Source organism: Oerskovia sp. 140933, assembly GCF_059651515.1.
In genome coordinates this window covers 115344-230686 of sequence record NZ_JAMXIO010000001.1, presented here as the reverse complement: position 1 = coordinate 230686, position 115343 = coordinate 115344, and the positions used below count along the sequence as shown (strand labels likewise).

General features: G+C 73.0%; 98 protein-coding genes, 7 tRNA genes and 1 pseudogene (2 of these 106 cut by a window edge). 55 read left to right on the top strand and 51 right to left on the bottom strand.

Annotated features, from left to right (window positions below):
• Both cydB and NHG27_RS01040 read right to left on the bottom strand, forming a co-directional pair.
• Positions 1-485 carry the 5' portion of a cytochrome d ubiquinol oxidase subunit II gene (cydB, locus tag NHG27_RS01045; RefSeq protein WP_497014455.1) on the bottom strand. It extends 691 nt beyond the left edge of the window, so 485 of the gene's 1176 nt are visible here — the first part of the coding sequence; it begins with the start codon at positions 483-485; the stop codon falls past the left edge of the window.
• Positions 486-518: 33 nt separating this feature from the next.
• On the bottom strand, positions 519-2039 hold the full coding sequence (locus NHG27_RS01040) for a cytochrome ubiquinol oxidase subunit I (protein ID WP_193721185.1): 1521 nt from the start codon (positions 2037-2039) through the stop codon (positions 519-521).
• 510 nt (positions 2040-2549) lie between these two features.
• Here NHG27_RS01040 and NHG27_RS01035 point away from each other — a divergent pair.
• Genes NHG27_RS01035 through NHG27_RS01025 form a run of 3 tightly spaced genes read left to right on the top strand, consistent with a single transcriptional unit; the run spans position 2550 to position 7663 of the window.
• Positions 2550-6386, top strand: a complete 3837-nt coding sequence (locus tag NHG27_RS01035) for an Rne/Rng family ribonuclease (RefSeq protein WP_497014454.1) — start codon at positions 2550-2552, stop codon at positions 6384-6386.
• Between the two features lie 38 nt (positions 6387-6424).
• Positions 6425-6988 carry a GNAT family N-acetyltransferase gene (locus NHG27_RS01030; protein WP_497014453.1) on the top strand — a complete coding sequence of 188 codons (564 nt, stop codon included), beginning with the start codon at positions 6425-6427 and terminating at the stop codon, positions 6986-6988.
• 57 nt (positions 6989-7045) lie between these two features.
• Complete coding sequence (locus NHG27_RS01025; protein ID WP_193721183.1) at positions 7046-7663, top strand: thymidine kinase; 618 nt, start codon at positions 7046-7048, stop codon at positions 7661-7663.
• Here the strand turns inward: NHG27_RS01025 and NHG27_RS01020 are convergent.
• Positions 7650-8246 (bottom strand): protein-L-isoaspartate O-methyltransferase family protein, encoded by a 597-nt coding sequence (locus NHG27_RS01020; RefSeq protein WP_497014452.1) that lies wholly within the window; start codon positions 8244-8246, stop codon positions 7650-7652. The genes NHG27_RS01025 and NHG27_RS01020 overlap by 14 nt on opposite strands.
• A gap of 88 nt (positions 8247-8334) precedes the next feature.
• Between NHG27_RS01020 and NHG27_RS01015 the strand changes: the two genes are divergently transcribed.
• Positions 8335-8817, top strand: coding sequence for a hypothetical protein (locus NHG27_RS01015; RefSeq protein ID WP_497014451.1), 483 nt, complete (start codon positions 8335-8337; stop codon positions 8815-8817).
• 12 nt (positions 8818-8829) lie between these two features.
• Here the strand turns inward: NHG27_RS01015 and NHG27_RS01010 are convergent.
• Both NHG27_RS01010 and bcp read right to left on the bottom strand, forming a co-directional pair.
• Positions 8830-8911, bottom strand: a tRNA-Leu gene (locus NHG27_RS01010).
• A gap of 61 nt (positions 8912-8972) precedes the next feature.
• Positions 8973-9452, bottom strand: a complete 480-nt coding sequence (gene bcp / locus NHG27_RS01005; RefSeq protein WP_497014450.1) for a thioredoxin-dependent thiol peroxidase — start codon at positions 9450-9452, stop codon at positions 8973-8975.
• Positions 9453-9516: 64 nt separating this feature from the next.
• On the opposite strand from bcp, the gene NHG27_RS01000 reads away from it, so the two are divergent.
• The 8 genes from NHG27_RS01000 (at position 9517) to NHG27_RS00965 (ending at position 15904) form a co-directional block, all read left to right on the top strand.
• A complete protein-coding gene (locus tag NHG27_RS01000) occupies positions 9517-9951 on the top strand; it encodes a GroES family chaperonin (RefSeq protein WP_497014449.1) in 435 nt (144 codons plus the stop codon).
• Positions 9952-10089: 138 nt separating this feature from the next.
• Positions 10090-10165: transfer RNA gene (locus tag NHG27_RS00995), tRNA-Lys, on the top strand.
• Positions 10166-10244: 79 nt separating this feature from the next.
• Positions 10245-10320: transfer RNA gene (locus NHG27_RS00990), tRNA-Lys, on the top strand.
• A gap of 309 nt (positions 10321-10629) precedes the next feature.
• Positions 10630-11976 (top strand): TrpB-like pyridoxal phosphate-dependent enzyme, encoded by a 1347-nt coding sequence (locus NHG27_RS00985; protein WP_497014448.1) that lies wholly within the window; start codon positions 10630-10632, stop codon positions 11974-11976.
• A 131-nt stretch (positions 11977-12107) separates the two neighbouring features.
• Positions 12108-12845: a tRNA (guanosine(46)-N7)-methyltransferase TrmB gene (trmB, locus tag NHG27_RS00980; protein ID WP_497014447.1), complete on the top strand. Its 738-nt coding sequence runs from the start codon at positions 12108-12110 to the stop codon at positions 12843-12845.
• A 316-nt stretch (positions 12846-13161) separates the two neighbouring features.
• Complete coding sequence (locus NHG27_RS00975; protein WP_193721177.1) at positions 13162-13506, top strand: DUF485 domain-containing protein; 345 nt, start codon at positions 13162-13164, stop codon at positions 13504-13506.
• Entirely contained in the window at positions 13506-15173 is a 1668-nt protein-coding gene (locus NHG27_RS00970) for a monocarboxylic acid transporter (protein ID WP_193721176.1), read from the top strand. The genes NHG27_RS00975 and NHG27_RS00970 overlap by 1 nt, the downstream gene beginning before the upstream one ends.
• 137 nt (positions 15174-15310) lie before the next feature.
• On the top strand, positions 15311-15904 hold the full coding sequence (locus tag NHG27_RS00965; RefSeq protein WP_497014446.1) for an AAA family ATPase: 594 nt from the start codon (positions 15311-15313) through the stop codon (positions 15902-15904).
• Between the two features lie 35 nt (positions 15905-15939).
• Here the strand turns inward: NHG27_RS00965 and NHG27_RS00960 are convergent, their stop codons facing one another.
• Positions 15940-16419 (bottom strand): nuclear transport factor 2 family protein, encoded by a 480-nt coding sequence (locus NHG27_RS00960; protein ID WP_193721174.1) that lies wholly within the window; start codon positions 16417-16419, stop codon positions 15940-15942.
• Positions 16420-16526: 107 nt separating this feature from the next.
• On the opposite strand from NHG27_RS00960, the gene NHG27_RS00955 reads away from it, so the two are divergent.
• Positions 16527-16976: a MarR family winged helix-turn-helix transcriptional regulator gene (locus tag NHG27_RS00955; protein ID WP_193721173.1), complete on the top strand. Its 450-nt coding sequence runs from the start codon at positions 16527-16529 to the stop codon at positions 16974-16976.
• A gap of 78 nt (positions 16977-17054) precedes the next feature.
• On the top strand, positions 17055-18566 hold the full coding sequence (locus NHG27_RS00950) for a dihydrolipoyl dehydrogenase family protein (RefSeq protein ID WP_497014445.1): 1512 nt from the start codon (positions 17055-17057) through the stop codon (positions 18564-18566).
• 31 nt (positions 18567-18597) lie between these two features.
• Here the strand turns inward: NHG27_RS00950 and NHG27_RS00945 are convergent, their stop codons facing one another.
• The 3 genes from NHG27_RS00945 to NHG27_RS00935 form a co-directional block, all read right to left on the bottom strand.
• Positions 18598-19572, bottom strand: coding sequence for a glycine betaine ABC transporter substrate-binding protein (locus NHG27_RS00945; RefSeq protein WP_497014444.1), 975 nt, complete (start codon positions 19570-19572; stop codon positions 18598-18600).
• A gap of 121 nt (positions 19573-19693) precedes the next feature.
• Positions 19694-20374 (bottom strand): ABC transporter permease, encoded by a 681-nt coding sequence (locus NHG27_RS00940; protein ID WP_193721170.1) that lies wholly within the window; start codon positions 20372-20374, stop codon positions 19694-19696.
• Positions 20371-21111 carry an ABC transporter permease gene (locus NHG27_RS00935; RefSeq protein WP_193721169.1) on the bottom strand — a complete coding sequence of 247 codons (741 nt, stop codon included), beginning with the start codon at positions 21109-21111 and terminating at the stop codon, positions 20371-20373. The genes NHG27_RS00940 and NHG27_RS00935 overlap by 4 nt, the downstream gene beginning before the upstream one ends.
• A 68-nt stretch (positions 21112-21179) precedes the next feature.
• Between NHG27_RS00935 and NHG27_RS00930 the strand changes: the two genes are divergently transcribed.
• A complete protein-coding gene (locus tag NHG27_RS00930; protein ID WP_193721168.1) occupies positions 21180-22226 on the top strand; it encodes an ABC transporter ATP-binding protein in 1047 nt (348 codons plus the stop codon).
• Between the two features lie 65 nt (positions 22227-22291).
• Positions 22292-23212, top strand: a complete 921-nt coding sequence (locus tag NHG27_RS00925; RefSeq protein ID WP_193720641.1) for an ATP-grasp domain-containing protein — start codon at positions 22292-22294, stop codon at positions 23210-23212.
• 123 nt (positions 23213-23335) lie between these two features.
• Here NHG27_RS00925 and NHG27_RS00920 read toward each other — a convergent pair whose 3' ends face one another.
• Positions 23336-23815, bottom strand: a complete 480-nt coding sequence (locus NHG27_RS00920) for an aromatic ring-opening dioxygenase LigA (protein ID WP_497014443.1) — start codon at positions 23813-23815, stop codon at positions 23336-23338.
• 297 nt (positions 23816-24112) lie between these two features.
• Here NHG27_RS00920 and NHG27_RS00915 point away from each other — a divergent pair, with 297 nt between their 5' ends.
• Entirely contained in the window at positions 24113-24505 is a 393-nt protein-coding gene (locus NHG27_RS00915; protein ID WP_497014442.1) for a nuclear transport factor 2 family protein, read from the top strand.
• Between the two features lie 79 nt (positions 24506-24584).
• Here NHG27_RS00915 and NHG27_RS00910 read toward each other — a convergent pair whose 3' ends face one another.
• From NHG27_RS00910 to orn, 4 genes are all read right to left on the bottom strand, one after another.
• Positions 24585-25859 carry a class I SAM-dependent methyltransferase gene (locus tag NHG27_RS00910; protein WP_193720644.1) on the bottom strand — a complete coding sequence of 425 codons (1275 nt, stop codon included), beginning with the start codon at positions 25857-25859 and terminating at the stop codon, positions 24585-24587.
• Positions 25856-27208 carry an FAD-binding oxidoreductase gene (locus NHG27_RS00905; RefSeq protein ID WP_497014441.1) on the bottom strand — a complete coding sequence of 451 codons (1353 nt, stop codon included), beginning with the start codon at positions 27206-27208 and terminating at the stop codon, positions 25856-25858. The genes NHG27_RS00910 and NHG27_RS00905 overlap by 4 nt, the downstream gene beginning before the upstream one ends.
• A 182-nt stretch (positions 27209-27390) precedes the next feature.
• Positions 27391-27466 (bottom strand) — tRNA-His (locus NHG27_RS00900).
• Positions 27467-27536: 70 nt separating this feature from the next.
• Positions 27537-28262 carry an oligoribonuclease gene (gene orn / locus NHG27_RS00895; RefSeq protein WP_497014440.1) on the bottom strand — a complete coding sequence of 242 codons (726 nt, stop codon included), beginning with the start codon at positions 28260-28262 and terminating at the stop codon, positions 27537-27539.
• Between the two features lie 130 nt (positions 28263-28392).
• On the opposite strand from orn, the gene NHG27_RS00890 reads away from it, so the two are divergent.
• Positions 28393-28968 carry a type 1 glutamine amidotransferase domain-containing protein gene (locus NHG27_RS00890; RefSeq protein ID WP_497014439.1) on the top strand — a complete coding sequence of 192 codons (576 nt, stop codon included), beginning with the start codon at positions 28393-28395 and terminating at the stop codon, positions 28966-28968.
• A gap of 121 nt (positions 28969-29089) precedes the next feature.
• Here the strand turns inward: NHG27_RS00890 and NHG27_RS00885 are convergent, their stop codons facing one another.
• Positions 29090-29239 carry a hypothetical protein gene (locus NHG27_RS00885; RefSeq protein WP_193720647.1) on the bottom strand — a complete coding sequence of 50 codons (150 nt, stop codon included), beginning with the start codon at positions 29237-29239 and terminating at the stop codon, positions 29090-29092.
• 149 nt (positions 29240-29388) lie between these two features.
• Between NHG27_RS00885 and NHG27_RS00880 the strand changes: the two genes are divergently transcribed.
• The 7 genes from NHG27_RS00880 to NHG27_RS00850 all read left to right on the top strand — a co-directional run bounded on the left by NHG27_RS00880 (position 29389) and on the right by NHG27_RS00850 (position 36997).
• Positions 29389-30159, top strand: a complete 771-nt coding sequence (locus NHG27_RS00880) for a phosphatase PAP2 family protein (RefSeq protein ID WP_497014438.1) — start codon at positions 29389-29391, stop codon at positions 30157-30159.
• Positions 30160-30365: 206 nt separating this feature from the next.
• Entirely contained in the window at positions 30366-32249 is a 1884-nt protein-coding gene (locus NHG27_RS00875; RefSeq protein WP_497014437.1) for a GmrSD restriction endonuclease domain-containing protein, read from the top strand.
• A 53-nt stretch (positions 32250-32302) separates the two neighbouring features.
• Positions 32303-32953: an ArsR/SmtB family transcription factor gene (locus NHG27_RS00870; protein WP_497014436.1), complete on the top strand. Its 651-nt coding sequence runs from the start codon at positions 32303-32305 to the stop codon at positions 32951-32953.
• The gene (locus NHG27_RS00865) at positions 32950-34233 is read left to right on the top strand and encodes an MFS transporter (RefSeq protein ID WP_497014435.1); all 1284 of its coding nucleotides are present in this window, start codon (positions 32950-32952) and stop codon (positions 34231-34233) included. The genes NHG27_RS00870 and NHG27_RS00865 overlap by 4 nt, the downstream gene beginning before the upstream one ends.
• Before the next feature lie 147 nt (positions 34234-34380).
• The gene (locus NHG27_RS00860; protein ID WP_193720652.1) at positions 34381-34971 is read left to right on the top strand and encodes a carboxymuconolactone decarboxylase family protein; all 591 of its coding nucleotides are present in this window, start codon (positions 34381-34383) and stop codon (positions 34969-34971) included.
• Between the two features lie 10 nt (positions 34972-34981).
• Positions 34982-35878: an RNA polymerase sigma-70 factor gene (locus NHG27_RS00855; RefSeq protein ID WP_321575447.1), complete on the top strand. Its 897-nt coding sequence runs from the start codon at positions 34982-34984 to the stop codon at positions 35876-35878.
• A 168-nt stretch (positions 35879-36046) separates the two neighbouring features.
• Complete coding sequence (locus NHG27_RS00850; protein WP_497014434.1) at positions 36047-36997, top strand: protein kinase family protein; 951 nt, start codon at positions 36047-36049, stop codon at positions 36995-36997.
• Positions 36998-37022: 25 nt separating this feature from the next.
• Here the strand turns inward: NHG27_RS00850 and NHG27_RS00845 are convergent, their stop codons facing one another.
• On the bottom strand, positions 37023-37445 hold the full coding sequence (locus tag NHG27_RS00845; protein WP_193720654.1) for a VOC family protein: 423 nt from the start codon (positions 37443-37445) through the stop codon (positions 37023-37025).
• Positions 37446-37549: 104 nt separating this feature from the next.
• Here NHG27_RS00845 and NHG27_RS00840 point away from each other — a divergent pair, with 104 nt between their 5' ends.
• Positions 37550-38584, top strand: a complete 1035-nt coding sequence (locus NHG27_RS00840; RefSeq protein ID WP_497014433.1) for a helix-turn-helix transcriptional regulator — start codon at positions 37550-37552, stop codon at positions 38582-38584.
• Positions 38585-38603: 19 nt separating this feature from the next.
• Here NHG27_RS00840 and NHG27_RS00835 read toward each other — a convergent pair whose 3' ends face one another.
• The 17 genes from NHG27_RS00835 to NHG27_RS00755 form a co-directional block, all read right to left on the bottom strand.
• The gene (locus tag NHG27_RS00835) at positions 38604-39245 is read right to left on the bottom strand and encodes an energy-coupling factor transporter transmembrane component T family protein (RefSeq protein WP_193720656.1); all 642 of its coding nucleotides are present in this window, start codon (positions 39243-39245) and stop codon (positions 38604-38606) included.
• Positions 39242-39988, bottom strand: coding sequence for an energy-coupling factor ABC transporter ATP-binding protein (locus NHG27_RS00830; RefSeq protein ID WP_497014432.1), 747 nt, complete (start codon positions 39986-39988; stop codon positions 39242-39244). The genes NHG27_RS00835 and NHG27_RS00830 overlap by 4 nt, the downstream gene beginning before the upstream one ends.
• A gap of 11 nt (positions 39989-39999) precedes the next feature.
• A complete protein-coding gene (locus NHG27_RS00825; RefSeq protein ID WP_497014431.1) occupies positions 40000-41184 on the bottom strand; it encodes a thiolase family protein in 1185 nt (394 codons plus the stop codon).
• A complete protein-coding gene (locus tag NHG27_RS00820; protein ID WP_497014430.1) occupies positions 41181-42605 on the bottom strand; it encodes a class I adenylate-forming enzyme family protein in 1425 nt (474 codons plus the stop codon). The genes NHG27_RS00825 and NHG27_RS00820 overlap by 4 nt, the downstream gene beginning before the upstream one ends.
• Before the next feature lie 18 nt (positions 42606-42623).
• Positions 42624-43367 (bottom strand): biotin transporter BioY, encoded by a 744-nt coding sequence (locus NHG27_RS00815; protein ID WP_377615860.1) that lies wholly within the window; start codon positions 43365-43367, stop codon positions 42624-42626.
• Positions 43368-44072: 705 nt separating this feature from the next.
• Positions 44073-45842: an oleate hydratase gene (locus tag NHG27_RS00810; protein WP_497014429.1), complete on the bottom strand. Its 1770-nt coding sequence runs from the start codon at positions 45840-45842 to the stop codon at positions 44073-44075.
• Positions 45843-45922: 80 nt separating this feature from the next.
• Positions 45923-46636, bottom strand: a complete 714-nt coding sequence (locus NHG27_RS00805) for a TetR/AcrR family transcriptional regulator (RefSeq protein ID WP_497014428.1) — start codon at positions 46634-46636, stop codon at positions 45923-45925.
• A 265-nt stretch (positions 46637-46901) separates the two neighbouring features.
• Positions 46902-47903: an FHA domain-containing protein gene (locus NHG27_RS00800; protein ID WP_497014427.1), complete on the bottom strand. Its 1002-nt coding sequence runs from the start codon at positions 47901-47903 to the stop codon at positions 46902-46904.
• Entirely contained in the window at positions 47900-49183 is a 1284-nt protein-coding gene (locus NHG27_RS00795) for a vWA domain-containing protein (protein ID WP_191803032.1), read from the bottom strand. Before NHG27_RS00795 ends, NHG27_RS00800 begins: the two co-directional genes overlap by 4 nt.
• A 22-nt stretch (positions 49184-49205) precedes the next feature.
• On the bottom strand, positions 49206-50459 hold the full coding sequence (locus NHG27_RS00790) for a PP2C family protein-serine/threonine phosphatase (protein WP_497014426.1): 1254 nt from the start codon (positions 50457-50459) through the stop codon (positions 49206-49208).
• Positions 50456-52810 (bottom strand): serine/threonine-protein kinase, encoded by a 2355-nt coding sequence (locus NHG27_RS00785; protein ID WP_497014425.1) that lies wholly within the window; start codon positions 52808-52810, stop codon positions 50456-50458. Before NHG27_RS00785 ends, NHG27_RS00790 begins: the two co-directional genes overlap by 4 nt.
• Entirely contained in the window at positions 52807-54012 is a 1206-nt protein-coding gene (locus NHG27_RS00780) for a hypothetical protein (protein ID WP_497014424.1), read from the bottom strand. The genes NHG27_RS00785 and NHG27_RS00780 overlap by 4 nt, the downstream gene beginning before the upstream one ends.
• A complete protein-coding gene (locus tag NHG27_RS00775; protein ID WP_497014423.1) occupies positions 54009-55022 on the bottom strand; it encodes a glutamate ABC transporter substrate-binding protein in 1014 nt (337 codons plus the stop codon). Before NHG27_RS00775 ends, NHG27_RS00780 begins: the two co-directional genes overlap by 4 nt.
• A complete protein-coding gene (locus tag NHG27_RS00770; protein WP_193720666.1) occupies positions 55019-56386 on the bottom strand; it encodes a GlnX family signal transduction membrane protein in 1368 nt (455 codons plus the stop codon). The genes NHG27_RS00775 and NHG27_RS00770 overlap by 4 nt, the downstream gene beginning before the upstream one ends.
• On the bottom strand, positions 56383-58029 hold the full coding sequence (locus tag NHG27_RS00765) for an AAA family ATPase (protein ID WP_497014422.1): 1647 nt from the start codon (positions 58027-58029) through the stop codon (positions 56383-56385). Before NHG27_RS00765 ends, NHG27_RS00770 begins: the two co-directional genes overlap by 4 nt.
• Positions 58026-58583, bottom strand: a complete 558-nt coding sequence (locus NHG27_RS00760; RefSeq protein WP_227748681.1) for a hypothetical protein — start codon at positions 58581-58583, stop codon at positions 58026-58028. Before NHG27_RS00760 ends, NHG27_RS00765 begins: the two co-directional genes overlap by 4 nt.
• 10 nt (positions 58584-58593) lie before the next feature.
• Positions 58594-59811 (bottom strand): toxic anion resistance protein, encoded by a 1218-nt coding sequence (locus NHG27_RS00755; RefSeq protein ID WP_497014421.1) that lies wholly within the window; start codon positions 59809-59811, stop codon positions 58594-58596.
• Positions 59812-60198: 387 nt separating this feature from the next.
• Here NHG27_RS00755 and NHG27_RS00750 point away from each other — a divergent pair, with 387 nt between their 5' ends.
• Entirely contained in the window at positions 60199-60465 is a 267-nt protein-coding gene (locus NHG27_RS00750; protein WP_497014420.1) for a DUF4190 domain-containing protein, read from the top strand.
• 22 nt (positions 60466-60487) lie between these two features.
• Here the strand turns inward: NHG27_RS00750 and NHG27_RS00745 are convergent, their stop codons facing one another.
• The 3 genes from NHG27_RS00745 to NHG27_RS00735 all read right to left on the bottom strand — a co-directional run bounded on the left by NHG27_RS00745 (position 60488) and on the right by NHG27_RS00735 (position 62205).
• A complete protein-coding gene (locus NHG27_RS00745) occupies positions 60488-61243 on the bottom strand; it encodes an ABC transporter permease (RefSeq protein ID WP_497014419.1) in 756 nt (251 codons plus the stop codon).
• A 44-nt stretch (positions 61244-61287) separates the two neighbouring features.
• A complete protein-coding gene (locus tag NHG27_RS00740) occupies positions 61288-61944 on the bottom strand; it encodes a flavin reductase family protein (protein ID WP_497014418.1) in 657 nt (218 codons plus the stop codon).
• 188 nt (positions 61945-62132) lie between these two features.
• A tRNA-Arg gene (locus NHG27_RS00735) sits at positions 62133-62205 on the bottom strand.
• Between the two features lie 242 nt (positions 62206-62447).
• On the opposite strand from NHG27_RS00735, the gene NHG27_RS00730 reads away from it, so the two are divergent.
• The 8 genes from NHG27_RS00730 to NHG27_RS00695 all read left to right on the top strand — a co-directional run bounded on the left by NHG27_RS00730 (position 62448) and on the right by NHG27_RS00695 (position 73582).
• Positions 62448-64166 carry a GTPase gene (locus NHG27_RS00730; RefSeq protein WP_193720671.1) on the top strand — a complete coding sequence of 573 codons (1719 nt, stop codon included), beginning with the start codon at positions 62448-62450 and terminating at the stop codon, positions 64164-64166.
• Positions 64163-65749: a GTPase gene (locus NHG27_RS00725; protein ID WP_193720672.1), complete on the top strand. Its 1587-nt coding sequence runs from the start codon at positions 64163-64165 to the stop codon at positions 65747-65749. The genes NHG27_RS00730 and NHG27_RS00725 overlap by 4 nt, the downstream gene beginning before the upstream one ends.
• A gap of 43 nt (positions 65750-65792) precedes the next feature.
• Positions 65793-66524 (top strand): single-stranded DNA-binding protein, encoded by a 732-nt coding sequence (locus NHG27_RS00720; protein WP_497014417.1) that lies wholly within the window; start codon positions 65793-65795, stop codon positions 66522-66524.
• 112 nt (positions 66525-66636) lie between these two features.
• Entirely contained in the window at positions 66637-68319 is a 1683-nt protein-coding gene (ettA, locus tag NHG27_RS00715) for an energy-dependent translational throttle protein EttA (RefSeq protein ID WP_193720674.1), read from the top strand.
• Positions 68320-68455: 136 nt separating this feature from the next.
• A complete protein-coding gene (locus NHG27_RS00710) occupies positions 68456-70492 on the top strand; it encodes a dynamin family protein (protein WP_497014416.1) in 2037 nt (678 codons plus the stop codon).
• On the top strand, positions 70492-72078 hold the full coding sequence (locus tag NHG27_RS00705) for a GTPase family protein (RefSeq protein WP_497014415.1): 1587 nt from the start codon (positions 70492-70494) through the stop codon (positions 72076-72078). The genes NHG27_RS00710 and NHG27_RS00705 overlap by 1 nt, the downstream gene beginning before the upstream one ends.
• An 81-nt stretch (positions 72079-72159) precedes the next feature.
• Positions 72160-72666, top strand: a complete 507-nt coding sequence (locus NHG27_RS00700; protein ID WP_193720677.1) for an acyl-CoA thioesterase — start codon at positions 72160-72162, stop codon at positions 72664-72666.
• 115 nt (positions 72667-72781) lie between these two features.
• Entirely contained in the window at positions 72782-73582 is an 801-nt protein-coding gene (locus tag NHG27_RS00695; protein ID WP_497014414.1) for a hypothetical protein, read from the top strand.
• Here NHG27_RS00695 and NHG27_RS00690 read toward each other — a convergent pair.
• The 5 genes from NHG27_RS00690 to ptsP all read right to left on the bottom strand — a co-directional run bounded on the left by NHG27_RS00690 (position 73563) and on the right by ptsP (position 79589).
• Positions 73563-75260, bottom strand: a complete 1698-nt coding sequence (locus NHG27_RS00690; RefSeq protein ID WP_497014413.1) for an SDR family oxidoreductase — start codon at positions 75258-75260, stop codon at positions 73563-73565. The two genes, NHG27_RS00695 and NHG27_RS00690, sit on opposite strands and share 20 nt — an antisense overlap.
• 52 nt (positions 75261-75312) lie before the next feature.
• Positions 75313-76311 (bottom strand): DNA topoisomerase IB, encoded by a 999-nt coding sequence (locus NHG27_RS00685; RefSeq protein WP_497014412.1) that lies wholly within the window; start codon positions 76309-76311, stop codon positions 75313-75315.
• A gap of 49 nt (positions 76312-76360) precedes the next feature.
• Entirely contained in the window at positions 76361-77269 is a 909-nt protein-coding gene (locus NHG27_RS00680) for an acyl-CoA thioesterase (RefSeq protein ID WP_193720704.1), read from the bottom strand.
• A 61-nt stretch (positions 77270-77330) separates the two neighbouring features.
• Entirely contained in the window at positions 77331-77729 is a 399-nt protein-coding gene (locus NHG27_RS00675) for a globin (protein WP_497014477.1), read from the bottom strand.
• Between the two features lie 168 nt (positions 77730-77897).
• Positions 77898-79589, bottom strand: a complete 1692-nt coding sequence (ptsP, locus tag NHG27_RS00670) for a phosphoenolpyruvate--protein phosphotransferase (RefSeq protein ID WP_497014411.1) — start codon at positions 79587-79589, stop codon at positions 77898-77900.
• Between the two features lie 373 nt (positions 79590-79962).
• On the opposite strand from ptsP, the gene NHG27_RS00665 reads away from it, so the two are divergent.
• Positions 79963-80193, top strand: coding sequence for a PTS sugar transporter subunit IIB (locus NHG27_RS00665; RefSeq protein ID WP_193720682.1), 231 nt, complete (start codon positions 79963-79965; stop codon positions 80191-80193).
• Positions 80194-80202: 9 nt separating this feature from the next.
• On the top strand, positions 80203-80721 hold the full coding sequence (locus NHG27_RS00660; protein WP_193720683.1) for a PTS sugar transporter subunit IIA: 519 nt from the start codon (positions 80203-80205) through the stop codon (positions 80719-80721).
• A 29-nt stretch (positions 80722-80750) separates the two neighbouring features.
• Here the strand turns inward: NHG27_RS00660 and NHG27_RS00655 are convergent, their stop codons facing one another.
• Complete coding sequence (locus tag NHG27_RS00655) at positions 80751-81926, bottom strand: mechanosensitive ion channel family protein (RefSeq protein WP_497014410.1); 1176 nt, start codon at positions 81924-81926, stop codon at positions 80751-80753.
• 225 nt (positions 81927-82151) lie between these two features.
• Here NHG27_RS00655 and malQ point away from each other — a divergent pair, with 225 nt between their 5' ends.
• On the top strand, positions 82152-84329 hold the full coding sequence (gene malQ, locus NHG27_RS00650; protein WP_193720685.1) for a 4-alpha-glucanotransferase: 2178 nt from the start codon (positions 82152-82154) through the stop codon (positions 84327-84329).
• A 159-nt stretch (positions 84330-84488) separates the two neighbouring features.
• Here the strand turns inward: malQ and pepN are convergent, their stop codons facing one another.
• On the bottom strand, positions 84489-87050 hold the full coding sequence (gene pepN / locus NHG27_RS00645; protein WP_497014409.1) for an aminopeptidase N: 2562 nt from the start codon (positions 87048-87050) through the stop codon (positions 84489-84491).
• 203 nt (positions 87051-87253) lie between these two features.
• Between pepN and NHG27_RS00640 the strand changes: the two genes are divergently transcribed.
• From NHG27_RS00640 to NHG27_RS00630, 3 genes are all read left to right on the top strand, one after another.
• Positions 87254-87901, top strand: coding sequence for a mycothiol-dependent nitroreductase Rv2466c family protein (locus NHG27_RS00640; protein WP_407671933.1), 648 nt, complete (start codon positions 87254-87256; stop codon positions 87899-87901).
• Between the two features lie 216 nt (positions 87902-88117).
• Positions 88118-88588 (top strand): pyridoxamine 5'-phosphate oxidase family protein, encoded by a 471-nt coding sequence (locus NHG27_RS00635; protein WP_497014408.1) that lies wholly within the window; start codon positions 88118-88120, stop codon positions 88586-88588.
• A gap of 162 nt (positions 88589-88750) precedes the next feature.
• Positions 88751-89827 carry a hypothetical protein gene (locus tag NHG27_RS00630; RefSeq protein WP_497014407.1) on the top strand — a complete coding sequence of 359 codons (1077 nt, stop codon included), beginning with the start codon at positions 88751-88753 and terminating at the stop codon, positions 89825-89827.
• A gap of 106 nt (positions 89828-89933) precedes the next feature.
• On the opposite strand, the gene NHG27_RS00625 is transcribed toward NHG27_RS00630, so the two are convergent.
• Positions 89934-91988: a M13 family metallopeptidase gene (locus tag NHG27_RS00625; protein WP_497014406.1), complete on the bottom strand. Its 2055-nt coding sequence runs from the start codon at positions 91986-91988 to the stop codon at positions 89934-89936.
• Positions 91989-92047: 59 nt separating this feature from the next.
• On the opposite strand from NHG27_RS00625, the gene NHG27_RS00620 reads away from it, so the two are divergent.
• Together NHG27_RS00620 and NHG27_RS00615 are read left to right on the top strand one after the other, a co-directional pair.
• Complete coding sequence (locus tag NHG27_RS00620) at positions 92048-92506, top strand: ribose-5-phosphate isomerase (RefSeq protein ID WP_193720690.1); 459 nt, start codon at positions 92048-92050, stop codon at positions 92504-92506.
• 66 nt (positions 92507-92572) lie between these two features.
• Positions 92573-93613, top strand: coding sequence for an Fpg/Nei family DNA glycosylase (locus NHG27_RS00615; RefSeq protein ID WP_497014405.1), 1041 nt, complete (start codon positions 92573-92575; stop codon positions 93611-93613).
• Positions 93614-93723: 110 nt separating this feature from the next.
• Here NHG27_RS00615 and NHG27_RS00610 read toward each other — a convergent pair whose 3' ends face one another.
• Positions 93724-95064, bottom strand: coding sequence for a GNAT family N-acetyltransferase (locus tag NHG27_RS00610; protein ID WP_497014404.1), 1341 nt, complete (start codon positions 95062-95064; stop codon positions 93724-93726).
• 80 nt (positions 95065-95144) lie between these two features.
• On the opposite strand from NHG27_RS00610, the gene NHG27_RS00605 reads away from it, so the two are divergent.
• Positions 95145-95507, top strand: a complete 363-nt coding sequence (locus tag NHG27_RS00605; protein WP_193720693.1) for an MGMT family protein — start codon at positions 95145-95147, stop codon at positions 95505-95507.
• Positions 95508-95561: 54 nt separating this feature from the next.
• On the opposite strand, the gene NHG27_RS00600 is transcribed toward NHG27_RS00605, so the two are convergent.
• The 4 genes from NHG27_RS00600 to NHG27_RS00585 all read right to left on the bottom strand — a co-directional run bounded on the left by NHG27_RS00600 (position 95562) and on the right by NHG27_RS00585 (position 99118).
• Complete coding sequence (locus NHG27_RS00600; protein ID WP_497014403.1) at positions 95562-96596, bottom strand: LLM class F420-dependent oxidoreductase; 1035 nt, start codon at positions 96594-96596, stop codon at positions 95562-95564.
• A 266-nt stretch (positions 96597-96862) separates the two neighbouring features.
• Positions 96863-97468 (bottom strand): serine O-acetyltransferase EpsC, encoded by a 606-nt coding sequence (gene epsC, locus NHG27_RS00595; protein WP_193720695.1) that lies wholly within the window; start codon positions 97466-97468, stop codon positions 96863-96865.
• A complete protein-coding gene (gene cysK, locus NHG27_RS00590) occupies positions 97468-98403 on the bottom strand; it encodes a cysteine synthase A (RefSeq protein WP_497014402.1) in 936 nt (311 codons plus the stop codon). Before cysK ends, epsC begins: the two co-directional genes overlap by 1 nt.
• Positions 98404-99047: 644 nt before the next feature.
• Positions 99048-99118, bottom strand: a tRNA-Gly gene (locus tag NHG27_RS00585).
• A 244-nt stretch (positions 99119-99362) separates the two neighbouring features.
• On the opposite strand from NHG27_RS00585, the gene NHG27_RS00580 reads away from it, so the two are divergent.
• The 5 genes from NHG27_RS00580 (at position 99363) to clpX (ending at position 104273) form a co-directional block, all read left to right on the top strand.
• A tRNA-Pro gene (locus tag NHG27_RS00580) sits at positions 99363-99436 on the top strand.
• Positions 99437-99751: 315 nt separating this feature from the next.
• Complete coding sequence (gene tig, locus NHG27_RS00575) at positions 99752-101140, top strand: trigger factor (protein ID WP_193720697.1); 1389 nt, start codon at positions 99752-99754, stop codon at positions 101138-101140.
• Between the two features lie 325 nt (positions 101141-101465).
• Positions 101466-102086, top strand: coding sequence for an ATP-dependent Clp protease proteolytic subunit (locus NHG27_RS00570; RefSeq protein ID WP_377535597.1), 621 nt, complete (start codon positions 101466-101468; stop codon positions 102084-102086).
• A 50-nt stretch (positions 102087-102136) separates the two neighbouring features.
• Positions 102137-102853 carry an ATP-dependent Clp protease proteolytic subunit gene (locus tag NHG27_RS00565; RefSeq protein ID WP_227748684.1) on the top strand — a complete coding sequence of 239 codons (717 nt, stop codon included), beginning with the start codon at positions 102137-102139 and terminating at the stop codon, positions 102851-102853.
• A gap of 148 nt (positions 102854-103001) precedes the next feature.
• Positions 103002-104273 carry an ATP-dependent Clp protease ATP-binding subunit ClpX gene (gene clpX / locus NHG27_RS00560; RefSeq protein ID WP_193720698.1) on the top strand — a complete coding sequence of 424 codons (1272 nt, stop codon included), beginning with the start codon at positions 103002-103004 and terminating at the stop codon, positions 104271-104273.
• A 149-nt stretch (positions 104274-104422) separates the two neighbouring features.
• On the opposite strand, the gene NHG27_RS00555 is transcribed toward clpX, so the two are convergent.
• The gene (locus NHG27_RS00555; RefSeq protein WP_193720986.1) at positions 104423-106243 is read right to left on the bottom strand and encodes an AMP-dependent synthetase/ligase; all 1821 of its coding nucleotides are present in this window, start codon (positions 106241-106243) and stop codon (positions 104423-104425) included.
• A 110-nt stretch (positions 106244-106353) separates the two neighbouring features.
• Between NHG27_RS00555 and NHG27_RS00550 the strand changes: the two genes are divergently transcribed.
• A complete protein-coding gene (locus NHG27_RS00550) occupies positions 106354-106707 on the top strand; it encodes a chorismate mutase (protein WP_193720985.1) in 354 nt (117 codons plus the stop codon).
• A 108-nt stretch (positions 106708-106815) separates the two neighbouring features.
• Positions 106816-108015 carry a baeRF2 domain-containing protein gene (locus tag NHG27_RS00545; RefSeq protein ID WP_497014401.1) on the top strand — a complete coding sequence of 400 codons (1200 nt, stop codon included), beginning with the start codon at positions 106816-106818 and terminating at the stop codon, positions 108013-108015.
• 84 nt (positions 108016-108099) lie between these two features.
• On the opposite strand, the gene valS is transcribed toward NHG27_RS00545, so the two are convergent.
• Entirely contained in the window at positions 108100-110835 is a 2736-nt protein-coding gene (gene valS / locus NHG27_RS00540; protein ID WP_497014400.1) for a valine--tRNA ligase, read from the bottom strand.
• 308 nt (positions 110836-111143) lie between these two features.
• Here valS and NHG27_RS00535 point away from each other — a divergent pair, with 308 nt between their 5' ends.
• The 4 genes and pseudogenes from NHG27_RS00535 to NHG27_RS00520 all read left to right on the top strand — a co-directional run.
• On the top strand, positions 111144-113072 hold the full coding sequence (locus NHG27_RS00535; protein ID WP_193720982.1) for a DUF4914 family protein: 1929 nt from the start codon (positions 111144-111146) through the stop codon (positions 113070-113072).
• A 113-nt stretch (positions 113073-113185) separates the two neighbouring features.
• The gene (locus tag NHG27_RS00530) at positions 113186-114184 is read left to right on the top strand and encodes a TIGR03557 family F420-dependent LLM class oxidoreductase (protein WP_497014399.1); all 999 of its coding nucleotides are present in this window, start codon (positions 113186-113188) and stop codon (positions 114182-114184) included.
• 47 nt (positions 114185-114231) lie between these two features.
• Positions 114232-115005 (top strand): annotated as a pseudogene (cofE, locus tag NHG27_RS00525) (coenzyme F420-0:L-glutamate ligase); the annotation flags it as partial.
• Positions 115006-115325: 320 nt separating this feature from the next.
• On the top strand, positions 115326-115343 hold the 5' end (the start) of the coding sequence (locus tag NHG27_RS00520; RefSeq protein ID WP_497014398.1) for a hypothetical protein. The gene runs 495 nt beyond the window's last position; only the first 18 of its 513 coding nucleotides appear in the window; its start codon is at positions 115326-115328; its stop codon lies beyond the right edge, outside the window.

The window sequence follows — 115343 nt, the reverse complement described above, 5'->3', positions numbered from 1 at the left end:
AGGGCCCAGAAGCCGCCGACGTACTGGTGGGCCGCGTCGAGCTCGACGCCGCGCACGAGGTTGGCGAACGCGACGCCCCACAGGAGCGCAGGGATCCACGAGCCGAAGATGATGGCCTGGTCGCAGCGTGCCCGCCACCGGTCGTCGTTGATCTTGCCGCGGTACTCGAACGCGACGCCGCGCACGATGAGCGCCAGGAGGATCAGGAACAGCGGGATGTAGAAGCCGGAGAAGAGCGTGGCGTACCACTCGGGGAAGGCCGCGAAGGTCGCACCGCCCGCGGTGATGAGCCAGACCTCGTTGCCGTCCCAGACCGGGCCGATGGTGTTGATGATGAGGCGACGCTCGGTGTCCTGCTTCGCCTTGTCCTTGTTGCGGGACAGGATCGGCAGGAGCATGCCCACGCCGAAGTCGAAGCCTTCGAGGACCAGGTAGCCGATCCACAGGATCGCGATGAGCACGAACCAGAGAATGGTGAGTTCCATGAGTACTGGGTCTCCTTGAGCCGTCAGAGCGCGTCAGTACGCGAAGGACAGGGGGCGTTCGGACTCGTCGGTCGAGTCCGGGTCGTCGGGGTCGCCCTTGGCGCGCGCCTCGGGGGAGTCGTCGTGCACGGTCTCGGGGACGCCCTCGACCGAGTAGCGGTGGATGAGCTTGAACCAGACGACCGCGAGCGCGCCGTAGACGAGCGTGAAGACGATCATCGAGGTCAGCACGACCCCGGGGCTCACGACGGTGGAGACGCCCCGCTCGGTGAGCAGGCGGATCGAGTCGATCCCGGTGGGGTTGGGGGCGACGACCCAGGGCTGACGCCCGGTCTCGGTGAAGATCCAGCCGAACGAGGACGCGATGAACGGCATGGGGATGGCCCAGATCCCGACGCGCGCGAACCACTTGTTGTCGGTCACGCGGCCCTTGCGGGTGAGCCACAGCGCCATGACGGACAGGGCGATCGAGCCGATCGCGAACCCGATCATGAGGCGGAAGCTCCAGTAGGTCAGCGCCAGGTTGGGGGAGTAGTTGACGGGCTCGCCGTCCGCGGTGACGTCGCCGTAGCGCTCGGTCATGTCCTGCTGGACCTGGTCGACGCCCGGGAGGGGAGCGGTGAAGCTGCCCTTGGCGAGGAACGAGGTCATGCCGGGGATCTCGAGGATGTGGTTGACGCCCTCGCACGAGTCGGAGAGGTCGCCGATCGCGAGGATGGAGAACGGTGCGCCCTCGGGCGAGCTCTCGCACAGGGCCTCGGCGGCGGCCATCTTCATGGGCTGCTGCTGGAACATGAGCTTGGCCTGGAAGTCGCCGCTGACCGCCACGCCGAGACCGCCGACGATCATCGCGATGACGCCGAGGGTGATGGCCGGGCGGTAGACGTTGCGGGCGAGCTCGACGTTCTCGGCCTTCTTGGTGCGCACGAGGCGGACCATCCACCAGGCGGCGATGCCGGCGACGAACGTGCCTGCGGTGAGGAAGGCCGCGGTGATGGTGTGCGGGAACGCCGCCCACAGCGTGTTGTTGGTGAGCACGGCCCCGATGTCGTTCATCTCGGCGCGACCGGTCTCGGGGTTGTAGATGGTCCCGACCGGGTGCTGCATCCAGGAGTTGGCCGCGAGGATGAAGAACGCGGACAGGTTCACGGCGATCGCCACGGCCCAGATGCACGCGAGGTGCACGCGCTTGGACAGGCGGTCCCAGCCGAAGATCCACAGGCCGAGGAAGGTGGACTCGATGAAGAACGCGGCGAGCGCCTCCATGGCGAGCGGGGCACCGAAGACGTCTCCGACGAAGCGCGAGTACTCGCTCCAGTTCATGCCGAACTGGAACTCCTGCACGATCCCCGTCACGACGCCGATCGCGAAGTTGATGAGGAGGAGCTTGCCGAAGAACTTGGTGAGCTTGAGCCACCGCTCGTTCCCCGTGCGCACCCATGCGGTCTGCATGATCGCGACGAGGGGGGCGAGCCCGATCGTCAGGGGCACGAAGATGAAGTGGTAGACGGTCGTGATGGCGAACTGCCACCTTGCGAGATCGAGGACGTCCACAAACGCTCCTGGTTTTTCCTGGGTGCTACGGGGGTTCTGAGGGGGGCCTCAGGGCACAGTCAGCGTTCTCTTGTCGACGCTAGAACCAATCTGCACCATCGGCGAGGCGGCGGGACGCCAAAACCGCGGGAAACGACAGTTTGTGAGAACCTTCACAAGGTCCGGATCGGGACCTTGGTCCTCTGGACGACACGGCCCGCAGGGCTGTAGATGCCCATCTGATCGACGTCGGCTGTGCGATACTTGACCGAGCAAGGGGGACCACATCTCCTCCGTGCCCAGTACGTGCTCGACGCAACCGCAGACCGCGGCTCGCGGAGCGCCGCCGACCGGGATGAATGGCCCGGACGGCGAAGCGCCCCCCGCCGCACGCCCTTGCCCGAGCCGCCACCGCCGACTTCCGTCGCGGGGACGACAGCGCTGCGATGCGCACGTCCCGAGCGACGACAACCGCCCGAACGGGCCGCACGATGTGGGGACGGACCTTTCGGGGTATCAGGAGCGCTTCGCGTGACCCTCGACAACACCCCTGACCCGACCAGCTCGACCTCCGGTCAGGACGCAGCACCCGCCAAGAAGCCGGCCCGACGACGGGTCACCCGCACCGCCGCGGCGCCAGGCACCGCCGACACGACCGCCGAGGCCGCGGCCCCGGTCCAGATCACCCTGCCCGCGGTGAAGACTCCCGCGCAGCCCGCCGTCGCCGCCCCCGACGCCCCCACGGGCTCGCTCGGGATCGAGCTGCCGTCCGCCGACGCCGCGCCGCGCCGCTCGCGCCGCGTCGTGCGTCCGACCACGACCCCCGCCGCCCAGGCTTCCGACGCCCCCGCGGCGAGCCAGGGCACGGGCACCGCAAAGGCAGCCCCGGCCGAGAAGGCAGCCCCCGCCGAGAAGGCCCCGGCGACCGGGGCCGCCACGGCCCAGGAGACCGCCCAGGACGCTCCCGCCGCCCCGCGCCGCGGCGGCAAGCGAGGAGCAGCCGCCCGTGCGGCGGCCGACGCCCCGGTCCTCGACGTGCTGTCCGAGCTCGGGCTCAAGCCCGCAGCAGAGGCCGAGGCCCCCGCCGAGAAGCCCGCACGCGCCCGTCGCACCCGCAAGCCCGCAGCCGAGACCGCCGTCGTCGAGGTGCCTGCGGCCGTCGAGACGCCCGCCCCCGCGACCACGGCGCCCGAGGCGACCACGACGCCCGAGGAGCCGGCCGCGGCACCCACGACCCGCCGTCGGGCCACCCGCTCCACCGCCGCCGCCCAGGCGGCGCCCGCGCAGGACGTCGCACCCGAGGTCCCCGCCGAGAAGGCCCCGGCCAAGCGCCGCCGCGCGACGTCGAAGGACGCGCCGGTCGTGGACGCCGCCCCGGTCGCCGAGGCCCCCGCCGAACCGGCCGAGCCCGCCGCACCCAAGGCGCGTTCGCGCCGCGTCAACAAGGTCTCCGCCGCCGCGAAGGCCGAGGCCGAGGCGCCCGCAGCCGAGGCCGCCCCGGTCTCGCCGGCCGCGACCGTCTCGACCGGCGGCGGCTCCGGTACGCCGCGCCTCGCGACGACCGCCCTGCTGTTCCAGGCGCCGGACCCTGCCGCCGCGCCGCGCCGTTCGCGCCGTGTCGTGCGCCCCACGACGTCGCCCGCCGACGCCATGCCCAGCTTCGCCACGCCCAGCGCGCGCACGGCCGAGGAGGCGCCCGCCCCGGCAGCACCCGTCGCCGAGCCCGCCGCTCCGGCAGCACCCGAGCCCACCGAGGCTCCCGTCGAGCAGCGCGAGGCTCCGGCCCGCACGCGCGGCGGCCGCGGCCGCTCGGCCCGTCGGGGCGCGGGCGCGCCGTCGGCAGCAGGCCAGGCGACGCCCCCCGCCCAGGAGCAGCAGGCACCGGCCGCCGAGCGCACGCCCGAGCAGGCACCCACGGTCGAGGTCGACGCCGTGCTCGCCGGGGCGGACCTCGCCGCGGTCGAGGAGATCGAGCTGATCGAGGCCGAGCTCGTCGCCGAGGGCGTCGAGATCCCTGCCGATGCGTTCGAGGCCGACGACCTGGAGATCGTCACCGAGACCGAGCAGCCCCTCGCCGAGGACGACGACCAGGGCGCGCCGCGCCGTCGTCGTCGCCGGGGTGGTCGTGGCCGTCGCTCGCGCGGCGGTGACGCGCACGGCGACGAGTACGGCGACGACGAGTCCTCCGACGACCAGCCCTCGGGCGAGTCCTCCGCCGTCGCGGGGGAGGCCGGGGAGCAGGCCGACGAGTCCGCCGACGACCAGCGGGACCAGCACGAGGACCACGCGGACGAGCACGACGGCGAGGAGGGCTCGGGTTCGAGCCGTCGCCGCCGTCGTCGTCGCCGCGGCGGACGGGCCGAGGGCGGCGAGAGCAGCAGCTCCGTCCCGGCCTCGACCAGCCGCACCCGCACGCGGGAGCGCAGCGGCGGCACGTCGTCCGACGAGGTGACCGCGCTCAAGGGTTCGACGCGTCTCGAGGCCAAGCGCCAGCGCCGCCGCGAGGGGCGCGACGCGGGTCGCCGCCGCCAGATCATCACCGAGGCCGAGTTCCTCGCGCGCCGCGAGTCCGTCGAGCGCTCGATGGTCGTCCGGGAGAAGAACGGCCGCACCCAGATCGCGGTCCTCGAGGACGGCGTCCTGGTCGAGCACTACGTCTCGCAGCAGTCGCAGGTCTCGATGGCCGGCAACGTGTACCTGGGCCGCGTCCAGAACGTCCTGCCGTCCATGGAGGCCGCGTTCATCGACGTCGGCAAGGGCCGCAACGCGGTCCTGTACGCCGGTGAGGTCAACTGGGACGCTGCCGGTCTCGAGGGTCAGCCTCGTCGCATCGAGCAGGCGCTCAAGTCCGGCGACTCGGTGCTGGTCCAGGTCACCAAGGACCCGATCGGCCACAAGGGCGCACGTCTCACGTCGCAGATCACCCTCGCGGGGCGCTACCTCGTGTTCGTGCCCGGTGGTGGCATGACCGGCATCTCGCGCAAGCTTCCCGACACCGAGCGGGCCCGCCTCAAGAAGATCCTCCGTGAGGTCGTCCCCGAGGGGTCGGGCGTGATCGTGCGCACGGCCGCCGAGGGCGCGAGCGAGGACGAGCTGCGCGCCGACGTCGAGCGCCTGCAGAGCCAGTGGGAAGCGATCGAGAAGAAGGCGAAGTCGGTCTCCGCCCCGGCCCTGCTCCAGGGCGAGCCGGACCTCGCGATCCGCGTGGTCCGCGACATCTTCAACGACGACTTCAGCTCGCTCGTCGTCTCGGGCGACAACGCCTGGAACGAGATCTCGAGCTACGTCGCCGAGCTCGCGCCGGACCTCAAGGAGCGCGTCTCGCGCTGGACGTCGGAGAAGGACGCCTTCGCGGCGCACCGTGTCGACGAGCAGCTCGCCAAGGGCATGGACCGCAAGGTCTGGCTGCCCTCGGGCGGTTCGCTCGTGATCGACCGCACCGAGGCCATGACGGTCGTCGACGTCAACACGGGCAAGTTCACCGGCTCCGGTGGCACGCTCGAGGAGACGGTCACGCGCAACAACCTCGAGGCGGCCGAGGAGATCGTCCGTCAGCTCCGTCTGCGCGACATCGGCGGCATCATCGTCATCGACTTCATCGACATGGTGCTGGAGTCCAACCGTGACCTCGTGCTGCGTCGCCTGGTCGAGTGCCTGGGCCGTGACCGGACCAAGCACCAGGTCGCCGAGGTCACCTCGCTCGGCCTGGTCCAGATGACCCGCAAGCGCGTGGGCCAGGGCCTGGTCGAGGCGTTCAGCGAGACGTGCGACCACTGCAACGGGCGCGGGTTCATCGTGCACACCGACCCGATCGAGAAGTCGGGCGGCTCGCACAACGGTGGCGGGCACCAGCACGCGGCCGCTCCCGCGGCGACGCAGGACGAGCCCACCGAGTCGGAGGGGGCCCGCTCCCGCTCGCGCCGCAAGCGTGCGACCAAGGAGTCGGCCCCGGCCGCGGCCCCCGCGGTCCCGATCCTGCCCGAGGTCACGTCCGAGGCACGTGAGGCCGTCAAGGCCACGCTCGCCACGATCGCGGCCGCGGCGGCCCACGCCCACGAGCACGACGGCGTCGCGCCGGTCGAGGAGACCGTCGTCGCCGAGGCGGCGGTCACCGAGGTCGCCGGGAACGTGGAACCGGCCGAGGCTGGTACCGGTGCGCAGACCGAGGTCGAGGCCGTCGGCATCGAGACCGCGCTGACGGACGTCGAGTCCACGGAGGGTGCCCCGGAGGTCGCCGACGACTCCGACCGGTTTCCGGTCGAGCAGGGCGCCGCTGACGAGGCGGCTGCTGGGGAGGCTGCGCCGGCGGCTGACGTGAGCGACGAGGCCTCCGACGGGGGCGCCGCGCCGGAGGGCGACGTCGACTGACGCACGCTGAACCACCGATGACGGCGAGGGATCCGCAGGTGCCGGTCTACGGCGTCGGGCATGATGCCCGGCTCCGGGGCTGGCGACCCGCGGACCTCGCCGTCTTCCGTGAGTGGCTGCGTCCCCACCACGAGTGGCACGAGTGGGATGGGCCGTACTACCCGGTGCCCGACGACGCTCAGGCCGACGAGCGGGTCGCCGCCCTCGCGCAGGCGCCGTCCGGGGTGGTGGACGGCCTGCCGCCCCGCTCGGCCGTGATCGCGGACGCCGACGACCACCTCGTCGGGACCGTCTCCTGGTACTGGGAGTCGCAGGAGACCGCGTGGGCGCGCATGGGCATCGGTGTCTACGATCCGGCCGTGCGCGGGCGCGGTATCGGTCGCGAGGCGCTCGCGCTGTGGACCACCTACCTGTTCTCGGAGACCGACTGGGTGCGGCTGGACTTCGCGACGTGGTCCGGCAACGTGCCGATGCTGGGCGTGGGCCGACGTCTCGGTTTCGTCGAGGAGGGCCGCTTCCGCGACGCGCGCGTCGTGCGCGGGCAGCGGTACGACGCGGTTGTCATGGGCGTGCTGCGCTCGGAGTGGGACGCGCGAGGCTGAGCCCGGGGCATGGCCTTGGGGCCCGCCGCCGTCATCACCGCATGGTCTACTGGCTGCGTGGACGACGTGAGGCGGGGACGGGTCGAGGTCATCAGCGGGCCCATGTTCGCGGGCAAGACCGAGGAGCTGCTGCGGCGCGTGCGCCGGGCACGGATCGCAGGGCGCCGTGTGGAGGTGGTGCACCACGCGCTCGACGACCGGCGCGGTGAGGGCCTCGTCAGCTCGCACTCGGGCCTCGACATCCCCTCGCGCGCTGCGACCTCCGCCGCGGAGATCCTCGAGCTGGTCGACCCCGCGGTCGAGCTCGTCGCGGTCGACGAGGCCCAGTTCTTCGGGCCCGCGCTGCTCGACGTCGTGCAGCACGCGGCCGACGCGGGCCTCGTGATGATCGTCGCGGGGCTCGACGTGACGTTCGACGGGCGCCCCTTCGAGCCCATCCCGGCGCTCGGCGCGCTCGCCGAGCGCGCCGACCGGCTCACGGCCGTCTGCACGGTCTGCGGCGAGGACGCCCCCTTCCACGAGCGCGTCGTCGCCTCCGCGGACGGCGACTCCCTCACCCCCGGGGTCGAGCACGTCGGCGGTGTCGAGTCCTACCAGGCGCGCTGCCGGGTCCACTTCGAGGCCGCGCGCTGGCGCGCTGCCGGTGCGGGCGGGCCGACCGTCACGACCCGATGAGCGGCACGAAGCTGTACGTCCCGTGCCGGCTCGTCACCGTCCCCGTCAGGTGCTGCTCCACGAGGACCAGGACGTGCTGCACGGGGATCACGAGGCGCCCTCCGATCGCGAGCTGGTCCACCAGCGCCTGCGGGAGCACCTGAGCCGCGGCCGAGACGAGGATGCGGTCGTAGCCGCCCATGGTCGGACGTCCCAGCACGCCCGGCTCCGCGACCTCGATCCGGGCCCACGACATGGGGTACGTCGCGAGGTTCGCCGCACCCCACTCCGCGAGGTCCGGGTCGATCTCGACCCCCACGACGCTCCCGCTCGACCCGACCAGGTGGGCGAGCAGCGCCGTCGTCCAGCCCGACCCCGACCCCACGTCCAGGACGCGTGCCCCGCGCGGCACCTGGAGCAGCCGGAGCGTGTCGGCCACCGTCCGTGGCTGCGAGTTCGTCTGGCCGTGCCCGATCGGCAGGGGCCGGTCGTCGCGCGCGTACGGGCGCTGGTTGCGCGGGAGGAAGCGCCGCCGGTCGATCGTCGACATCGCCGCCGCGACCTCGCGCGCGGTGACCGACTGCGCCCTGCGACCGTTCGGCACTGCGGACCGCCTCCTCGGGATCTCCTTCCAGGGTAGCCGGGGGTCCGAGCGCCGGGCGGGTGTCGGCGGGTGCGCTAGGGTCCCGGGCATGACGGGACGGACGAGGCGGTCCACGCGCGGCTCCGGTGCCCGCGTCCGCGCGGCGGTGCGCCCGGTCGTGCTCGCGGCGGCCTGCGCGGTCGGCGTGACGGTGGTCGCCGGGTGCGGGGTCGGTGAGCCGCAGCGGCAGCGGGTCGAGTGGGTGCTCGCCGCCCAGGACGGCGCGACGCTCGAGATCGGGGTCTCCGCGGGCGGCAGCACGTGCACCGACGACGGCGGCATCGAGGTCGCCGAGACGGATGGGACCGTCGAGGTCCGGGCCTACGTCCTGCGCACGGCCGGCGCGTGCAGCGAGGACCTCGGGGTCCGCGAGGTGACGGTCGAGCTCGACGAGCCGCTCGGCGGGCGTGACCTCGTCGGGTGCGCCGGGCGCGACGTCACGGTCGGGGCGTGGGACCTCGCGGCCGACGCCGACTGCGCCGAGCCCAGGCCCGGCCTGCTGCCCGGGCGGATCGACGTGCCGGTCGGGTGACACGACAGGGGGTGCGCGAGGCGGGACTCGAACCCGCACGTCCGAAGACACCAGGACCTAAACCTGGCGCGGCTGCCAATTACGCCACTCGCGCGCCCGCACAGTCTACGGGCGCGCGAGGAGCAGATCGGTCGGCGGCTCGCTGACCGGACAACCTACTTCTTGGGGTCGATCCCCAGGTCACGGCGCAGCTTGGCGACGTGGCCGGTCGCCTTGACGTTGTACTGCGCGAGCGCGACCTTGCCCTCGGGGTCGACCACGACGGTCGAGCGGATCACGCCCGTCACGGTCTTGCCGTAGAGCTTCTTCTCGCCCCACGCCCCGTACGCCTCGAGCGTCGCCCGGGACTCGTCGGACGCGAGCGGGAACGTCAGCGACTCCTCCTCGGCGAACTTCACGAGCTTGGGCAGCGGGTCGGGCGAGATGCCGACGACCTTGTACCCCGCGCCCTGGAGCGACGCGAGCGAGTCGCGGAAGTCGCACGCCTCCTTGGTGCAGCCGGGCGTCGAGGCAGCGGGGTAGAAGTAGACGATGACCGAGCTGCCGCGCAGCTCGGACAGCGTGACGGAACCGCCGTCGGCGGTCGGGAGGGTGAAGTCGGGGGCGTCGTCCCCGACGGCAAGGCGCGTGCTCATGGAACTCCTCGTGGTGGGTTCGTGGATCACTCCGAGCCTAGAGGACACGGGTAGCGTGGGGACCGTGAGCAAGACGACCCCCACCTCGCACGACGGCCCCGCGCCCGAGCCGGCCGCGGCCCCGGCCGCCGCCTCCGTGCAGAAGACCTCCGCGACCCGCGCGACGTCGTCGGGCAGCGCGCCCGAGCGGCTGCCTCTGCGCATGCTGCACGACCGCCTCCTCGTCCTGCCCGAGGTCGACTCGTCCGAGCGGCAGTCCTCCGCGGGGCTCGTGATCCCGGCGACGGCGGTCGGACCCAAGCGCCTGGGGTGGGCACAGGTCGTCGCCACGGGAGAGACGGTGCGTCACGTGCGCGTGGGGGACCGCGTGCTGTTCGACCCCGAGGAGCGGGCCGAGGTCGAGCTGAACGGCAAGAGCTACGTGCTGCTGCGCGAGAAGGACGTCAGTGCGGTCTCCCAGCCCGAGGAGACGAGCGGCAGCACGGGGCTGTACCTGTAGGACGGGTGGTCGCGTCGTCGGCGCGGCCCCGGTGGCCCCGGTGACAGGACCCGTGGAGCCGGTTGTCGCGCAGGTCACAGGCCTGCGCGGCTCCCTGATTTGTCTCCCGGGGGCCGGTTCAGTAGTGTTTCTTCTCGCGCGCCATTAGCTCAATTGGCAGAGCAGCTGACTCTTAATCAGCGGGTTCATGGTTCGAGTCCATGATGGCGCACCACGATCACGGCCCCGGAGACGGGGCCGTCGTGACGTCCGGCTGGCCATGCCGGGACACCTGTACCACCCTGCAGCACCACGCGCCATTAGCTCAATTGGCAGAGCAGCTGACTCTTAATCAGCGGGTTCATGGTTCGAGTCCATGATGGCGCACCACCACGAAGGCCCCTCACCTGCGGAGACGCGGGCGAGGGGCCTTCGTCGTCCCTGAGGTGCCGGGGGCGCCCTGCGACCCCGGCCCGCCCGCCCGACCCGTCGGCCGTGAGACGCGCTTCACAACCTCCCGTCGGGAGGGCTATGGTCGCCCCGTGAACCTGCTCACCGCACACACCTGGTGGCCCGACCGCTGACGGTCGGACGCTGTGGCGTGCTGACCGAGCCCGACGACGGGCGGTCCAGCAGGTCTCCCGGAGTGGATCGCCCGGACCGTGCCTTGGCACGTGCCCATCCATGAAGGAGAGTCCCTTGACGACGTCCCCCGTCTCCACGTCCGACCCGGCTGCGCCCCCGGCGCCGACCCGTCCGACCGCTCGCTCGCTCGAGCCGCTCGGCGTCGAGATCCCCTCCACCGTCCCGACGCACTGGTACAACCTCAACGCGGACCTGCCCGAGCCCGTGCCGCCGCACCTGCACCCCGGCACGCTCGAGCCGCTCGTGCCCGCGGACCTGGCCCCGCTGTTCCCCATGGCGCTCATCGAGCAGGAGGTCAGCACCGAGCGCTACATCGAGATCCCGCAGACGATCCGCGAGATCTACGCGATGTGGAGGCCCGCGCCGCTCGTCCGGGCGCACCGCCTCGAGCGCGAGCTGGGCACGCCCGCCCGGATCTACTACAAGTACGAGGGCGTGAGCCCGGTCGGCTCGCACAAGCCCAACACGGCCGTCGCCCAGGCGTACTACAACGCGATCGAGGGCACGACGCGCCTCACGACCGAGACGGGCGCCGGGCAGTGGGGTGCCTCGCTCTCGATGGCCGCGGCCCTGCTCGGTCTGACGTGCGAGGTGTGGCAGGTCCGGGCGTCGTACGACTCCAAGCCGTACCGCCGCTTCCAGATGGAGGCCTACGGTGGCGTGTGCCACTCGTCGCCCTCGGAGCTCACGGCGTCGGGTCGTGCGATCCTCGCGAGCGACCCGGACACCACGGGCTCGCTCGGCATGGCGATCAGCGAGGCCGTCGAGGTCGCGGCGGGCGACCCGCAGGCGCACTACTCGCTGGGCAGCGTGCTCAACCACGTGATGCTGCACCAGACGGTCATCGGCCAGGAGGCGTTGGTCCAGCTCGAGGAGGCGGGGGAGACGGGCGCGGACGTCGTGTTCGGCTGCGCGGGCGGCGGGTCCAACCTCGCGGGGCTCACGTTCCCGTTCCTGGGGCGCAACCTGCGCGAGGGCACGACGACGCGGCTCGTCGCGTGCGAGCCCGCGGCCTGCCCATCGCTCACGCAGGGCGAGTACCGCTACGACCACGGTGACGTCGCGGGGCTCACGCCGCTGCTCAAGATGCACACGCTCGGCAAGGACTTCGTGCCGCCGGCCATCCATGCGGGCGGTCTGCGCTACCACGGCATGTCGCCCATGGTGTCGCACGCGGTGAACCTGGGTCTCATGGACGCGGTCGCGATCGACCAGGACGAGGCGTTCCGGGCGGGGCTCGAGTTCGCCCGCTCGGAGGGCATCATCCCCGCACCCGAGTCGACGCACGCGGTCGCCGCCGCGATCGCGTACGCGCGCACCGTCACGGAGCCCGAGGTCGTCGTGATCGGGCTGTCGGGGAACGGGCAGCTCGACCTGCCGGCGTACGCGCAGTACGTCTGACGCTCCGCCCGGCTCGCCGAGCGGGCCCCGTGCGCGTGACGCGGACCTTCGGGCCCGCTCGCGCGCACGGGGGCCTCGGAGGCAGGACGTGCCGCGGGAGGGGGACTCGGGCGCCCGCCTAGACTGGGCGGGTGCCCGAGACCCTCTCCGAGGCCCGCGAGCAGGGCTTCCGTACCGACATCGTGTCCTTCGTCCGCCGCAGCGGCCGCCTCAACCCCCGCCAGCAGCGGGCCTGGGACGACCACGCCGAGCAGTTCGTCCTCGACGTCCCGCGGGCGGTGGCACGCACCTCGGTGGACCCGGGGTTCGTGCTCGACGTCGCAGCGACCTTCGGGCGGTCGGCTCCGCTCGTGGTGGAGATCGGCTCGGGCCTGGGGGAGGCCGTGGTCCATGCCGCCGAGGCCGCGCCGGAGCGCGACTTCCTGGCCGTCGAGGTCTACACGCCGGGTCTCGCGCAGACCGTGCTGCGCGCGACGCAGCGCGGTCTGACGAACCTGCGCCTGCTGCAGGCCAACGCGGCCGAGGTGCTCGCGACCGCGCTGCCGGAGGGGTCGGTCGACGAGCTCTGGGTCTTCTTCCCCGACCCGTGGCACAAGGCCCGGCACCACAAGCGCCGCCTGGTGACGCCGGAGCTCGCCGAGCTCGCGGCGCGGGTGATCCGCCCGGGGGGCACGTGGCGGCTCGCGACGGACTGGTCCGAGTACGCGGACCGGATGCTGGAGGTCGTCGGCGCGAACCCGTCGTTCGAGAACGCCCACGGGGCCGGCGCGGTCGCGCCCCGCTTCGAGGGGCGCGTGCTCACGAGCTTCGAGAACAAGGGCCACGCGGCGGGCCGGGCCATCACGGACCTGGAGTTCCGCAGGGTCTGAGCCGGCCCTTGCCCGCCCGGGCCGGAGGGCGCCGGTCCTGGGCGCGCCCGGCCCGACGGCGTAGCCCACCTCCGGGGGCCTCGTCGAGCGTGCGCCTCGGGTCGTCGCGGTCGCCGGTGGGCAGCGGGAAGTGCACGCCCGGTGGTCTGCACCCGGTGCCGAGATCCCCGCGGCGGTCGGCCTGCCGCCGTCCGACACGCCTGGAAAGTGGTCATTGCGCCACAGGGGTGATCTACGGCACATTGTCCCGAGCGGGTGAAAAAAGTCGCCCGGGTCACGCAACGTCGCGTGCCACGCATGAGCCAACGGAGGCGTCATGACCAACATCTCGACGACGGACGATCCCGTCGCGGAGACCGACTACCAGCGGGTCCAGCGTTCCCCCGAGTTCCAGGACCTGCGCCGCAGGTTCCGCAACTTCGTCTTCCCCGTCACGGCCCTGTTCCTGGTCTGGTACCTCGTGTACGTCCTGCTCGCGGACTACGCGCACGACTTCATGAGCATCCGGGTCTCGGGCAACATCACGGTCGGCCTGCTGTTCGGGCTGGGCCAGTTCGTGTCGACGTTCGCGATCACCATGATCTACGCGCGCTGGGCGAACAAGAAGTTCGACCCGGTCGCCGAGGACATGCGCCGTCAGATCGAGGGGGAGGACCACTGATGGGGTCGTGGGGAACGCTGTCACCGACCACGGTCCTGGCCGCGGAGGCCTCCGACGTCGGCAACCCGTGGATCAACATCGGCATCTTCGCGGCCTTCGTCGCGGTGACGATGGTGATCGTCGTACGGGCCTCGAAGCAGAACAAGTCCGCGGCCGACTTCTACGCGGGCGGACGCAACTTCACGGGGCCGCAGAACGGGACGGCGATCGCGGGCGACTACCTGTCGGCCGCGAGCTTCCTGGGGATCTGCGGCGCCATCGCGATCAACGGCTACGACGGGTTCCTGTACTCGATCGGCTTCCTCGTGGCGTGGCTCGTCGCGCTGCTGCTCGTGGCCGAGCTCCTGCGCAACACGGGGAAGTTCACCATGGCGGACGTCCTGAGCTTCCGCCTGCGTCAGCGCCCGGTGCGCATGGCGGCGGCGCTCGCGACGCTCATGGTCGTGTTCTTCTACCTGCTGGCGCAGATGGCCGGCGCGGGTGGTCTGGTCGCGCTGCTGCTCGGCATCGAGTCCACCGCGGGGCAGAGCGTCGTGATCGCGATCGTGGGCATCCTCATGATCGCGTACGTGATGATCGGCGGCATGAAGGGCACCACGTGGGTGCAGATCATCAAGGCGGTGCTGCTCATCGCGGGTGCCGGGATCATGACGTTCTGGGTGCTCGCCAGGTTCGGCTTCAACCTGTCCGACCTGTTCCAGGGCGCGATCGACAAGGCGGGCCCGGGCGGTGAGGCGCTCATCGAGCCGGGCAAGCAGTACGGCTCGACCCCCATGTCGCAGCTCAACTTCCTGTCGCTCGCGCTCGCGCTGGTGCTCGGGACGGCGGGGCTGCCGCACGTCCTGACGCGCTTCTACACCGTCCCGACGGGCAAGGAGGCCCGTCGCAGCGTGGTCTGGGCGATCTGGCTGATCGGGATCTTCTACCTGTTCACGCTCGTGCTCGGCTACGGCGCGGGCGCGCTCGTGGGCCCGGAGGCCATCTCGTCCGCCCCGGGCGGTGTGAACTCGGCCGCCCTCCTGCTCGCGTACGAGCTGGGTGGTGAGATCCTGCTGGGCATCATCTCGGCGGTCGCGTTCGCGACGATCCTCGCGGTCGTCGCGGGGCTGACGATCACGGCCGCGACGAGCTTCGCGCACGACATCTACGCCAACGTCATCAAGAAGGGTGAGGTCAAGCCCGACGGCGAGGTCAAGGTCGCCCGCATGACGGTGCTCGTGATCGGGGTGCTCGCGATCGTGGGTGGCATCTTCGCGCAGGGGCAGAACATCGCGTTCCTCGTGGCGCTGGCCTTCGCGGTCGCGGCGAGCGCGAACCTGCCGACCATCATCTACTCGCTGTTCTGGAAGCGGTTCAACACGTCGGGCGCGCTGTGGAGCATGTACGGCGGTCTGATCTCGTGCCTCGTGATCATCACCTTCTCGCCCGTGGTCTCGGGCAAGGTGGACCCGGTCACGGGCGCGAGCCTGTCGATGATCAAGGACACGAGCGTCGACTTCGCGTTCATCCCGCTCGAGAACCCGGGCCTGATCTCGATCCCGCTCGCGTTCCTCCTGGGTGTCCTGGGGACGTTCCTGAGCAAGGAGTCGTCGCACCCGGAGAAGTTCGCCGAGATGGAGGTGCGGTCCCTGACGGGAGCGGGCTCCGAGAAGGCGGTCGTCCACTAGGCGTCCCGAGCGTGCCGAGCATGCCGAGCGAGCAGCCCGGGTCGCCCTCCTGGTGGGGGCGACCCGGGCTGCTCGCCCGGCGAGCGCGGCCGGCAATCATCTCGCGCCAGGCCCTGCGCACGTCCTAGGGTCCGCTCATGCGTTCGACGACCTCCCTGCCCGACGCCGCCGCTCCCGCCGTGCCGTCCTCTCCCGCTGTGCCGTCCGCTCCCGTCCTCGTCGTCACGGGGGCCATGGCCTCCGGGAAGTCGACGGTCGCGGAGGCCCTGGCCCGCTCCTTCCCGCTCGCGGCCCACGTGCGGGGCGACATGTTCCGCCGCTTCGTCGTGAGCGGGCGGGCGTCGACGGACCCGCCGCTCTCGGACGCGGCGCGGATCCAGCTCGACCTGCGGCACGCGCTCGCCGCGCAGGCGGCCGACACGTATGCGGCCGCGGGGATCACGGCGGTGGTCCAGGACATCCTGCTGGGGCCGGACCTGGCCCGCTTCACGGCGAGCCTGCGCACCCGCCCGTGCTACGCCGTCGTGCTGGTGCCCAGCGCGGCCGCGCTCGCGGCCCGCGACGCCGCCCGGCACAAGCAGGCCTACGGCGCGTGGACCCCGGACGAGTTCGCCGCGTACGCGCGCGAGACCCCGGGCGGACTGCACCTCGACACGACGGGCTGGACCGTCGAACAGACGGTCGCGCGCATCCTCGAGCGCCTCGACGAGGCCCGCGTCGACGCCGTCTGACGGTGCGCGCCGGACCGCCTCGCTCGTGGCCTGCTCTAGGCGTGCCCGACGAGCGTGACGGGCGCGGTCGAGGCCCAGACGGGGTCGGTCGTGATGTGCGTCAGCCGCCAGCCCGCCCCGGTCCGGCGTGCGCGGAGCCGGTAGACCGCGCCGAGGGTGACGGGCCTGTCCGCCCGCGGCTCGCGCCGGGCGAACGTGGCGACCACGTTCGCCCGGACCTCGGCGTGATCGTGCGCGAGATCGACCAGGACGTTCCCGACGAGGTGCTGGACGCCGTCCTCCGGCCGGTGGTTGCGCGCGGCCTGGGCGACGACGGCGTCGATCCCCTGCGCGGTGCCGCCGGGGGTGCTGGCGTGCGCGTCCGGGACGAGCAGGTCGCGGAGCCGGTCGCTGTCGCCGTCGTCGAGGGCCGCCGTGAGCTGCGAGACGAGGCGTGCGACCTCCTCGCGGTCGAGCAGCCCGCGGACGGCGTCCTGGTGCGTGGCGGGAAGGTGCGTGTCGTCGTGCACGGTCATGGGAGCCTCCGGTGTCGGGAACCACGGCGAATCGTTGGAGTCCCCAACGTTATTCATCGTTGGCCGAACCCACAATAGGTGACGCCAACGCAGCGTAGGATCTGAGGATGGAGACCGAGACCGCCCCCGAACGCCTCCGCGCACTGCCCAGCTGGCTGCTCGCCCAGGCGGCGCTCGAGGCGGCCCGGACCGTCTCCGAGCACCTGTCCGCCGTGGGGGCGCACCGCTCCCACTACGCCGTGCTCGCCGCCCTGGAGGAGTTCGGCCCGGCGAGCCAGGCCGCGCTCGGGCGCCGGTGCGGGATCGACCGCAGCGACATGGTCGCGCTGCTCGACACGCTGGCCGCCGACGGTGACGTCGAGCGCCGCCCCGACCCGTCCGACCGGCGTCGCAACATCGTCACGCTGACCCCCCGGGGGGCGCGACGGCTCGACGAGCTCGGCGCAGCGCTCGCCGACGCGCAGGCCGCCCTCCTCTCCCCGCTGCCGGGCACGGACCGCGAGGTGCTGGTCTCTCTGCTGAGCGCGCTGGTCACCGGGCAGGGCCCGCGCCGCTAGCGCGGTGCGCGCCCCCGCTCGCGCTCCCGCCGTGCGCCCGGCGGGCAGCCGCGCGGGGTCCGGGCCACGATGGGAGGCATGAGCACCGACCCGCGCACCCAGGCCACCCCCGACGAGACCTTCGACGTGATCGTGATCGGTGGTGGGCCCGTCGGGGAGAACGCGGCAGACCGCGCGAGCCGGACGGGGCTGAGCGTGGCCGTGGTCGAGGCCGAGCTCGTCGGCGGCGAGTGCTCCTACTGGGCGTGCATGCCGTCCAAGGCGCTCCTGCGCCCGGGCGCGGCGCTCGCGGCCGCCCGTGCGGTCCCGGGCATCGAGGCGAGCCCCGTGCTCGACCCCGCGCCGATCCTCGCGCGCCGCGACGAGATGGTCTCGCACTGGGACGACTCGGGCCAGGTCCAGTGGCTCGACGGCGCCGGGATCTCGCTCGTGCGCGGGCTGGGCAGGCTGGTCGGACCGAGGCTCGTCGAGGTCAGCCCCGAGGACCCCGACGCCGACGTCGACGACCTCCCCGAGACCCGCCTGCTCGCCGCCCGGCACGCCGTGATCGTCGCGACGGGCAGCGTGCCCGTCCTGCCCGACACCCCCGGCCTCGCCGAGACCGACCCGTGGAGCAGCCGCGAGGCCACGAGCGTCCAGGACGTCCCGACCTCGATCGCGATCCTGGGCGGCGGGGTCGTGGGGGTCGAGATGGCGACGGCGTTCCACGACCTGGGCTCGGAGGTCACGCTGCTCTCGCGCGGGCACCTGCTCAGCCGTTCCGAGCCGTTCGCGGGCGAGGCCGTCGCGGCAGGACTGAAGGGGATCGGCGTGGACGTCCGCCTGGGCGTGAGCGTCACGGGAGCGACCTCCCTGCCCGACGGCGGCGCTCGCCTCGCGTACGACGGCCCGCAGGGCAAGGGGTCCGTCGCGGCCGCGCAGGTCCTCGTGGCGACGGGTCGCGTGCCGCGCACGATGGACCTGGGTGTCGACGTCGTCGGGCTGGAACCGGGCAAGGCGCTCGCGGTCGACGACCAGATGGAGGTCCAGGGCGTCGACGGCGGCTGGCTGTTCGCGTGCGGGGACGTCACGGGGCGCGCCGCGACGACCCACCAGGGCAAGTACGAGGGCAGGGTCGTGGGGGACGTGGTCGCGGCCCGGTTCGGGAGGGCGACGCCGGAGGAGGCGGCCGCGGCCGGTGCCGGGGGAGAGCCGCCCGAGCCGTGGAGCCGCTATGCCGCGACGGCCGACCACGGCGCGAGGACGCAGGTCGTGTTCTCCCGCCCCGAGGTCGCGTCGGTGGGGCTGACCGAGGCCGAGGCCAGGAAGGCGGGGATCGCGGTCAAGGCGGTGTCGTACCGGCTCGGCTCCGTGTCCGGGGCCGTGCTCGTTGCGGAGGGGTACGAGGGCACCGCGCAGATCGTGGTCGACACCGACCGGCAGGTGATCGTGGGCGCGACGTTCGTGGGGCCGGACGCGGCGGAGATGCTGCACGCCGCGACCATCGCGATCGTCGGGCAGGTGCCGCTTGCACGCTTGTGGCACGCTGTGCCCGCCTACCCGACGATCAGCGAGGTCTGGCTACGGCTGCTCGAGACGTACGGCCTGTAGCCGTCGCGCTCCCGAGCAGCCGCCTGCTCGGTCAGCCGAGCTGGCCGTCCGAGGAGAACACGAGGCCGAGCACGATCTCGCCCTGCAGCAGGGCGGCCTTGGTGAGCGGGCCACCCACGTCCAGGTTCACGAAGTTGGTGATATCGAGGCCGTACGTCTCCTCGAGGCCCGGCTCGCAGAACGCGCGCTCGGGGCACTCGGGCCCGGCGCCCAGCGTGATGCCGCCGGGGCAGGCCTTGGCGAGCTCGCTGAGCGTCGACACGTCGTGCTCCTCGGCGAAGGCCGTCGTGACGGCGAACGCGTTCTGGTCCTGGGCCGACGACGGCTCGCCGAACGTCAGCCCCTTCTCGGCGCCGAGCTCACGCAGGGCCGCGACCGTGGTGTCGAGGTCACCGCTCGCGAGGGGCTCGGCGTCGGGCCCGTTGATCTCCTTGTTGAGGAACTCGGTGAGCGTGCCCACGTACTCCGGGAACACGGAGAGCTGGCCCGACTCGAGCGCGGGCAGGTACGTCTCACGGGCGTCGACGGTCTGGACCGTGACGTCGTAGCCGGCCGTGCGCAGCACCGCCGCGTAGATCTCCGCGAGGGTCGTGCTCTCGGAGAAGTTGGCCGCGCCCACGACCAGGGACGTCCCGGTGCCCGGCGTGGAGGTCGCCCCGAGCCCCTGCTCCTCGACGAACTGCAGGGCGACCTGCGAGGACGTCTGCCGGTCCACGTCGACGGCCTTGTTGAGCGAGATGAGCGTGTCGGTGTCGAGGGCTGCGGACACGGTGTCGAGCAGCTCCAGGACCTCCGGCTGGTCCGCGACGGCCGCCGCGTTGGCCGCAGGGATGATGTTGTCGACCGTCTGCAGGTGCTTGTCGTCCTCGAGGACCACGAGCTGGTCGCCCGCGACGGGCTCGCAGACGGTGCCGCTCGCGGTCGACGAGGAACCGTCGGACGCTTCGGTGCCGGACGAGCCGGCCTCGCCGCAGGCGGCGAGCGCGACGACGAGGAGGGCGGACACGGACAGGGTGCGCAAGGTGGTGGATCGCCGTGACATGGGTGTCAGGTGCCTCTCGGTCGTCGGCTCGCACGGACAACCCATTCCACCCCTCGGCGGGGGCACCGGCAACCGGAGTGCCTGCTCAGCGCACGGTTCCCGCCTTCATGCGCAGCGGCGCGGGCGTCACGGCCCGCTGGACGAGCGCGAGCACGGCGTCCACCAGGAGGCACAGCACCGCGATCACGACACCGACGGCGAGGACCTGCCCGTAGCGCTGGTTGGAGAACCCCACGCGCAGCGGGACTCCCAGGCCGCCGCCCCCGACGAACGCCGCGAGCGTCAGGACCGCGATGACCTGGACGATCGCGGTGCGCAGGCCGGCCGCGATCAGCGGAACGGCGAGCGGGACCTCGACGAGCCAGAGCGAGCGCCGTGACGACATCCCCATGCCGCGGGCGGCGTCCTTGACGTCGGGGTCGACCTCGGCGACGCCCGTGTAGGCGTTCGCCAGGACGAGGGGGATCGCGAAGATCACGGCCGAGATGACCGCCGCACGGTCCCCGAACAACCCGCCGGCCGCGAGGATCAGCAGGATCCCGAAGGTCGGCAGGGCGCGGGACGTGTTGACGATCACGATCGTCGGGCCCGCGCCGCGTCCCGAGTGGCCGAGCCAGATGCCCGCGGGCAGCGCGACGAGCGCGGCCAGCAGGACGGCGACCGCGGTCATCTCGAGGTGCTCGCCCGTGCGGACCAGCAGGCCCTCGGGGCCGGTCCAGTTGAGCGGGTCGTTGAGCCACGTCAGGGCCTCCTGGACGACGTTCATGCCGTGCGCTCGCTCGCGGCCTCGGACGCCCGGGCGGCCGACGCCACGCTCGCCCTCCGGCCCGTCGCCTGCCCCGTCGACGCCGGTCCCCGGGTGCGCGACCATGGCGTGAGCACCCTGCCCAGCAGCAGGAGCAGCAGGTCGAGCACGACCGCGAGCAGCAGGCACAGGACGGTCGCGGTCATGATCTGCGCGTTGTAGCTCGAACGGAAGCCACGGAACATCAGGGTGCCCAGGCCGCCGAACCCCGCCACGAAACCGACCGTGACGAGCGCCACGGTCGAGACCGTCGCGAGCCGCACGCCGGTCATGATGCTCGGCAGCGCGTTGGGCATCTCGACCGAGGCCAGCAGGCGCGTCGGGCCGTACCCCAGCCCCTTGGCGGCGTCCCGCACGTCCGGGTCGACGCCCTGCAGGCCCACGAGGATGTTCCGCACCAGGATGAGCAGCGCGTACATCACGAGCCCGATCAGCACGGGCGTGCGGCCGATCCCCGTGAAGGGGACGAGGATCGAGAACAGCGCGAGCGAGGGGATCGTGTACATGACGCCGGTCGTGCCGAGCACGGGCACCGCGAGCCAGCGCACGCGGTGCGCCAGCGCAGCGAGAGGCAGGGCCACGACCAGGGCGATGAGCACGGCCTGGACGGTGATCGTCGTGTGCTCGACGAGGGCCTGGGAGATCTCTCCCCAGTTGTTCTGGACGTAGCTCCACGAGAACCACGGGTTGGGCGGCATGTCGTCGAACCTATCCCGAGGCCGCGACCGGTCGCGCGACGGATGGTCGCGCCGGGTAGCGTCGTGGCATGGCGAGCACCCCGACCGGCACGGCCGAGACCACCCCGGCGTTCCCGACGATCACCGACGAGACGGCCATCGTGTTCGACGGCGTCCGCAAGGAGTACCCCAACGGGACCGTCGCCGTGGGGGACCTGTCCCTGAGCGTCCGCGAGCACGAGATGCTCGCGCTCGTCGGCCCGTCGGGATGCGGCAAGTCGACGACCCTGCGCATGACCAACCGCCTCGTCGAGCCCTCGGCCGGGCGCATCCTGCTGCGCGGCGAGGACATCACGCAGGGCGACCCCGTGGCCCTGCGCCGCCGGATCGGGTACGTCATCCAGAACGTGGGACTCTTCCCGCACCGGACCGTCGCCCAGAACGTCGCGACCGTGCCCGGGCTGCTCGGCTGGGACAAGGCGCGCACGCGCGCGCGGGTCGGCGAGCTGCTCGAGCTGGTCGGCCTGGCCCCCGACACCTACGCCAAGAGGTACCCGCACGAGCTCTCGGGCGGCGAGCGCCAGCGCGTGGGCGTGGCCCGCGCGCTCGCGACCGACCCGCCCGTCCTGCTCATGGACGAGCCCTTCGGGGCGGTGGACCCCGCCGGGCGCCGCCGGCTCCAGACGGAGTTCCGGCGCATCCAGCGCGAGCTCGGGACGACGGTCCTGTTCGTGACCCACGACATCGACGAGGCCGTCCACCTCGCGGACCGGATCGCGGTGTTCAGCTTCGGCGGGCACCTCGAGCAGCTCGCCGAGCCGCTGACCGTCCTGGCGCACCCCGCGAGCGACGCGGTCCGCGAGTTCATCGGGGACGGCGCACCGGTCCGCATGCTCGGGCTCGCCGTGGTGCAGCGCGGCGACCTCGACGGACCCGAGCTCGTCTCCGCCCCGGCTCCCGACCCGATCGTCCTGGGCGCGCCGCTGTCCGTGGCGTTCGAGGCGATCGCCGCGCTGCCCGGCTCCGCGATGGGCCGGGTGCCCGTCGCGGACGAGGCGGGCGACGTCGTCGGGTCCCTGACCGCGGACGGGATCCTCGCCGCGCTGCGGCGCACCGCGGACGCCGCCGCGGCCTAGCGGCGCGACGGAGATCTCACCTGCCGCGCGTGTACGCCGCGCGCAGGGCGTCTAGGCTCGTACGCGTGACCACCACAGCGCGCATCGCCCTCGCCACCTGTTCCGTCCTCCCGCACCTCGACCCCGACGACGCCCCTCTCGTGGGAGCCCTCGCGACCCGAGGGATCGAGGCCGTGCCGACGGTCTGGGACGACGAGTCGGTCGACTGGTCGGCGTTCGACGCGGTCGTCGTGCGTTCCGCGTGGGACTACGCACCCCGCCGCGACGAGTTCGTCGCATGGGCCGAGCGCGCGGGCCGCGTGCTCAACCCCGCCGCGGTCATCAGCTGGAACACCGACAAGCGCTACCTCAAGGAGCTCGAGGAGCAGGGCGTGCCGGTCATCCCGACGCTCTGGCTCGACCCCAGCCAGAACCTGTCCTCGCGAGCGATCCACACCCGCCTGCCCGCGCAGGGGGACTTCGTCATCAAGCCCGTCGTGAGCGCCGGCGCCAAGGACACGGGCCGCTACCAGTCGGGCGAGGCGCACTCGCGCGGCCTCGCGATCCAGCACGCCAAGAACCTCCTCGTCTCCGGGCGGCAGGTCATGGTCCAGCCCTACGTCCGCAGCGTCGACACCGCGGGGGAGACCGGCCTGATCTTCATCGACGGCGAGTTCTCGCACGCCGTCCGCAAGAACGCGCTCCTCACGGGGCCGCACCGCCCCACCCAGGGCCTGTACAAGCAGGAGGAGATGAGCCGCTTCGAGGCGAGCCCCGAGCAGCTCGCGGTCGCGCAGCAGGCGCTCGCGGTCGCCGCGGGAGCGGTCCCCGGGCAGGAGCCCAACCTGTACGCGCGCGTCGACCTGGTGGGCGGGGACGACGGCGCCCCCATGGTCATCGAGGTCGAGCTCACCGAGCCGTCGCTCTTCTTCTCGCTCGGCAAGGGGGCGCTCGACCGCTTCGCCGACGCGGTGGTCCAGCGGCTCGCGGAGGCACCTGGCGCCTGAGCCTGCACGAGCGTGGCGCCGTGTCGGGCGCGGTGCGCGGCCGACACCGGACGTGATGAAGGGCCGACGAGCGGGTGCTCGTCGGCCCTTCACCATGCCGGGAGAATCGTGGAACGTGCTCCGTCAGGCGTTGACGACCTCGGGGGTGGGGTTCGTGGATCCGTCGATGACCGCGGGGGCTGCGCCGAGCTGACGGAGGGCGTAGCCGATGAGGCCGAAGAGGACGCCGAGGCCCATGACCAGTGCGCTGACACCGTAGGAGACGACCGAGGTGAAGAGCGAGGCGCGCAGGAACGAGCCGTTCATGACGACCGCGCGGGTCGGGTCCTCCTTGTCGAGCTCGGCGTAGGTCTTGCCCTCGCTCATGTTGAGCGCGTGCTCGTTGATGATCTGGGCCTGCGCGAAGGCGGTGAAGGGCCCCTTGACCTCGGAGCCGGCGAACATCGACGCGTCCTCGGAGACGGTGATCTTCTCGGCGGCGAGCTGCGAGGTGATGGTGGCCCAGGTGCCCGCGCCGGCGAGCAGCAGGACGATGCCTGCGACGATCGAGAGCGTACCGATGAGGCGGACAGAGCGGGCGGGGCCAGCGGTGCGGGCGGTCATGATGATGTTGCTCCCAGAGGAAGAGGTCGGTGCGACCTGAGGTGAGAAGAAGAGGTGGATCCTCGTCGCGGACCCTATGTGGGGAGCGCTTCGATAAGTCGACTCTACGGGCCTTGTGAACGCCTTCACAAGCGCCTGGCTGTGGCCTGCGTCACGCGGAGGTGACAAAGTGTCAACGTGCGGAGAATCCGCGGAATGACGGGCGTCCGAGCGTAGAGCCAAAGGGAGTCTGACCACCGGGACGTAGGTCCTGCGATGCCGTCCGGACCGTACCAGGCAGTGACGGGAGAGGACCCGATGAACCACAGGACGGACCACGACCTGGCACGCGAGCTCGAGGCCGTCGAGGAGGCCTGGGGACGAGCCATCGTCGCCGACGACCCCGACGCGATCGGCCGGTTCACGACCGACGACTGGCAGATCATCGGCGAGGACGGTGCCACCACCCGCGAGGACTTCCTGAGCCTCGTCCGGTCGGGAGACCTCACGCACGAGTCGATGGGCAGGATCACGGGCAGCGTGCGAGACCTCGGAGACGTCGCCATCCTCACCGGACGCGGCACCAGCACCGGCCGCTACCGGGGGCAGGCGTTCGGCTCCGACGAGTGGGTCACCGACGTGTTCGTCCGCGGCGCCGACGGGTGGCGGTGCGTGCACACCCACCTCACGGCCGCGCGCGACGAGACCTGACCCACGCGCCCACGCGCTCGAGCCCCCGCCCGTCCGTCAGGGCGGGCCCGGGCTCCCGAGGCGAGCGGCGGCGTCGGGCCTACGGCGTCCAGTCCGGACGCAGCGGGAAGTCCGCCGCCCCACCCGGCTCCGGACGGACCGCGAGGACCTGGTGGAGCTGGATCTCGTTGCGCTCGAACGCCAGCCGCGACCCCGCCATGTACAGGCCCCACACCCGGGCCGTGCCGATCCCGACGTCGGCTACGCACTCGTCCCAGTGCCGCGTCAGGTTCGCGCACCACTCGCGCAGCGTCATCGCGTAGTGCTCGCGCAGGTTCTCCGCATGACGCACCTCGAGCCCCACGTCCTGCATGGTCGAGATGATCCGGCCAGACCCCGTGAGCTCGCCGTCCGGGAACACGTACCGGTCGATGAACCCGCCCGCACGGGGGCGGGCGGTGTTCGTCGGGCGCGTGATCGAGTGGTTGAGCAGCCGACCGCCGTCCCGCAGGCGCCCCTGGAGGAACGTGAAGTACGAGCGGTAGTTCGCGACCCCGATGTGCTCGGTCAGCCCGATCGAGCTCACCGCGTCGAACCCGGCCTCCGTGACGTCGCGGTAGTCGCCGTACCGGACCTCCGCGAGGTCACCGAGGCCCTCGGCCTCGATCCGCGCCTGGGCCCACTCGGCCTGCTGCCGGGACAACGTCACCCCCAGGGCCCGGACCCCGGACCGGGCCGCGTGCCGGACCATGCCGCCCCATCCGCAGCCCACGTCGAGCAGCCGCATGCCCCTGCGCAACCCCAGCTTGCCCGCGACCAGGGCGTACTTGTGCTCCTGGGCCTCCTCGAGCGTGGACTGCGGGGTGGGGAAGCACGCGCACGTGTACGTCATGGACGGCCCCAGGACGTGGGAGTAGAACGCGTTCGACACGTCGTAGTGGTGGCTGATCGCGTCGGCGTCGCGCCGGCGCGAGTGACGCAGGCCCTCGGTGAGCCGGCGCAGCCGCGACAGGTGCTCCTCCGGGGGTGGTTCGGGCGGGCGCAGGACCCCCAGGCCCAGGCCGCGAGCGATCCGCGCCGCCTCGGCAGGGCCCGGGCGGCGCAGCCTCAGCCCGTCCGCGGCCGCCCGGAGCAACGGGTACGGGTCCCCGCCCGGCACGCCCTCGACCTGCAGGTCGCCCGCCACGTAGGCCCGCGCCAGGCCCAGCCCGCCGGGCGCCGTCGCGACGTACCGCAGGCCGCGCTCGTTGGCCAGGTGCACGTGAAAGGGCGCCTCCACCGGACCTGCGCTCGACCCGTCGTACGCGCTGAACCCGAAGGGCAACGGGGCATCGGTGAGCTGGTCCAGCACGTCGGCCACCGCGATCTGCGTCATGCTCCCTGCACCGCCTTCTCGTAGAGGGTCGGCGTGCGTCCCGCCGGGTCGTACCGGTCCTTGACGGCCGCGTAGTCGAGGCCGCCGTACAAGGTGTCGAACGTCTCGCGCCCGTACGTGGACGTCGAGTACAAGGACTTGTGGCCGTGCCGGACCGCGACCGCCATCTCGATCTGACGGTTGACGTCGCCGTCACGCCGCCCCTCGGCGATCGGGACCCCGCCCCAGAAGCCCACGTTGACGTACGCACGGTGCGGCTCGAGCGGGTACAGCGGCCACGGCTCGGACGAGGCGAGCCGCAACGGGCACAGCCACACGGGCGTCATGGGGACGTGCCCCGTGAACCACGCCATGAAGCTCTCGAGCTGGTCGAGCGGCACCTCGACGTCCTGCACGACCCGCTCGTTGCGCGGCCGGTGCCGCAGGTCCGCAAGCCTCCCCGTCAGGTCCCACCGCTCGTCCAGACCCACGATCCGCCGGTACACGTCCGAGCGCCGCCACCGGCGCGGCCACAGCCTGCGCACGACAGGGTTCTGCACCCCGAACGCGCGCGAGCACCAGAACCAGTCCGTGTCCCAGCGCCACAGGTAGTCGAGCGTGCGCAGGACGTCCGTGGGGCGCTCGCGCAGCGAGAGGTAGTAGATCCGCTGCCCCGTGTAGTCGCTCGGCGCGGGGCGCAGCGCGCGCGCCTCCTCGCGGGCCGCGTAGCGCCCCAGGCACAGGTACACCTCGCCCGGAGCGAACAGGACCCCGTCGCAGAAGTCGACGCGCTCGCCGTCCCACGACCCGTCCGCCGCGATCTTGGCGACCGCGGAAGCGACCTCTGCGACAGAGTGGAGGCGGACGTTGCGGAGCGCGACGAACGGCTCCGCCCGGTCGAGGCGCAACCGCACGCGCGTCGCGTAGCCCAGCGTCCCGTACGAGTTGGGGAACGCGTGGAACAGGTCGGCGTGCTCGCCCGTGGGCGTCGCCGTGACGACCTCGCCCGACGGCGTCAGGACGTCGATCTCCAGCGCCGCCTCGTGCGGCAGGCCGTTGCGCAACGAGCTCGACTCGATGCCGAGACCCGCCAGGGCGCCGCCGACCGTGATCGTGCGGAGCTGCGGGACGACCGTCGGGACCAGGCCGTGGGGGAGCGTGACCGCGACGAGGTCCTCGTACGTGCACATGCCCTGCACGTCCGCGGTGCCCGCGGCGTCGTCGACCGAGATCACCCCCGTCAGGCCCGACGCGTCGAGACCCGGCCCGGGAGACGGGCGTCTGGGGCGGAACAGGTTGGTCGTCCGCTTCGCCAGGCGCAGCGGACGATCGGGCTCGACGGCGGCGGAGGAGCGCACCAAGGCAGCCACGGCCTGTTCATGCTGGTGCTCACCACGGACGGCAGTGTTCGCGGAGGCTGACACCTCACCCACTGTAGGACGGGCTGGCGGACCCGCCACCGGTGAGCGGGATCACACGGCTCCTCGACGGTCGCGCGAGGTCGGGAGAAGCAGAAGAGGCCCCTCGCGCGAACGCGAGGAGCCTCTTCCCGTGGGGTGAGTAACGGGACTTGAACCCGCGACCCCCTGGACCACAACCAGGTGCTCTACCAGCTGAGCTATACCCACCACGGCCTGCTCGGGTTCCGAGGAACCGTTCTAGCAGCCGTCGAAAAGTGTACCTGGTTTCTGAGGGCTCTCAGGACAGGTTTCCGGTGCCGGTCCCGGTCGGGGCGGGACCGAGGTCCGTGGCAGGGCTCTCGGCCGCCGCGTCGGTCCCGGCGAAGGGCGACTTCCCGAGCGTCGTCCCGACCGACGTCTCCTTGATCCGCTCGGCGATCGCCTTCGCGGTCCGGGAGTCCGTGCCGGGCTGCGGCACGAAGAGCGCCTCACGGTAGTAGCGCAGCTCGTCGATGCTGTCGAGGATGTCGCCCAGCGCCCGGTGCCCGCCCGTCTTGGCGGGCGACGCGAAGTACACGCGCGGGTACCAGCGGCGTGCGAGCTCCTTGATCGAGGACACGTCGACGATCCGGTAGTGCAGGTGACCCACGAGCTCGGGCATGTCCCGCTCGAGGAACGTCTTGTCCGTGCCGACCGAGTTCCCCGCGAGCGGAGCCTTGCCGGGCTCGGGGACCCAGGTCCGGATGTAGTCGAGCACGCGGGCCTGCGCGTCGGCCATGGTCGTGCCGCCGGGCAGCTCCTCGAGCAGACCCGACGTGGTGTGCATCTCGCGGACGAAGTCACCCATCTGCTCGATCGCCTCGGCGGGTGGCGTGATGAGGACGTCGACCCCCTCGCCCAGGACGTTCAGCTCGGAGTCGGTGACGACGGCGGCGACCTCGATGAGCGCGTCGGCGCCCAGGTCGAGGCCGGTCATCTCGCAGTCGATCCACACGATGCGGTCGTTGGTGTTCACAGGGCTCACGCCCACAGCCTAGGCCGTGAGGGACGACACGGCGGCCCGCCCTGCGAGCCGGACGGGCCCGACCTACGGTCGAGGTGGACCCGGGGGCACCCGTTCCCGGGTGCTCCACCACGACGAGAAGGAGACATCCATGGCTGACACCGACCTGGCAGGCCGTCGCGTCCTGGCGATCGTGACCAACTACGGCGTCGAGCAGGACGAGCTGGTGGTGCCGGTCGAGCACCTGCGCTCCGCGGGCGCGGAGGTCGACGTCGCGGCCGTCACGAGCGACGTGATCGAGACCCTCGTGGGCGACCAGGACCCTGGTGCGACCGTCGAGCCCACGCTCCGGCTGCAGGACGTCGACCCGGCCGGCTACGACCTGCTGCTCGTGCCCGGGGGGACGCTCAACGCCGACTCGCTGCGGCTCGAGGGGAAGGCGATCGAGGCGGTGCGGTCCTTCGCCACCTCGGGTCGACCGGTCGCCACGATCTGCCACGGCCCGTGGGCGCTCGTCGAGGCGGACGTGCTCGCCGGCAAGACCCTCACGTCCTACCCGTCGCTGCGCACCGACGTCCGCAACGCGGGCGGCTCCTGGGTGGACCGCTCGGTCGTGACCGACGACACGGGCGGCTGGGTCCTCGTGACGTCGCGCACCCCCGACGACCTGCCCGACTTCCTGCGCGAGGTCGACGCGGCCGTGCGTGCGAGCGCCCCGCGCCCCTGACGGCCCGGGCCTCACCCGGACGGCGCGTCGCGGGCAGCGCGAAGGCCCTGACTCCCCGTGCGGGGAGGTCAGGGCCTTCGTCGTGCGGGTGCCCGGCGTGGAGCCGGGGAGCCGGGCCGGTTCATGCGGTGTCGCGGGGCCGGCGTGCCTCGCGGGTGTGCTCGGGCAGTCGCGTCGTCGTCCGACGCAGGTTCCTGCGGCGGAGGGTCTGCTCCTGGAGCTGTTCGCGCCGACCGAGGTCGGCGACGTCGAACATGAGCTGTGGATGCATGGTGGTGTCTCTCGTGACGTCGGATTCGTGGACCTGGCCGGGTCCTCCACCGCCCGGTACGGACCGGACGGGCGCCACCGCGGTGATGGGGGCCACACTTCCACCTCCTCGCCGAGCGGCGCACCCCTTTTTCTCCCTAGGCTCCTGGGATGAACCACGACGACGAGGCGCGCGACGCCCGAGGTGACGTGAGCACGGGGGAGAGCGCGCCGTCGGGCACGGGCGAGGTGTGGCGTGCGCGGCTCGTCGCCGCGCTGCCCGGACTGGTCCTGATCGTGATCGGTGTGCTGGGCTTCCTGGTCGTCTACGACTCGGTGCGCGAGCGGGAGGACCTCTGGTTCGCCGACGACGTGGTCCTGGGCTGGATGGTCGCGCACCGCACCGCGACCGCGACCGCGGTCCTGACGTTCATCACGAACATCTTCGGGCCCGTGGTGCTGCCGATCGTCGTGGCCGCGGCCTGCCTGTGGTGGGGGCTCGCGACCAGGCGGTGGTGGGAACCGGGGCTGCTCGTGGGGGCCATGATCGCGTCGACGCTCACCTCGACCCTGCTCAAGATGCTCGTCGCCAGGCCGCGGCCCGACGAGTCCGACATGGTCGTCGCGGGCGTCGAGCACAGCTTCTCGTTCCCGTCGGGGCACACGATCGGCGCGGCGACCCTGGTGCTCGTCGGCGGGTACCTCGTGTGGCGGCAGTGGAAGGAGGGGCGGCAGCGTCGGCTCGTGTTCGTCCTGTGGGTCGTGGTGAGCGTGGTCGTGATCGTCGTGGTCGGCGGGAGCCGGCTCTACCTCGGGTACCACTTCGTGACCGACGTGCTCGCGGGCGCGAGCCTGGCCGTCGCGGTGCTCGGTGGCGTGGTCGTGATCGACCGGCTGCACGACCTCGCGCGCGACCGGCCGCGAGCGATCGCCGCGGCCTGAGCGCCGCCCGAGCCTCGCCCTGAGGGCTCCGCACGGGTGAATTCCGCACGGGGGCGGGCTGTGGACCAGCCAGTTCCCAGGGAAACGCTCGAGTTCTCTCCGGCCCTCGCGTCCGGTCCGAGGGTTGTGCACTACCTTGAGCGCGCACGACCGACCGCGCGCACCGGCTTCACGGCACCGCACGGCACGACCCGGAGGACGCGGTGATGGCGAAGAAGTCTGCTGGTGGAGCCCCTGGCCTGATCGCCCTGGTCGTCGGGGTCGCCGTCGCGTACTACGCGGTGACCTGGCCCTACCAGCTGGGGACCTGGATCGCGGTCGAGATGGGCGCCGGGCTGCCCTCGACGCAGCGGTCGGTCCTCGGGTGGGTCTTCGAGGTGCTCTACCTCGTGGTGCTCGCCCTGCTCGGAGGGCGGTGGCTGTGGGTGCGTCACCGCCGGACCGCCGGACCGCCGCCGTTCGACGAGGGCACGGCGGACCTCGTCCTCGCCATGATCGACGGCGCCGTCCCGCGCTCGGACGTCCGGGTGCCGGGCAGCGAGAAGGTCCGGCTCGTGCTCGACGGCGTCCGGCTCGTCGAGCCGCGGGGGCGCGCGGGGGCCAAGGTGCCCACGGCGGTCGGGCAGGGGACGCTGTTCGTGACCGACAAGGCCGCACGGTTCGTCGGGTCGGACGGGCGGGCGCGCGTCTGGAAGTGGGCCTCCGTCACCCAGGTCGTGCGGGGCGCCGACCACGTGCGCATCGACGTGGCGACCCGTGCCCTCGAGTGCGGGGTCGCGTTCCCGCGCGGGGCCGAGGTCGCGGGTGCCACCGCCGTCCTGTGGGCTACCCGCGCGGCGCAGGGGGCGAGCGCCGACGAGCTCGGTCAGATCGCCGAAGGGCTGCGGGAGACCGCACGGTCGGTCGAGCGACAGGCCGCCGCTCAGCCCGCGGCGCCCCGGCCGCTCTCGCAGCGTGCGCGCCTCACCGCCGTCGCCGCGGTCGCGGCGACGGCGCTCGTGTCGACCGGCGCGGTCGCGGTCGCGATCATGGCTTCGCCCGCCGCGGGCCCCGTGATCGAGGCCGACGCTGCCACGCGGATCGACCTCCTCGACGCGCCCGAGGTCGGGCTGGTCGAGGTCGACCCCGAGGTGGTCGCGGCGAGCGACGCCGTGACCGCCGACCCGGCCGACCTCGTGCGCTTCGACGACGCGGTGGTGGGGGCGGGCGCCGAGACCGCGCTCGCCACGCTCGAGGTCAAGGGCCGCGCCCCGAAGACCGGGTACGACCGTGAGCAGTTCGGGCCCGCGTGGGCCGACACCGACCGCAACGGCTGCGACACCCGCAACGACCTGCTGCGGCGCGACCTGACCGGCGAGACCTTCAAGCCCGGCACGCAGAACTGCGTCGTGCTCACCGGAACCCTCGCCGACCCGTACACCGCGACGACCATCGCGTTCCAGCGGGGGAGCGCGACCTCGAGCGCGGTCCAGATCGATCACGTCGTCGCCCTGTCCGACGCCTGGCAGAAGGGTGCGCAGCAGCTCGACGCCGAGACCCGGAAGAGGTTCGCGAACGACCCGCTCAACCTGCTCGCCGTCGACGGGCCGGCCAACCAGGCCAAGGGCGCGGGCGACGCCGCGACCTGGCTCCCGCCGAACCGCGCCTACCGCTGCGAGTACGTCGCGAGGCAGGTCGCGGTCAAGGCCGCCTACGGACTGTGGGTCACGCAGGCCGAGCGCGACGCGATCGCGCGCGTCCTGTCGGACTGCCCGGGGCAGCTCCTCCCGACCGGTGACGGCGCCTACGCGGCCCAGGCGGCGCTCGAGCCCGCCGGCGACCCGGTGGTCCCGGTCGTGCCCGTGCCGGTCCCGGCGCCCGGGCCGGATCCCGTGGTGGTCCTTCCCGACCCGGCGCCCGTCGTGGTTCCCGACCCGGTGCCGGTCCCGCCGGCCCCGGCCCCTGCTCCGGAGCCCGAGCCCGCCCCGGTCGACGTCTACTACCAGAACTGTGACGCGGTGCGGGCTGCGGGGGCGGCCCCGATCGTCGACGGCGACCCCGGGTTCCAGCGCAAGTTCGACCGTGACGGGGACGGGGTCGGGTGCGAGTAGAGGATTCTAAAGAACCCTTGCGCAAGGCTTCTTTAGAGCTGTAGCGTGCGGACATGACGCTCACGTCCGACGACGACGCTCATCCGCCCGCGCACGTCCCCGTGCCGGCGCAGCGCGAGGCGATCACGACCTCCGACCCGGAGCGCATCCGCGCCCTGGCGCACCCGCTGCGCCTCGCGATCCTCGACCTGCTCGACGACGAGGGACAGGCCACCGCGACGCGCTGCGCCGAGGTCACGGGGGAGTCGGTCGCGAGCTGCTCGTTCCACCTGCGCATGCTCGCCAAGTACGGGTTCGTCGAGCCCGCCGAGAGGATCGGCCGCGAGAAGCCGTGGAAGCCCGTGGGCTCGAGCCGGAACTCTCGGTACGACCCCGAGCAGCCCGGGTCGCTGCGGGCCACGGGGGAGCTCGCGCGCATGGTCGTCGACCGCGAGGCGGCTCGCGTCAAGGACTGGATCGACAGCGCGGCCCACGAGTCGCCGGAGTGGGTGCTGGCCTCGCTGATGACCAAGAGCTCGTTCTGGGCCACGGCGGAGGAGCTCGACGAGCTCTCGCGTGAGCTCGAGAGGATCACCGACCGCTTCGAAGGGCGCTGGGCTCACCCCGAGCTGCGGCCCGAGGGCGCACGGCCCGCGCGGTTCTTCGGCGTCGTCAACGCGGACCCGGCCGCCCCGGGGGCTCGGGCCGACGAGCCCCGCTCATGACCACGGACGCCGGGGCGGTGCCCGTCGAGCGCGCCCTGCGCACGCGCCCCTTCGCGTTCCTGACGGTCGCATGGGGCTTCACCAACTTCGCGGACTCGGTGCTCGCGATCATCTTCGCGGTCTGGGTCAAGGACCTCACCGGCTCGAACGGGACCGCGGGCCTGGTGTTCGCGGCCCTGGGCCTTCCCGCGCTCGTCTCGCCGCTGCTCGGCCAGGTCGCGGACCGTGTCTCGCGCCGGCGCATGATGGTCGTCGCCTACCTCGTCGGCGCGGTCTCCCTGCTCGCGCTCTTCGCGGTCCGGGGCCCTGACCAGGTCTGGTTGATCTTCGTCGTCACGGTCCTCTACTCGGGGATCGGGTTCGTGACGGCCGCGGCCCAGTCGGGGCTCGTCCGCGACCTGCTGCCCGACGAGGCGCTCGGGCCGGCGAACGGGCGCCTCACGACGATCGACCAGACGTTCCGGCTCGTCGTGCCCGTCGTCGGCGCCGGGGTCTACGTCGCGGTCGGGCCGCTGCCGCTCGTCGTCGCGGCCGTCGTCGCGTTCGTGGTCGCGGCGTTCTTCGTCTCGCGCATCGTGCTGGTCGAGACGCCCCCGACCCCGCTGGCGGAGCGTGAACCGTTCCTCGCCGAGGTCACGGCGGGTTTCCGTCACCTGGTCCGTACCGCGCCGCTCGGTGTCCTGACGGTCGCGCTCGCGGTCGCGTTCGGGGCTGTGGGAGTGCTCAACGCGGTGAGCTTCGCGATCATCGAGAACGGCCTGGGGCTGGGCCCCGAGATGCTCGGACCGATCGTGAGCGTCCAGGGCGTCACGGCGATCGTCGCCGGGCTCACGGCGGCCCGCATGATCGGACGGATCGGGTCGCAGCGTCTGGTCGCGCTCGCGCTCGCGCTCGTGACGCTCGGCATCCTGCCCGCGCTGGGCACGAACCTCGCGGCGATCGTCGTGGGCATGGGCGCGATCGGGCTGGGCGTGACGTGGGCGATCGTCGGCTTCGTGACCGAGCGCCAGCTCAAGACCCCGGCCACGCTCCAGGGACGGACGTCGGCCGCGACGAACATGCTGCTCAACGTCCCGCAGCTCGTCATGACCGTGGTCGCGGCGGGCGCCGTCGGGGTCCTGGACTACCGCGTGCTCGTGGGCGTGACCGCTGCCGGGCTCGCTGCCTCGGCGCTGCTCGCCCTCACGGGTCCGCGCGCGACGACAGGGGAGGACGTCGCGGCGCGGTCCGGGGCGCCCGCGTCAGGTGCGGACGAGCCGAGCGCACCCGCGCAGCCGTAGCCGAGCATCCGCCCGGCGCCGGCCGCCTCGCGGACGGTCCCACGCCCGTCGCGCGGGTGCGGGAGTCTCGGCCGAGGTGTCACAGGCGAGGTCCGGCCGGTGTCTACATGTCGACGGACGACCCGTCGACGACACCAGGGAGAAGCCATGACCACCGAAGCCAGGATCCCCACCAGAGAGGTCACCGGCGCGTACGGGGCGCTCGTGAAGCTCGCCGCCCGCAAGATGCTGGGCCACGTGCCCGCCTCGCTCGGGGTGCTGTGGCACCACCAGGGCGTCCTGAAGGGCGCCCTGCGGATCGGTCGCAAGGTCGACGCGTGGGACGCGCTCGACCGGGAGCTCGCGACGTACGCAGCCATGGCGGCGGCCGCGACGGTCGGCTGCGGTGCGTGCCTCGACCTCAACTACTTCCTGGCGCACGGCCACGGGCTCGACGCCGCGAAGGTCCGGGAGGTGCCGCGCTGGCGGGAGTCGTCGGTCTTCACCCCGCGCGAGCGCCGGGTCATGGAGTACGCGCAGGCCGCGAGCCTGACCCCACCTGCCGTGACCGACGAGCTGTCCGACGCGCTCCTGGCCGACCTCGGGCCTGCTGCCCTGGTCGAGCTCGCGGCGCGGGTGGCGTTCATGAACATGTCGGCCCGCATGAACGTCGCGCTCGGCATCCGCTCCGACGAGTTCGCGGCGGCCTGCGGGCTTCCCGCGCTCGCCGTGCCGTCGGCCTCGCAGGGCGCTGAGTAGGCTCGTGCAGGTGGCAGATGTCGCGCGCGTGGCCGACGACGACCCGTTCGTCGTCCATCGGAGGCTGCTCTTCACCATCGCCTACGAGATGCTGGGCTCGGCGGGTGACGCCGAGGACGTCCTGCAGGAGTCGTGGCTGCGGTGGGCGGCGTCCGACCGGTCCGAGGTCCGTGAGCCCCGCGCCTACCTCGTCCGGGTCGTGACCCGACAGGCGCTGAACCACCTCCGCACGGTGGCCCGTCGCCGCGAGGAGTACGTCGGCGAATGGCTCCCGGAACCGGTGCTGACCGGCCCCGACGTGGCGGACGACGTCGAGCTCGCGGAGAGCGTCTCGATCGCGATGCTCACCGTGCTCGAGACGCTCGGGCCGTTCGAACGAGCGGTGTTCGTCCTGCGCGAGGTGTTCGACGTCCCGTACGCGGAGATCGCGGAGACCGTCGGGAAGTCGCCGACCGCCGTGCGGCAGATCGCTCACCGCGCCAAGGGGCACGTCGCCGCGCGGCGGCCCAGGGTGCACGTCGTCCGCAGCGAGCACGAGGAGGTCGTGGCCCGGTTGGTCTCCGCGCTCAACTCGGGGGACGTCGACGGTCTTCTGAGCGTCCTCGCGCCGGACGTGGTCTCGGTCGCCGACGGCGGCGGCAAGGCACGCGGCGCGGCCCGGCGACCGATCGTCGGGGCGCAGCGGCTGGCGCGATACCTCGTGGGAGGGATGGCGAAGGCCGGTGGATCGCTGGTCGCTGCGCCGACCCGGGTCAACGGCCGGGCGGGGATCCGGATGGAGCTGGACGGGCGGCTCGTCGGCGTGGCGAGCCTCGTCGTGGTCGGCCGCCGCGTGACGGAGGTGTACACGACGGCGAACCCCGACAAGCTCGGCTGGCTCGACACAGGGGTCGACCTGGGCCGGTGACCCGGCCGGCGCCCGCAGCACGAGGGCACCAGCCGGACCGCGCCGGGCACGCCGGGCACGTGGCCCGAGGGTGAACTCACCCGACGCGTCGCCCCCCGGCGACGCACCCGGCGGCGAGTGGGCGCGCGCTCACCGGAATCGCGGCGTGCGACGGCTACTGTCTCCCGGATGGACTCGACACCACGCAGCACCTCGACACGGCGCACGACCTGGCAGGACCTCCCGCCACGGGTGCGCGAGGACGTCGAGGACGTCCTCGGCGGCGAGGTGGTCGAGGCCGTGAGCCAGGCCCCAGGGGCCTCGTCGGTGAGCGCGGACCGCGTGCGCACGGCCGGGGGAACCAGGGCGTTCGTCAAGGCCGTGAGCCGGTCGCACGACGCCGTCGCCCACGACCTGCTGCGCCGCGAGCTCGACGTGCTGCGCCGCCTGCCCGACGCGGCGCCCGCGCCGCGCCTCCTCGGGGCGCACGACTCCGACGAGTGGGTCGCTCTCGTCATCGAGGACGTCGACGGTCGCCGCCCGACCCTGCCGTCCGAGCGTCGGGAGCTCATCGCGGTGCTCGGTGCGCTGTTCGAGCAGCCCGTGGTGCGTGCCCACGGTGCCTCGCCGTTCCCCGACGCGGCCCCCGAGCTCGCGCACACCTTCGCCGGCTGGTCCCGGCTGCGGGCCGACGACGCCCTGTCGACGCTGCCGTCCTGGGCAGCCGACCACCTCGACGAGCTCGAGGCGCTCGCGGCCGGGGCCGCCCGGGCGGTGCACGGCGACCGGCTCGTCCATCTCGGACTGCGCGTGGACGACGTGCTGATCGACGCGTCCGCCCGGGTGTGGGTCGTCGACTGGTGCTCGGCCGCGACGGGGGCCCGCTGGCTCGACGGCCTCACGCTGCTCCTCGACGCGCGCGCCGGGGGCAGCACGGTCGACGTCGACCGGATCGTGTCGTCCCACCCGTTGTTCCGGGAAGCAGCGCGCGACGACGTCGACGCGTTCCTCGCGGGACTCGCGGGGTACTTCCTCGACGCGGCACGGCAGCCCGCCCCGCTGGACCAGCCGACCCTGCGCGCTCTGCAGCGCAACCAGGGGGTCGCCGCGATCGAGTGGCTCGAGCAGCGGCGGGCATGATCAGCGGGGTGCGGGCGGGCGCAGGTCACCCGTTCCAGGGGACCTCGACGTCGAGCACCCAGGTCACCCCGAAGCGGTCCGTGAGCATGCCGTACAGCGGGGACCACTGAGCCTCCGCGAGCGGCACGAGGGTCGTGGCGCCGTCGGCGAGCCCGTCCCAGCAGCGGCGCAGCTCGTCGGGGTCCGTGCCGCGGACGGACACGAAGACCGGCATGACGCCGGGGTCGTGGCGCGTGTGCGAGGGGACGTCATAGGCCATGACGCGGAACCCGGCGTCGGAGGTGACCTGGCCCCACATGATCTGGTCCGCCTCGGCGGGATCGGTCACGGCGTGCGCCTCGGCGTAGGTCACGGCGGCGAGGTCCCCGCCGAAGACCGACCGGTAGAAGGCCAGGGCGTCGCGGGCGTCGCCGCGGAAGTTCAGGTGCGTCGTGGTGGTGATGGTCATGTCGGCTCCTCGGGCGGTTCGTTCGCGGGGCTCGTGCCCCGTCGGGGACCACTGTGCCGATCCATGAGGTCAGTTCCTGTCCTCATGGTTCGTAGCATGGGGACATGAACCAGCCCGCCGACACCGCGACGCGGCTGCTCGCGCTGCTGTCGCTGCTCCAGGCACGCCGCGAGTGGCCGGGGCCGGTGCTCGCCGGGCGGCTGGGGGTCAGCCTGCGTACGGTGCGCCGCGACGTGGAGCGTCTGCGCGACATGGGCTACGAGATCACGGCCGGGCGAGGGTCGATCGGCGGGTACCGCCTGGACTCCGGCGCGGAGCTGCCGCCGTTGCTGCTCGACGACGACCAGGTCACGGCCATCGCCGTGGCGCTACGGGCCGTGCCGCTGGCGGGGGCGGGTGTCGACGAGGCGGCCGGGCGGGCGCTCGCCACGATCCGCCGCGTCATGCCCTCTCGGCTGCGTCACCGCGTGGACGCGCTGCAGTTCACGACGCTCACCGCCGACGCGCCCGCGAACCCGGCCGGTACGGCGGACGTGACGGACGACCTCGTGCTGCTGTCGACCGCGATCCGTGCGCGCGAGGTCGTGCGCTTCGACTACACCGCGGAGGCCGTCACCCGGGCGGGCGTCGAGGGCGCAGCAGCCACCGCCGACCTGCTGCGACCGCCCCGGCGGGCCGAGCCGCACCACCTCGTGGCCTCGCGGGGGCGCTGGTACCTCGTGGCGTGGGACCTGGGGGTCGCGGACTGGCGGATCTTCCGGGTCGACCGCATGGCCCTGCGCGCGCACACCGGTCCACGGTTCACGCCCCGGACGCTCCCCGGGGACAACGTCCGGGAGTTCGTCGCGGCACGCTTCAAGGGGGGGTCCGCGAACGACTGGCCGTGCCGCGGGAAGGTGGTCGTCGACCTTCCCGCCCGGGCCGTGGCGCCGTTCGTGGAGGACGGCGTCGTCGAGGACCTGGGCCCGGACCGGTGCAGCGTCGAGGTGGGCTCGTGGTCGTGGGTCGCCTTGGCTGTGCTGCTCGGACGCTTCGAGGCCGACGTGCACGTGCTGCAGCCGGACGAGCTCCGGGTGGCGTTCGGGGAGCTCGCCCGGCGGTTCCAGCGGGCCTCGGAGCCCGGCGACCGACCTCGGTGACCCGCGTGGCACCGCGACCTCAGTCGTCGAACCCGCGCGCCCGCAGGGCCTCGCCCAGCGCGTCGGCCTGCCGCATCGAGCCCACGACGAGCGGCACCGCGAAGGCCCGGACGTCGCGCTCGCGGCCGCGGGCCCGCTGGGCGTCGCGGACGCGACCGGCGAGGTCGGCGATCACGGGCACGCTGCGCAGCGCGAGGGCCAGCACCAGCGCGATGCGCTCGACGTCCACACCCACGCGCGCCAGGGGCGAGAGTCCGCGCTCGATCGCCGCGAGCAGGTCGCTGACCCGTGTGGTGCACGTGACGAGCCCCGCGAGCGCCACGAGGACCACGAGCCGCGTGCTGAGCACCGCGGCGGAGGTGAGGTCCATGAGCCACCACTGGAGCGCGAAGACGACGGGCAGGAACATGCGCAGGGGACGCACCTGGCCCCACGCGGCGCGGGGCCCGAGGCCGGCGAGCGCGTAGAGCCCCGTGACCACGAGGGTCGCGGTCCCGACGCCCGCGGGGGAGCGGACGAGCAGCAGGGCGAGCGAGCAGAGCATGAGCGCGGCGAGCTTGGGCCCGGCGGGGGCGCGGTGCAGCAGCGAGCGCCCGACGACGTAGGCCCCGGCCGCGTGGCTCGTCGCCCGGTGCGGTGTGGTCGTCGGCGCACCGGTCACGGTCGCTCGTCCAGGAGCCGGCGGTAGTACGCGATCGCGGGGGCGGGTTCGTCGTCGGCCACGACCTGCCCGTCGTCGATCACGAGGACGCGGTCGTAGCCCGCCATGAGGTCGAGGTCGTGCGAGACGAGCACGACCTGCTGCGGGATCTCGGCGAGCAGCGCGGCGACGCGGCGCGTGTTGCGCAGGTCGAGCAGGGTCGTGGGTTCGTCGGCGACCACGAGCCGCGGGGAGGTCACGAGCACCGACGTGAGCGCGAGGAGCTGCTTCTGCCCGCCGGAGAGCAGGTGGGCGGGGTGGTCGGCGTGCCCGTCGAGGCCGTGGCGGGCGAGCCAGTCCGTGACGAGCCGGTCGCGCGCGGGACGGTCGTGCTCGCCGCGGCGCAGGGAGTAGGCGACGTCCTCGGCGACGGTCGGCATGACGATCTGGGCGTCGGGGTCGGAGAACACGAAGCCCACGCGCCGGCGGACCTGGCCGCCCGAGCGCCGGGTGTCCAGGCCGTCGACGCGGACGGTCCCACGCGTGGGCAGGACGAGCCCGTTGAGCAGCCGAGCCAGGGTGCTCTTGCCCGACCCGTTGGCCCCGACGACCCCGATGCGCCGCTCCGTGAGGTCCACGGTGATCCCGCGCAGCACGTCGCGCTCGCCCAGGCGCACGTGCACGTCCTCCAGCCCGACGACGCAGCCCACCTCGGGCGGCGCGGTCGTCTGATCCTGTGCTCCCGTCGCTGCCGTTGTCCGCATGCTCGTCCCTCTCATCGGACCACCTCGAACAGGGCGCTCACTCCCAGCCCGCCGCCGACGGCTGCGGCAGCGAGCCCGAGCGAACCCGCCGGTGCGCCCGAGCGCACGAGCCGCGAGAACAACCGCACGACCGACACGGCCCCGCTCGCGCCCCACGGGTGACCCAGGGCCAGGGCTCCGCCGTCCGCGCAGAGGCGTGCGTCGTCGTCGGGCAGGGAGAGGGCGTCCATGAAGGCCAGGACCTGGGCCGCGAACGCCTCGACGAGCTCGATCGCGGCGAGGTCGTCGATGCCTCGGCCGGTGCGCGCGAGCAGCTCCCGCACGGCCGGGACGGGCCCCCACCCGGGCAGGCGCGGGTCCGACCCGCGTGTCACTCCGTGCACGAGCCGCAGGCCCGGCAGGCCCAGCCTCGCCCGCACGTGCTCGGGCACGACCGCGACGACCGCCGCCCCGTCGCTGATCGGGCTCGCGTTGCCCGCCGTCACCGCGCCGCCCGGTGTGAACGCCGACGGCAGGCGCGCGAGCAGCGCGGGGTTCAGCGCCCGGGCGCGCTCGTCGCGTGCGAGGTCGCCCACCGCGACGGCCTCGGCGTCGAAGCGGCCCGCCGCGTGAGCCGCCAGGGCGCGTGCGTGCGAGCGGACGGCGTAGGCATCCTGGCGCTCGCGGCCGATGCCGCGTGCGTGGGCCAGGGCGTCGGCCGCGGCCCCCATGTCGGGGTCGCCGTACTCGGGCGGGGTGAAGGGCGCGCGGTCGTACGGGATCGGGGGAGCGGTCGAGCCTCTTCGGGGGCGGCGCGCGCGCAGGGGCGCGGTCGACGGGCTCTCGACGCCGCCCGCCAGGACCAGGTCTCCCTCGCCCGCGCGGACCCCGTGGGCCGCGAGGAGGATCGCGGCCAGCCCGCTGCCGCACTGACGGTCGACCGTGACGCCCGGGACCTGCTCGGTGAGCGGTCCCGCGGGGTCGTCGAGCGCGGCGGCCAGCACTGCGACCCGCGCCAGGTTCCCGCCCGGTCCCGTGCAGTTGCCGAGCGCGACGTCCTTGACGGTCAGGCCGTGGCGCGTCGGCAGGTCGGCGAGGGCCGACGCGAGGACGGGCGCCGCGAGGTCCGCCGCGCCGACGTCGGCGTGCCCGTGGCCCGTCGTCCCGATCCACGTGCGCCGGGCCGCGACGATCACGGGGGTGCTGTCGGCGCTCACCGCAGCGCCTCGTACGCGGGGCCGCCGGACAGCAGGGCTTCGCTGATCGCGCCGCGTGCAGCCTTGCCCGACGGCGTCCGCGGCAGCTCGCGCACGCCGTACCAGCGCCGCGGGCGCTGGGCCGTGGAGAGCGAGGCCCGGGCGACCCGTTCGAGGTGGGCGCGCAGCCCAGGCCGGTCGGCGCACTGGACCACGGCCGTCACGACCGCGCCCAGGCGGCGGTGCGGGGTCCCCACGACCACGACGTCCTCGACGCCCGGGATCGCGCGCAGCACGACCTCGACGTCCTCCGGGACCACGGTCGCGCCCCCCGTGAGGATGGCACCGTCACCGCGCCCCCGCAGGACCAGCGGGGCGCCCCGCTCGCCGGGTCCGGGGACCTCGGCGAGGTCGCCCACGGTGCACCACTCGCCGTCGCGGCGGAACGGGCCGGTCGCGTGCGCGAGGTAGCCGTGCGCGACCCACGGCGAGCGGACCCACACCTCGCCGAGCGTCGCGCCGGGCAGCTCGCGTACCTCGACCTCGACGCCCGGGAACGGGTGCAGACCCGTGCCGTCGGCGTCGATCGCGACGAACGACAGCTCGACCGCTCCGTAGTACGTCACGACGCCAACTCCCGCGCGTGCCGCGCGCTCGCGCACGTCCGTGGGCAGCGAGGCGCCGCCCACGACGGCGGTCCGCAGACTGCTCGGCGCGCCCGCCTCGATCGCGTCGAGGATCGGTTCGAGCGCCGAGGGGACGAGGTGCACGACGTCGGAGGTCGCCAGAGCCGTCGTGATCGCAGCGTCCCCCGTGGCGAGCTGGACGCACGCGCCCGTCGCGAGCGCGTGCACGGCCGCGAAGCAGTACAGGGACGACGCGAGCGGGCCGGGCACCAGCACGGTGTCCTCGGGCCGGGTGCCCGTGAGGCGGTTCGTCGCCTCGAACGACCCCACCCACGAGCCCCGCGTGCGGACCACCGCGCGCGGACGACCCGTGCTGCCCGACGAGAACCCGGCCCACGCGAGATCCGCGGCCGAGGGCTCGGGGTGAGCGACGTCGTCGGGCCCGCCCGGGGTGCTCAGCGGGGTCAGCGCGTCCAGCGCGGTGCCGCGCGGGAGCGGGACCTCGACGAAGCCCGCCGGGGCGATGGTCCGCAGGACCTCGGCGCGCTGGGCCCGCGACCACGAGTGGTCGCAGACCAGGGGGGTGGCTCCCGCGAGGTCGACCGCGAGGAGGGCCGTGAGGAGGTCGACCGGGTCGGGCAGCGAGATCGCGACGACGTCGCCCACGACCGTCCCGGTCGCCCGCAGGAACTCCGCGCCCGCCACGACGTCCGCGGCGAGGGCTCGGTAGGTGCGGGAGCGTTCCGGTGAGCGCAGCGCGCAGCGACCCCCTGCGGAGCTGCGGGCGTGCGCGATGACGGTGCGGGCGACGGGCATGAGGGGATCGTAGGTCGATCAGGCCGCGGGGCTCGCGGCGGACCGCTGCTCGGTGGAGCGTCCGGGGCTCTGGGGGCGGCGCAGCGGCGAGGCCGCGGGGTAGGCGCGGACCACGCCGACCGTGACCGAGGCCGCGATCACGGCCTTGAGGAGGTCGCCCGGGAGGTACATGAGCGACCCGGTCGCGACGGTCTGGAGCGGGAAGCCCGTGACGAGCGCCTGGAGCGGGATGCCCAGGGCGTACATGACGAGCATGCCGCCCACGACGCTCGCGACCAGGACCCGCCAGAACGTCAGGGTGCGGAAGCGCTCGACGATCAGGCCGACGACCGCAGCGCCCGCCACGAACCCGATCAGGTAGCCGACCGACGGGCCCACGAAGACCGCGGGGCCGCCGCGGCCGCCCGACAGGAGCGGGAGGCCCGCCGCGACCAGGGCCAGGAACGTGAGCATCGCGAGCGCGCCGCGCCATGCGCCGAGGAGGGCGCCGGCGAGCATGACGCCCAGGGTCTGGAGCGTGATCGGGACCGCGTTGCCGAACAGGGCCAGCGAGCCGGGCATGCCGAGGACCGCGGTCAGTGCGGCAAAGGTCGCGATGCGGGCTGCGTCGGCGGCGGTGATGCGCCAGCGGGAGGTCGCGGAGGTCTCGGAGCCCGCACTGCGGGGTACCGGCTCGTGCGACACCGGTGCGTCGGGGTGCTCGCTCGCGGGGACGTCAGCGGGCAGTTCTGCGGGCAGGTCGGTGCGCACTGCGCGGGCCACGGGGTCTCCTCGGGAAGGGCGTGAGGTGCCGGGTGGCACGTGTCCACTCTTGTCGCGGACAGGGGGCCGGTGCGTCGGTGCCACGAATCAGGGAGAGCAGCGTGCGTTGGCGGAAGTCGACAACCGGTTGGAGGAAACCTCCAACCAGATCCCTTCGTGGGGGTCCCGGCTTGAGGAATCGTCCCGGCGCGGGTCTAGGGGCGGAGGTGGCGACGCCCCGCGACCTGCTGGGCCACCAGCGCGATCGCCGCACCGACTCGCCTGCGCAGGTATCGCTCCTCGGTCACGGTCCAACGGGGCGAGCAGTCGTCCTGCCCGACGAGCCACGGGATGCACGCCACGGTGAGCCGCGGCGAGGCAGTCCTCGGGGCTCGTCCACGTGAGCACCCTGCCGCTGCGCGTCGCGACGACGTCGCCGCCGTCGGCACCCTCACCCCACCACAGGGTCGTGGACCTGTCGTTGCGCACCACCTCGAGAACGTAGCCGGACAGAGGGCCGGCTGATGCTGTGCTCATACCGGCATCCTGCCCCCTCGACGGGGCAGGATGCGCTCGTCGATGTGCGTGGTCGTCCGGACGCACCCCGTTCCCGGTCGGGACGGCCCCGGGGTGGGGTGTGTCGTTCGCGCAGTCACCACAATTGTTGCGACGACGCGAACAACGCACCCCACCCCCGGGGAGCCGGACGCGGTGCGACGACCCGCCCTACTTCTTCTCGTGCAGCAGCCCGAACTCGCTGAGCAGCTCTCCGATCTCGGTCGCGTCGATCCTGCGCAGCAGGCGGTTGCGCAGGATGCCGGGGCCGGGGATGTGCAGCTCCTCGCCGTCGCGCAGGCGTGTGGTCGCGGCGAGCAGCTTGCGCACGTCGTAGGTCGAGTTGAAGACCTCGGGCACGCCCCGCTCGATCCCGAGGAGCTGGTAGGCCGCCTCCATGCCGGTGCGCACCGAGTACTCGGTCGTGAAGATCGTGTCGCGCGTGGTCTCGGCGAACTGGCCGATGAACGCGAAGTTCACGGCCCCCTCGGGGACGACGTCCGGGCGGTCGCCTGCCCGGCGGGGCAGGAAGAACGAGGTCACGTACGGCATCATGACGGGTACCGTCATGGCACCCGTCGCCGCGAGCTCGGGGATCTCCTCGACGGGAACGCCCAGGTGGTAGAGCCACTCCTGCGTGATCTCCTCGCCCGTGCACTCCTGCATGGGCTTCTTGACGAAGTCCCCGGGGGTGTCGACGAACAGCGAGTAGACCCAGGCCACGATCTGGTCCTTCGGCTGCTGCTTGAAGTGCGGCTGCCGGTTGACCGTCCAGCTCATGAGCCAGGCCGAGTCGCGCACGGTCACGATCCCGCCCGTCACGACGCCGCCGCTGAACGGGTCGCGCTTGGCGATCTTCTGGATGTACTCCGGGATGCGGGCGTCGAGCGTGGTGACGGTCGCCGACTCCCACTTGCTCTCGGGGATGTTGGTGCAGAACACCTCGGGGCGACCGAACGACGGGTCGCGCCGGGCGATGTTCTTCCACAGGTCCCAGGCCGGGGCCGGGCCCTCGTCGAGCTTCGCGGCGGTGTGGTGGTCACCGTCGTCGGAGTTCTCGGTGAGCGAGCCGATCGTGGTGAGCACCAGGTCGTCCTCGCCCAGGTCGACGCCGCCCTCCTCGCCGTCCTTGATCCAGTGGATCCGCGTCGCGAGCTTGCGCTCGGGCGTGATGTCGAAGTCGATGTCGGTGACCTCGGTCTGGAAGTGGAACGTCACGCCCTGGTCGATGAGCCAGCGGGTGAGTGGCAGCACGAGCGACTCGTACTGGTTGTACTTGGTGAACTTCAGGGCGCTGAAGTCGGGCAGCCCGCCGACGTGGTGCACGAACCGGTGCAGGTACAGCTTCATCTCCAGGGCGCTGTGCCACTCCTCGAACGCGAACATGGTGCGCCAGTAGAGCCAGAAGTTGCTCGCGAGGAAGTCCTTGCCCAGGACCTCGTTGATCCGCTTGCCCTCCATCTCCTCGCGGGTCGCGAGGAAGAGCTTGACGAGGTCCTTCTGGGCCTTGTCGTTGAGGGTGAAGAGGCCGTCGGTGTGCGCGTCCTGCCCCTGCTTCTCGGTCACGCGCTGCAGGGAGAAGTTCGGGTCGTCCTTGTTGAGCCAGTAGAACTCGTCGAGGACCGACGCCCCGTCGATCTCGATCGACGGCACCGACCGGAAGAGGTCCCACAGACATTCCATGTGGTCCTCCATCTCTCGTCCGCCGCGCACGACGAATCCCTTCTTGGGCTCCCGGATGCCGTCGAGGGCGCCGCCCGGCAGCTTGAGGCGTTCGAGGATCGTGATCCGGCTCCCGGGGACCTGCCCGTCACGGATCATGAACGCCGCACCGGACAGGGACGCGAGGCCGGCGCCGACGAACCAGGCCGACTTCCTCTCCGCTCCCTCGGGCTTGCGCGGTCGCGCGAACGCCTCGTAGTTGCCGCTGCTGTAGAACATGTGCCATTCCCTTCATCGACGGATCTTCTGAAGTGGGTGCAGCACGGGCCGAGGCGGGATCTCCGCCCTCGGCCCGGACGTCAGGGGGTGGGGGCGGGGGCGACGGTCGCGAGGAACCCGCGGACGATCTGGCGCGCCTGCGCGTCGAGCTCGACCGAGGCGTCGCGGCTCGCGTGCGCGCCGGTCGAGGCCTGGGCGAGCAGCAGGTGGAGCACGGCGAAGACGCTGCGGGCCGCCCGGGAGGCGTCCTGCCCGACGGCGTCGGGCACCTCCACCGCTGGGCCGGGAGCGGTGCCCGGCGCACCGGGGGCGGGGCTCGCTGCCGCGACCAGCCGCTCGGCGATCCGCGCCTCGAGGCCTTCGACGAGGGCCAGTCCCTCGGTCCGGTACTTCTCCTCGGGGGAGCCGAACAACAGCTCGCGCTGGTGGGCCGCCGCGTTCTGCGCGTGCTTCGAGCTCTCGACGAGGATCGGGGCGACGAGCGCGACCACTGCGTCGGCCGGATCGGCGATCCCGGCCGACGCTCTCTCGCCGGCCGCGACAGCCTCGCGGAGGTGCTCGTTGTAGACCATGAGCAGCAGCTCGCCCTTGGACGCCGCGTACCGGAACAGGGTCCCGACGGCGACGTCGGCACGCTCGGAGATCTCCTGGGTCACGACGTGCTGGAAGTCGCGCTGGTCGAACAGCGTCGAGGCCGCCTCGAAGATGCGCTTCTCCTTCTCGCGCATCGCACGCTGGCGGCGCCCGGTCGGGGGAGTCGTGCGGAGCTCGTTCGCTGCTGCCGTGGCGATCACGACACCACCTCCTGGTGAGTGTGCTCATTTTTGAGCGTACTCCGCGAGGAGGGGCGTGCAACCGGGGGGAACGAGCCGTCACCGTGCGCATCAGGACGGGGCGATCTCCTGACGGTCAGCGGCTCGACCGGTGTCCGGGGACAGGTGTGTTGTTCGCGCAGCCACCACCATTGTGGTGGCTGCGCGAACAACACACCCCGCTCTCAGGGTGAGCCGGACGGGCGCGCCCGACGTGGGCGTCGCGCCACCCGTCGTACCAGGAGGGTCAGACCTCGCCGGGCATCGCCTTGCGGATCACGAGCCGCGTCCAGCCGCCGAGGTAGATGCGGTCGCCGTCGGCGACCTCGCGGCGCTGGCCGGCGGGGATCGGGTCGATGGGCAGCTCGCCGCCCGCAGGGCTGAGGTAGGTCCCGTTGGACGACTGGAGGTCCTCGACCCACCAGCGTTGTCCGTCGGTGTTGAGCTGGCAGTGGCGCCGCGAGACGCCGGTGTCGGCGCCGCAGTCGATCTGCGGGTGGATGTTGCGCGAGGCCGACGGACGTCCCACGAGCACGCTGCGCTCGCGCAGCACCACGAGCCCCGGCAGCCCGGCGGACGGCAGCGGGTCCTCGGCCTTCTGCGCCTGGTACCAGTCGGGATCGATCCACACCTCGACGACCCACTGGTCCTCGCCCGGCACGGGCGGGGTGGGCAGGTGCGTCCCGGAGCCCGACGGCGTCGCGCCCGTCCGCGCGGACGTCGCCTCGGCCTCGGCAGGGTCCGAGGGTGCGGCGAGCGGGTCGGCTCCCGGCGTGACCGGGGCAGCGCCCGCGGCCTGCGGCTCGCCCGTCCCTGGTCCGGAGACGGGCGGGGTCAGCGCGGCCGGGGCCGACAGCGGATCCGCCGACGGGGCAGCGGCGGGCGAGCCCACGGGGGGAGTCCCGGGCGCGGCGACCGGGTCCAGGTCGAGCGACGACGCCGGGGGCGAGAGCGGGGCCGGGGTCGCAGCCGACGGCGCCCCGGCGGGCTCGGGCAGCGAGCCGGTCGTGAAGTCGTAGCCGCAGTTCTCGCAGAACAGTGCCCCGGCCGCGGCCGGGAAGGAGCAGTGCGGGCACGCGATGGGCTCGCCACCACCGGCACCAGCACCGGCAGCGGGCGCGCCGGCCCCCGCGGAGCCGGAGGACACGGCCCCCGACGCGCTGCTCGCCGCGGCCCCCATGGGCTCGCCGCACACGTCGCAGTAGTCGGTCGACTCGGACGCGTGCCCGTTGGGGCAGATCGCGCTCATCGCTTGACCCGCGTGGTCTTGGTCGAGGCGGTGTCGAGGGCCATCTCGTCGAGCTTGTCGGTGTTGCGCTTGAGCCGCACGGTGCCCTGCTCCTCGCTCTCGATCTCGACGACCTTGCGCAGGCGTGAGGTCGCCTCGTCGTTGCCGGTCTCTGCGGCGAGCTGGACGGCGCGGCCGAGCTTGACCGTGGCGGTCGCCTCGTCGCCCGCCGCCTTGGCCGCGAGGCCCTCCTGGATCGCGGACGCGAGCTCGGCCTGACCCGTGTAGTGCGCGACCTCGGGGTTGATGCGGGTGGTGAGCGCGCCGTCGTCGGACCACTTGGCCTTGACGAGGCCCGACGAGACGACCTCGCCGTTCACGGCGAGCTGTACGCGCGCCGCGAGCTGCTCGGAGCCCACGGGCTTCGAGGCCACGCGCACGGCCACGTGGTAGTCGCGGGACTCGTCGCCCCACGACCCCGTGGGGTAGGAGCCTGTCAGCGGGTTGACCACGGCGCGGCGCGTCGTGAGGTCCTCGACCGTCGGGGCGACCTGGCGGACGAACAGCACCTGGGCGCCCTGCGGGGCCCACACGCGCAGGTCCGCGGAGGCCACGCCGCGCGACATGGACTTCTGGATGAGCGAGGAGAAGTCGGCCGCGATCTCGCTCGGGTCGGCGATCAGGTCGACCGTCCCGAGCAGGGCCGTCGAGATCTCGCGCAGCTCGTCGACCTGCCAGCGCGACCCGACGCCGCGCGCGTCGCACTGGAACTTCCCGGTCACGTTGCGCACGACCTGCGACAGGTTCTCGCGCGGCTCGGACTCGTTCTTGCCGTCCGTCAGCAGGATCGCGTGGCGCTGCGCGGCCTGGGGGACGGTGTCGAAGAGCTGGGCCGCGAGCTGGAGCCACGTGCTCATCGCGGTGCCGCCCGACGGGCTCATCATCGCGATGGCCCGCTTGGCCTCCTCACGCGCCGCAGGCTCCATCTGGACCATCGCGACGCGCGCGTTCGGATAGGGGAACGCTCGCTGCGCGACGTGGCTGCCGCCGACGATCGCGAACCAGGTCCCGTCGAGGATCTGGTCGACCGCGACCTGCGCCGCGTACTTGGCGGACTCCATGTTGCGCCCCGACATGGAGCCGGACGTGTCGACCATGATGATCTCGGCGACGCCGCCCCCGGAGGTCGCGGCACCGGCCTGACCTGCCCCTCGGGCGGTCACCGTCACGATGGCGTGCACATCCGTGGCGCCCTCGGACAGGAACTCGTTCTGGAAGACCTCGGCGGAGAACTCGGCCATGGGTTCTGGGCTCCTTCGTGGATCAGAGGGCGCGCGTCGCGGGCTCGTCGCCCGTGACAGCGTCTGTGTGCAGGTTATCGGAGGTGGTCGAGGCGGGGAGCGCCTCGAACCGGGCGAGGGTCGCCGTGATGTTGTCGCGGCCGCCCTGGGCGTTGGCCCAGCGCACGAGCTCGGTGGCCAGCGCCCGGGGCTCGCGCCCCGACGAGGCCTCGGTCGAGCGCACGAGGTCCGCGAGGTCGTCGGCCGCCGAGCAGTAGTTCCACAGGCCGTCCGAGCAGACCAGCAGCCAGCCCGACGAGTCCGGGACCGTCGGGGCGCACCGCGCGGCCGGGTCGGTCGAGTCGGGGCCGAGCCAGCGCGTGATCGCGTGCGCCTGGGGCGAGTTCTCGGCCACGTGGCGCGGGGTGCCCATGGCCATGAGCTCGTGCGCCCAGGAGTCGTCGACGCTGAGCTGGCGCGCGGTCCCGGCGTCAGGGATCCAGTAGGCGCGCGAGTCGCCCACCCACCCGGCGACGATCAGCGGGCCGTCGACGACGGCCGCGACGAACGTGCACGACGGCGGCTCGGCCCGCTCGGCCTTGTCGCCCACCGCGACCAGGACGGCGTCGTTCGCGGTCGTCGACGCCGTGACCATGAGGGTCTGCCAGGCCTGGATGCGCTCGGTGACGTCCCCCGTGACGGGGGTGGCGCCGTCGGGCCCGCCGGACGCGAGCACGTCCCGGGCCGCACGCGCGGCGGCGAGGCTCGCGACGTCCGAGTCCGGCGCGGCCGAGACCCCGTCGCACACGACGAGCGCCGCGAAGCGCCCGGCCGTGACCGGGTCGCCCGACGCGGCGAGCGCCATCGCGTCCTCGTTGCGCGCGTGGCGGATGCCGCGGTCGCACACGCCCGCGACCCAGGGCGCGGGTCGCTCGGCCCAGTGGTCGCGCTCGACCTGGGCCTTCTCGCCGCACTGCTCGCAGTACCCGTCGTCCGCGACGGCCCCGCCGCAGCTCGTGCAGGGGCGCCGGGCCGCCGGGGGAGGCGGGGGAGGCGGCGGCGGCACGGCGCCGGAGTCCGGATCCGTGGGCTTGAGGTCCGGCGGGGGCGGCGGCAGGGTCAGGGGCGGCAGCGCGGGCACGGGCGGGCGCGCCAGGATCGGCGGCCCGTCGCCCGCGTCAGCCCCCGGCCCGACGGCGGAGCCGCAGTTCTCGCAGAACCTCGCCCCGGGCGCGGGCACCTCGCCGCACGTGGCGCACGGCGCGAGCAGGCCGGACGCGCTCTCCTGCGCGCTCACGTCGTGGTCCAGCGGCGCACGGCGTTCGCCTGGTCGACCAGGTCGATCTTCGCGACCCGGTCCTCGGTGAGCGACGCCATCTCGCGGTACGCGCCCTCGAGGGCGTCACGCAGCGGCGGTTCCTTGGGCTCGACCCCGCCGAGCCGCGCGGTCCCGACCTGCTTCTTGACCGTGACCTCCTCGAGCGCGGAGCGCAGCACGTCGATCGAGAGCGCGACCCGGTCGCGCTGCGGGATCGCGACCGACTCGACGCTCGCCAGGGCCTCGGCCAGGGCCGTGAGCCCGCGGTCGGAACCGGCGAGCAGCCGGGCGCGGCGCATGCGGGCGTCGGTGTAGGAGCTGCGGGTCGGGGTGACCAGGTCCAGGGCGTGCAGCGCCCCGTCGAGGTCTCCGCGCGCCTGCCGGATGCGGGCCAGCCCGAACGCGGCGGGCGCCGTGTAGTTGGCGTCCGACCGGGCGCAGATCACGTACAGCGACTCGGCGATGTCCGGCTCGCCGCTGACCTCGCACGCGACCGCGAGCGCCAGCTTGGGCGCGAGCTCGCCGGGCACCTGCCCGTAGACCGCGTTGAACGAGGCGCAGGCGTCCGCGGCCTCGCCGCGCGCGAGCTCGGCGAGTCCGCCGATCCACGCGGCACGCCACTCCCACGGGTCGTCGGCGAGGATCTCGACGATGGTCTTGTCGACCTCCGCGAACCGGCGGTGCTCGATCGCGGCCTTGGCGTACGCGAGCCGCACCTCGACCGTGGCCTCGGGCGCGGCCGCGAGGGCAGCCATGCGTGCGGCCGGGTCGGCGATGTTGACGCCCGCGAGCCAGCTCGCCATGGGGTCGGACTCGTCGATCTTGAGCGTCGGCAGGGCGTCCCACGTCAGGGGGTGGTCGGCGTCGTCGGACACGGGGGCCTCGAACAGGACCGACGCCGCCGAGTGCAGCGCACCGCTGCCGGGGCCGCGGTCGGTCGCGACGACCTCGCGCAGCACACCGATGAGCTGGGCCCGCATCTCGTCGACCGTCGCGAACCTGTCGGACGGGTCGAGCGCGCACGCCTTGGCGAGCAGGCGGTAGAACGAGTCGTACTGCTGGAAGACGGGGGTCTCCGACACGGGCGGCAGGGATGCGACGTACGTCGTCTGGTTGCCGCGGAAGTCCAGGACGAGCGTGGCCAGGGTGCGCCCGATCGTGTAGATGTCGGACGCGACCGAGGTCCCGATCTCGGCGACCTCGGGTGCCTGGTAGCCGACCGTGCCGAAGATCGCGGACGTCATGTCGTCCAGGCGCCGCACGCCCCCCAGGTCGATGAGCTTGACGCCGTCGCCCTGCTGGATCATGTTGTCGGGCTTGAAGTCGCAGAAGATCAGGCCCAGGTCGTGCAGGTAGGCGAACGCCGGGAGGATCTCCAGGACGAACGCGAGCGCCTGGTCCACGGGCAGCGGGTCCACCACTCCGTCGTTCGCGTCGCGGCGGTCCTTGAGGAGCTCCTTGAGCGACTTGCCGCCCACGTACTCCATGACGGTGTAGCCCGCGCCGTCGTGCATCACGAAGTTGTAGATCTCGACGATCAGCGGGTGCTCGACCTCGGCCAGGAACTGACGCTCGGAGATCGCGGCCGCGAACGCGTCGGGGTCCCCCGAGTTGAGCAGGCCCTTGAGGACGACCCACCGGCCCGAGACGTTCTGGTCGCGGGCCAGGTAGATCCAGCCCAGGCCGCCGTGCGCGAGGCAGCCCACGACCTCGTACTGGCCGCCCACCACGTCCCCGGGCGAGAGCTGGGGATCGAACGAGAACGCGGTCCGGCACTGGGGGCAGAACCCCGACGTGCGGCCCGGGACGCCGTCGCGCGAGCGGCCGACCTTGGCACCGCACGTGGGGCAGAAGCGCTTGGACTCGGCGAGCTCGGGCACGGCCATGATGGCCTGGAGCGGGTCGCGGACCGGGGCGCTGGGCACGGTCGTCAGGCCCGCGCCCAGGCGGTGGCCGCGCAGGCGCGTCGAGGACGTCCCGACCCGCCGGGTCGACCTGGTGCCCGTCACGGCCGAGCGGGCCGAGCCGAGGGCGGCGCTCGCGAGCTGTGTCGAGCTCGTGCGCCCGGTACGCGTCGAGACCGCCTCGCCCTCGGGGCCGGTGCCGGCCGCGTAGTTCGGCGCGGCCTGCGCGATGCCCGTGCCGAGCAGGGCCGACGGCGAGGCGGCAGCGGTCGCGGAGGGCGCCGGGGTCGCCGAGGACGCTGCCGTGCCGGGAGCAGCGGTCGGACCCGACGGCGCCGCGGGCGAGCCGCAGACGTTGCAGTAGCCGTCCTCGATGAAGCCGGTGCAGCCCGGCTGGGAGCAGGGCTCCTGAGCGGTCGTGGTCATCGGGACGATCCTTCCTGGCCCGGTGCGGGCGGCGGTGCGGGTGACGATCCGGGCGACGCGAGGTGCGCCGGGAGCGGACGGGACAGGAACTGGTACTGCTCGACGAGGAAGCGCAGCAGGACGACGTCGCAGGGCACGGCCTCGCCCGCCGCGCGGGCCTCGGCCAGGCCCGAGCGGACCGTGGGAGACGCGCTGCGGCCGTTGGCGTCGGCCTTCACGCGGTAGGCGTCCAGCCGGTACCGGAGCTCGGCACGCTCGCGCAGCGGCGCGGTGTACGCGGACTCGACCGTGTCGAACGCGCGCGCGACCGTCGCGAGGCGCGTCAGGAACCCGTCGAGCCCGGCCCGGTCCGCGGGGACCTCGCCGAGGCGCGACACGTCGGGCACCGCGAGGCGCGGGGGAGCGGCGATCTCTCGCCGGCAGCGCGCGGCGAGCTCGCGCAGCGAGGGCTCGCGGGCCTCGAGCGCGGCGTAGCGCTCGACGGCCTGCTGGCGGTCGCGGGCCAGCTCGCGCCGCTCGGACGCGCCCACGATGAGGTCGCGCTCGGTGCGGGCGACCTCGGCCTCGAGCTCGGTCAGCGGTCCCGTGACGTCGGCACCTTGCGACGCCTTGTCGCGCAGGCGCGTCCAGCGCGTGCGGAGCGTCGAGACCCGGCCGCGGGCCGCGGTGTCGGAGCCCGCGAGGTCGTCGCACCGGGCCAGCTCGGCGCGCAGACCACGGAACCGGGCGACCTCGTCGGCCGCGTTCGGGTCGAACGACAGGCGCGTGCGCAGCGCGGCCACGATCGCGTCGCACAGCCGCGTCGCCTCGACCAGGGACACGAGCGAGGACCCGTCGGGCGAGCTGAGGCGCCCCCACACGAGCTGCGAGATCTTCTCGCGCGCGACCGCGTCGGCCCGTCCCGAGTCCCACACCACGCCCATCTCGTCGGCGCGCGTACGGGCCGCCTGCCAGAGCGTCAGGGCGAGCAGCATGTCCGCGGTGTACGTCTCGGGGGACGCCGCGGCCAGGGCGGCGGCGTCGAGGCGGTCGAGCTCGGTGCGTCGCGCCCGCAGCCACTCCTCGAGCCGCGAGAGGTACTCGTACAGCTCCGCCGCGGGGATCGCCTCGCCCAGGCGTCCGGGCGCGCTCGGGGCCTGCTGCGTGCGCGGCACCACGGGCTGCCCGCCCGCGGCAGGGGAGGGCGACGAGGCTGGTGTCACGGCGTACGGCCGTACACGGCGGCCGGCGGGGCGGGAGCCGGGCCGAGGACGCCGAGCCACTCGTCGTACATCGCGGTCCACGTCCCGTCGGTGCGCATCTGCTCCAGGACACCGTTGACGAACTTCACCATGTCGACGTTCGCGGCGGGCACCCCCAGCCCGTACGGCTCGTCGGAGATCGCCTGCCCGACGACCTTGGCGTACGGGTCCTGCGCCGCGAAGCCCGCGAGGATCGTGTCGTCTCCCGTGATCGCGTCGACCTTGCCCTGCTGGAACAGCGCGAGGCAGCCCGTGTGGGTCGTCGCGGGCACGGCCTCGATGTCGGGGTACTCCTGGAGCCGTTCGAGCGTCGTGGTGCCGTCCGGGGCGCAGACCCGCTGCCCCGCGAGGTCCGCGATGCCCGCAGCCTCGGAGTCGCGCGTCACCAGGACCTTCTGGCCCGCGTGGTAGTACTCGGACGAGAACGCGATGGTCTCCCAGCGCTCGCAGTTGATCGTGAACGCACGGGCCACGACGTCGACCGTGCCCTGCTCCAGCACCTCGAGGCGCTGACCCGACGTGATGACCCGGAACTGCAGGCGGTCCGGGTCGCCGAAGATCGCGTTCGACACCTCGTGCAGGACGTCGATGTCGAAGCCCTCGATCTGACCCGTCAGGGGGTTGCGGGCACCGAGCTGGAGGGTGTCCGCGGAGACGCCCACGATCAGGGAGCCGCGGTCGCGGATCGCGGCCATGGTGCTCCCCGCGGGCAACGCTCCCGGCGCGGGGAGCGGGCCGTCGGGTGCGTACGACGCGACCGGGTTCTCGCACGCCGCGGCCGCGGAGACCGAGCCGCCCGCCGTGCCGTTCACGGTCGCGGAGCCGCCCGCCGCACCGACGACCGAGGCCACGGGCGCACCCGCGGACGACCCGCCGTCGGGCGCGGTGCAACCGGTCAGGACGAGGGCGCCCGTGAAGGCCAGCGCCACCAGGGCGCGCACGCGCCCGCTGCTGCGTGAGGTCGTGGTCACCGGTACTCCTCCAGTCGGACGTTCAGACCGCGCCACGCGAGGACCGCGGCGACGAGGCCCGCGGCCAGCAGGAGCCAGCCCGCGAGGGCGGAGCGGGTGCCCGCCGAGGACAGGTCGGCCTGCGTGGCCTCGATGTTGTCGGTGATGTCGTTCGTGACGGCCTGGGAGAACGCGGCGAACGCGGCGTTCGGGCTGCCCTCGGCCGAGCTCGTCGCGAGCGCGACCGCCCCGTCCCAGTCGCCCTCGTCGTCGAGCGCACGGATCGCCTGGTGCTGCGTGACCCAGTCGTCCAGGTGCCCCGCGGCCGTCCCGTCGAGAACCCCCGCGTCGCCGGCCTCGTCGAGGCGCTGGGCGGCGTCGGCCGTGAGCTCGACGAACGACTCCTCGTACGACTGGCCCGAGCCCCGCTTGATGAGCGTGAAGCTCTCCATGGCCTTGGCGTCGTTGGCCTCGGAGTACGCGGTCGAGGCCGCGAGCGTCGCCGCGTAGGGCCCGTCCCGGACCGCGGCGGCGGCGCCGTTGGTCTGGCTCAGCAGGACCGCCCCCACGACCCCGACGACCAGCACGACCACGCTGGCCGTGAGCAGCCCCACGTTGAGCACGCGGTGCGTGCGCCGGGCGAGCCACACCTGCGTGCCGATCAGCAGCGCGAGGCACAGCACGCCCGCCGCGAGGATCCACAGCGCGTTGCGAACCATCGACAGGTCTGCCGCGACACGGTCGGCGTTGTCGTCCACGAGCGTGGTGAGCGTCGGCAGGATCTCGTCGCGCAGCAGCGTCGAGGCCTGGTCCAGGTAGGCCGACCCCACCGGGAACCCCTGCCGGTTGTTCGCGCGCGCCTGCTCGATCAGGCCCGTGTAGACCGCGACCTGGGACGCGACCGCACCCAGCTCGCTCGCGTCCGCGCTGTTGGAGCCCGCGAGCTCGGCGAGGCGGACCGAGGCGTCCGCGATCGCGTCGTCGTAGCGCTCGCGCTGGTCCGCGGGCTCGAGCCCGCCCACGAGGAACGCGTTGGTCGCCGAGGCGTCCGCGACCACCAGGGCGTTGCGGACGTCCTGGATGCCGACGAGCTGGCTCGTGTCCGCGCGGGCGTCGTCGAGCGCGGCCTCCTGGACGCGCGCGGCCTGGAAGCCGAGCGCACCGAAGACCACCGACGCGAGCACGCACAGCGCGAGCGCGATCCGCAGCCTGCCGGGCGAGCGTCGCAGCGCGCTGCGCACCCCCGCGCGGCGCGCGGCCCGCTCCTGGGCCTGCGTGGGGGCGGGCGCCCCCGCCTGCGCCGCCGGTTGCCCGGCGGTCGCGGGCTGGACGGCCCGACCGGTCGCCGGGGCGGACCCGGGCGGCGGCGTCAGGGTCTGGCTCATGCGGGCTCCTCCTGAGGGGAGACGGTCGGGTTGTCGGTCGGTTCGGTCGGTTCGGTGGCGTCGGCGGCCGGGCTCTCGTCGGCGTCGTCGGAGGGAGCCAGGATGCGCTCGGAGCCCCCGGACGCGTCCTGCGGCAGCAGGTCCTCGGGCTGGAGCCGGCGCAGCTCGTCGAGCGTGGGCTCCGGGGTGTCCTTGAGGCGCCACGCGTGCCGGGCGATGGCCGCGTCCAGGACGTTGCGCGCGTGGCGGCCGTTGCCGAACCCCTCGGTGCGCGGCACGGCCGAGACCATCTGCTCGAACCGGTCGAGGGTCTCCGGGAGCGCCTCGAAGTCCGAGGAGGAGGCCATGCGCTCGAAGATCCCGCGCAGCTCGGCGTCCGAGTAGTCGTCGAACGTGATGGTCGTCGAGAAGCGGGACTCGAGGCCGGGGTTGGTCGCGATGAAGCCGGCCATGGGGCCGGGGTACCCGGCGACGATCACCACCAGGTCGTCGCGGTGGTCCTCCATGTCCTTGACGAGCGTGTTGATGGCCTCGGCGCCGTACTGGTCCTCCGCGAGGCCGTACGCCTCGTCGATGAACAGCACGCCGCCGATCGCGGTCGCCACGACCTCCGAGGTCTTGACGGCCGTCTGGCCCAGGTAGCCCGCGACGAGCTCGGAGCGGTCGACCTCGACCAGGTGCCCCGTGCTCAGGAGCCCGAGCGCGCGGTAGATCCCGGCGACCAGCCGGGCGACCGTCGTCTTGCCCGTGCCGGGGTTGCCCAGGAACACGAGGTGGCGCGTGAGCGTGGGCGTCGTCAGGCCCGCGGCGGTGCGCAGCTTCTCGATGCGCAGGAGCTCGGTCTGCTGGCGGATCTCGTGCTTGACCCGGTCGAGCCCGATCAGCGCGTCGAGCTCGGCGAGCAGCTCCTCGAGCGAGCGGGGAGGCTCGGCCTCCTCCTCGTCGGGGGTGGGGGCGTCCCCGGCGGTCGCCGTCTGCCCGGCACCCGCACCCGGCGAGCCCGACGGCGCCGCGTCCGTCCCGGGGGTCGGGGCGCCCGGGGCGGGGGCGCCCGGGCCGCGCGCGCCCAGCGCGTCGAGGATCGCGTCGACCGTCGGGACGACGTCCTGCGCGGGGGGCCGCGTGCCGCCCGCGCCGAGGAGCGCACCGAGGTCGAACGGGTTGGTGCCGCTCGGGAGCGTGGGGTCGAACGCAGGAGCGGGGAAGCGGGTGGGCGCGCCGTGCGGTGCGGTGTGCGGCTGGGCGGCCGCACGCTGCACGGCCGTGGTGCTCGCCGCCGTCGCCGCCACCGACAGCCCCGGGGAGCCCAGCGCGGCGGCCGCGTCGACCACGGCGGCGAGTGCCTCCGCATACGCGGCCGCGTGCTCCGAGCCGCCGACCACGAGAGCCGTGAGCTGGTCCGTCGGGGCCGAGCGCCACCGCCGACCGCGTTGCGCGGCCTCGAAGAACGCCGTGTAGTCGCCGGGGTCGCGACCCACGGCCTCGAGCCATGCCGGGGCCGCGCCCGTGGACGACTCGGCCACCGCGGCGGCGAGCCGCTCTCCCTCGTGCGCGACGTCGTCGGGCACGAGCGACGCGCCACGGCCCACCGTCACGAGAGCCTCGATGCTGCGGGCGAGCGCCCCCTGGCGCGCGGCGCTCACGGCCGTTCCAACCCGCCCGGGGTGCCCGGCGCCTGGGGCTGGGCCGTACCCACCCCCGCGTCCGGGGACAGCGCGATCGAGGACGACTGGAACTTCTCCGCGAGGAACTGCCCGTGCGCGACGAGCGCGGCGGCGTCCGCGCGCGAGACCGCGTCGGAGATCTTGTCGAGCGTCACGCCCAGCAGGTCGAGCTGGTCGCACAGGATCATGAGCGACGTCTTGCCACGGTTGACCGCGCGCGTGTCCGCGAAGTCGCGCGGCAGGCGCAGGTAGCCGCCCACCGCCTCCGGCAGGTAGCTCGTGGCCGTCGCGACGACGGTGTGCGCCTGCGCGCTGCCACCGCCCAGGCGGTCCAGGCGGGGAGCCATGTCGTCCACGGTCTTCGCGATGCGGTTGACCCGGGCCGTGACCGCGGGCGGGACCCGGCCCTCGATCTGCGCCTGCACGGCGTCGACCGAGGCCAGGATGTCCGCGCTCGTCGGTGCCGGCGGCAGCACGGGGGTCTCCGGCGGGCGACCGCGCCCGCCGCCGAACAGGTCTCGGAACCAGCCCATGGTGTGCGGCTCAGACCTTCCCGAGGTCGAGCGAGCCCGAGGCCGCCCCCGACTGGTCGCCCTGGGCCACGCGGTCCAGGTACTCGCGGGCCTTGGTCGTCTCGGTCTCCAGGACACCGATGGTCTGCGCCATCGAGTCGAGCGCCTGGACCTTGAACGTCGAGATCGAGTCCATGGTCGCGTAGATGTTCTGGAACGCGGCCTGGAGCTGGGGGAGACCGACCGTGGCGCTCGCGGCCTGCGACTGGATGGTCGCCGACTGGTCCGCGAGCATCTTGGAGGTCGAGGCGATCATGTTCGACGTCGTCGTGTTGAGCGCCGTGATCTGGTCCAGGACGAGCTTCTGGTTCGCGAGGGCCTGCGCCACGATGACGGCCGTGCGCAGCGCGGAGACGGTCGTGGTGGTCGCGCGGTCGACGCCCTTGATGAGCTCGACGTTGTTCTTGATGACGATGTCGATCGCGAGGTAGCCCTGGATGGACACCGCGAGCTGCGTCAGGAGGTCCTGGTGCTTCTGGCGCACGTAGAACAGGACGTCCTCGCGCAGCGCCTTGGCCTTCTCCGGGTCGGTCGCGTCGAGCTCTGCCGTCTTCGCGGAGAGCTGCGCGTCGAGGCGCTCGGCGACGTAGATGTACTGGTTGAGGCGCGCCATGGTGTCCCACAGGTGCTGCTTCTCGAGGTTGAGCGCGGCGTTGTCCTTGCGGAGCTCGTCCTGCCCGTCGTACAGCGCGCGGATGATCGCGTTGAGGTGGCCCTGGGCCGACTCGTAGCGGCGGAAGTAGTCCGTGAGCTTGTCCCCGAACGGGATGATGCCGAGCAGCTTGCGTCCCACGCTCGCCTCGGACGGGTCGAGGTTCTCGACCGTGCGGCGCAGCTCGAGGAGCGTGCTGCCGACCTTGGACCCCTCCGACAGCCCGCCCTCCTTGAGGGCGCGCACGGGCGTGGCCAGTAGGCGGTTCGAGGAGTCTGCCGCGGTGCGGATGTCCTGGTCGCCCATGGTGCGCACGTCGTTGGCCTTGGCGGCGAACTCGGGGGAGCGGGCGTCGGAGGCCATGAGCGCGTCGAGGTAGGACGAGACCTTCTGGTCGAGGCCCGGGATCGCGGCCTCGTCGACGCGGGGCGCCATCGCGGGAGCCTGCGTGGTCGCGACGGGCTTGACGGGCTCGGGAGCCGAGAGCACCAGGTGCTCGGTCGCGGCGGGGGGCTGGAGCGGTGCTGCCTCGGTCATCGATGATCCTTCGCTCGTCTTGGACCGGGGCCGGTGCGAGACCCACCCCTGGAACCCGGCGAACCGGGCAAGCCGGTCGACCGGCCGGTCCGGGGAGTATATCCGCGACGGGTGGCCGGTTCTTTACTCTTTCACGGCCTGGGAAAGGAGAGAACTCCCCATGCCGAGCAATCCGTGGTCGGGGCCGCTAGTTTGAGGGGCGTGGCCGACATGAACGAGCCTCCGCAGCACCATCCGTCCCCTCGCGGAGAACCCCACGGCGCCTCCGTTCCGGGACGGCAGGGCCCCGAGGGCGGGCGACCGGGCGTCCCGCCCGGGTACCCGGGACAGCAGGTCGGCCCGCACCAGCCCCCGTACTCTCCCTACCCACCCGTCCAGTTCGTGCCCGTGGCCCCCGTGCGCCGGACCTCGGGCAACGCCGTCGCCTCGCTTGTCCTCTCCCTGGTCTGGCTCTGCGGCATCGGCTCGCTCGTGGCCGTGATCCTGGGGCATCTCGCGCTCAAGGAGACCAAGGACGGCGCTGTCGCCGGATACGGGATGGCGATTGCGGGGCTGATCATCGGATACCTCGGCTTCGTTCCCGTGATCCTGCTCGTCCTGCAGTGGCTCGGGTTCCTCGGCCTCGCGGTGATCGGCTCGACGACGAACTCCTGAGCGGCTCACTCGTCAGGGACGGCTACGGGCCGGCGACGACCGGCCGGGACGCGGCCCACAGGGGAGCGGTCAGCACCGCGGTCCCGACGGCGGAGACCGCCTGGGCGGCCAGCAGGCCCACGAGCACCAGGAGCTGGACCTGCGCGGCCCGCCAGGGCGGGGCGCCCGCGAGCAGCAGCCCGACGAAGGCCCCCGGCAGGGTGACCAGGCCCGCTGCCCGTGTCTGGTCGAGCGTCGGGACGAGCGCACGGGCCGCGGCCCGCCGGCCGAGGTCCGCGACCGACTCGCGCCGTGAGAAGCCCAGCGCCAGCATGGCCTCGACCTCGCCCCAGCGGTGCGCGACGTCGTCGCGCATGCGCAGGCCCGCGAGCGAGGCGGCCGTCATGGCGCCGCCGATGACCTGCGCCGTGAAGGGCAGGACCTCCTGCCCGGTCGGGGCCAGCGCCCCCGCCGCGAGCACCACTCCGAGGACGATCGCCGCCCCCGACCCGATCGAGACGAGCAACGACGGCAGGACGGCCCAGCCGCCGCCGATGCGTCGCGCGGACGTGACCGCCGCCGCGAGCAGCATGACCGCGAGGTACGGGCCGACCGCGACCGGGTGCGCGAAGATCCACCCGATGACCAGGGCCACCAGGGCGAGCTGCACCGCGGCACGCAGGACCGCGACGAGGGCGTCGGGGATCGTGCGACGTCCCGTCCACGCCATGACCCCGCACGCGAGGGCGAGCAGGGCCAGGACTGCGACGGCGAGCCGCAGGAGGTCGGGGAGGGACATGGGGAGATCGTGTCAGAGACGTGGCGGGTGCCGGGGCGGGCCGGTCAGCGGTACCACTCCTCGTCGATCGTCGAGAGCCTCGACGGCAGCACCCGGTCGCCCAGCCCGTAGAACTGCTGGAAGCTCATGATGAGCGGCCGCCACCGGTCGGGGTCGATCCGGTGGGCCGAGCCCGCGAGGCGGATCGACTCGTGGACGTGGACACGGCTGACCGCGATCTCGACCGCGAGGATGCTGCCTGCCGCGAGCGGGTCGTCCCCGCGCAGAGGGTGGACGTCCACCACGTGACCCTCGAGCTGCACGGGGCACTCGCCCGCCCTGGGCGCCGACACCGTGTCCGACGCGACGGGGGTCAGGCCCGCGCGCCCGAACTTGTCGGGCTCGTACCGGTACCCCACGGACGACTTGCGCGCCGAGACCGGGTCGCGGCCGGTCGTGAGCGCGATCCGGTCGACCGCCGAGACCTGATCGACCGACGGGAGGTTGAGCACGGCCCCGCCCGTCGCGCGGAGGTTGATCGCCGTCTGCGACCTGGCCCCCACCCCGATCACCGCGGTGTGGCCCAACCAGAAGATCGACGACAACGGGGCGAGGTTGGGCCGTCCGTCGGCGCCGGTCGTGCTGACGAGCACGACCGGGGTCCCGAAGTAGAGGATCGACGGGTCGATCGTGACGTGCTCGGTGCTCTCGACGGCCAGCATGGGGAAACCTCCGCGACGGGTGGGCCGGTACGACCTGAAGACGCAGCGGCCCACCCGGACGTGAGGTCGGGAGTCAGGCGAGCGGGTCGTGCGGGGGAGTCCAGCGCTGCGCCCGTCGGGCCACGCCACCGACGACGCGCGCGAGGACGAGCCGCAGCAGGGCATCGCGGGGAAGAGCTCAGCCGAGGTGCCCCGAGCAGGACTCGAACCTGCAACCTACGGATTAGAAGGCCGTTGCTCTATCCATTGAGCTATCGGGGCGCGGGGACCATCGTAGTGGGATGCGGCCGTGACCTGCGCGCACGCGCGCGAGGCGGACGTGTCGCGCGGGGCGGGCGCCGCCGTCGGGTCGTGCCGTCGTGGGGCCGACGCCACGTGTCGCACGCCACCCGGAGCCCCCGGCACGCCCCCCGCCAGCCAACTCACCCGCTCGCGGAGAGTCCGTCACCCGCTCACCGGCGCGCGCGTTTGGCATCGCCCGGTGAACCACAGAAGATGAACGGGTGACGACCCGACACGCTTCCGACCGCGCCCCGCGGGCCTTCTCCGCCTCGGGCCGGGCGCCCGGCAGCACGCCTGGCAACGCCCCCGAGGAGATCGGGACGACGGTCTACGACGTGGGCCGAGACCTGCGACGAGACGTCGCCGACGTCCGCCTCCCGCTGGACCTGGCGGGTGCATCCGACGTCGAGGAGGCCCGCAAGCGCCTCCTGAACCAGCTCGACGAGCACCTCCTGCCCCGGCTCAAGGAGCTGTCCTCGCCCGCGGTCGTGGTGATCGCGGGGTCGACGGGCGCGGGCAAGTCGACGCTGTACAACTCGCTGCTGGGCGAGGAGGTCTCCACGGCGGGCGTGCTGCGCCCCACGACGCGTGAGCCCGTGTTCGCCTACAACCCGCTCGACGTGGACGTCCTGGTGCACAGCCCCACCACGGCCATGTCGCGCGTCGTCGAGCACGACGGCGTCCCGCGCGGCACCGCGCTGCTCGACGCCCCGGACCTGGACTCGCTCCTCGCGGAGAACCGGTCGACCGCCGCGCAGCTGCTCGAGGCAGCGGACCTGTGGCTCTTCGTGACCACGGCGGCCCGCTACGGCGACGCGCTGCCCTGGGTCGCGCTGGGGCAGGCCATGGAGCGCGGCGCGAGCGTCGCGATGGTCCTCAACCGCGTGCCGCAGCACAACCTGACGACGATCCGCGGCGACCTCCTGGCGCGCCTGCGCGAGCACGGCATGGCGGGCGTCCCGCTGTTCGTGATCCCCGACGTCGGGCCGCACGAGGGCATGCTCGACCGCGCGACGGTCGCGCCCATCGCGCGTTGGTTGACCATGCTCGCGGGCCCGGACCGGTCGCGCGCGGTGATCGTGCGCACGCTCAAGGGGTCGCTCGCAGCCCTGCCGGCGTGGGTCACGGGCATCGCGGACGCGGTGCAGGAGCAGGTCGAGGCCGCGGAGGTCCTGCGCGAGACGATCGACCGCGCACTGCCCGACGCCGAGGCCACGGCCCGCGCGTCCGTCGCCTCGGGCGTCGTGGCCGAGGGGTCCGTCGCCTCGCGCTGGGCGCAGCTCGCGGGCGCCGAGAAGATCGACCGCGTCAAGATCCGGCACGGCCTGGCGCGCTCCACCAAGCGCCGGGGGCGCTCGCGCGAGGTCGCGCTCGAACCGCTCCTCGACGAGGTGCGGGCCGCGGCGACCCGCACGCTCGTGGCCGCCGGGGCCACGGCGGACGACGCCCTGCGGGCCGCGCTGTCCGGCCCCACGGCCCCTCCGGGCGGCCCGGCGTTCGCGCCCGAGCACGGCGACCCCGACCGCGAGGCCGCCCGGGAGAAGGCCGCCGCGGAGCAGGTCCACGAGTGGGTCGCGGTCGCCGACCGCGCCGTCGAGGCCCTGCGTGGCGTCGACGAGCCCGGCATCGCACCGCAGGAGACCGCCGAGACCCGCCGGGCGGAGGCCGCCGTCAAGGCGTTCGGACCAACGGGCGTCGCGGCGCTGCTCCTCACGGCCGCCGCCGGGTCCGACGACGCCGCGCGCCTGGTGCAGAACCTGCTGGGCGACGCGGGGGACGCGTCGGTCACGACCCTTCGGTCCGACCTCGCCGACCGTGCCGCCGCCATGGTGGACCGCGAGGCCGTCGACCTGCACGAACGCCTCGACGTCCCCGCCCTCGCACCGGATGCCGCCGTCGGGCTGCGCCTACGCCTCGCCGAGCTCAGGAGGCTCTCATGACGTCCCACGACACCCAGCTCCGGTCCCGCACCGACGACCTCGCCAAGGCTCTCGACCTCGCGGGCGACCGCCTCGACCCGGAGGTCGCGGCCCGCATCCGCACCGCGATCGAGGGCGTGCGCGAGCGCCTCGCGCTCGGGGTCGACCACACGGTCGTGGCGCTCGCGGGCGGGACGGGCTCGGGCAAGTCGAGCCTGTTCAACCGCATCTCCCGGCTCAACTTCGCGGACGTGGGAGCCAAGCGCCCGACGACGGCCCGCATCACGGCGTGCTCGTGGAGCGACCGCGCGACGGCGCTGCTGGACTGGCTCGAGGTCGACCCCGAGCGCCGGATCGCGCGCGGCAGCGAGCTCGACGGCGACGCGGAGCAGGGCCTCGAGGGCCTGGTGCTGCTCGACCTGCCGGACCACGACTCGATCGAGCCCGCGCACCAGGAGGTCGTGAACCGCGTCCTGCCGCTCGTGGACCTGCTCGTGTGGGTCGTGGACCCGCAGAAGTACGCGGACGACGCGCTGCACTCGGGCTACCTGCAGAAGTCGGTGGGCCTCGAGGCGTCGATGGTCGTGGCGCTCAACCAGATCGACACCGTCCCGACGACGCAGCGCGGCAACCTGGTCGCCGACATGGGCCGTCTCCTGGAGGAGGACGGGCTCTCGGGCGTGTACGTGACCATGGTCTCGGCCCGCACGGGCGAGGGCCTGGGCCAGGTGCGCGAGCTCCTGGAGCAGGCCGTGGCGCGCCGGAGCGTGGCCGCGAGCCGCGTCGCGGGCGAGCTCGACCGGGCGGGGGCGCTGCTGCTCGAGGAGACGCCGGGCGAGGTGCCGTGGACCATGAGCACCGCGGTCGAGGAGGAGGTCGTCGCGATCGGCGAGGCCACGGGCCTCTCGGCCGTGGCGGGGCAGGTCGCGGCAGCGGTGCGCAACGGGTACGGCCGCCCGGAGTTCGCCCCGCCGCAGGCGGACGCGGTCGCGCTGTCGCGCAGCCGCTGGCTCGCCCGGGCGGGCAAGGCCCTGCGTCCGGGCTGGAAGCGCGCGCTCGACGAGGCCGTCGCCCCCGCAGACCGGCTCGTCGAGGACACGCAGCGTGCTCTGTCGAAGGTCTCGCTCGACACGCGCGGGCCGTCGTCGGCGCGTGCGACGCGCACCACCGCGCTCGTGGCGATCGGCGTCGCCGTGGTCACGGGGGCGCTCGCGATCCTGAGCTCGCTGGGCGTCCTCGACCTGGACCGGGCGATCGTGGCGACGTTCGCGATCGTGGCGGGGGTCGCGGTCCTGGTCGCCCTGGGGTTCTTCCTCGCGGGCATCCAGATCCGGCGGACCCTGGCGCGCCGTCGGGAGGCGACCGTGCTCGCGTCGGGGCGTGGCGCCGTCGAGCGCGTGGTCCAGGAGACCATGGGCAAGCCGACGCAGACGCTGCTCGACGAGCACCGCAGGGTGCGAGAGCTCGCGCAGTCGGCGCGCGACACGGGCAAGGCGTCGCCGCTCACCGGGCCCCTGACGTTGCCCACAGCCAAGGACCTGAGCGGTCTGTCCACAGACGCGCCCTCGACCGAGGACGCCGCGACGCGCGAACCGTCAGCCTGAGGACGAGGTCGGCACCAGGCCGGCCCCGCACCCAGGAGGAACGATGGGCAACGACGTCACGGTGACGCTGGCAGGCTTCATGGGCACGACCCCCAAGCTCTTCACGTCGCCGACCGGCAACGACTTCACGAGCTTCCGCATCGCGAGCACCACGCGCTACCTCGACCGCTCGCGCGGCGAGTGGGTCGACGGCCGGACCATCTGGTTCACGGTCAAGGCGTGGCGCGCCATGGCGCAGAACGTCGCGGCGTCGCTGCGCAAGGGGGACGCGGTCGTCGTCACGGGCCGCCTCGCGGTCGACGAGTGGACCAGTCCTGAGGGGCCGCGCACCAACCTCGTGATCGAGGCGAGCGCGCTCGGACCGGACCTGACGCGGGGCCGCGCGCAGTTCTCGCACACGGTGCACCGCGCAGGGACGCCCGACGCCGGCACGTCCGCCCCGACCCCGGGCGCGCCCGGGCAGGGCCCGGGGGAGGCGGGAGCCGGTGCCCAGACGGGTGGCCTCGCCGCGGGACCCGGTGACGGGAGCGTGTGGGACCTGGGGCGGCTGGGGGAGCCGTTCCCCGAGGACGACGACGCCGAGCACGGCCTGGTCGACGACTCGCTCGCGAACCGCGTCCCCGGGACGGGCGCCGGTTCCCGCCCCGGCGAGGAGGACGAGGCCGAGGGCGACCGGGAGACCGGGGCGGAGGGCCCCGCCGACGAGGGGCTCACGGACGGGACCGACGCCGACCGCGACGACGTCCTGACGGGCGGTCTCCTGGCGACGCGCTGAGGCCCGACCGCGTAGGCTGGGGGGTCGAAGACGCCCGCCCCACCGGGGGCACCCCCGGTCCCGGGGCGGGCGCACAGCATCCCGCGAGCGATCGAACGGTGGAACAGAGCCAGTGGCTGAGTTCATCTACTCCATGTACAAGGCGCGCAAGGCGCACGGTGACAAGGTCATCCTCGACGACGTCACCCTGAACTTCCTGCCCGGGGCCAAGATCGGTGTGGTCGGCCCCAACGGTGCCGGTAAGTCCACGATCCTGAAGATCATGGCCGGCCTCGAGCAGCCCTCGAACGGCGAGGCCCGGCTGTCGCCGGGCTACTCGGTCGGCATCCTGCTCCAGGAGCCGCCGCTGAACGAGGAGAAGACGGTCCTCGGCAACGTCGAGGAGGGCGTCGCCGAGATCAAGGGCAAGCTCGACCGCTTCAACGAGATCTCGGCGCTCATGGCCGAGCCGGACGCGGACTTCGACGCGCTGCTCGAGGAGATGGGCACCCTCCAGGAGGCCATCGACGCGGCCGACGCGTGGGACCTCGACTCGCAGCTCGAGCAGGCCATGGACGCGCTGCGCTGCCCGCCGCCGGACGCCGACGTGTCGGTCCTGTCGGGTGGTGAGCGTCGCCGCGTCGCGCTGTGCAAGCTCCTCCTCGAGAAGCCGGACCTCCTTCTCCTCGACGAGCCCACGAACCACCTCGACGCCGAGTCCGTCCTGTGGCTCGAGCAGCACCTCGCGTCGTACCCCGGCGCGATCCTGGCCGTGACCCACGACCGGTACTTCCTCGACCACGTCGCGGAGTGGATCTGCGAGGTCGACCGCGGCCGCCTGTACCCGTACGAGGGCAACTACTCCACGTACCTGGAGAAGAAGCAGGAGCGCCTGGCGATCCAGGGCAAGAAGGACCAGAAGCTCGCGAAGCGTCTGAAGGACGAGCTCGAGTGGGTCCGCTCCAACGCGAAGGGCCGCCAGACCAAGTCGAAGGCGCGTCTGGCGCGCTACGAGGAGATGGCTGCCGAGGCCGACCGCACCAGGAAGCTGGACTTCGAGGAGATCCAGATCCCGCCGGGCCCGCGCCTGGGGTCGGTCGTGCTCGAGGCCCAGAACCTGCAGAAGGGCTTCGACGGCCGTCAGCTCATCGACGGGCTGAGCTTCACGCTGCCGCGCAACGGCATCGTCGGCGTGATCGGCCCCAACGGCGTCGGCAAGACGACCCTCTTCAAGACCATCGTGGGCCTCGAGCCCCTCGACGGTGGCGAGCTGAAGGTCGGCGAGACGGTGTCGATCTCCTACGTCGACCAGTCGCGCGGCGGGATCGACCCCAAGAAGACGCTGTTCGAGGTCGTCTCGGACGGGCTGGACTTCATCAAGGTCGGCAACGTCGAGATGCCGTCGCGTGCGTACGTCGCGGCGTTCGGCTTCAAGGGGCCGGACCAGCAGAAGCCCGCCGGCGTGCTCTCGGGTGGGGAGCGCAACCGCCTGAACCTCGCGCTGACCCTCAAGCAGGGCGGAAACCTCCTGCTGCTCGACGAGCCCACCAACGACCTCGACGTCGAGACCCTCGGCTCGCTCGAGAACGCTCTGCTCGAGTTCCCGGGCTGCGCCGTCGTGGTCTCGCACGACCGGTGGTTCCTCGACCGGGTGGCGACGCACATCCTGGCGTACGAGGGCACCGAGGAGGACCCGGCGAACTGGTACTGGTTCGAGGGCAACTTCGCGTCGTACGAGGAGAACAAGGTCGCACGCCTCGGCGCCGACGCGGCGCGCCCGCACCGCGTCACGTACCGCAAGCTGACGCGCGACTGACCCGACGCCGACGGACCGCCCGCGCGGGTGGTCGGCACGACGGACCGAAGGGCCCTGGCGCACGTCGCCGGGGCCCTTCGGCGTGCCGGGAGCCCCCACCGGTCGTGACGGCGTCCGGTCCGGCAGACTGAACCCCATGACCCACCCGAGCGACGACCTCGGCCGGACCACCGGTGACGCACCGCCCCCTGGCACCGAGGAGGTCGCCGTCGGCCGCCACGCCGCGGACGAGGACCCCGTCGTGGAGCGGGCCATCACCTCCGCGTCGCAGGGCACCGACGAGCTCGTCGCGGCGCTCGACGTCCTGCGGGGCGAGCTCACGGCGCAACGCCTCCCGCTGGTGACCCCCGGCGTCGAGGAGGACCGTCGGACGCTCGCCCTCGCGGTCGACCAGCTCGACGACTACCTGCTGCCACGCCTGAGGTCGCGCAGCGCCCCGCTGCTCGTCGTGGTGGGGGGCTCGACGGGGGCGGGCAAGTCGACGCTCGTGAACTCGCTCCTGGGGGAGAAGGTCACGGTGCCCGGCGTCCTGCGGCCCACGACGCGCTCGCCCGTGCTCGTGCACCACCCGCTCGACGTCCGCTGGTTCAGCACGGACCGCATCCTGCCGGGCCTCGCGCGGGTCTCGGGGACCGCGGACCACGGCACCGCGGACGGGTCGCACCGGTCGGTGCGGCTGGTCGCGTCCGAGGTCCTGCCGCAGGGGCTCGCGCTCCTCGACGCTCCCGACGTGGACTCGGTCGTGGTCGAGAACCGCGAGCTCGCGGCCCAGCTCCTGGGGGCGGCCGACCTGTGGCTCTTCGTGACCACGGCCGCGCGCTACGCCGACGCGGTGCCGTGGGACCTGCTCGACGAGGCCGCGTCCCGCCGGGCCCAGGTCGCCCTGGTGCTCGACCGCGTCGACCCCGGCGCGGAGGCCGTCGGTGCGGACCTCCGGCGCCTGGCCACCGAGAACGGCCTGGGCGACGCGCCGATCTTCCTGGTGCCCGAGGCCCCCCTCACGGACGGTCTGCTGCCCGAGAGCGCGGTGGCCGAGGTCTCGCGGTGGCTGTCCGCGCTCGGCGGGGACGCGGGTGCTCGCACCGCCGTGATCGACGCGACGCGTGACGGCGTGGTCGACGACCTGGTGCGCCGTGCGGACGTGCTCGCCGCCGCGGTCGACGCGCAGCACGAGGCCGACGCGCACCTGCGGTCCGTGGTCGTCGAGGCCTACGACGACGCCCGCCGCACGGTCGCGTCCGCGACGAGCGACGGTGCGATGCTGCGCGGTGAGGTCCTCGCCCGGTGGCAGGACTTCGTCGGGACGGGCGAGGTCTTCCGCGCGGTCGAGCAGAAGGTGGGCTCGGTCCGGGACGCGATCAGCGGCTTCTTCCGGGGCCGGGGGCGCAACGTCCCGCAGGTCGAGGAGGCGATCACGCACGGGCTCGAGGCCGTGGTCCTCGACGCCGCGGAGGAGGCCGCCGAACGGACCTATCGGGCGTGGCGCGTCGACCCGGCCGGGGCAGCGCTGCTCGACGGGCTGGACCTGTCGCGCGCCTCCGGATCGTTGCGCCCCCGCGTCGCGCAGGAGATCCGGGGCTGGCAGGCGGACGTCCTGGCCCTGGTGGGCGAGCAGGCAGCGGCCCGGCGCGGGACGGCCCGCGCGCTGTCCTTCGGCCTCAACGGGTTGGGCGTGGCGCTCATGATCCTGGTGTTCGCCTCGACGGGCGGCGTCACCGGGGCGGAGATCGGCATCGCGGGCGGCACGGCGGTGCTCGCGCAGAAGCTTCTCGAGGCCGTGTTCGGGGACGACGCGGTGCGTCGCCTGGCCCGCACCGCGCAGGACCGGCTCGGCGACCGTGTCGCGACGGTCCTCGACGGCGAGGCCCGGCGCTTCACGTCGCAGCTCGACGCGCTCGGCACGGGCGACGCCACGGGCGCCGCGCTGCGGGCCGCGGCGCACGAGGTGCGCATGGCGGCCCGGCGCGAGCAGAGGGCGCGCCCCGTGCCGGCGGGCGGCGCGCGCGAGGCGGGCGACGTCGTCGGGCAGGAGGGGGCGCTGCGCGGTGCGCGTGCGTCCACCCCCCAGGACGAGACCCGGGACGCGACGGCCCCGGACGGGCGCCCGGGCTTCTGGCGCCGGCTGTTCGGCCCGCGCCAGGACGCCGCCGGACCGGCCGAGGGCGAGCGCTGATGGCCCGCCTCGACCTCTCCGCCCGCGTCGCGGCCCTCGAGACCGCGGTCGCCGCCGGCACCAACCGTCTCCCCGACGACCTGCTCGCCGACGCGCGCACCGTCCTCGCGCGCACGGCGGAGCGCAGCGCGCTGTCGGCCGAGCACACGGTCGTGGCGCTCGCCGGGTCGACCGGGTCGGGCAAGTCGTCCCTGTTCAACGCGGTCGCGCGCGCCCCGCTCGCCCGCCCGGGCGTCACCCGCCCGACGACGTCGCGCCCCCTGGCGGTCGTGTGGGGCCCGGGGGCGGACCCGCTCCTGGGTTGGCTCGAGGTGGGCGAACGGCACCACGCGCCGGGCCGTGCGGGCGTCGCCACCGACGGGCTCGTGCTGCTCGACCTCCCCGACCACGACTCGGTCGTGACCGAGCACCGCGCGATCGCCGAGCGCCTGGTCGATCGCGTCGACCTGCTGGTGTGGGTCGTCGACCCGCAGAAGTACGCGGACGCGGCCCTGCACGAGCGCTACCTGCGCCCGCTCGCGGACCACGGCGACGTCGTCGTGGTCGTCCTCAACCAGATCGACCGGCTCACGCCCGAGGAGGCGGCCGCGTGCCTCGCGGACCTGCGCAGGCTCGTGGCCGAGGACGGGCTCGCCGCCGCGCGCGTGCTGGGCGTGTCCGCGACCACGGGGCACGGGATCGACGAGCTCGACACGCTCCTGGAGCAGGCCGCGGCGCGCCGGGAGGCCGCGGTCGCACGCATGGTCGCGGACGTGCGCGGGGTCGCCCGGCGCATCGTGGACGCGTGCGGCGACAAGGTGTCCGAGCGGTCGCAGGACGTGGCCCGGGGCAGGCTGGTCGACGCCCTCGAGGCAGCGGCCGGGGTGACGACCGTGGTCGACGCGGTGCGCGTCTCGGCCGCCCGCCGCGCTCGCGCCGCGACGGGCTGGCCGCCCACGCGCTGGATCGGCCGGTTCCGGGCGGACCCGCTGCGGCGGCTCGGGCTCGCGCGCGGCACCGACCGTCCCGACCTCGCGCGCACGTCCCTGCCGCAGACCTCGCCCACGGTCGCGGCCCGCGCGCACGTCGCCGTCCGTGACTACGTGTCGACCATGACCGCGGGGATCCCCGAGGACTGGGCGCTCGCCGCGCGGTCACGCGTGACCGACAGCGCCGGGGGGCTCGCCGACGCGCTCGACCAGGCGGTCGCGGGCACCGAGCTCGAGGCTGCGCGACGTCCCCGCTGGTGGGCGGTCGTGGGCTTCGTCCAGTGGGTCGTGCTCGCGGTCGTCGTGGCGGGGCTCGTCTGGCTGGGCGTGCTGGCGGTCCTCGCGTACCTCCAGCTCCCGGCCCCGGAGACGCCCGCGTGGCGTGGTTTCCCCTGGCCGACGCTCCTGGTCGTGGGCGGGGTCGTGGTGGGTCTGCTCCTGGCCCTCGTCGCGCGCGTCGCGGGTGCCCTCGGTGCCCGACGGCGGGCGGCCCGCGCGCGGCGCAGGCTGCGGGAGGCCGTCGCGAGGGTCGCGGGCAGACGCGTCTGGCTGCCCGTGAGCGAGGAGCTCTCGGCGCTCGGGACGTGCCGGGTGGCCGCCCAGGTCGCGGGGACGTGAGGCGGGCGTAAGGTGACCGGGGTGCCCCCTGCCGGATCTCGGTCGCGGAGGGCGCGAACCTCTCGCCAAGGAAGGACTTCCATGACTCGCCTGCACGTCCCGGTCGCCCTGCGCTGGTCAGACCTCGACGCCTACCAGCACGTCAACAACGTCGAGATGCTCAGGCTCCTCGAGGACGCCCGCATCACGGCGTTCTGGCGTCACCCGGAGGCCTCGATCGAGGAGAGCTGGCCCACGGCCGTGCTCGACACCGGGCCCCACGCGACCTCGCACACCCTGGTCGCCCGGCAGGAGATCGAGTACCTGCGGCCGCTCGGGTTCACGCGCAGCCCGGTGCGGGTCGAGATGTGGTTGGGCCACCTCGGTGGAGCGAGCCTCGAGGTCTGCTACGAGGTGCACACCGAGTGGCCCGAGGGACCGGGGCGCACGGGTCCGGCCATCGGGAGCCGCCCGTACGCCAAGGCTGCGACGACCATCGTGGTCGTCGACGCGGCGACGGGTGCGCCGCGGCGGATCACCGAGGCCGAGCGGGCCGCCTGGCAGCCCTTCGTCGAGGAACCGCTCGAGTTCCGCCGCCGGGGCCGCTGAGGGGGCCGCGGGACGTTCTGCCCGCCGGCGCTCCCGGCGCCGGGACGAGACGGTCGAAGGGCCGGTGACGAACCCGGCCGTGACGGATGCCCCCGGTAGATGTCATGATGCGCGCGTGGACACCGTAGAGGTTGTGGGCGCTGACGCGGCCGTCAGCACCGAGCTCCCCGTCGTTCTGCCCGTCGTGCACCGGTCCGAGGCCGCCGTCTCGGAGGTCGACGCCGAGCTCGACGTCGTGGACTGGGCTGCCTACCAGGGGGCGTTCGGCGCGGCAGACGTGCTGCCGGACCTCGTGCGTGCCGTCGTCGGGCCCCCCGGAGCCGAGCAGGACGAGGCGCTCGACCTGCTGTGGCAGGTCGTGAACTACGAGGGCGCCCTCTACGAGGTGTCGGTCCCCGCGCTGCGCGTCCTCACGGCCATGGTGCGCGACGAGCGCCTGGCGGAGGACGTGCGGAGCGGGGTGGCGCTCCTGCTGCTGACCATGGGCGCCGCGCACCTGCCCGGTGAGCCCGCCGAGCAGGTCGACCTCCAGCTCGAGGTGCTGCTCGCTGCGCAGGAGGTCCTGCCCGCGCTGGACCGCTCGTTCCTCGACGGCCCGCGGACCCTGCAGGTCGCGCTCCTCGCGTTCCAGGCCGTCACGGGCGACGCGACCTCGGCCGCCGGTCGCGCGGCGATCGCCCGACTGGTCGCGGACGAGGACCCCCTGGTGGCCGCGATCGCGTCCCTCACGTTCGACCTGGTCTCGGGGGCGGTCCCGGCCCGTGGGGCCGTGCACCGGCCCGGGATCCTCGACGAGGACATCCGGGAGCTCATCGAGGACTACGCCGACCTCACCGACGTGACGCTCGCCGGGATGGTCGTGAGCGAGACCGCGTTCGCGCTCGTGGACCGCATGCTCAGCGCGCTCGAGGAGTGAACCTCCTCGACGGCTCCGGGGGACGAGGGCTCGGGTGCGTCGCAGCACGCGGGGCTGAGCCCCCGGCGCGGGCCGCCCGTTCCGCGGCCTCGGCGATGTTCTTCTGCATGCCTCCGAACACCACGCCGTGGAACGGCTTGACCGCCCACCAGTAGGCCTGCCCGGCAAGCCCGTGCGGGTGGAAGAGCGCCCGCTGCGCGAAGTAGCTCCGGTCCGGGCCGGACGCCTCCTCGGGAGCGGGCCCGACGTCGTCGGGACCGGTGACCTCCACGGCCGCCTCGTCGACGCGCAGCTCGAGCCACGCGAGCCCCGGGAGCCGCATCTCGGCGCGCAGCAGCAGACGACGCCCCGGCTCGATCGCCTCGACGCGCCAGAAGTCCAGGACGTCGTCGACCACGAGCGTGCGCTCGTCGCGACGGCCGCGCCGCAGACCCGGACCGCCCGACAACCGGTCCAGCAGGCCCCGCACGCGCCACGCGAGCGACCACGAGTACCAGCCGCGCTGCCCGCCGATCGACTCGATGACCTGCCACAGGACGTCCGCCGGGGCGTCCACGACACGACGACGCTCGTCGACGTAGAGCGAGCCGCCCGCCCAGTCGGGGTCGGAGGGCAGCGGGTCGCTCGGGGCGCCCTCGACCGCGGCCGAGGACCAGCGCGTGGTCACCTCGCCGTCGTGGATGCGCTCGAGCGCGAGCTCGACCGCGCGCCGGAAGCCGATGAGACCCTCGGGAGGGTCCGGGACGTACTGCGCGACGTCGTGCTCGTCGCACACGACCTCGTGGACGAGCGACTCGACCAGCGGGCGCGCGATGCTCGCGGGGACGGGCGTCACGAGGCCCACCCAGTGGCTCGACAGGCGCGGCGTCAGGACCGGGACGCTCACGATCAGGCGGCGGGGGAGGCCCGCGACCTGCGCGTAGCCCTGCATCATCTGACGGTAGGTGAGGACGTCCGGGCCACCGATGTCGAACGCGCGCGAGACGTCCGGTGGCATGGTCGCGGAGCCGACCAGGTAGCGCAGCACGTCGCGGATCGCGACGGGCTGGATCCGGTTGTCGACCCAGCGAGGCGTCGTCATCGCGGGCAGGCGCTCGGTCAGGTACCGCATCATCTCGAACGACGCCGAGCCCGAGCCGAGGATCACCGCGGCCTGGAGCACCGTCGTCGGGACCCCCGAGGCGAGCAGGATCTCGCCGACCTCCTTGCGCGAGGCCAGGTGCGGGGACAGCTCGGAGTCGTCGACGTCGGGCGACAGGCCGCCCAGGTAGACGATCCGCCCGACGCCCGCCTCGCGGGCGGCCTGCGCGAACGTCAGCGCGGTGCGACGGTCGCGGGCCGCGAACGAGCGGCCCGTCCCCAGCGAGTGGATGAGGTAGTACGCCACGTCGGCGCCGCGCAGCGCCTCGCGGATCTGGTCCAGGTCGGACGCGTCGGCGCGGACCAGGTCGACGCGCTCGGCCCAGTCGCGCCCGGCCAGGCGCTCGGGACGGCGGGCCAGGGCCCTCACCCGGTGCCCGGCCTCCAGGAGCTCGGGGACGAGCCGGCCCCCGACGTAGCCCGTGACGCCCGTGACCGCGACGGTCAGGGCCGGGCCGGAGGCCGCCGGCGTCGTCGTGGGCGCGTCGGCGGGCGCGGGCGGTGCGGGCTGTGAGGGAGCGGCGTCGTCGGGAGTCATGGTGCTCCCCATGGTGACGCGGGTGCGCGTGACTCGCGACCGGCCGTCCCCGTCACCCGAGGAGGTCGAGCACGGCACGCTCGGCGGCGGCCTGGCTCCGACGCCGTCCCAGGAACGGCGCGACGGTCTGCCCGCGCTCCCAGAGGTCGATCAGACGAGGGTCGATGTACGACGAGCGTGCGACGGCGGGCGTGTTGCCGAGCTCGTCGGCGACGTCGCGCACGACGCCCGCGACCACGGCCCGACGGTCGCGTGCGGACCGCGGCGCGTCACCGGCGTCGGCCAGGGCGCGGGCCGCGAGGACCGTGGCGTGCCAGGTGCGGAAGTCCTTCGCGGTCGCGTCCTCGCCCAGGCGTTCCTTGAGGTAGGCGGACACGTCGGTGCTCGTGACGTCGTGCCACACGACGCCGTCGGGCGTCTCCTCGCGCCACGCGAGCAGGTCGCGCGCACCGCGACGCCGTACGAGCGTCGTGACGACCTCGCGGACGTGGTCGTCCTCGACGACGACGTCGCGCACCTGGCCCGACTTCGCGGGGTAGCGGAAGCGGACCGAGCCGTCGCGCCGGACGCGCACGTGCTCGGTGCGGAGCGTCGCGAGCCCGTAGCTGCCGTTCTGCTTCGCGTACGTCTCGCTGCCCGCGCGGAAGTACGCGAGGTCCAGCAGCCGGAACGCGAGCGCGAGGACCTTGTCCCGCGGCATGCCGTCCAGCGCGAGGTCCTTGGCGACCCGACGGCGCGCGGCGGGCAGCCGGGCACCGACCGCGAGGACGTGGTCGAACTTGCGGCGGCTCCGGCGCTCGCGCCACTGCTCGTGGTACAGGTACTGGCCGCGGCCCGCGTCGTCGTACCCGAACGCCTGGATGTGGCCGTCGGGGTAGCGGCAGATCCAGACCTCGGTCCAGGCGGGCGGGACGACCAGCCGGGTGCAGCGTGCGACCTCGTCCGCGTCGGTCAGGCGTGACCCGTCGACGTCGAGGTAGGAGAACCCCTTCCCGTGGCGGCGGCGCCCGTACCCGGGGGAGGAGAGCGAGACGCGGCGCAGGCGGACCATCCGGTCATCCTGCACCGCGTCCCGGTGGCTCGCTCGTTCAGGGAGGCCCTCAGACCGGGAGCCGCAGCATGCCCTCCTGCGCGATGCTCGCCACGAGCCGCCCGTCACGCGTGAAGACGCGCGCGGCGCCGAGGCCGCGGCCACCCTGCGCGCTCGGCGAGGACTGCACGTACAGCAGCCACTCGTCGACGCGGGCGTCCCGGTGCCACCACATGGCGTGGTCGAGGCTCGCGATCGACGCACCGGGCGTGACCCAGCTCGAACCGGTCTTGCGCAGCACGGGCTCGAGCATGATCTGGTCGCACGCGTACGCCATGAGGGCACGGTGCAGGAGCTGGTCGCCCTCGACCGGGCCGCGGGCCTTCATCCACACCATCTGCTGGTCGGTGCGCTCGGCGCCCGGGCCCAGGTAGAGCGACCCGCCCACGTGCCGCAGGTCGAACGCCGACTCGTGCGAGCGCGACCGGGCCGCGGGGTGCGGGATCGCGCCCAGCTCGTCGAACGCCGAGGGCAGCGTCTCGGGGTCCGGGGCCTCGGGCATGGGCGACGTGTGCTCGACGCCGTCCTGCTCCTCCTGGAACGAGGCGATCATCGACAGGATCGGCTTGCCGTGCTGCACGGCGTGCGTGCGGCGCGCGCTGAACGAGCGTCCGTCGCGCAGCTTCTCGACCGCGAACTCGATCGGGGCGTCGAGGTCCCCGGCGCGCAGGAAGTACCCGTGCATCGAGTGGGGGCGTCGGTCTCCGTCGACCGTCAGGCCCGCGGCCATGAGCGCCTGCGCGAGCACCTGGCCACCGTAGATCCGGGCGTTGGGCTGGTCGACGCTCAGGCCGCCGAAGCGCACGTCGGCGCCGTCGGAGCGGGAGTCGTCGGCGGGCTTCTCCTCGAGCTGGAGCGCTCGCAGCAGGTTGCCCAGGGGGTCGCGGGCGAGCTCGTCGGCCGTGACCTTGGTGCGCAAGGGCTGGGCTCGGTCGCGTTGCTCGGGCTGGTCGGCGCGGGGGGCCGTCACGTCGGTCACGTCACTCCTCGAAGGTGTTGATCAGCGAGTGGGCGGCACGCTCCAGGTAGTCCCAGAGAGTTGCCTCGTGCAGCGGGGCGAGGTCCAGGGAGTCGACGCCGGCGCGCATGTGCGTGAGCCAGCGGTCCCGCGCGTCGGGGTTGACCTTGAACGGCGCGTGCCGCATGCGCAGCCGCGGGTGGCCGCGCTGCTCGGAGTACGTCGTGGGACCACCCCAGTACTGCTCCAGGAACATGGTCAGGCGGACCTTGGCGGGGCCGAGGTCCTCCTCGGGGTACATGGGCTTGAGCACGGGGTCCGCGGCGACGCCCTCGTAGAACACGTCGACGAGGCGCACGAACGTCTCGTGACCCCCGATCGCGTCGTACAGGCTGTCCGAGGACGCGACGGACTCGCGCAGGCGCGGAGCCGCGGTGCTCACCGGGAGGGCGCTGGGGGAGCTGCCGGGCGGCGGCGCGGGCGAGCCGCCGGGGTGGGGGACAGGATCGCTGGTCACGCGGCCATCATCCCACCCGGTCGGACCGGCCGGAGGACCCGGGTGACGTGACGCTCGCCGCTGTCGGGCTCCTCACAGCCCCAGCTCGTCGAGCTGGGGGAGGGCGGCACGCACGGCTGCTCGCGCGTCGGCCGCGCTCTCGGCGGCGAGCGCGAGCTGTGCGACCTCGCGGCACTCGGCGACCGTGACCGCGCCCAGCAGGGCGGCGACGTCGGGGATCGCGCGGGCCGTCATGGACAGCGAGGACACCCCGAGCCCGACGAGCACGGACGCGAGCACGGGGTTCGACGCGGCCTCGCCGCACACGCCCACGGGTCGACCCTGGAGGTCGCCGCCGCGGCAGGTCGCGGCCACGAGCTGGAGCACGGCGGGCTGCCAGGGGTCGCTGAGCTCGGCGAGCGAGCCGAGGAGGCGGTCGGCCGCCATCGTGTACTGCGTGAGGTCGTTGGTGCCGATCGACGCGAAGTGCGCGCGGGCGAGCACGGGCCCGGCGAGCAGTGCCGCGCTGGGCACCTCGATCATGACGCCCGCGGTCCCCAGGCCGTGGGCCGCGCAGCGCGCGACGAACCACTCGGTCTCGGCCACGGTCGAGACCATCGGTGCCATGACCCACACGACGGCCTCCTCGGCGGCGGCCGCGAGGGCGATCGCCTCGAGCTGCTGCTCCAGGAGGTCGGGCCACTTCTGGGCCGTGCGCAGCCCGCGCACCCCGAGGGCCGGGTTCTCCTCGTCGTCGACCGACAGGAAGTGCAGGGGCTTGTCCGCCCCGGAGTCGAGCGTGCGGATCACGACCTTGCGGCCGGGGAAGGCGCGGAAGACGGTGCGGTAGGCCTCGACCTGCTCCTCGGTCGTGGGCGGTTCCTCACGGTCGAGGAACGCGAACTCGGAGCGGAAGAGACCGACCCCCTCGGCCCCGGCCGCCGCGGCGGGCGCCGCACCGGCCGGGTCGCCGATGTTGGCCAGGAGCTGGACGCGGTGCCCGTCGGCGGTGCGTCCCTCCCCGGAGAACGTCCGCACGGTCGCGGCGAGCGCGCGCGCCGCCGAGACCTGCGCGTCGGTGGGGTGCACGACCACGGTCCCGGCCGACCCGTCCACGAGGACCGTGTCGCCGGCGACGAGCGCCGCGCTGGCCCCGGCCGCGGCGACGACCGCAGGGATGCCCATGGCGTTGGCGACGATCGCGGTGTGCGACGTCGGCCCGGCCCCGTCCGTCACGATCGCGAGCACGCGTGCGGGGTCCAGCCCGGCGGTCACCGAGGGGGCCAGGTCGGACGCGACGAGCACGAACGGCTCGGGGTGGTCCGGGACGCCGGGGGCGGGACGGCCCGAGAGCGCGGCGACGATCCGGTCGCGCACGTCCGCGATGTCGCGCGCACGCTCGGCGAAGTACCCGCCGAGGGCCTCGAACTGCTGGGCCACGGACTCGGCGGCCTCCCACACCGCGCGCTCGGCGACGAGATGCTCCTCGACGACCCGTCGTTCGGCGTCGGCCGCGAGCGTGGGGTCGGTGGCCATGGCGGCCGTGGCCTCCAGGACGTCGCGCGTGTCCCCGGTCGCGGCGGCTGCGGCGCGGTCGAGGTCGGCCTGCACCTGCGCCGCTGCGACCGGGATGCGGTCGGCCTCGGCGCGCAGGTCGGCCGTGGGGCTCAGCCGGAGCCCGGGGGAGGGCTCGGCGAGCGGCTCGGGCAGGAGGACGACCGGCCCGACGACCTTTCCGGGGCACACCCCGATGCCGGTGATCGTCCGCTGTTCCTCGCTGGTCACGACGTCCTCCTGAGCTCGCCCGACCCCGGCGGTCGGCCGGGGGCCCTCTCTGGCAGTGTTCCTCAGGCGCGAGGGGAGCGCCAAGCGGGCGGCCGTGGCGGGCGTCGCTCTCTCCGGGAAGAGGCGCGGCAGGCCCGACGGCGCCACGGCGGTCCCGCGCACGGGTCGCGGCCCGCAGGACCCGCCCCGGGCCCGGGGGAGACCTGCGCGGCCGGACCCGCCCGGGCGGGCGAGCAGCGCCGTCGGGCCGTGAAATCGCCCGCTGTTCTCCCTCCCGGGCACCGGCTGCGAGACTAGGGTGTGAGGAAAGAGGCCTGTTCCCAGGCCTTGGCCCCGGCAACGACGCCCGCAGCACCGAGTCAGGAGTTCGTAGATGAGCAAGGCACAGCAGATCCTCGAGGCGCTCGGCGGACAGGCGAACGTGATCGACCTCGAACCCTGCATCACCCGGCTGCGCGTCGAGGTGACCAACCCGGCCCTGGTCGACGAGGTCGGGCTCAAGGCCACGGGCGCGTTCGGCGTCGTGCGCTCGGGCCGCGTCATCCAGGTCATCGTGGGGCCGGAGGCCGACAACCTCGCTGCCGAGCTCGACACCCTGCGCTGACGCGAGCAGATGCCCCCGACCGGTCCCGCACGCCCCGTGAGGACCGGCTCGTCGCACGACGAGCCGGTCCTCGTGGTCGGAGCACCGCTGAGCGGTACCGTCCGCGCGCTGACGGACGTCCCCGACCCCGTCTTCGCGCAGGAGTTCGTCGGCCCCGGGCTCGCGATCGAGCCCACCGTGGACCGGGACGGGATCTCGACGGTCGTGGCGCCCGCGGCCGGCGTCCTCGGCTCGCTCTTCCCGCACGCGTTCGCGCTCGAGACGCCCGGGGGACGCACCGTCCTGGTGCACCTCGGGATCGACACGGTCCGGCTCGGCGGCGAGGGCTTCCAGCTCCACGTCGAGGCCGGTGACCAGGTCGAGGTCGGTGCGACCCTGCTGTCGTGGGAGCCCGAGCGCGTGGCCGCGCTCGGCCTTCCGACCGTGTGTCCCGTCGTCGCGCTCCAGGGGGACCCCGCCGCGCTGACGACGCTCGTCGAGCCCGGCCGGGCGGTCCGGGCCGGGGAGCCCGTGCTCTCCTGGGCCTAGCGGCCCGTCAGCGGCCCGTCAGCGGCCCGTCAGCGGTCCGGCTGCGACGGGTCGTCGGCCATCGCGTCGCGGCCTGTGTCGCGGGCCGTGGCGGACGCCCCCGGGGGCTGCACCGAGTCCCGCCGCTGCACGGAGTCGCCGTTCTGCACCGTGTCCCTGTTCTGCAAGGTGTCCTGCGGGCCCGTCGCCGGAGCCGCGCCCCGGGCCGGGGCGGTGCCGTGCGGCGGGACCTCGGCGTCGGGTACCGCGGCGTCCTCGACCTCGGCGGGGGCCTCCGCCCCGGGCAGGGGCACCCTGGCCGCGGCGAGGCGCTCGCGGACCGTCGTGCGCAGGGCGCGCGAGACCTCGCTCTGCATCGCGGCCTGCGTCTTGACCGAGACCCTGAGGACCATCTCCTCGGGGGTCATGGACTCGATGCCGGACACGGCGGGCTGCTCCAGGAGGTACGTCCCCAGGACGGGGTCCGCCGCGACCTCCTGGCCGGCGTCGCGCAGGACCCGCTCGACCTGCTCGAGGTCCGCGAAGTAGGCGACGTGCACCTCGACCGAGGCGCGCCCCCACTCCTGCGACTTGTTGCCCGTGCGCAGGATCTCGCCGTTGCGGATGTACCAGAGGGTGCCGTCGGCGTCGCGGACCTTGGTCACGCGCAGCGCGACCTCCTCGACCGTGCCGGACACGACACCGAAGTCGACCGAGTCGCCCACCCCGTACTGGTCCTCGAGCAGCATGAACGTGCCGGACAGGAAGTCCTTGACGAGGCTCTGTGCGCCGAAGCCCAGGGCGACGCCCACGATCCCGGCCGACGCGAGGAACGGCGCGATGTTCATGCCCAGCTCGGTCAGGACCATGAGGACGATCGTGGTGCCCACGAGGATGTTCACGGTCGAGCGCAGCACCGAGCCGATCGTGCGGGCCCGCTGGGCGCGGCGGGCGTTCGCGAGCGGGTTGGCCCGCAGCAGCACCGTGCCGACCGCGGACTGGCTCAGGCCCTTCATGCCACGGCGCTCGGTCAGCGGTGTGCCGTCGGCGATGTGCTCGGCGACGCGGTTGATGAGCCGGCGCAGGATCGCGAGCAGGATCGAGCCGATCACGACGATGAGGATGATCCGCAGGGGCGTGCCGAGGAACCACTCGAGCCAGACGTTGGCCGTGTCCGCGAACTGCTCGCCCACGCTGTCTGAGGGGGACGGGGTCGGAGAATCCATCCCGGCAGGTTACCTGCCGCGACCGCCCGCCCGACGACGTCTCCCGCGCCTCACCGGGGCCCGTGCGCAGGTCGCGAAGACGGTGTGAGAGGCGCGCGAGAACGACGTGCACGCGCCCGAACCCGGCCCGCCGGCAGGACGGGCGCGCCGCCCCGGCACCCATCACCCGCGCCACACCGGCCCCAAGCGCTGCCGTCGCCGCATCGCTCTGGCAGGATCACCCTCGTGAGCGTTCCACAGCATGTCTCGGCCGAGGTCCCCGAACCGCTGGTCCAGCTGGCCGCTGCCCATGGCGTCGCACCGGACTTCTGGGGCTTCGACGGCACGCAGCGCCAGGTGAGCGCGCAGACGCTCGTCGCTGTGCTCGAGGCCCTCGGCGTGCCGGCCTCTTCTCCCGAGAAGGTCGCGGTCAGCCTCGAGCACTCGGTCGACGACGAGTGGCGGCAGATGCTGCCCCCGACCCTGGTCGTGCGCCAGGGCGACGAGGTCCGCTTCCCCGTGCACGTCGCCGACGGTTCGCCGGTCGAGGTGTGGGCCGAGCTCGAACCCGTCGAGGCGCACGGGTTCCGGTCCACCGCTCCACCGGTCCGTGAACGTCGGGCTCTCGCTCAGGTCGACGCGTACGTCGAGCCGCGCACGGTCGACGGGCGGGCGATCGGGCGCGCGACGTTCGCCGTCCCGGCCGACCTCCCGCTGGGCTGGCACGAGGTCCACGCCACGAGCGACGGCACGCAGGCGCGGGCGACGCTGGTCGTGACGCCGCAGCGCCTCGAGCTCCCCGAGCCCCTCCGGGAGGGGCGGGCCTGGGGGCTCATGACCCAGCTGTACTCGGTGCGGTCCAAGGCGTCGTGGGGCGTGGGAGACCTCGCGGACCTCGCGGACCTCGCGTGGCTGGGCGCGCACCGGGCCGGTGCCGACTTCGTGCTGGTCAACCCGTTGGCCGCGGCCGAGCCGCGCACGCCCATGACGCCGTCGCCCTACCTGCCCACGAGCAGGCGGTTCGTGAACCCGCTCTACATCCGCGTCGAGGACGTCCGCGAGACGGGCTACCTGTCGGCCGCCGACCGCTCGCTCGTGGAGTGGTCGTTCGACCCGGTCCGCGACCTGAGCTCCGACGCGGGGCCCATCGACCGTGACGCCGCCTGGGAGGCCAAGAAGGCTGCGCTCGAGGTCGTCTTCGCGGCCCCCCGGTCCACCGCGCGCCAGGCGTCGTTCGACGCGTTCCGGGCCGAGCAGGGCAAGGGCCTCGAGGACTTCGCGACGTGGTGCATGCTGGCGGACCACTTCGGCGACCGCGACTGGCCGCCGCTGGCCCTCGACCCCTCGTCCCCGACGGTCGCCGCCCTCCGGGAGCAGCACGACGACCAGGTCGAGTTCTACTGCTGGCTGCAGTGGGTCGCCGACGAGCAGCTCGAGGTCGCGCAGCGCACGGCGCTCGACGCCGGGATGTCGGTCGGGATCATGCACGACCTCGCGGTGGGCGTGCACCCGCACGGCGCGGACGCGTGGGCGCACCGCGGTGTGCTCGCCCGGGGCGTGACGGTCGGCGCACCGCCGGACATGTACAACCAGCAGGGGCAGAACTGGTCGCAGCCGCCGTGGGACCCGCGCGCCCTGGCGCGTGCCGGGTACGCACCGTTCCGTGACCTGCTGCGCACGGTCCTGCGGCACGCGGGAGCGATCCGGGTCGACCACGTGATCGGCCTGTTCCGGCTCTGGTGGATCCCGGGGGCGGCGCGCGCCGACGCCGGCGCCTACGTGCGCTACGACCACGAGGCGCTCGTGGGCATCCTGTGCCTCGAGGCCCAGCGTGCCGGGGCGCTCGTGATCGGCGAGGACCTCGGGGTGTTCGAGCCGTGGGTCCGCGAGTACCTGACGGAGCGCGGCATCCTGGGGACGTCGGTGCTGTGGTTCGAGAAGGACGAGGCGGGGCGTCCGTTGGCCCCCGAGGCGTACCGCCGGCTGGCGTTGGCGACGATCACCACGCACGACCTGCCACCGACCGCGGGCTATCTCGCGGGCGAGCAGGTCGACCTGCGCGAGCGCCTGGGCCTGCTCACCGAGCCGGCCGCCCACGTCCGTCAGGTCGCGCGCGCCGAGCGGGACGCGATGGTCGCCCTGCTCACGGAGCGGGGGCTGATCGGCGAGGACCCGTCGGAGCGTGAGCTCGTCGAGGCGCTGCACGTCCTGGTCACGCACTCCCCGGCGGTCCTGGTCGGGGTGTCGCTGGCCGACGCGGTGGGGGAGCGTCGGACGCAGAACCAGCCGGGGACGGACCAGGAGTACCCCAACTGGAAGGTGCCTCTGGGCGACCCGTCGGGCAACGTGGTCCTGCTCGAGGACCTGTTCGACAACGCCCGGCTGCTCTCGCTCGCGAAGGTCATGCGCGAGGCCCTGTCCTGACCCTGGCGCCGGGCCGGCGGTCCGTCGTCGAGGAGGAGGTTCCGGCCCTCTCCGTCGACGCGATCCCTCGACCTGGTGCAGGTACCGGGAACGACCGACGCCGGGGTGGAGGGATCGTTCCCCTCCACCCCGGCGTCGGTCGTCGGGGGTGCGTCAGCCTCAGACGTCCGCGGCCTGCGCCGTGAGCGCCCGCTCGACGCCCGCCAGGTTCTCGACGACCAGGCGGCGCAGCGCCGGGGCCGCGTCGGCGTGGGCGTCGAGCCAGGCCTGCGTCGCGTCGCGCAGCTCCTCGTTCGCGAGCGCCGCCGGGTACAGGCCCACGACCAGCGTCTCGGCGATGTGGTAGCTCCGCTCGGCCCACAGCGTGGTCAGCGAGGAGAAGTACCGCTCGACGAGCGGCGCGAGGACGGCCGGGTCGTTGACGTGCTGGAAGCCCTGCGTCGTGGCCCGCACGATCGCGTTGGGGGCCTCGTCCGACTCGACGAGCGAGGCGAACGCCGCGACCTTGGCCTCGGTCGTGGGGGTCGTCGCGGTCGCGCGCGCAGCCGACTGCTGGCCCGTCGCCGTGCGGTCCTGCGCGAGCGCGGCGTCGACCTCGGCCTGGTCCGCACGGCCCAGGAGGACGAGGCCCTCGAGGATCTCCCAGCGCAGGTCGGTGTCGATCTCCAGCCCCTCCAGGGCCGACGAACCGTCGAGCAGCCCGCGCAGCACGTCGGCGTGCGCAGGCGTCGAGGCCAGGTGCGCGAAGAACTTCACGAACTGGAACTGGGCGTCGGTGCCGGCCTGCGCGGACTGCGCGAGGCGCCACAGCTCGTCGCCGACGACCGCGAGCGTCGCGGCCTGCCTGCCCGGTGCGACGTACGACTTCGCGGCCAGCGCGAGCTGGTTGAGCGTGGTGCGGATGGTCGTGGACTCGGTCTCGCGGGCGATGTTGCCCAGGACCAGGCGCACGTACTCGCTCGCCGGGGTCTCGCCGTCGCGCGTCGCGTCCCAGACCGAGCCCCACACGAGCGAGCGTGCGAGCGGGTCGGTGATGTCGGCGAGGTGCTCGACGGCGACCTCGAGCGAGGCGTCGTCGAGACGGATCTTGGCGTACGCCAGGTCGTCGTCGTTGAGCAGCACGAGCTGCGGCCGGTCGAGGCCCGCGAGCTCGGGGACCTCGGTGCGGACGCCGTCGACGTCGATCTCGACGCGGTGCTCACGCACCAGGGCGCCGTCGACCACGTTGTAGAAGCCGATCGCGAGGCGGTGGGGACGGATCGTCGGGTAGTCGGCCGGGGCCTCCTGGAGCACCGCGAACGACACGATGCGCTGGTGCGCGTCGAGCTCGATCTCCGGGCGCAGCGTGTTGACGCCCGCGGTCTCGAGCCACAGCCGTGCCCACGAGCCGAGCTCGCGCCCGCTCGTGGCCTCGAGCTCGGTCAGCAGGTCCTTGAGCTCGGTGTTCCGGTACTCGTGCTTCTTGAAGTACTGGGCCACGCCGGCCATGAAGGCGTCGATGCCGACCCAGGCCACGAGCTGCTTGAGGACCGACCCGCCCTTGGCGTAGGTGATGCCGTCGAAGTTGACCTGCACGTCCTCGAGGTCGTTGATGGTCGCGACGATGGGGTGCGTCGAGGGGAGCTGGTCCTGGCGGTAGGCCCAGGCCTTCTCCATCGCGGCGAACGTGGTCCAGGCCTCGGTCCACTCGGTGGCCTCGGCGGTCGCGAGCGTCGAGGCCCACTCCGCGAAGGACTCGTTGAGCCACAGGTCGTTCCACCACTTCATGGTGACCAGGTCGCCGAACCACATGTGCGCGAGCTCGTGCAGGATCGTCACGACGCGGCGTTCCTTGATCGCGTCGGTGACCTTGGAACGGAAGACGTAGGTCTCGGTGAACGTCACGGCGCCCGCGTTCTCCATGGCCCCGGCGTTGAACTCGGGCACGAAGAGCTGGTCGTACTTGGCGAACGGGTACGGGTAGTCGAACTTCTCCTCGAAGAACGCGAAGCCCTGGCGGGTCTTCTCGAAGATGTAGTCCGCGTCCAGGTGGGGCGCGAGCGACTTGCGCGCGAACACGCCGAGCGGGATCACGCGGCCGTCCGAGGAGGTCAGCTCGGAGCGCTCGACCACGTACGGGCCGGCGACGATCGCGGTGATGTAGGTCGAGATGACCTGCGTGGGCTCGAACGTCCACGTCGAGGCCTCGACGGCGTCGTCGGTGGCGTGCGTCGCGGGGACGGGCTCGGGCGTGGGCGAGTTGGACACGACCTGCCACGCCGACGGCGCGGTGACCGTGAACTGGAACGTCGCCTTGAGGTCGGGCTGCTCGAACGCGGCGAACACGCGGCGCGAGTCGGGTACCTCGAACTGGCTGTAGAGGTAGACCTCGCCGTCGACCGGGTCGACGAAGCGGTGCAGGCCCTCGCCCGAGTTGGTGTAGGCGGCGTCCGCGACGATGCGGAGCTCGTTCTCGGCGGCGAGACCGTCGAGCTGGATGCGGGAGTCGGCGAAGACCTGCTCGACGTCGAGCGCCTCGCCGTTGAGGACGACCTCGTGGACCGTCGGAGCGATCAGGTCGATGAAGGTGCTCGCCCCGGCGGTCGCGGCGAACCGCACCACCGTGGTCGAGCCGAACGTCGTGGGTCCCGTGGTGAGGTCGAGGGCGACCTCGTAGGAACGGACGGTGACGACACCGGCGCGCTCGGCGGCTTCGGCGCGGGTGAGGTTCTCTCCGGGCACAAACATCTCCTCAGTACGGATCGGGCTGGCCGGGTGGGCCGCGTCGATTGTCCCACGGGGACCCCCGCAGGTCGCCGCCTCTCGCGGGAACCTCGGGGAACCGGAATGTCCGGGTCGGGGTGCGTGTTGACAGGGCGGGGCAGCGGGACCGCGCCCCTGTCCGACCCTGCCCACCTGCTGAGGAGACCTGCCCCGTGACTGCTGTGACGACGTCGTACACCGTGGACGAACCGCGTGAGGGCGACGCGCCCGTGCGCACCGCCGACTTCTGGTTCGACCCGCTGTGTCCCTGGGCCTGGATGACGAGCCGGTGGATGGACGAGGTCTCGACGGTCCGCGACGTGAGCGTGCGCTGGCACGTCATGAGCCTGTCGGTCCTCAACGAGGGCCGCGAGCTGCCCGAGAAGTACCGCGACCTCATGGAGCGCGGCTGGGGCCCGGTCCGGGTCGTGGTCGCGGCGCAGCAGGAGCACGGCGACGAGGTCGTCAAGCCGCTCTACGACGCGATCGGCACGCGCCTGCACCCGGGCGGGCGCAGCGATTTCGACGCCGTGATCGCCGAGGCGCTCGCCGAGGTCGGCCTGCCCGCCTCGCTCGCCGAGCACGCGACGAGCGACCGCTACGACGCCGAGCTGCGCGCCTCGCACGCCGAGGGCATCTCGCGCGTGGGCGAGGACGTCGGGACGCCCGTGGTGGCGTTCGGGGACGTCGCGTTCTTCGGTCCGGTCGTGACGCCCGCGCCCAAGGGCGAGGACGCGGGGCGGCTGTGGGACGGGTGCGTCCTGGTCGCCTCGACGCCCGGCTTCTTCGAGCTCAAGCGCACGCGCACGCAGGGGCCGGTCTTCGACTGACCCCAGGCTGCCGCCCGACGGCGCGTCCCCGGCTCCGGCCGAGGGGCGCGCCGTCGTCGTCCCCGCCCGTCCTGCCCGACGGCGTCACCCGCCCCCGCGCGAGGGCGCACCGGTCCCGTGCGCGGTCGTGCGTCGGGTGGGCGGACCGGACGTGCGACCGGGCGCTGGACCGGGCGCCGGACCGGGCGCCGGACCGGGCGTGGAAGGATCGACGGCATGGTTCCCTGGAAGCAACTCGTCGACGATGCCCCCGACCTCGCCGCGCGCGTGCGCTCCCGCTTCGAGGCGGCAGGGCAGCACGTCCTGGCGACCCGCACGCTCACGGGATCGCCGCGGGTCAGCGGCACCGAGGTCGGTTTCTGGGGCGACGAGGTGTGGGTCGGTTCGACGTCCCGCTCGGGCAAGTCGATGGACCTGCTCGTCGACCCCCGGTGCGTTCTTCACTCCAACCCGGGGGACGGGTCCCGGACCCAGGGGGACGTCCAGGTCGACGCGACGGTTCGCGCCCTCGCCAAGGACGCCCCGCGCAGGGCCGAGGTCCTCGCCGCAGCAGGTCGGACCGAGCCGTTCCAGCTCTTCTGGCTCGACCTCGTCCGGGTCCGCCTGACCACGGTCGTGGACGACGCGACGCGTGTGGAGACCTGGCGCCCGGGCACCGGGGTGCACGTCGACGTGCACCCGACCTGAGCGGGTCTCCGGGGCGGGGCCAGCAGCGGCTTGCCGGACCTCCGGTGTGGTGCATACGGGACTGATCGGACAGCCCTGTAGTTCGACCGACGCCCGGAGGCCGTGCAATGCTGCGTACTTCTGCCCCGGATCTGCGGGGCCCCCGTCCTCAGAGGAGCTGTGATGTCCGGCAACGCCCCCGTGCCTCCGCCGCCCCCGCACTCCGAGCCTGCCCAGCAGCCTCCGGTCATCCAACCCCGGGCCCAGCGGTCCACGCCGCCGCCCTCAGCCCAGGACCAGCAGGCCACGGCGTACCAGCCGGTGCAGCCGGCTCACCCGGCCTACGGTCAGGACCAGCAGGCCACGGCGTACCAGCCGGTGCAGCCGGCTCACCCGGCCTACGGTCAGGACCAGCAGGCCACGGCGTACCAGCCGGCGCAGCCCGCGTACCAGGCTCCGGCCTACCAGCAGCCCGCGTACCAGCCGCCGCCGCCCGCGTTCGCGCCCGGCTCCGGCCAGCAGCCCGGCTACGCGGCGCCGCAGCAGCCTGCGCCGCAGCAGCAGTACGCCGCGCAGCAGCCTGCGCCTCAGCAGTACGCGCCCCAGCCGCAGTACGCGCCCCAGCAGGCCTACCAGCCCGCGTACACCGAGCAGCCGCAGCCGGCCCCCCCAGGGGGCTCGGGCAGCGGCCAGGGCGGTCGGCCAGGCAAGAGCAGGCGCGGCCTCAGCCCCGGGTGGATCGCCTTCATCGCGGTCGACGTGATCCTGGTCGGGATCGTGATCGCGTTCGCGATCAACCTCGCAGGCGGCAGCGACGGAGCTCCTCCGTCCGAGGGGCCCGGCACGTCGGCCGAGGCGCCCGCGGCCGAGCAGCCCGAGGCGCCCGCCGAGGAGCCAGGTCCCGCCGTGATCACGGGGGAGTCCGTGACCAGCCCCAGCAAGAACATCACGTGCACGATCAGCGAGGACGGCGTCTCGTGCGGCATCGCCGAGCTCGCGACGCAGCCTGCCGCGGTCGACGGGTGCAAGGGGACCAAGGGGTACGTCGCGACGCTCACGGGCGACGGCGTCGACATCCCCTGCGTGCCCTCGGCGGACCAGCCCAAGAAGGCCGGCAACGACGTCCCGGTGCTCGAGTACGACCAGTCCAAGGAGGTCGGCTCCTACTCCTGCACGAGCTCCAAGACCGGCATGCGCTGCACCGACAGCGAGACGGGCAAGGGGTTCAACCTGGCGAAGGCCGGGCTGTCCTCCTTCTGAGCCGGACGCCGTGGGCGGTGCTCGCCGCCCCGTGCCCGGCTCGGACGTCCCGTGACGCACGCTGCCCCGGCCCCCTGACGGGGACCGGGGCAGCGTCATGTCCGCGTCACCAGATGCGGACGCGGTCCTCCGGGGCGAGGTACAGCGCGTCGGAGTCGCTCACGTCGTAGGCCTCGTAGAACTCGTCCACGTTGCGCACCACGCCGTTGCAGCGGAACTCGTTCGGGGAGTGCGGGTCGGTCGCGAGACGGCGCACGACCTCCTCGTCACGTCCCTTCGCCTGCCACACCTGCGCCCAGCCGAGGAACACGCGCTCGATGCCCGTCAGGCCGTCGATCACCGGCGCCTCGGACAGGGGGCGGCCCAGCGCGATGCGGTACGCCTTGAGCGCGATCGACAGACCGCCCAGGTCGCCGATGTTCTCCCCGATCGTCAGGGCGCCGTTGACGTGCGGGCCGTCCGCCGGGAGCTGTGCGGGGCGGAACGCGTCGTACTGGGCGATGAGCGCCTTGGTGCGGACCTCGAACTCGGCCCGGTCCTGCGGCGTCCACCAGTCCTCGAGGCGACCGTCGCCGTCGTACTTGGACCCCTGGTCGTCGAACCCGTGGCCGATCTCGTGGCCGATCACGGCCCCGATCCCGCCGTAGTTGACCGCGTCCTCGGCGTCCGGGTCGAAGAACGGCGGCTGGAGGATCGCCGCGGGGAAGACGATCTCGTTCATGCCCGGGTTGTAGTAGGCGTTGACGGTCTGCGGCGTCATGAACCACTCGTCGCGGTCGAGCGGCTTGCCGATCTTGCCCAGCTCGCGGTCCTGGTCGAACGCGTTGGAGCGGCGCACGTTGCCCAGCAGGTCGTCGGCCTCGATCACGAGCGCCGAGTAGTCGCGCCACTTCACCGGGTACCCGATCTTGGGCGTGAACGCCTCGAGCTTGGCGAGCGCCTTGACCTTGGTCTCCTCCGTCATCCAGTCCAGCCCCTGGATGGACTCGCGGTACGCCGCGACGAGGTGCGCGACGAGCTCCTCCATGCGCGCCTTGTGGGTCGGCGGGAAGTGCCGCTCGACGTACACCGCGCCCACGGCCTCGCCCAGCGCGCCCTCGACGAGGGAGACGCCGCGCTTCCAGCGCTCGCGGACCTCCTGCGCACCGGAGAGCGTGCGGCCGTAGAAGTCGAAGTTGGCCTCGACCAGCTCGTCCGTGAGGTACGGGGCCCGCGCCGAGACCAGGTGGTACACCGCCCACAGCTTCCAGTCCTCGACCGGGAGCGACTGCCACAGCTCGGCGAACCCGGCCGCGAAGCCCGGCTCGCGGACCACGAGGTGGTCGAGCGACCCCTCGGGCGCACCCAGGGCCAGGACCCACGCGTGCCAGTCGAAGCCCGGTGCCGACTCGGCGAGCGCACCCAGCGTCATGGGGTTGTACGTGAGGTCGGCGTCGCGGTCGCGCACGACGTCCCAGTGGTGCGTCGCGAGCTGCGTCTCGAGGGCCATGACCCGCTCGGCGGCGTCCTCGGGCGACGCCCCCCAGGTGTCCGCGGTGACGCCCGCGAGCGTGAGCATGCGCGCGACGTGCGGGACGTACCTGGCGCGGATCTCGGCGTACTGCTCCTCGCGGTAGTACGCCTCGTCAGGCAGCCCCAGGCCGCCCTGGTACAGGTAGGCGACGTACTTCTCGGGGTCCTTCGCGTCGTTGTCGACCCAGAACCCGAACGCGCCGGCACCGCCCGTGCGCTGCAGCGCTCCGAGCGCGCCCGTCAGCTCGGCCTGGTTCGTCGCGGCAGCGAGCAGCGCGAGGTCCGGGGCGAGCGGGGTGACGCCGCGCGCCTCGATCGACTCGGTGTCCATGAAGCTCGCGAACAGCGCGCCGATCTGCGCCTGGACGCCCGTGGCGTTCCCGGCCTCGACCGCGGCCGCGGCGTCCTTGATGATCTCGCGCACGTGCTCCTCGGCCTGGTCGTGCAGCGCGCGGAACGCGCCGTCCATGGACCGGTCGGCGGGGATCTCGTGCGTCTCGAGCCAGCGCCCGTTGACGTGCCGGTACAGGTCGTCCTGCGGACGGACGGCCGGGTCGAGCGCTGACAGGTCGATGCCGGAGGTCACCGTTCCTGCGGCGCCCGCAGCGGTCAGGTCTCCGCCTGCGACGGATGATGTGGTCTGTGTCATGCGTCTCAGGTTATGCGAGCGTGCACGCATCCGGGAGCGGCGTCGGGGATGATGGGGGCATGCGCGTTCACATTGCAGCGGACCACGCGGGGTACGAGCTCAAGGCTCACCTCGTCACGCACCTCGAGAGCTCGGGCCACGACGTCGTGGACCACGGCGCCCACGAGTACGACGCCCTCGACGACTATCCGTCGTTCTGCATCGCGGCCGGCGAGGCCGTCGTCGCGGAGCCGGGGAGCCTGGGCGTCGTGATCGGCGGCTCGGGCAACGGCGAGCAGATCGCGGCCAACAAGGTCGACGGCGTGCGTGCAGCGCTGGCCTGGAACCTCGACACCGCGAGGCTGGCCCGGCAGCACAACGACGCCAACGTCATCTCGGTCGGCGGGCGTCAGCACACGGTCGAGGAGGCGACGTCGTTCGTCGACGCGTTCCTCGCGGAGCCCTTCAGCGGTGACGAGCGCCACCAGCGCCGCATCGACCAGCTCGCCGCCTACGAGGCGTCGCGCCACCAGGCGTGAGGTCCGTCCGCACCGTGCGCGGGCTGTTGGCGTCTTCCCGCGTGCGCGGGCCGGGCGGTGCGACCCATGCCTGAGGGCCACACCGTCCACCGCCTCGCCCGCACGTTCGCCGAGCTCTTCACGGGCCAGGTCCTGGCCGTGTCGAGCCCGCAGGGTCGGTTCACGGCCGGGGCGGCCCTGCTCGACGGCTCGCGCCTGGCCGCCTCGCGCGCCTGGGGCAAGCAGCTCTTCCTGGGCTTCGCGGACCCGTCCGTGGACCCTGCCACGCGGGCCGAGGGGCCGCGTCCCGACGACGACCTGCGCTGGCTGCGCGTCCACCTGGGCCTCTACGGGGCCTGGACGTTCGCGGGTGACGGGAGCTCCGCCGTCGTGCACGCGATCGGTGCGCCCCGCCGGCGCATCGGTGAGCGCGACTCGATCCCCGCCGGGCCGCTCGAGCCGCTCGCGACGTCGGACGAGGACTGGGCTCCTCCGCCGCCCCGCGGGGCGGTACGGGTGCGGCTGGTCGGTGAGCACGCCGTCGCGGACCTGACCGGTCCCACGGCGTGCGAGGTCGTGTCCGCCGACGAGGTGCGCGCGGTCGAGGCCCGGCTGGGGCCTGACCCGATCCGTGACGACCCCGCTCCGGCGGGCGGCCCCGACCGCTTCGTGACGGCCGTGCGACGCTCGCGCACGAGCGTCGGACAGCTCCTCATGAACCAGGACGTCATCGCGGGGGTGGGCAACATCTACCGCGCCGAGGCGCTGTTCCGTGCGGGCCTCGACCCGCTCGCGGCAGGGCGCGACGTGCCCGCCGAGACGCTGCGGGCGATCTGGGAGGACCTGGTCGTCCTCATGCGCGACGGCGCCGCGACGGGCGCGATCGTCACGACGCGCCCGCAGGACCGCCTGCCCGACGGCGCCGCGCACCCGGGCGCAGCGCCTCGCCCCGGCGAGCGCCGGACCGTCCGGCAGAACACCGACGGCTCCGCCGGGGCCGTGCCGCCCGACCAGGCGTTCTACGTGTACCACCGCGACGGTCTGCCGTGCCGCGTGTGCGCGACGCCCGTGCTCATGAAGGACCTCGCCGGGCGCAAGCTCTACTGGTGCCCGACGTGCCAGCGGTGAGCCGCGCCCTCACCGGCCGCTGAGCGCGCCCTCACCGGTCGCCGGGTGCCTGGTTCGGTCGCGGCACGCCCGGGGCGTCCGCGCCGGACCGCGCACCCGGCGCGGCGCCGTCAGAACACCCAGCTCGACACCGGCGCCACGGGCCACCCGAACGCGGCGCTCGCCGGCGCGAGGGCTCCCGGACGCTGCTCGGTCACCAGCCCCGCGGTGGCCAGCGAGGCGAGCGAGACCCCGCCCAGGTACGCCGCGCCCAGCTCGCGCACGCCGAGCGACACGTCGGCGGGGTCGTCGGTGCGGTCGCACGTCGCCTCCTCGAAGGCCTGGGCCCGTAGGCGCCAGTGCCCGGCGTTGTCCGGGACGCGCTCGTCCGTGACGTGCAGGACGACGTCGACGTCGCCCGCGTACCGCCTCCCGGCGAGGGCCGCGGGCACGTCGAGCACGCGGACCCACAGGTTGTCGGCCACCCGCGCCGCCGCCGCCCGGGGGTTCACCAGGAGATGGGTGACGGCGTCGTCGACGGGGATCATGAACGGCTCGACCTCGCTCGTCAGGTCGAGATCGGTCAGGACGCCCCACAGGGCGCGCGCGGCCGCGGCGTCGAGCGCGACGACCTCTCCCGTGCTGACCGTGCCACGCGGTCCCGTGGTCTCCCACGAGAGCTTGCGTCGGAACGTCGCGTAGCCGCGCGGCTCACCGTCACGCTCGACGACGACGATGCGCTGCGACTCGCGGCCGCGGCGGAACGCCACCGGGTCGGACCACCAGGCCTCCTGGAGCTCGGGGGACTCGCGCGTGACCCAGCCGGGCCGGTTGACGCCCGTGCCGTGACCGCCCGGGTCGGCACCCGCCGCACGGTGCAGGGTGTCGACCAGCTCACCGTGCCGGGCCCGGTCCGCCTTCTCGATGCGCACGGTGTGCTCGTCGGCACCCGCGACGTCCCGCAGGGCCGCGCCCCGCGGGATGGTCAGGCGCAGGTCCTGCGCGGCCTGACCGTAGCCGAACCGCCCGTAGATCGGCGCCTCGGCCGCGAACAGCGCCGAGACGGGCTCGCCCGCGGCCAGCGCCTGGTCGAAGTGCACGTCGATCATGGCGCTGAGGATCCCGCGTCGACGGTGCTGCGGGTGCACGCCCACCCAGGTCAGACCGCTCACCGGCAGCGTCCCACCCGGCACGGGGAACTCGGCGAAGGGGTACGAGGCGTGCATGGCCGCGAGCTCCCTCACGGTGGGGACCGCGCCGTCGAGCGGGACGGCGTCGGGGTCCTCACGGTCGACGACCACCCCGAACGTGCGCGACCACGTGAGCGGAAGCGGGTGCTGGACCTGCTCGTCGAGGTCGATCTCCGAGGGGAAGGCCCAGGTGTCGACGTCGAGGACGGCACGCTTGTCCGCCTCGGTCAGGGGTGCGAGGCGGTAGCCGGTGGGCAGGGGGCGGGGCGAGCGTTCGGTCATGGACTCATCCTCCCGGGGTGGAGGGGGAGGGGCCAGGGGAATTCGTCGCGGCGCGGGAGGGGCGCGGGTACGCTCGCCCGGTGGACCAGGAGACGGACCCGGACGTCGCGCGCCGGGAGTACGCGGACGCCGTGCTGACCCTCGTCGAGTCGATCCCGCCCGGGCGGGCCATGACCTACGGGCTCGTGGCGGAGATCGTCGCGGAGTCGCTGGGCCGCGGCGGCCCGCGTCAGGTGGGCCAGGTACTCGCGACCTCCGACGGTGACGGCCCGGGCGGCCCCGGGCTGCCGTGGTGGCGGGTCGTCAACGCCGCGGGCTCGCCCCCGGCCCACCACCTGGGGACCGCGCTGACGAACCTGCGGGCCGAGGGGTGCCCCCTGCGGCCGGGCGGCGAGCGGGTCGACCTGCGTCGAGCGGTCTGGTTCCCGGAGCCGCCGCGCTGAGTGCGGAGGCGGTGCCGTCGTGCTGCGACATCCGCTCCGCACCCGGCGACGCGGTCAGGCGAGCAGCCCTGCGACGGTGCGCACCGCCGTCGGGTCTCCCTGGACCAGGAGCGTGGTGACCGCGGTCCTGCGCCACGGCTCGAGGTCACGGGCGATCTTCTCGGCGGGGCCGACGAGCGCGACGTCCTCGACCAGCGCGGTCGGGACGGCCGCGACGGCCTGGGCCTTGCGGCCCGCGAGGTAGTGCGCCTGGATCTCGTCGCACGCGTCCGAGTAGCCGAGCCGGTCGAGCGCGTCCCGGTGGAAGTTCGCGCCCTTGGCGCCCATGCCGCCCACGTAGAGCGCGATGAAGGGCCGCACCTTGTCGGCGGCCTGCTCGACGTCGTCGGCCACCACGACCGGGACGGTCGCCGAGACCTCGAAGTCGGCTGCGGGGGAGCGCTCGGCCGAGCGCTTGGCGAAGCCCTCGTCGAGCAGCCCGCGGAACATCGGGTCCATGCGGGGGCTGTAGAACAGGGGGAGCCAGCCGTCCGCGACCTCCGCCGCGAGCGAGATGTTCTTGGGGCCCTCGGCCGCGAGGTGGACCGGGATCTCGGGGCGCAGGGGGTGCACGGTCGAGCGCAGCGCCTTGCCGAGCCCGGTCGTCCCCTCGCCCGTGAGGGGGAGCTGGTAGAACCGGCCGTCGTACGTCACGGGGCCCTGGCGGGCGATCACCTCGCGCACGATCTCGACGTACTCGCGCGTGCGGGCCAGGGGGCGGGGGTAGGGCTGGCCGTACCAGCCCTCGACGACCTGCGGGCCGGAGACGCCCAGCCCGAGGATCGCCCGCCCGCCCGAGAGGTGGTCGAGCGTCAGGGCGGCCATGGCGGTCGCGGTGGGGGTGCGTGCGGACATCTGCGCGACCGCGGTGCCGAGCCGGATGCGTGAGGTGTGCGAGCCCCACCAGGCGAGCGGGGTGAAGGCGTCCGAGCCGTAGGCCTCGGCGGTCCAGACCGAGTCGACGCCCAGGCGGTCCGCGGCGACGATCGCCTCCTGGATGCCGGGCGGGGGTCCGGCGGACCAGTAGCCGGTGTGGATGCCGATGCGCATGGCGTTCTCCTCGTGTGTTCCTCGGCGCTGAGGTGCGGACGGGTCCGCGGCCCGACGTGGGTCGAGCGAGGTTCTTAGGACCGGGAGTCCTGGGAACCGCGGCTCAATCTACCGTGCCCGACGGCGCCGCTCGCCACGGCGGACGGCTCGCGACGCGTCGGGCGCCGGCACAGGGCGCACCGGAGGAGGTCCTGGGTGCAGAGCGGCCGTCGCCGGTCAGGGCGATCCACGACGGCTGCCCCGCACCAGAGGGAGGAGGGCAGGGCTCAGATCACGTACTCGATGAGCAGGGACGGGTCCTCGGCGGGCTCGGCAGGTGCCGGGACGGGCTGCGGGACACGGTTGCGGGCCGGGACCCCCACGGCCACCGACCCTGCGGGCACGTCCTTGACCACCACGGCGTTGGCGCCGACCTGGACGTCGTCCCCGACCCAGACCGGACCGAGGATCTTGGCCCCGGCGCCCACGACCACGCGGTCGCCCAGGGTCGGGTGCCGCTTGCCGCGCTTCATCGAGCGACCACCGAGCGTCGAGCCGTGGAAGAGCAGCACGTCGTCGCCCACGACGGCCGTCTCCCCGATGACCACGCCCATGCCGTGGTCGATGAACAGGCGCCGCCCGATCTTCGCCCCCGGGTGGATCTCCACACCCGTCGCGGCCCGGGCGACCTGGGCGATGATCCGGGCGGGCAGCCGCAGGGCCGGCTCGCGCCACATGCGGTGCGTGAGCCGGTACGTCCACACGGCGTGCAGCCCCGGGTAGATGAGCGCGACCTCGAGGCCGTTCCGCGCCGCGGGATCGCGGTGGCGGGCGGCCTCGAGGTCCTCCCTGAGAACCCTCAGGAAGCGTCGCAGGGGACTGGGAGGTCTCATCAGTCCAGCAGGTCGGCGTACAGCACGGAGGTCAGGTAGCGCTCACCGAACGACGGGATGATCACGACGATCAGCTTGCCCGCGTTCTCGGGACGCTCCGCGAGCCGCAGCGCGGCCGCGATCGCGGCGCCGGACGAGATGCCCACGAGGAGGCCCTCCTCCTTGGCGGCGCGACGCGCGTACTCGACCGCGGTCTCGGCGTTGATGTCGATGACCTCGTCGTACACGGTGGTGTCGAGGATCTCGGGGACGAAGTTCGCCCCGATGCCCTGGATCTTGTGCGGGCCGGGGGCGCCGCCGTTGAGGATCGCGGACTCCTCGGGCTCGACCGCGACGATCTGGACGCTCGGCTTGCGCTCCTTGAGGACCTGACCGACCCCGGTGATGGTGCCGCCGGTGCCGATGCCGGCCACCACGATGTCGACCTCGCCGTCGGTGTCGGCCCAGATCTCCTCGGCCGTCGTGGCGCGGTGGATCGCCGGGTTGGCCTCGTTGGCGAACTGGCGCGCCAGGATGGCGCCCTCGCGCTCGGCCACGATCTCGTCGGCCTTGTTGACCGCACCCTTCATGCCCTCGGAGCCCGGCGTGAGGATGAGCTCGGCGCCGAACGCGCGCAGCAGGGCGCGGCGCTCCTTGGACATGGTCTCGGGCATCGTGAGCACGACGTCGTAGCCGCGGGCCGCGCCGACCATGGCCAGGGCGATGCCCGTGTTGCCCGAGGTCGCCTCGACGACGGTGCCGCCCGGCTTGAGCTCACCGGAGGCCTCCGCCGCGTCGATGATCGCGACGCCGATGCGGTCCTTGACCGAGTTCGCGGGGTTGTAGAACTCGAGCTTGCCCACGACCGTGGCGCCGAGGCCCTCGGTGAGCTTGTTCAGGCGGACGAGGGGCGTGTTGCCGACGAGCTTCGTGACGTCGTCGTAGATGCGTGCCATGACTTCCTCTTCATCGTTGGTGGCCTGCGGTGGAGAACCGGGACCGAGGGGGATCAGCGGGAGCTGTGCGGGGGTGGCACGGGGCTGCACCGGGCAGGCGACGCGCCACGGGCCTGTCGTCGGGTGGAGCGCCGCCTGCGGGGAAGGGGCGCTCTAGCGACAGGTGCGACACGGACAACAGGACAGGAAGGATGCGGGGGTGCTCACCGCGGGGGAGGGGACGTGACGCGTGGTCATGGTCGCCCTCCTCGTCCTGTGTCGTCCTTGCCCGCAGTCGCGGTCCGCAGCCGTTCCGGCGCGGCGCCCTGCGGAGTCATGGTGCCTGGCCCGAGGCTATCGGCCCGTGCAGCGCGCTGCAATGCCGTCTCATCCTGGTCGTCGGGGCCGTGCCGCCCCTGCCCGAGGTGCGGCCGCGCCCGGCGGGGAGGCGAGGGGGCGGGGGTGAGACGGGGGCGAGGGGCGGACCCTGGAAAGGGGGCATGTCGACCCAACGTCACGAGGCCGACATCTCTTCCCGCGCGAGGGGCCCGGCTGTCCTCCCGCCGGAGCCCGGCTGCGGCCGCGCGGACAGGTCGTCCGGCAGGTTCGTCGAGCGAAGACGACGACGGCGGCCCCGGAGAACCAGGGCCGCCGTCGTGCTGCGGAGCGGATGACGGGAATCGAACCCGCGTGATCAGTTTGGAAGACTGAGGCTCTACCATTGAGCTACATCCGCGCAGAGGAACCTCACCGTGGTGGCGAGGGCTGCGGCGCTACCTTAGCAAAGGTCGGGCCGGTCGCGGGACTCGGCACCTGGCAGGCGCTCCAGCAGGTCGACGACGCCGCCCGACGGCCGGGCGGTGCGCCGGGCGGTGCACCCGGCGCGGCGCGGAACCCCGTACACTGAGCCGTTGCCGGTGGTCCACGGCGGGTCCTTCCCCGTGCTTCCACCGCTCGTCGCCCCCGGGCGGCGTCTCCTTCGGGGTGTGGCGCAGGTTGGTAGCGCGTCCGCTTTGGGAGCGGAAGGTCGCAGGTTCAAATCCTGTCACCCCGACGAGCACGAAGGCCCTCGACCTCGCACCTGCGCGGCGTCGGGGGCCTTCGTCGTCCGCCCCTCCTCCTCGCCTCGGGAGGCGTCCGCGGACCCGCGGCCACGAGGCGTGGCGTACCATGGACGGGTTGTCCGTGCGCCCTTTCCGGCGGAGGCCCTCCGAGGGTCCCGCCGCACCGCTCGAGGCGACGCGATCGACCAGACGTCAGCGTCTGCCACCGATCGATCAACGTTCGAACAGGTCCCGCTGCAACCGGCGGGACATGCACGCACCCCGTTGCCGCACGTCGGCTCCCCGATCAGTTGGAGATCATCGAAGTGAAGAGCGCCGTCGAGACCCTGGACCCCACCAAGGTCAAGTTGACCGTCGAGGTGGAGTACGACGAGCTCAAGCCGAGCATCGACCACGCCTACAAGCACATCGCGGAGCAGGTGAACGTCCCCGGTTTCCGCAAGGGCAAGATCCCCGCGCGCATCATCGACCAGCGCGTCGGTCGTGCTGCCGTGCTCGAGCACGCCATCAACGACGGCCTCTCCGGCTTCTACCGCCAGGCCGTCAACGAGACGGGCATCCGCCCGCTCGGCCAGCCCGACGTCGAGGTGACCGAGGTCCCGCTCGACGCCGAGGGCTCGCTGCACTTCACGGCCACGGTCGAGGTCCGCCCGGAGATCGAGATCCCCGCGCTCGACTCCGTGCAGCTCACGGTCGAGGCCGCAGAGGTCTCCGCCGACGACATCGCCGAGCGCCTCGACGCGCTGCGCGAGCGCTTCGGCACGCTGGTCGGCGTCGACCGTCCCGCAGCCGAGGGCGACTTCGTCGTCATCGACCTCAAGGCCGTGATCGGCGACGAGGAGATCGACTCGGTCTCCGGCATCAGCTACCAGATCGGCTCGGGCAACATGCTCGAGGGCCTCGACGAGGCGCTCACGGGCCTGTCGGCCGGCGAGACCACGACCTTCAAGGCGCCGCTCGCGGGTGGCGACCACGAGGGCAAGGAGTCCGAGGTCACCGTCACGGCCACCTCGGTCAAGCAGCGCGACCTCCCCGAGGCCGACGACGAGTTCGCCGAGCTGGCGTCCGAGTTCGACACCATCGAGGAGCTCAAGGCGGACCTGCGCGAGCAGGTCGCGAGCATCAAGACCTCGAACCAGGCCGTCGAGGCGCGTGACGCCCTGGTCAAGTACCTCGTCGAGAACACCGAGATCCCCGTTCCCCAGGGCGCTGTCGAGGCCGAGGTGCACCGCCACCTCGAGTCCGAGGGTCGTCTCGAGGACGACGCGCACCGTGCCGAGGTCGAGGTCGACGCGACCAACGCGCTCAAGAACCAGATCCTCCTCGACACGCTCGCGGAGCAGCTGAACATCAAGGTCGCCCAGAACGAGCTCCTGGACTACCTCGTCAACGCGTCGCGCCAGTACGGCATGGACCCGAACCAGTTCATCCAGTCGCTCGACCAGGGCGGTCAGATCCCCGCCATGGTCGGCGAGGTCGCCCGCTCCAAGTCGCTCGCCGTGGCCCTGCGCCAGGTCGAGGTCAAGGACACCGAGGGCAACGTCGTGGACCTGAGCGAGTTCATCGGGTCGGACGAGGAGGACGCTGCCGCTGACGCCGCGGCCGCCGCTGCCGGTGAGGACGTCACCGACATCACGGACGAAGAGGGCATCGAGGTCGTCTCCGAGGACGAGGCAGCAGCCGACAAGGCCTGACCTTCCCGGTCCCCGGCTCGGTCCCGGCACCACCCACCGAGCCCGACGACGGCCCTCACCTCCGCGCGGAGGCGGGGGCCGTCGTCGCATCCGGTCCGCGGGCGACCAGCCGCACGGTGCGGCGGCAAAGGGGCGGTGAGCGGCGCCGTCGGGCGGCAGGGGAGGCCTTCCTGCGCCGACAGCGAAAACCCCGGATATCGGGACGGTTTCCGCTCCCCGCCCGCGTTAGGGTCACAACAACGGTGAGACCGTCCACGACGGACGAACCGACCAGCCGCGACGTTCGAGCGTCGCGAGCGACGAGGGAACGACGAAGGAGATGGACGTGAGCGATCAGTTTCCGGTGGCACGAGCCGAGGGGCCGGGACTCGGCCTGAACGACTCCATCTACAACCGGCTGCTCAAGGAGCGCATCATCTGGTTGGGCTCGGAGGTGCGCGACGAGAACGCGAACGCCATCTGCGCCCAGATGATGCTGCTCGCTGCCGAGGACCCCGACAAGGACATCTGGCTCTACATCAACTCGCCCGGCGGGTCGATCACGGCCGGCATGGCGATCTACGACACCATGCAGTACATCCAGCCCGACGTCGCGACCATCGCGATGGGCATGGCGGCCTCGATGGGCCAGTTCCTGCTCTCCTCGGGCACCAAGGGCAAGCGCTACGCGACGCCCCACGCCCGCGTCATGATGCACCAGCCCTCGGGCGGCATCGGCGGCACGGCGACCGACGTGCGCATCAACGCGCAGCTCATCATGCACATGAAGAAGGTGCTCTCCGAGCTCACGGCCGAGCAGACCGGCCAGCCGCTCGAGAAGATCCTCAAGGACAACGACCGTGACAGCTGGTTCACGGCGCCCGAAGCCCTCGAGTACGGCTTCATCGACCACGTCGTGACGAACGCTTCGTCGGTGACGGGTGGCGGCGGCACGGCGAGCAGCTGAGCTCACCGACGACCCGGCCCCCCATCCACGATCCCACCCGAGGAGATACCTTGAGCTACGCAAGCCAGGAATCGCAGTACATCTCGACCGCTCAGCGCCTCGCGGGCGCGGGCGCCGGCGGCGGCATCGCCCTCCCGCACGGCGCGCCGTCCTCGCGCTACGTGCTCCCGCAGTTCGAGGAGCGCACGGCCTACGGCTTCAAGCGCCAGGACCCGTACACCAAGCTGTTCGAGGACCGCATCATCTTCCTGGGCGTCCAGGTCGACGACGCGTCCGCCGACGACGTCATGGCGCAGCTCCTCGTCCTGGAGAGCCAGGACCCGGACCGCGACATCATCCTCTACATCAACTCGCCCGGCGGCTCGTTCACGGCCATGACGGCGCTGTACGACACCATGCAGTACATCAAGCCGCAGATCCAGACCGTGTGCCTGGGCCAGGCGGCGTCCGCCGCGGCCGTGCTGCTCGCAGCCGGCCAGCCCGGCAAGCGCCTCGCGCTGCCCAACGCCCGCGTGCTGATCCACCAGCCCGCGATGGAGGGCGGCGGCTACGCCCAGGCCTCGGACATCGAGATCCACGCGAACGAGCTCATCCGCATGCGCGAGTGGCTCGAGGACACCCTGGCCATGCACTCGGGTCGCGACGTCGAGCAGGTCCGCTCGGACATCGAGCGCGACAAGATCCTCACCGCCAAGCAGGCCATGGAGTACGGCCTGGTCGACCAGGTCCTGGAGAGCCGCAAGCCGGTCATCCAGAACAAGCCCTGATCTCGACATTTCCTCCCGACCCACCGGGGTGCCCGGCTGACAACGGGCCCCCGGTGGTGTGCAATGGTGGGTAGGTCGGCGCGTGTCGTCCAGATCGCAGGGGCCTCAGTCCCGGCGCAGCAGCAAGACCGAGGCTAGGAGGCTGGTAGTGGCTCGGATCGGAGATGGTGCAGACCTGCTGAAGTGTTCCTTCTGCGGCAAGTCCCAGAAGCAGGTCAAGAAGCTCATCGCGGGCCCCGGCGTGTACATCTGCGACGAGTGCATCGAGCTCTGCAACGAGATCATCGAGGAAGAGCTGTCGGAGGCGGCGGAGCTCGGGCTCGTGGAGCTCCCCAAGCCCCGCGAGATCTTCGACTTCCTCGAGCAGTACATCATCGGCCAGGACGCCGCCAAGCGAGCGCTGGCCGTTGCCGTGTACAACCACTACAAGCGGATCCAGGCGGGCGAGCACACGCGCGCCACGGACGAGTCCCAGGTGGAGATCGCCAAGTCGAACATCCTGCTGATCGGCCCCACGGGCACCGGCAAGACGTACCTGGCGCAGACGCTCGCGAAGATGCTCAACGTGCCGTTCGCGATCGCGGACGCGACGGCGCTCACGGAGGCCGGGTACGTCGGTGAGGACGTGGAGAACATCCTCCTCAAGCTCATCCAGGCCGCTGACTACGACGTCAAGAAGGCCGAGACGGGCATCATCTACATCGACGAGGTCGACAAGGTCGCCCGCAAGTCGGAGAACCCCTCGATCACGCGAGACGTGTCGGGCGAGGGCGTGCAGCAGGCCCTGCTGAAGATCATCGAGGGCACCACGGCCTCGGTGCCGCCGCAGGGCGGGCGCAAGCACCCGCACCAGGAGTTCATCCAGATCGACACGACCAACGTGCTGTTCATCGTGGCAGGCGCGTTCGCGGGGCTCGACGAGATCGTCGCGACCCGCTCGCGCAAGCGCGGGGTCGGGTTCGGTGCCCCCATGGACACGCACGAGGAAGCGGACCTCTTCGCCGAGGTGCGACCCGAGGACCTGCAGAAGTACGGGCTCATCCCCGAGTTCATCGGGCGTCTTCCCATCATCACGTCGGTCGCCAAGCTCGACCAGGAGGCGCTCGTCCGCATCCTGACCGAGCCGCGCAACGCGCTGGTCAAGCAGTACCAGCGCATGTTCCAGATCGACGGCGTCGAGCTCGAGTTCGAGGACGACGCGATCAGCGCCATCGCGGACCAGGCCCTCCTGCGGGGGACCGGTGCCCGCGGGCTCCGGGCCATCATGGAGGAGGTCCTCCAGCAGGCAATGTTCGACGTCCCCAGCCGGGACGACGTCGAACGCGTGGTCATCACCCGCGAGGCCGTGCTCGACAACGTGAACCCCACGCTCGTCCCGCGGGCCGCGATCAAGCGAGCACCGCGCGAGAAGAGCGCGTAGGACGCACCGACGAGGAAGGGCCCCGGAACATCGGTTCCGGGGCCCTTCGTCGTGCCGGGGCCCTTTGTCGTGCCGGGGCCGTCCTCGGGCGGGGCGGGGGCGGGCCGTGACGGTGGCCGGCCCGGCCCGCCCCCGGCCCGAGGACGGCGTCAGGCGTCCGCGTTCGCGGGGGCGCCGTACAGGTCGTCGATGGTCGAGGCGAAGTCCCGGAGCACGAGGGGGCGCTTGACCTTGAGCGAGGGCGTCAGGTAGCCGTTCTGCTCGGTGAAGTCCGTCGTGAGCACCTGGATCTTGCGGATGGACTCCGCGCGGGACACCGCCTCGTTCGCGCGCGTCACGGCCCGGTCGAGGGCCGCGAGCACGGTCGGGTCCGTGGCCGCGGTCGTGACGTCCATGGGCGGCAGGCCGTGCGTCGTGAGCCAGCCGGGGAGCATCTCGGGGTCGATCGTGACGAGCGCGCCGATGAACGGCCGCTGGTCGCCCACCACGACGACCTGGCTCACGAGCGGGTGGGCGCGCAGACGGTCCTCGAGCTGGGCGGGGGCGACGTTCTTGCCGCCGGCCGTCACGATGATCTCCTTCTTGCGGCCCGTGATCCGCAGGTAGCCGTCCTCGTCGAGCGAGGCCAGGTCGCCCGTGCGGAACCAGCCGTCCTGGAACACCTCGGCCGTCAGCTCGGGCTGGTTGTGGTAGCCGCGGAAGACGTGGTCGCCCTTGACGAACAGCTCGCCCTCGGCGTCGACCTTGAGCGCCGTGCCGGGGAACGCGGGGCCGACGGTGCCGATCTTGAGGCGGCTGGGCGGGTTCACGGCGCAGGGGGCCGTGGTCTCGGTGAGTCCGTAGCCCTCGAGGATCGTGAGGCCGATGCCGCGGAAGAAGTGCCCCAGCCGTTCGCCGAGCGGCGCGCCACCTGAGATCGAGTGCGTGAGGTCGCCACCGAGAGCCGTGCGCATCGAGCCGAACACGAGCCGGTCAGCGAGCGCGTGCTGGGTCTTGAGGACGATCGACGGCCCCGCGGCGGAGTCGAGCGCGCGCGAGTACGTGATGGCGACCTTGGCCGACCAGTGGAAGATCCGACGCTTGGCGCCGGCTCCGGCCTTCTGCTCGGCGGCGTTGTAGACCTTCTCGAACACGCGGGGCACGGCCAGGAGGAAGGTCGGCCGGAACGAGCCCAGGTCCGGCACGAGCTTCTTGATGTCGGAGCTGTGCGCCAGGACAGCCGTGGGCGACGCGATGCACACGACCTGGACGAACCGCGCGAAGACGTGCGCGAGGGGCAGGAAGAGGAGCGTGCGGGCGTCGGGCGTCGCGACGATCTCTGCCAGCCCGGCGACGCCGTTGCGGGTCAGGTGCACGAAGTTCAGGTGCGTGAGCTCCACGCCCTTGGGGCGGCCCGTCGCCCCCGAGGTGTAGATGATGGTCGCCAGGTCGTCACGGCCGGTCGCGGCGCGGCGGGAGTCGATCTCCTCCCGGGGGACGTCGTCACCGCCGGCACGCAGGTCGTCGACCGCGCCGTCGTCGATCACGAGGACCTCGCGCAGGAGCGGGAGCCGCGCACGGAGGCTCTCGACGATCTGGGCGTGCGCGGACGTCTCGACGAGCACGACGCTGACGCCGGAGTCGGACAGGATCCACTCGACCTGCTCGGCGGACGAGGTCTCGTAGACCGGGATGGGCACGCCGCCGGCGGCCCAGACGGCGAAGTCGAGCAGCGTCCACTCGTAGCGGGTGCGCGACATGATGGCGACCCGGTCACCGGCCTGCACGCCGCGCGCGGCGAGGCCGCGGGCCACGGTGACCACGTCGTCGTCGAAGGCGCGCGCGGTCACGGGCTCCCAGGGGCCGCCCGGCGTGAGGCGTCGCTCGATCACCGCGTCGTCCCCGGACCGCTCGACGCGGTCGGTGAGAAGCGTGCTGATGCTGCTGGTGGCCGGTACCTCGACGAGGCTCGGCGACGCGAATTCGGTCATGTCAACTCTCCGCTGAGTGGTGGGGCAACGTCCGATTTTACTGCGTACCGGGCGTCCCACGTTCCGCGGGTCAGGACCCGGGTGCGCGCCCCGGTGCTTAGGATCGTCGGATGAGCGACCCCCACGCCCCCGCCGCGGCCCCCCGCCCCGTCCCCGCAGAGATCCTCAGCCTACGAGAGAGCATCGACAACATCGACGCGGCCCTCGTGCACCTGCTCGCGGAACGCTTCAAGTTCACGCGCCGCGTGGGAGAGCTCAAGGCCCAGGGTGGTCTCCCGCCCGCAGACCCGGCCCGGGACCAGCAGCAGATCGCGAGGCTCACGGGCATCGCACAGGCGTCCGGGCTGGACCCCGCGTTCGCCGAGCAGTTCCGCGAGTTCATCGTGAGCGAGGTCATCCGGCACCACCAGCAGATCGCGCGGGAGCACCAGGACGAGGTCCCCGTGCTCGACACCTATTCCTGATCTCCTCCACGGGTGGCGGGCGCCGGGCCCGTGCAGCAGGCTGGTGAGGACATCGGGGCGGTCGGCCTCCGACCGTCCCTCCGACGATGGATGTCTAGAGGTGCCTGCATGAAGATCGACTGGCTCAAGCCCCTGCTCGGCCACCCCGGCCCGTTCGCGACCGTCTACTTCGACGCGACACGAGGCGACGAGGCCACCGCACGCGAGGTCGAGAACCGGTGGAAGGGAGTGCGCCGGACGCTCGCAGCAGCGGGAGCTCCGGCGAGCATCATCGACGAGCTCGAGGAGTCCGTCCTGCTCCCCACGAGGGTGCCCGGCCCGCACGGCCGCGTCCTCATCGCCGACGAGGAGGGGATCCTCGTCGACCGGGTCCTGAAGGACCCGCCCGCCGTCACCAAGGGGCTCTGGGGTCCCGTCCCGGCCCTGCTGCAAGCCGCTCGGGCCGCCGACGAGTCCGTGGACTACGTCCGCGTCGTCGTCGACCGCCAGGGCGCCGACCTGACGTGGTCCGTCGCAGGAGGGCACGTGCCCTACGGCGACGCCGAGTCCGTCGAGGGCGGTCACGACGTGATCAACAAGGTCCGCACGGGCGGCCTGTCGCACAAGCGGATCGAGGCACGCGCCGAGGACTCCTGGGAGCGCAACGCCGAGGCCGTCGCCGCGGAGCTCGACCGGCAGGTGCTCGAGCACCGGCCCGAGGTGATCCTCATGACGGGCGACGTCCGCGCGGTGCCCCTCGTGCGCGCCGCGCTCAACAAGGCGACCGACGAGCTCGTGGTCGAGGTGGCAGGCGGAGGCCGCGCCCCGGGCATCAACGAGGCGGCGTTCGAGGCGAAGATCACCGAGGCGCTCGAGAGCTTCCGGGAGCGTCGTCGGGAGTCGGTGCTGGCCGAGTTCCGGCAGGAGCAGGGCCGGGAGGCGGCCGCGGTGACGTCGCTCGAGGACGTGGTCGCGGTGCTCTCGCGCGGGCAGGTCAAGGAGCTGATCCTCGCGGACGAGTACGGCGAGGACGCGGAGCTCGACGGTCGGACGCTGTGGATCGGGCCCAGCCCCCTGCACATCGGGTCCGCGCGCTCCGACATCACGGACCTGGGGGTGAGCGAGGGGATCGAGGAGCTGCCCGCGACGGTGGCCCTGGTCCGGGCCGCGATCGGTCAGGACGCCGGCCTCACGTTCTCGCCCGACGGCAGCGTCGAGCTCATCGAAGGGGTCGGCGCGACCCTGCGGTGGAACGACGACGGGACGCCCAACGAGGTCGCCGCGACCATGTCGGGCGACGACGCGAGGCTGCGCGGCGAGATGGTGTGACCGCCCGTCGCTCGCGCCCGTGACGGGACAGGGCCCCGACCGCGCGTGCGGTCGGGGCCCTGTGCCGTGCAGCAGGTGCGGGCGTCAGCCGCGGTTGCGGGCCTCGGGCTCGCCGAGCTCGGAGTGCACGACGACGATCCCGCCCTGGACGGCGGGGTCGCCCTGGCCCACGGTCGCCTCGACGACGTCGAAGGTCCCGGTCACGCGGCCGGCACCCTTGATGTCGGACTCGGCGGCCCGGACCGACGCGACGAGCTCCGCGGGGACGGCCAGCGTCACGGCGAGGATCGGGGTGCGCATCGACACCTTGGCCTCCGACTTGACCTTGCGCAGTGCGGCCAGCGCGTGGCCCGCGCCCACGAGGACGACGGGGACGCCGCCGCTCGTGGCCGGCAGCAGCTCGGCGGTCGTGGGCCACGGCGCACGGTGCACCGAACCCTTGCGCCACCACGACCACACCTCTTCCGTCGCGAACGGGATGAAGGGCGCGAAGAGGCGCAGCAACGTGTCGAGAGCCAGGGCGAGCGCGACGCGAGCCGACTGCGTCTCGGGAGTGACGTCGTCGGGCCCGGCCCCTGCGCCGTACGCGCGGTCCTTGACGAGCTCCAGGTAGTCGTCGCAGAAGGTCCAGAAGAACGTCTCCGTGACCTCGAGGGCGCGCGTGTGGTCGTACTCCTCGAGCGCCTCGGTTGCACGGGCGACCACCTCGAGAAGGCTCGCGAGCATCGAGCGGTCGATCGCCTCGGTCACGAGCGACGGGTCGAGCGTGATCTCGCTGCCGCCGAACGACAGCGCGAACTTGGACGCGTTGAGGACCTTGATCGCGAGGCGGCGGCCGATCTTCATCTGGCCGACCTCGAAGGCCGCGTCCGTGCCGAGGCGCGCCGAGGCCGCCCAGTAGCGGACCGCGTCCGAGCCGTGCTCCTCGAGCAGGCCCATGGGCGTGACCACGTTGCCCTTGGACTTGGACATCTTCTTGCGGTCCGGGTCCAGGATCCAGCCCGAGATCGCGGCGTTGGACCAGGGCAGCGAGCCGTGCTCGAGGTGCGAGCGGACGACCGTCGAGAAGAGCCACGTGCGGATGATGTCCTGGCCCTGGGGGCGCAGGTCCATGGGGAAGACGCGCTCGAACAGGTCAGGGTCGGACTCCCAGCCGCCCGCGATCTGCGGGGTCAGCGACGACGTGGCCCAGGTGTCCATGACGTCGGGCTCGCCCACGAACCCACCGGGCACGCCGCGCTGGTCGGCCGTGTAGCCGGCCGGGACGTCGGAGGACGGGTCGATCGGCAGGAGCGACTCGTCCGGGACGATCGGGTGCTCGTAGTCGACCTCGCCCGACTCCAGGACGGGGTACCACAGCGGGATGGCGACGCCGAAGAAGCGCTGGCGCGAGACGAGCCAGTCACCGTTGAGGCCACCGACCCAGTTCTCGTAGCGCACCTGCATGAACTCGGGGTGGAAGCCCAGCTCCTTGCCGCGCGCGAGCAGCTCCTCGCGCAGCGCCACGTCGCGGCCACCGTTGCGGATGTACCACTGGCGCGACGTCACGATCTCGAGGGGCTTGTCGCCCTTCTCGAAGAAGTTCGCCTTGCGCTGGGTCGCGACGGGCTCGCCGTCCAGGTCGCCCGACTCGCGCAGCGCGTCGACGACGGCCGCGCGCGCCGAGAACGTCGTCTTGCCCGCGATCTCCTCGAACAGCGCGACCGCACGCTCGGACGTCAGCCAGGACGGGGTCTCGCGCGTGATGCGCCCGTCGCGGTTGATGATCGAGCGCGTCGGGAGCTGCAGCTCGCGCCACCACTGGACGTCGGTCAGGTCGCCGAACGTGCAGCACATCGCGATGCCCGCGCCCTTGTCCATCTGCGCGGCGGGGTGCGCCAGCACGGGCACCTCGACGTCGAACAGGGGAGACGTGACCGTGGTGCCGAACAGGCCCTGGTAGCGCTCGTCGTCGGGGTGCGCGATGAGCGCGACGCAGGCCGCGAGCAGCTCGGGGCGCGTGGTCTCGATGAAGACCTTCTCGCCGCCCGGGGCGTGGAACGCGACCTTGTGGAAGTGCCCGGGGTAGTCGCGGGCCTCGAGCTCGGCCTGCGCGACGGCGGTCTGGAACGTGACGTCCCACAGGCCCGGGGCCTCGGACTGGTACGCCTCGCCGCGCGAGAGGTTCCGCAGGAACGCCTTCTGCGCGACGATCCGGGCCGGCACGCCGATGGTCTGGTAGTGGTGCGACCAGTCGACCGACAGGCCCAGGCGGCGCCACAGCTCCTCGAACTGGACCTCGTCCTCGGCCGTCAGGCGCTCGCACAGCTCGACGAAGTTGCGGCGCGAGACGGGCTGCTGGTCGGCGGCCTTGACGCTCTTGCCCTCGGCTCCCTGGAGCGGGGGCTCGTAGCCCTCGATGTACGGCAGCGACGGGTCGCAGCGCACGCCGTAGTAGTTCTGCACGCGACGCTCGGTCGGCAGCCCGTTGTCGTCCCAGCCCATGGGGTAGAAGACCTCGCGGCCGCGCATGCGCTGGAAGCGCGCGACGACGTCGGTGTGCGTGTAGGAGAAGACGTGCCCCACGTGCAGCGAGCCGGAGACGGTGGGCGGCGGGGTGTCGATCGAGTAGACCTGCTCGCGCGTCTTCGTCCGGTCGAACGAGTAGGTGCCCTGCTCGGTCCAGGCGGCGTCGAACTTGGTCTCGAGGCCGTCGAGGCTCACCTTGTCCGGTACCTCTCCGACCACGGCGCGGACTACCTCGGTGCCCTCGGCGGGGGCGGGTGCGGCGGGGGTCTGGGAGGCGGGTGCGGGCGTGGTGCCCTCGGCGGGTGAACTCATGGACGACATTCTCCCAGAATCTCGGAGGGACCTGCGAAACGCACCGCTCCCCGGACCGGGGTGGGTGGGACTCCGGCGGCGAGCGGCCCGCGGGAGGCCGGTCGGCGAACCTCCGGGGGCCTCGGTGAGTGCCGGGCCGGTGAGCCGCACGCCTGTTGCCGCCCCGGGGTTTTACCGAACGAACAAAGGCCAAAGGTCCCTGGTCGGTGTTGGTCATCGGCTCGTAACCTTCGAGCAAAGGCGGGGGCGTACGTGGACGCGCCCCATCAACTCGACGCCTTCGTTCGAGGTCCGACCCAGGAGTAGCTATGACATTGATCGACAGCGTGGCCGTGCACGGTACCGGGAGCATCCCTGCCGGCATGGTCCTTCCCCCCGCTGTCCAGGCCGCCCTGGATGCGTGCGCCACCGTGATCGTCCCCGCCTCCCGTGAGGAGCTGTACCAGCTCGCGCTCGGCCCCGAGGGAGGCCCGCGCTTCACGGTCGAGTACGACGTGTTCGGCACGCCGGTCCCCGAGGCCGAGGTGGTCCGCTGCAAGAACGGGATCGCCGTGAACTACCCCGAGGACTACATGCGCCGTCGGGACCCCGACTGCATGCGCATCGCCGACGACCTGCCCACCGACAAGCCGCGCTACCGCGACGTGTTCGGGACCGGGTTCGACCAGGTCAAGGCCGAGACGCTCGACTGGCTCGCGGGCCAGGACCTCGTCGTCGTGCCCTTCAAGGCCGGCGGCCTCACGCACGGCTACCCCTCGCTCGCGATCTGCCCCGTCAACTCCGCGTTCTTCGCGCTGACGCTCGTGGACCTGCAGGGCTGGGTCACGTTCGACGAGATCGGGCCCTTCGAGCCGCGCTCGATCCTCTACGTCGCGCCGCCCTTCCGCCACACGCACTTCGACGGCCGCCAGGTCGTCGTGCACGACCGCTCCGAGACGCTGCACGAGGTCTTCGCCTACAACCTCTACCCGGGCCCCAGCGCCAAGAAGGGCGTCTTCTCCGTCCTGCTCGACGTCGGCGAGCAGGAGGGGTGGGTGACCGCGCACGCGTCGTCGGTGCGGGTCACGACCCCCTACGAGAACGAGACCGTCATCATGCACGAGGGCGCGTCGGGCGGCGGGAAGTCCGAGATGTGCCAGGAGATCCGCCGCCAGGAGGACGGGCGCATCCTGCTGGGCACCAACGTCGTGACCGACGAGCCCTACGTCATCAACCTCGGCGAGTCCAGCGCGCTGGACCCCGTGACCGACGACATGACGCTGTGCCACGTCGACCTGCAGACCGGCGAGGGGCGCCTCGTGGTCGCCGACGCCGAGGACGGCTGGTTCGTGCGCGTCGACAACCTCACGGGCTACGGCCAGGACGCCCACCTCGAGCGGGCCTGCATCCACCCCGACCAGCCGCTCGTCTTCTTCAACATCGACGGCGTCCCGGACGCGACCGTCCTGCCGTGGGAGCACACGCTCGACTCGACGGGCAAGCGCTGCCCCAACCCCCGCGTGGTCGTGCCCCGTCGTCTCCTGACCGACGTCACGGGGGCCGAGGAGGTCGACGTGCGCACCTTCGGCGCCCGGATGCCGGCCTGCACCCGCGACAACCCGACCTACGGGATCATGGGCATGATGCACATCGTGCCGCCGTCGCTCGCGTGGATCTGGCGGCTCATCGCCCCGCGCGGAGACAAGAACCCCTCGATCGGCGAGTCCAAGTCGGCGACCGACAAGCTGGCCCACGGCGGCATGGTCGCAGAGGGCGTCGGGTCGTACTGGCCGTTCTCCACGGGCACCAAGGTCGCGGCCGCGAACCTGCTCCTGCGCCAGCTCGTGGACATGGACCGCACGCGCTACGTGCTCACGCCCAACCAGCACATCGGCGCGTACAAGGTCGACTTCGCGGCCGAGTGGCTCACCCGCGAGTACCTGGCACGCCGTGGTGGCGGCAAGTTCCGCACCGAGGAGCTGACCCCCTCGCGGTGCCCGCTGTTCGGGTACACGCTCCAGGAGATGAAGATCGACGGGCAGCTCGTGCGCCCGACGTTCCTCAAGCCCGAGATGCAGTCGCAGGTGGGCGTCGAGGCCTACGACGCCGGCGCGAGGATCATCACGGACTTCTTCAAGAGCGAGCTCCAGGAGTTCCTCACCGACGACCTGGACCCGCTGGGTCGCCAGATCATCGAGGTCTGCCTGCGCGACGGCTCGGTCGAGGAGTACACGGCGCTCACCCCGCTGTTCACCTGACGAGGCCCGCTGAGAGGAGGACGGCCGCCCGGTCCGCACGACCGGGCGGCCGTCCTGCGGCAAGTATCAGATACCGGCGCTCGGCAGCGGGGTGCCCGTACTAAGGTCGGTCCATGGACTTGACGATCGGCTACGCCGCCATGCTCGAGCAGTTCCACCCGACCGAGGTCATCGCCCTCTCCGAGTACGCCGAGAGCAAGGGGTTCTCGGGTGTCATGGCAGCGGACCACTTCCAGCCGTGGGTCCCCGCGCAGGGGCACTCGGCGTTCGTGTGGAACGTCCTGTCGGCCCTGGGTGAGCGCACGCGCGGCGACCTGGGCCCGGGCGTCACGGCACCGACCTTCCGCTGGCACCCCGCGATGGTCGCGCAGGCCTCGGCGACGCTCGCCGCGATGTACCCCGGGCGGCACTGGCTGGGCCTGGGCTCGGGCGAGGCCCTGAACGAGCACGTCACGGCGCAGTACTGGCCCGAGGCCCCCGAGCGCATCAACCGCATGTTCGAGGCCATCGACATCATCAAGAAGCTCTTCGCCGCCTCGCTCGCGGGCAAGGACACCAAGCACTCGGGGCAGTTCTACAAGCACGAGTCCACGCGGCTGTGGACCATGCCCGAGGTCGCCCCGGAGATCCTCGTCGCCACGGCCGGCCCCGTGACCGCGAAGCGCGCGGGCAAGCACGCCGACGGCCTCATCACCGTGGGTGCCCCGCTCGAGAAGATCTCGATGCTGTTCGGCAAGTTCGACGACGGCGTCCGCGAGTCCGGCCGCGACCCGCAGTCCATGCCCAAGGTCCTCCAGCTCCACATGTCGTGGGCAGAGACCGACGAGGAGGCGCTGACGAACGCCATGACCGAGTGGCCCAACGGCGGCATGAAGTTCCCCAAGGCCGACATCCGCTCGCCGTTCGACTTCGAGCAGATGGCCAAGCTCGTGCGGCCCGAGGACTTCGAGGGCCGCCTGGTCATCTCGTCCGACCCGGACGTGCACCGCGCCTACATCCAGAAGTTCGTCGACCTGGGCTTCGACCGCATCTACCTCCACAACGTGGGCCGCAACCAGCGCGAGTGGATCGACACGTTCTCGCGCGACGTCCTGCCGAAGCTCGTCCGGTGACGGTCCCGTCCGTCCCGCTGCCCGACGGCGCCGCTCGCCCCGACCCGGTGGCGTCGCCCGCGGAGGGGCACCCCGAGAGCGACGACACCCGCTTCACGGTCGTGGCGCCGTCGGGCATCGGGGAGATCTCGCCCGGTGACGACCTGGCGCGCATCGTGGGCGACGCGCTCGCCCGCGAGGGCGGGCTGCACGACGGCGACGTCGTGGTCGTCACGAGCAAGGTCGTGTCCAAGGCCGAAGGGCGCGTCGTCGCGGCCACCGACCGCGAGCAGGCGATCACCGACGAGACCGTGCGCGTCGTCGCGACCCGGCCGTCACCCGGGGGCGTGCTGCGGATCGTCGAGAACCGGCTCGGCCTCGTCATGGCCGCCGCGGGCGTCGACGCGTCCAACACCCCCGAGGGCACCGTGCTGCTGCTGCCCGTCGACCCCGACGCCTCGGCGCGTGCTCTGCGGGCGGCGCTCGCGGAACGGTTCGGGGTCCGCGTCGGGGTCGTCGTGTCCGACACGGCCGGGCGTGCGTGGCGAGAAGGGCTCACCGACCTGGCGATCGGGGTCGCCGGGGTGGTCGCGCTCGACGACCTGCGCGGCGGCGTCGACTCGCACGGGCGTGAGCTGTCCGTGACCGTGACGGCGGTCGCGGACCAGATCGCCGCCGCCTCCGAGCTCGTCCGCGGCAAGGCCGCAGGGCGACCCGTCGCCGTGGTGCGCGGGCTCGGGCGGTTCGTGACCGACGAGGACGGGCCCGGAGCGCGGGTGCTCGTGCGGGACTCGGGGACCGACATGTTCCGCGAGGGCTCCACCGAGGCGTACGCGCGGGGGGTGGCGGCAGGCCGTGCGGGCGCTGCCGGTGAGGGCAGGCAGGGGGTGGGCGCACCGGTCGGTGCTGCGGCGCCGGGCGGTGCTGCGCCGGGCGGTGCTGCGCCCGGCGGTGCCGAACGGCTCGCCCGCGAGGCCGGGTACGCCGACGGGTACCGGGACGGGTTCACCGAGGGGTTCCGCGAGGGGACCGGGAATCCTCAACAGGGCTGACGTCGGGTGCCGAGAACGGGGTTGTGGTCGTTCTGAGGGTTTTGGCGACCGCAAGGTCGTGGTCGACTGAACGGAAGGTCCTGCTCGATGACTGCTGGGGCGGGCGCGTAGTGCGGCGGGAACCGAGG

What these genes read in the sequence shown, in the direction of transcription:
- NHG27_RS01015 (WP_497014451.1), top strand. Translation starts at nt 8,335, where the DNA reads ATGACGGGACGGACGAGGCGGTCCACGCGCGGCTCCGGTGCCCGCGTC.
- bcp (WP_497014450.1), bottom strand. Translation starts at nt 9,452, where the DNA reads ATGAGCACGCGCCTTGCCGTCGGGGACGACGCCCCCGACTTCACCCTC.
- NHG27_RS00975 (WP_193721177.1), top strand. Translation starts at nt 13,162, where the DNA reads ATGACCAACATCTCGACGACGGACGATCCCGTCGCGGAGACCGACTAC.
- NHG27_RS00970 (WP_193721176.1), top strand. Translation starts at nt 13,506, where the DNA reads ATGGGGTCGTGGGGAACGCTGTCACCGACCACGGTCCTGGCCGCGGAG.
- NHG27_RS00965 (WP_497014446.1), top strand. Translation starts at nt 15,311, where the DNA reads ATGCGTTCGACGACCTCCCTGCCCGACGCCGCCGCTCCCGCCGTGCCG.
- NHG27_RS00960 (WP_193721174.1), bottom strand. Translation starts at nt 16,419, where the DNA reads ATGACCGTGCACGACGACACGCACCTTCCCGCCACGCACCAGGACGCC.
- NHG27_RS00955 (WP_193721173.1), top strand. Translation starts at nt 16,527, where the DNA reads ATGGAGACCGAGACCGCCCCCGAACGCCTCCGCGCACTGCCCAGCTGG.
- NHG27_RS00950 (WP_497014445.1), top strand. Translation starts at nt 17,055, where the DNA reads ATGAGCACCGACCCGCGCACCCAGGCCACCCCCGACGAGACCTTCGAC.
- NHG27_RS00940 (WP_193721170.1), bottom strand. Translation starts at nt 20,374, where the DNA reads ATGAACGTCGTCCAGGAGGCCCTGACGTGGCTCAACGACCCGCTCAAC.
- NHG27_RS00935 (WP_193721169.1), bottom strand. Translation starts at nt 21,111, where the DNA reads ATGCCGCCCAACCCGTGGTTCTCGTGGAGCTACGTCCAGAACAACTGG.
- NHG27_RS00930 (WP_193721168.1), top strand. Translation starts at nt 21,180, where the DNA reads ATGGCGAGCACCCCGACCGGCACGGCCGAGACCACCCCGGCGTTCCCG.
- NHG27_RS00920 (WP_497014443.1), bottom strand. Translation starts at nt 23,815, where the DNA reads ATGACCGCCCGCACCGCTGGCCCCGCCCGCTCTGTCCGCCTCATCGGT.
- NHG27_RS00915 (WP_497014442.1), top strand. Translation starts at nt 24,113, where the DNA reads ATGAACCACAGGACGGACCACGACCTGGCACGCGAGCTCGAGGCCGTC.
- NHG27_RS00910 (WP_193720644.1), bottom strand. Translation starts at nt 25,859, where the DNA reads ATGACGCAGATCGCGGTGGCCGACGTGCTGGACCAGCTCACCGATGCC.
- NHG27_RS00890 (WP_497014439.1), top strand. Translation starts at nt 28,393, where the DNA reads ATGGCTGACACCGACCTGGCAGGCCGTCGCGTCCTGGCGATCGTGACC.
- NHG27_RS00885 (WP_193720647.1), bottom strand. Translation starts at nt 29,239, where the DNA reads ATGCATCCACAGCTCATGTTCGACGTCGCCGACCTCGGTCGGCGCGAA.
- NHG27_RS00880 (WP_497014438.1), top strand. Translation starts at nt 29,389, where the DNA reads ATGAACCACGACGACGAGGCGCGCGACGCCCGAGGTGACGTGAGCACG.
- NHG27_RS00875 (WP_497014437.1), top strand. Translation starts at nt 30,366, where the DNA reads ATGGCGAAGAAGTCTGCTGGTGGAGCCCCTGGCCTGATCGCCCTGGTC.
- NHG27_RS00870 (WP_497014436.1), top strand. Translation starts at nt 32,303, where the DNA reads ATGACGCTCACGTCCGACGACGACGCTCATCCGCCCGCGCACGTCCCC.
- NHG27_RS00865 (WP_497014435.1), top strand. Translation starts at nt 32,950, where the DNA reads ATGACCACGGACGCCGGGGCGGTGCCCGTCGAGCGCGCCCTGCGCACG.
- NHG27_RS00860 (WP_193720652.1), top strand. Translation starts at nt 34,381, where the DNA reads ATGACCACCGAAGCCAGGATCCCCACCAGAGAGGTCACCGGCGCGTAC.
- NHG27_RS00850 (WP_497014434.1), top strand. Translation starts at nt 36,047, where the DNA reads ATGGACTCGACACCACGCAGCACCTCGACACGGCGCACGACCTGGCAG.
- NHG27_RS00845 (WP_193720654.1), bottom strand. Translation starts at nt 37,445, where the DNA reads ATGACCATCACCACCACGACGCACCTGAACTTCCGCGGCGACGCCCGC.
- NHG27_RS00840 (WP_497014433.1), top strand. Translation starts at nt 37,550, where the DNA reads ATGAACCAGCCCGCCGACACCGCGACGCGGCTGCTCGCGCTGCTGTCG.
- NHG27_RS00830 (WP_497014432.1), bottom strand. Translation starts at nt 39,988, where the DNA reads ATGCGGACAACGGCAGCGACGGGAGCACAGGATCAGACGACCGCGCCG.
- NHG27_RS00820 (WP_497014430.1), bottom strand. Translation starts at nt 42,605, where the DNA reads ATGCCCGTCGCCCGCACCGTCATCGCGCACGCCCGCAGCTCCGCAGGG.
- NHG27_RS00810 (WP_497014429.1), bottom strand. Translation starts at nt 45,842, where the DNA reads ATGTTCTACAGCAGCGGCAACTACGAGGCGTTCGCGCGACCGCGCAAG.
- NHG27_RS00800 (WP_497014427.1), bottom strand. Translation starts at nt 47,903, where the DNA reads ATGAGCGCGATCTGCCCCAACGGGCACGCGTCCGAGTCGACCGACTAC.
- NHG27_RS00795 (WP_191803032.1), bottom strand. Translation starts at nt 49,183, where the DNA reads ATGGCCGAGTTCTCCGCCGAGGTCTTCCAGAACGAGTTCCTGTCCGAG.
- NHG27_RS00785 (WP_497014425.1), bottom strand. Translation starts at nt 52,810, where the DNA reads ATGACCACGACCGCTCAGGAGCCCTGCTCCCAGCCGGGCTGCACCGGC.
- NHG27_RS00770 (WP_193720666.1), bottom strand. Translation starts at nt 56,386, where the DNA reads ATGAGCCAGACCCTGACGCCGCCGCCCGGGTCCGCCCCGGCGACCGGT.
- NHG27_RS00760 (WP_227748681.1), bottom strand. Translation starts at nt 58,583, where the DNA reads ATGGGCTGGTTCCGAGACCTGTTCGGCGGCGGGCGCGGTCGCCCGCCG.
- NHG27_RS00755 (WP_497014421.1), bottom strand. Translation starts at nt 59,811, where the DNA reads ATGACCGAGGCAGCACCGCTCCAGCCCCCCGCCGCGACCGAGCACCTG.
- NHG27_RS00745 (WP_497014419.1), bottom strand. Translation starts at nt 61,243, where the DNA reads ATGTCCCTCCCCGACCTCCTGCGGCTCGCCGTCGCAGTCCTGGCCCTG.
- NHG27_RS00740 (WP_497014418.1), bottom strand. Translation starts at nt 61,944, where the DNA reads ATGCTGGCCGTCGAGAGCACCGAGCACGTCACGATCGACCCGTCGATC.
- NHG27_RS00725 (WP_193720672.1), top strand. Translation starts at nt 64,163, where the DNA reads ATGACGTCCCACGACACCCAGCTCCGGTCCCGCACCGACGACCTCGCC.
- NHG27_RS00720 (WP_497014417.1), top strand. Translation starts at nt 65,793, where the DNA reads ATGGGCAACGACGTCACGGTGACGCTGGCAGGCTTCATGGGCACGACC.
- NHG27_RS00710 (WP_497014416.1), top strand. Translation starts at nt 68,456, where the DNA reads ATGACCCACCCGAGCGACGACCTCGGCCGGACCACCGGTGACGCACCG.
- NHG27_RS00705 (WP_497014415.1), top strand. Translation starts at nt 70,492, where the DNA reads ATGGCCCGCCTCGACCTCTCCGCCCGCGTCGCGGCCCTCGAGACCGCG.
- NHG27_RS00700 (WP_193720677.1), top strand. Translation starts at nt 72,160, where the DNA reads ATGACTCGCCTGCACGTCCCGGTCGCCCTGCGCTGGTCAGACCTCGAC.
- NHG27_RS00690 (WP_497014413.1), bottom strand. Translation starts at nt 75,260, where the DNA reads ATGACTCCCGACGACGCCGCTCCCTCACAGCCCGCACCGCCCGCGCCC.
- NHG27_RS00685 (WP_497014412.1), bottom strand. Translation starts at nt 76,311, where the DNA reads ATGGTCCGCCTGCGCCGCGTCTCGCTCTCCTCCCCCGGGTACGGGCGC.
- NHG27_RS00665 (WP_193720682.1), top strand. Translation starts at nt 79,963, where the DNA reads ATGAGCAAGGCACAGCAGATCCTCGAGGCGCTCGGCGGACAGGCGAAC.
- NHG27_RS00660 (WP_193720683.1), top strand. Translation starts at nt 80,203, where the DNA reads ATGCCCCCGACCGGTCCCGCACGCCCCGTGAGGACCGGCTCGTCGCAC.
- NHG27_RS00655 (WP_497014410.1), bottom strand. Translation starts at nt 81,926, where the DNA reads ATGGATTCTCCGACCCCGTCCCCCTCAGACAGCGTGGGCGAGCAGTTC.
- NHG27_RS00635 (WP_497014408.1), top strand. Translation starts at nt 88,118, where the DNA reads ATGGTTCCCTGGAAGCAACTCGTCGACGATGCCCCCGACCTCGCCGCG.
- NHG27_RS00630 (WP_497014407.1), top strand. Translation starts at nt 88,751, where the DNA reads ATGTCCGGCAACGCCCCCGTGCCTCCGCCGCCCCCGCACTCCGAGCCT.
- NHG27_RS00625 (WP_497014406.1), bottom strand. Translation starts at nt 91,988, where the DNA reads ATGACACAGACCACATCATCCGTCGCAGGCGGAGACCTGACCGCTGCG.
- NHG27_RS00620 (WP_193720690.1), top strand. Translation starts at nt 92,048, where the DNA reads ATGCGCGTTCACATTGCAGCGGACCACGCGGGGTACGAGCTCAAGGCT.
- NHG27_RS00615 (WP_497014405.1), top strand. Translation starts at nt 92,573, where the DNA reads ATGCCTGAGGGCCACACCGTCCACCGCCTCGCCCGCACGTTCGCCGAG.
- NHG27_RS00610 (WP_497014404.1), bottom strand. Translation starts at nt 95,064, where the DNA reads ATGACCGAACGCTCGCCCCGCCCCCTGCCCACCGGCTACCGCCTCGCA.
- NHG27_RS00600 (WP_497014403.1), bottom strand. Translation starts at nt 96,596, where the DNA reads ATGCGCATCGGCATCCACACCGGCTACTGGTCCGCCGGACCCCCGCCC.
- epsC (WP_193720695.1), bottom strand. Translation starts at nt 97,468, where the DNA reads ATGAGACCTCCCAGTCCCCTGCGACGCTTCCTGAGGGTTCTCAGGGAG.
- cysK (WP_497014402.1), bottom strand. Translation starts at nt 98,403, where the DNA reads ATGGCACGCATCTACGACGACGTCACGAAGCTCGTCGGCAACACGCCC.
- NHG27_RS00555 (WP_193720986.1), bottom strand. Translation starts at nt 106,243, where the DNA reads ATGACCGAATTCGCGTCGCCGAGCCTCGTCGAGGTACCGGCCACCAGC.
- NHG27_RS00550 (WP_193720985.1), top strand. Translation starts at nt 106,354, where the DNA reads ATGAGCGACCCCCACGCCCCCGCCGCGGCCCCCCGCCCCGTCCCCGCA.
- NHG27_RS00545 (WP_497014401.1), top strand. Translation starts at nt 106,816, where the DNA reads ATGAAGATCGACTGGCTCAAGCCCCTGCTCGGCCACCCCGGCCCGTTC.
- valS (WP_497014400.1), bottom strand. Translation starts at nt 110,835, where the DNA reads ATGAGTTCACCCGCCGAGGGCACCACGCCCGCACCCGCCTCCCAGACC.
- NHG27_RS00535 (WP_193720982.1), top strand. Translation starts at nt 111,144, where the DNA reads ATGACATTGATCGACAGCGTGGCCGTGCACGGTACCGGGAGCATCCCT.
- NHG27_RS00530 (WP_497014399.1), top strand. Translation starts at nt 113,186, where the DNA reads ATGGACTTGACGATCGGCTACGCCGCCATGCTCGAGCAGTTCCACCCG.